70 protein-coding genes are annotated in these 87,835 nt (G+C 48.4%); 44 read left to right on the forward strand and 26 right to left on the reverse strand.

What is annotated here, in order from left to right; all coding sequences use genetic code 11:
* Positions 1 to 204 precede the first annotated feature (204 nt).
* From IC230_RS30400 to IC230_RS30480, 17 genes are all read left to right on the forward strand, one after another.
* Positions 205 to 774 carry a Crp/Fnr family transcriptional regulator gene (locus IC230_RS30400; RefSeq protein WP_191042849.1) on the forward strand — a complete coding sequence of 190 codons (570 nt, stop codon included), beginning with the start codon at positions 205 to 207 and terminating at the stop codon, positions 772 to 774.
* 77 nt (positions 775 to 851) lie between these two features.
* Positions 852 to 1,712 (forward strand): SDR family oxidoreductase, encoded by an 861-nt coding sequence (locus IC230_RS30405; RefSeq protein WP_191042850.1) that lies wholly within the window; start codon positions 852 to 854, stop codon positions 1,710 to 1,712.
* A gap of 398 nt (positions 1,713 to 2,110) precedes the next feature.
* Positions 2,111 to 2,803 (forward strand): aspartate/glutamate racemase family protein, encoded by a 693-nt coding sequence (locus IC230_RS30410; RefSeq protein WP_191042851.1) that lies wholly within the window; start codon positions 2,111 to 2,113, stop codon positions 2,801 to 2,803.
* Positions 2,804 to 3,383: 580 nt separating this feature from the next.
* A complete protein-coding gene (locus IC230_RS30415; RefSeq protein ID WP_191042852.1) occupies positions 3,384 to 4,253 on the forward strand; it encodes an alpha/beta hydrolase in 870 nt (289 codons plus the stop codon).
* Positions 4,254 to 4,327: 74 nt separating this feature from the next.
* Complete coding sequence (locus IC230_RS30420) at positions 4,328 to 5,284, forward strand: SRPBCC family protein (protein ID WP_191042853.1); 957 nt, start codon at positions 4,328 to 4,330, stop codon at positions 5,282 to 5,284.
* Between the two features lie 668 nt (positions 5,285 to 5,952).
* The gene (locus IC230_RS30425) at positions 5,953 to 10,098 is read left to right on the forward strand and encodes a hybrid sensor histidine kinase/response regulator transcription factor (protein ID WP_191042854.1); all 4,146 of its coding nucleotides are present in this window, start codon (positions 5,953 to 5,955) and stop codon (positions 10,096 to 10,098) included.
* Positions 10,099 to 10,502: 404 nt separating this feature from the next.
* Positions 10,503 to 11,354 carry a hypothetical protein gene (locus tag IC230_RS30430; RefSeq protein WP_191042855.1) on the forward strand — a complete coding sequence of 284 codons (852 nt, stop codon included), beginning with the start codon at positions 10,503 to 10,505 and terminating at the stop codon, positions 11,352 to 11,354.
* 299 nt (positions 11,355 to 11,653) lie between these two features.
* A complete protein-coding gene (locus IC230_RS30435; RefSeq protein WP_191042856.1) occupies positions 11,654 to 11,830 on the forward strand; it encodes a hypothetical protein in 177 nt (58 codons plus the stop codon).
* Between the two features lie 225 nt (positions 11,831 to 12,055).
* Entirely contained in the window at positions 12,056 to 13,180 is a 1,125-nt protein-coding gene (locus tag IC230_RS30440; protein ID WP_191042857.1) for a DUF3471 domain-containing protein, read from the forward strand.
* Positions 13,181 to 13,270: 90 nt separating this feature from the next.
* Positions 13,271 to 14,662, forward strand: coding sequence for a DUF418 domain-containing protein (locus tag IC230_RS30445; RefSeq protein WP_191042858.1), 1,392 nt, complete (start codon positions 13,271 to 13,273; stop codon positions 14,660 to 14,662).
* Positions 14,663 to 14,682: 20 nt separating this feature from the next.
* Positions 14,683 to 16,125 carry an amidohydrolase gene (locus IC230_RS30450; RefSeq protein ID WP_191042859.1) on the forward strand — a complete coding sequence of 481 codons (1,443 nt, stop codon included), beginning with the start codon at positions 14,683 to 14,685 and terminating at the stop codon, positions 16,123 to 16,125.
* 31 nt (positions 16,126 to 16,156) lie between these two features.
* Positions 16,157 to 17,122 carry an alpha/beta fold hydrolase gene (locus IC230_RS30455; RefSeq protein WP_191042860.1) on the forward strand — a complete coding sequence of 322 codons (966 nt, stop codon included), beginning with the start codon at positions 16,157 to 16,159 and terminating at the stop codon, positions 17,120 to 17,122.
* A 101-nt stretch (positions 17,123 to 17,223) separates the two neighbouring features.
* A complete protein-coding gene (locus tag IC230_RS30460; RefSeq protein ID WP_191042861.1) occupies positions 17,224 to 19,077 on the forward strand; it encodes a serine hydrolase domain-containing protein in 1,854 nt (617 codons plus the stop codon).
* A 207-nt stretch (positions 19,078 to 19,284) separates the two neighbouring features.
* Complete coding sequence (locus tag IC230_RS30465) at positions 19,285 to 21,075, forward strand: serine hydrolase (RefSeq protein WP_191042862.1); 1,791 nt, start codon at positions 19,285 to 19,287, stop codon at positions 21,073 to 21,075.
* An 8-nt stretch (positions 21,076 to 21,083) separates the two neighbouring features.
* Positions 21,084 to 22,541 (forward strand): serine hydrolase, encoded by a 1,458-nt coding sequence (locus tag IC230_RS30470; protein WP_191042863.1) that lies wholly within the window; start codon positions 21,084 to 21,086, stop codon positions 22,539 to 22,541.
* The gene (locus IC230_RS30475; protein WP_223860955.1) at positions 22,504 to 24,435 is read left to right on the forward strand and encodes a DUF885 domain-containing protein; all 1,932 of its coding nucleotides are present in this window, start codon (positions 22,504 to 22,506) and stop codon (positions 24,433 to 24,435) included. The genes IC230_RS30470 and IC230_RS30475 overlap by 38 nt, the downstream gene beginning before the upstream one ends.
* 302 nt (positions 24,436 to 24,737) lie before the next feature.
* Entirely contained in the window at positions 24,738 to 24,917 is a 180-nt protein-coding gene (locus tag IC230_RS30480) for a hypothetical protein (protein ID WP_191042864.1), read from the forward strand.
* Here IC230_RS30480 and IC230_RS30485 read toward each other — a convergent pair.
* Complete coding sequence (locus IC230_RS30485; RefSeq protein ID WP_191042865.1) at positions 24,912 to 25,088, reverse strand: hypothetical protein; 177 nt, start codon at positions 25,086 to 25,088, stop codon at positions 24,912 to 24,914. The genes IC230_RS30480 and IC230_RS30485 overlap by 6 nt on opposite strands.
* 103 nt (positions 25,089 to 25,191) lie before the next feature.
* Positions 25,192 to 25,320 carry a hypothetical protein gene (locus IC230_RS34530; RefSeq protein ID WP_262893196.1) on the reverse strand — a complete coding sequence of 43 codons (129 nt, stop codon included), beginning with the start codon at positions 25,318 to 25,320 and terminating at the stop codon, positions 25,192 to 25,194.
* A 1,347-nt stretch (positions 25,321 to 26,667) separates the two neighbouring features.
* Here IC230_RS34530 and IC230_RS30490 point away from each other — a divergent pair.
* The 7 genes from IC230_RS30490 (at position 26,668) to IC230_RS30520 (ending at position 32,361) form a co-directional block, all read left to right on the forward strand.
* Entirely contained in the window at positions 26,668 to 27,453 is a 786-nt protein-coding gene (locus IC230_RS30490; protein WP_191042866.1) for an alpha/beta fold hydrolase, read from the forward strand.
* A gap of 177 nt (positions 27,454 to 27,630) precedes the next feature.
* Positions 27,631 to 28,017: a response regulator gene (locus IC230_RS30495; protein WP_191042867.1), complete on the forward strand. Its 387-nt coding sequence runs from the start codon at positions 27,631 to 27,633 to the stop codon at positions 28,015 to 28,017.
* Between the two features lie 107 nt (positions 28,018 to 28,124).
* Positions 28,125 to 29,060 carry a ring-cleaving dioxygenase gene (locus IC230_RS30500; RefSeq protein WP_191042868.1) on the forward strand — a complete coding sequence of 312 codons (936 nt, stop codon included), beginning with the start codon at positions 28,125 to 28,127 and terminating at the stop codon, positions 29,058 to 29,060.
* Between the two features lie 251 nt (positions 29,061 to 29,311).
* The gene (locus IC230_RS30505; protein WP_191042869.1) at positions 29,312 to 29,785 is read left to right on the forward strand and encodes a Dps family protein; all 474 of its coding nucleotides are present in this window, start codon (positions 29,312 to 29,314) and stop codon (positions 29,783 to 29,785) included.
* Between the two features lie 35 nt (positions 29,786 to 29,820).
* Entirely contained in the window at positions 29,821 to 30,318 is a 498-nt protein-coding gene (locus tag IC230_RS30510) for a MaoC family dehydratase (RefSeq protein WP_191042870.1), read from the forward strand.
* A 428-nt stretch (positions 30,319 to 30,746) separates the two neighbouring features.
* Positions 30,747 to 31,664: a helix-turn-helix transcriptional regulator gene (locus IC230_RS30515; RefSeq protein WP_191042871.1), complete on the forward strand. Its 918-nt coding sequence runs from the start codon at positions 30,747 to 30,749 to the stop codon at positions 31,662 to 31,664.
* 109 nt (positions 31,665 to 31,773) lie between these two features.
* Positions 31,774 to 32,361 (forward strand): DsbA family protein, encoded by a 588-nt coding sequence (locus tag IC230_RS30520; RefSeq protein ID WP_191042872.1) that lies wholly within the window; start codon positions 31,774 to 31,776, stop codon positions 32,359 to 32,361.
* A gap of 62 nt (positions 32,362 to 32,423) precedes the next feature.
* Here IC230_RS30520 and IC230_RS30525 read toward each other — a convergent pair whose 3' ends face one another.
* The 3 genes from IC230_RS30525 to IC230_RS30535 all read right to left on the reverse strand — a co-directional run bounded on the left by IC230_RS30525 (position 32,424) and on the right by IC230_RS30535 (position 39,138).
* Positions 32,424 to 34,607 carry a sensor histidine kinase gene (locus tag IC230_RS30525; protein ID WP_191042873.1) on the reverse strand — a complete coding sequence of 728 codons (2,184 nt, stop codon included), beginning with the start codon at positions 34,605 to 34,607 and terminating at the stop codon, positions 32,424 to 32,426.
* 165 nt (positions 34,608 to 34,772) lie between these two features.
* Positions 34,773 to 37,061 (reverse strand): histidine kinase dimerization/phosphoacceptor domain -containing protein, encoded by a 2,289-nt coding sequence (locus tag IC230_RS30530; RefSeq protein ID WP_191042874.1) that lies wholly within the window; start codon positions 37,059 to 37,061, stop codon positions 34,773 to 34,775.
* A 16-nt stretch (positions 37,062 to 37,077) separates the two neighbouring features.
* Positions 37,078 to 39,138: a sigma 54-interacting transcriptional regulator gene (locus IC230_RS30535; RefSeq protein WP_223860956.1), complete on the reverse strand. Its 2,061-nt coding sequence runs from the start codon at positions 39,136 to 39,138 to the stop codon at positions 37,078 to 37,080.
* Positions 39,139 to 39,568: 430 nt separating this feature from the next.
* Between IC230_RS30535 and IC230_RS30540 the strand changes: the two genes are divergently transcribed.
* From IC230_RS30540 to IC230_RS30565, 6 genes are all read left to right on the forward strand, one after another.
* Positions 39,569 to 40,036 carry a nuclear transport factor 2 family protein gene (locus IC230_RS30540; protein ID WP_191042875.1) on the forward strand — a complete coding sequence of 156 codons (468 nt, stop codon included), beginning with the start codon at positions 39,569 to 39,571 and terminating at the stop codon, positions 40,034 to 40,036.
* 25 nt (positions 40,037 to 40,061) lie between these two features.
* Positions 40,062 to 41,642, forward strand: coding sequence for a Na+/H+ antiporter (locus tag IC230_RS30545; protein WP_191042876.1), 1,581 nt, complete (start codon positions 40,062 to 40,064; stop codon positions 41,640 to 41,642).
* A 150-nt stretch (positions 41,643 to 41,792) separates the two neighbouring features.
* Positions 41,793 to 42,614 (forward strand): alpha/beta fold hydrolase, encoded by an 822-nt coding sequence (locus IC230_RS30550; protein WP_191042877.1) that lies wholly within the window; start codon positions 41,793 to 41,795, stop codon positions 42,612 to 42,614.
* 153 nt (positions 42,615 to 42,767) lie between these two features.
* Positions 42,768 to 45,074 (forward strand): tetratricopeptide repeat protein, encoded by a 2,307-nt coding sequence (locus IC230_RS30555; RefSeq protein WP_191042878.1) that lies wholly within the window; start codon positions 42,768 to 42,770, stop codon positions 45,072 to 45,074.
* 259 nt (positions 45,075 to 45,333) lie between these two features.
* Positions 45,334 to 46,338 carry an acyl-CoA dehydrogenase family protein gene (locus IC230_RS30560; protein WP_191042879.1) on the forward strand — a complete coding sequence of 335 codons (1,005 nt, stop codon included), beginning with the start codon at positions 45,334 to 45,336 and terminating at the stop codon, positions 46,336 to 46,338.
* Positions 46,339 to 46,483: 145 nt separating this feature from the next.
* The gene (locus tag IC230_RS30565; protein WP_191042880.1) at positions 46,484 to 46,762 is read left to right on the forward strand and encodes a hypothetical protein; all 279 of its coding nucleotides are present in this window, start codon (positions 46,484 to 46,486) and stop codon (positions 46,760 to 46,762) included.
* A 716-nt stretch (positions 46,763 to 47,478) separates the two neighbouring features.
* Here the strand turns inward: IC230_RS30565 and IC230_RS30570 are convergent.
* From IC230_RS30570 to IC230_RS30605, 8 genes are all read right to left on the reverse strand, one after another.
* Positions 47,479 to 47,847, reverse strand: a complete 369-nt coding sequence (locus tag IC230_RS30570; protein ID WP_191042881.1) for a hypothetical protein — start codon at positions 47,845 to 47,847, stop codon at positions 47,479 to 47,481.
* Positions 47,848 to 48,292: 445 nt separating this feature from the next.
* Positions 48,293 to 52,738, reverse strand: a complete 4,446-nt coding sequence (locus IC230_RS30575) for an FG-GAP-like repeat-containing protein (protein WP_191042882.1) — start codon at positions 52,736 to 52,738, stop codon at positions 48,293 to 48,295.
* Between the two features lie 332 nt (positions 52,739 to 53,070).
* Positions 53,071 to 55,506, reverse strand: a complete 2,436-nt coding sequence (locus tag IC230_RS30580; protein WP_191042883.1) for a beta strand repeat-containing protein — start codon at positions 55,504 to 55,506, stop codon at positions 53,071 to 53,073.
* Positions 55,507 to 55,790: 284 nt separating this feature from the next.
* Positions 55,791 to 56,234 (reverse strand): helix-turn-helix transcriptional regulator, encoded by a 444-nt coding sequence (locus IC230_RS30585; RefSeq protein ID WP_191042884.1) that lies wholly within the window; start codon positions 56,232 to 56,234, stop codon positions 55,791 to 55,793.
* A 101-nt stretch (positions 56,235 to 56,335) separates the two neighbouring features.
* Positions 56,336 to 56,848, reverse strand: a complete 513-nt coding sequence (locus tag IC230_RS30590) for a hypothetical protein (RefSeq protein ID WP_191042885.1) — start codon at positions 56,846 to 56,848, stop codon at positions 56,336 to 56,338.
* Positions 56,827 to 58,701, reverse strand: coding sequence for a histidine kinase dimerization/phosphoacceptor domain -containing protein (locus tag IC230_RS30595; protein WP_191042886.1), 1,875 nt, complete (start codon positions 58,699 to 58,701; stop codon positions 56,827 to 56,829). The genes IC230_RS30590 and IC230_RS30595 overlap by 22 nt, the downstream gene beginning before the upstream one ends.
* A gap of 4 nt (positions 58,702 to 58,705) precedes the next feature.
* Positions 58,706 to 59,485, reverse strand: a complete 780-nt coding sequence (locus IC230_RS30600; protein ID WP_191042887.1) for a LytR/AlgR family response regulator transcription factor — start codon at positions 59,483 to 59,485, stop codon at positions 58,706 to 58,708.
* 9 nt (positions 59,486 to 59,494) lie between these two features.
* The gene (locus IC230_RS30605) at positions 59,495 to 60,358 is read right to left on the reverse strand and encodes a hypothetical protein (RefSeq protein WP_191042888.1); all 864 of its coding nucleotides are present in this window, start codon (positions 60,356 to 60,358) and stop codon (positions 59,495 to 59,497) included.
* Between the two features lie 621 nt (positions 60,359 to 60,979).
* On the opposite strand from IC230_RS30605, the gene IC230_RS30610 reads away from it, so the two are divergent.
* Both IC230_RS30610 and IC230_RS30615 read left to right on the forward strand, forming a co-directional pair.
* Positions 60,980 to 61,843 carry an SDR family oxidoreductase gene (locus IC230_RS30610; RefSeq protein ID WP_191042889.1) on the forward strand — a complete coding sequence of 288 codons (864 nt, stop codon included), beginning with the start codon at positions 60,980 to 60,982 and terminating at the stop codon, positions 61,841 to 61,843.
* 48 nt (positions 61,844 to 61,891) lie between these two features.
* On the forward strand, positions 61,892 to 62,806 hold the full coding sequence (locus IC230_RS30615; protein WP_191042890.1) for a helix-turn-helix domain-containing protein: 915 nt from the start codon (positions 61,892 to 61,894) through the stop codon (positions 62,804 to 62,806).
* A gap of 303 nt (positions 62,807 to 63,109) precedes the next feature.
* Here the strand turns inward: IC230_RS30615 and IC230_RS30620 are convergent, their stop codons facing one another.
* A complete protein-coding gene (locus tag IC230_RS30620) occupies positions 63,110 to 64,078 on the reverse strand; it encodes a hypothetical protein (protein WP_191042891.1) in 969 nt (322 codons plus the stop codon).
* Between the two features lie 296 nt (positions 64,079 to 64,374).
* Here IC230_RS30620 and IC230_RS30625 point away from each other — a divergent pair, with 296 nt between their 5' ends.
* Positions 64,375 to 64,554 (forward strand): hypothetical protein, encoded by a 180-nt coding sequence (locus IC230_RS30625; RefSeq protein ID WP_191042892.1) that lies wholly within the window; start codon positions 64,375 to 64,377, stop codon positions 64,552 to 64,554.
* 134 nt (positions 64,555 to 64,688) lie between these two features.
* Here the strand turns inward: IC230_RS30625 and IC230_RS30630 are convergent, their stop codons facing one another.
* From IC230_RS30630 to IC230_RS30640, 3 genes are all read right to left on the reverse strand, one after another.
* Positions 64,689 to 65,177 (reverse strand): FKBP-type peptidyl-prolyl cis-trans isomerase, encoded by a 489-nt coding sequence (locus IC230_RS30630; RefSeq protein ID WP_191042893.1) that lies wholly within the window; start codon positions 65,175 to 65,177, stop codon positions 64,689 to 64,691.
* Positions 65,178 to 65,451: 274 nt separating this feature from the next.
* Positions 65,452 to 66,231: an IS3 family transposase gene (locus IC230_RS30635; protein ID WP_191042912.1), complete on the reverse strand. Its 780-nt coding sequence runs from the start codon at positions 66,229 to 66,231 to the stop codon at positions 65,452 to 65,454.
* A 54-nt stretch (positions 66,232 to 66,285) separates the two neighbouring features.
* Positions 66,286 to 66,705, reverse strand: a complete 420-nt coding sequence (locus IC230_RS30640; RefSeq protein WP_223860957.1) for a hypothetical protein — start codon at positions 66,703 to 66,705, stop codon at positions 66,286 to 66,288.
* A gap of 131 nt (positions 66,706 to 66,836) precedes the next feature.
* On the opposite strand from IC230_RS30640, the gene tpx reads away from it, so the two are divergent.
* On the forward strand, positions 66,837 to 67,430 hold the full coding sequence (tpx, locus tag IC230_RS30645; RefSeq protein WP_223860958.1) for a thiol peroxidase: 594 nt from the start codon (positions 66,837 to 66,839) through the stop codon (positions 67,428 to 67,430).
* Between the two features lie 312 nt (positions 67,431 to 67,742).
* Positions 67,743 to 68,426 (forward strand): DUF421 domain-containing protein, encoded by a 684-nt coding sequence (locus IC230_RS30650; RefSeq protein WP_191042894.1) that lies wholly within the window; start codon positions 67,743 to 67,745, stop codon positions 68,424 to 68,426.
* A gap of 91 nt (positions 68,427 to 68,517) precedes the next feature.
* Here the strand turns inward: IC230_RS30650 and IC230_RS30655 are convergent, their stop codons facing one another.
* Entirely contained in the window at positions 68,518 to 68,862 is a 345-nt protein-coding gene (locus tag IC230_RS30655) for a winged helix-turn-helix transcriptional regulator (RefSeq protein ID WP_191042895.1), read from the reverse strand.
* A gap of 98 nt (positions 68,863 to 68,960) precedes the next feature.
* Here IC230_RS30655 and IC230_RS30660 point away from each other — a divergent pair, with 98 nt between their 5' ends.
* Positions 68,961 to 69,704 (forward strand): SDR family oxidoreductase, encoded by a 744-nt coding sequence (locus tag IC230_RS30660; protein WP_191042896.1) that lies wholly within the window; start codon positions 68,961 to 68,963, stop codon positions 69,702 to 69,704.
* Positions 69,705 to 69,777: 73 nt separating this feature from the next.
* Here the strand turns inward: IC230_RS30660 and IC230_RS30665 are convergent, their stop codons facing one another.
* Genes IC230_RS30665 through IC230_RS30675 form a run of 3 tightly spaced genes read right to left on the reverse strand, consistent with a single transcriptional unit; the run spans position 69,778 to position 73,930 of the window.
* Entirely contained in the window at positions 69,778 to 72,060 is a 2,283-nt protein-coding gene (locus IC230_RS30665; protein WP_223860959.1) for a xanthine dehydrogenase family protein molybdopterin-binding subunit, read from the reverse strand.
* 54 nt (positions 72,061 to 72,114) lie between these two features.
* Positions 72,115 to 73,119: an FAD binding domain-containing protein gene (locus tag IC230_RS30670; protein WP_191042897.1), complete on the reverse strand. Its 1,005-nt coding sequence runs from the start codon at positions 73,117 to 73,119 to the stop codon at positions 72,115 to 72,117.
* 22 nt (positions 73,120 to 73,141) lie between these two features.
* Positions 73,142 to 73,930, reverse strand: a complete 789-nt coding sequence (locus IC230_RS30675; RefSeq protein WP_191042898.1) for a 2Fe-2S iron-sulfur cluster-binding protein — start codon at positions 73,928 to 73,930, stop codon at positions 73,142 to 73,144.
* Between the two features lie 336 nt (positions 73,931 to 74,266).
* On the opposite strand from IC230_RS30675, the gene IC230_RS34250 reads away from it, so the two are divergent.
* Both IC230_RS34250 and IC230_RS34255 read left to right on the forward strand, forming a co-directional pair.
* Complete coding sequence (locus IC230_RS34250; RefSeq protein WP_317171874.1) at positions 74,267 to 74,485, forward strand: response regulator; 219 nt, start codon at positions 74,267 to 74,269, stop codon at positions 74,483 to 74,485.
* Between the two features lie 155 nt (positions 74,486 to 74,640).
* Positions 74,641 to 74,919, forward strand: coding sequence for a LytR/AlgR family response regulator transcription factor (locus IC230_RS34255; RefSeq protein ID WP_223860960.1), 279 nt, complete (start codon positions 74,641 to 74,643; stop codon positions 74,917 to 74,919).
* Positions 74,920 to 74,924: 5 nt separating this feature from the next.
* Here IC230_RS34255 and IC230_RS30685 read toward each other — a convergent pair whose 3' ends face one another.
* Positions 74,925 to 75,422 (reverse strand): YybH family protein, encoded by a 498-nt coding sequence (locus tag IC230_RS30685; RefSeq protein ID WP_191042899.1) that lies wholly within the window; start codon positions 75,420 to 75,422, stop codon positions 74,925 to 74,927.
* Positions 75,423 to 75,497: 75 nt separating this feature from the next.
* Here IC230_RS30685 and IC230_RS34890 point away from each other — a divergent pair, with 75 nt between their 5' ends.
* Complete coding sequence (locus IC230_RS34890) at positions 75,498 to 75,725, forward strand: ester cyclase (protein ID WP_191042900.1); 228 nt, start codon at positions 75,498 to 75,500, stop codon at positions 75,723 to 75,725.
* A 378-nt stretch (positions 75,726 to 76,103) separates the two neighbouring features.
* On the opposite strand, the gene IC230_RS30695 is transcribed toward IC230_RS34890, so the two are convergent.
* Complete coding sequence (locus IC230_RS30695; RefSeq protein ID WP_191042901.1) at positions 76,104 to 76,949, reverse strand: SMP-30/gluconolactonase/LRE family protein; 846 nt, start codon at positions 76,947 to 76,949, stop codon at positions 76,104 to 76,106.
* A gap of 332 nt (positions 76,950 to 77,281) precedes the next feature.
* Here IC230_RS30695 and IC230_RS30700 point away from each other — a divergent pair, with 332 nt between their 5' ends.
* The 3 genes from IC230_RS30700 to IC230_RS30710 are packed head-to-tail and all read left to right on the forward strand — an operon-like array spanning position 77,282 to position 81,481.
* Complete coding sequence (locus IC230_RS30700; protein ID WP_191042902.1) at positions 77,282 to 78,748, forward strand: ankyrin repeat domain-containing protein; 1,467 nt, start codon at positions 77,282 to 77,284, stop codon at positions 78,746 to 78,748.
* A gap of 5 nt (positions 78,749 to 78,753) precedes the next feature.
* Positions 78,754 to 79,257, forward strand: a complete 504-nt coding sequence (locus IC230_RS30705; protein WP_191042903.1) for a DUF2271 domain-containing protein — start codon at positions 78,754 to 78,756, stop codon at positions 79,255 to 79,257.
* 28 nt (positions 79,258 to 79,285) lie between these two features.
* Complete coding sequence (locus tag IC230_RS30710; RefSeq protein ID WP_191042904.1) at positions 79,286 to 81,481, forward strand: PepSY domain-containing protein; 2,196 nt, start codon at positions 79,286 to 79,288, stop codon at positions 81,479 to 81,481.
* A gap of 76 nt (positions 81,482 to 81,557) precedes the next feature.
* Here the strand turns inward: IC230_RS30710 and IC230_RS30715 are convergent, their stop codons facing one another.
* Positions 81,558 to 83,141, reverse strand: coding sequence for a Na+/H+ antiporter (locus tag IC230_RS30715; RefSeq protein WP_191042905.1), 1,584 nt, complete (start codon positions 83,139 to 83,141; stop codon positions 81,558 to 81,560).
* 139 nt (positions 83,142 to 83,280) lie between these two features.
* Between IC230_RS30715 and IC230_RS30720 the strand changes: the two genes are divergently transcribed.
* A complete protein-coding gene (locus IC230_RS30720; RefSeq protein WP_191042906.1) occupies positions 83,281 to 84,138 on the forward strand; it encodes a helix-turn-helix domain-containing protein in 858 nt (285 codons plus the stop codon).
* A 63-nt stretch (positions 84,139 to 84,201) separates the two neighbouring features.
* Positions 84,202 to 85,194: an aldo/keto reductase gene (locus IC230_RS30725; RefSeq protein WP_191042907.1), complete on the forward strand. Its 993-nt coding sequence runs from the start codon at positions 84,202 to 84,204 to the stop codon at positions 85,192 to 85,194.
* Between the two features lie 366 nt (positions 85,195 to 85,560).
* Here IC230_RS30725 and IC230_RS30730 read toward each other — a convergent pair whose 3' ends face one another.
* Positions 85,561 to 86,529, reverse strand: a complete 969-nt coding sequence (locus IC230_RS30730; RefSeq protein ID WP_191042908.1) for a methylenetetrahydrofolate reductase — start codon at positions 86,527 to 86,529, stop codon at positions 85,561 to 85,563.
* Between the two features lie 151 nt (positions 86,530 to 86,680).
* Entirely contained in the window at positions 86,681 to 87,667 is a 987-nt protein-coding gene (locus IC230_RS30735; RefSeq protein ID WP_191042909.1) for an FAD:protein FMN transferase, read from the reverse strand.
* Positions 87,668 to 87,835 lie beyond the last annotated feature (168 nt).

Genomic DNA, 87,835 nt, shown 5'->3' on the forward strand with positions numbered 1-87,835 from the left:
GCTGTATTTTTTCAAATCAAAGCGAATTGGCTGTCGGATCGCCGCTGCGATGAAAAAAAAGATAGACGGGGCCGCCCGTACGATGGTCAAGTAGGCCTGCAATCAGGTGGTCAAGTACACCCAAATACATAGCTTGTGTCCGCCTCGCCTCATTTTTTACCATATGATAAATCGATGCCCCCCAATGGGTACTACCTTTAAGTGATGGAAGCACTTATAAATCTTATCCTGCAATTTGGTAACCTCAACAAACAGCAGATCGAATTTTTGTTGAGCAAGGTTGAAATGCTCGAATTTAAAAAAGACGACTACCTCTCCGAAGCCGGGAAGGTGCCCCGCTATGTGGCGTTTGTGTTGGAAGGCGTGTTTCGCTTTTGCTATTATAACAACAGGGGCCAAGAAATCACCAATTATTTTGTGGACGAAGGCAATTTTGTCGTCGATAATCAAAAGTTTGAATCCGAGATGGTGGCCTCCGAATATGTACAGGCCGTGACCGACTGCAAGGTGCTGGTTTTCAATAAAAAGAACTGGGACCAGCTATCCAACACCATTGTGGGATGGGAGATGATGAAGGCCAACATGGTAAAAAAGTGCCTTACCCTGGCCATGGAACGGCGCAGTCCGCTGGTTTCAGAAGACGCCACCACGCGTTATCTTTCGTTCATTGAGGCCTTCCCCAGCCTGATCAACCGCATCCCGCTTTCGTACGTGGCCTCCTACTTGGGCATCACCCAACAATCGCTAAGCCGTATACGCCGTACTATCCGTTAACGGCGCTTTTTACCAAATGATAAATGGTTTCTTATTGCCGTTTTCAACCTTTGCTTATTGATTTAAACGTAAAGAAGATGAGCAAAAAGATCGTATTGATAACCGGAACAAATAGTGGTTTTGGCTGGCTTACCACCCACAGCGTGGCCGCCTTAGGGCATCAGGTATATGCCACGATGCGCGATACCCAGGGCCGTAATGCCGATAAAGCCCAGGCCCTGGCGGCTGTAGCGAACGTGACGGTTTTGGACGTTACCCTGACCGACGAGGAGAGTGTGAAGCAGGCCATTGAAACCATTTTGGCCAAAGAAGGCGCAATTGATGTGCTGGTGAACAACGCCGGTTACGGCATGACCGGCGTGGCCGAGAGCTTTACCACCGCCGATGTGCACACCACGTTTGATATCAACGTGTATGCCCCCTGGCGACTCATCAAGCAGGTGCTCCCCGCCATGCGCAAACAGGCCGACGGACTGATCATTAACGTGACCAGCGGCTTTGGGCGGGTATCGTTCCCGTTTGCTACCATTTACGCAGCCTCCAAATTTGCGTTGGAAGGCATAAGCGAGGGCCTACATTACGAGGTAAAGCGTTTAGGCATTGACGTGGCCCTTGTGGAGCCGGGCGCTTTCCCGACCGAAATGCAGCAAAAGAACAACCCCGCATCTGATCAGGGGGTATTTGAGGGGTACGGCGCCATTGTCGATCTACCCAACAAAATGCTAGCCGCCCTGGGCGGAGAAATGCAGGCTAAAAAGCCTAACCCGCAGGCTGTTGCCGATGCCATTGTAAAACTGATCGGCACGCCGAAAGGCACCCGGCCCTTACGCACCGTGGTCGACCCCATCACTGGCCCATACATTGAAGCCGCCAACCAAGCCGTAGCCGAACAATTTGCCAAAGGCTTGAGGGTGTTCGGGATGGGTGAGTTATTGTAAGCGGAACAGATTTACCGGGAACGGCAGTGGCGTGAGCTAGTGCCGTTTTTTGTTTGTCGCTGTTCGCGTATTGTCGCTAAGATTTACGGCTACAGCGTTTCATAAAATCCTCCTATGTGCGATGAATCTGCTCTTTTAACGGGGCGTTTTAAGAGGCTTTATAGTAAGGTGATGTGATGGTAACAATATCATGAGGTTTGCCATTTTTTGCAAAAGGGATTTATTTGCTATTCAGAGTCAGTATTACCTATAAGACGTAAAAATTAGAAAAGTGGCAACCTAATGCAATAAGTGTGTAAAAGTTTAAGTACGTTCGTTTGTGCCAATTTGTGTGCTCCTCATCAGTCTCATTGAGGTTGGCAGCTACACAAGGCTTGATGCTACTAATACTATAACTTATGAAAACATTAGGATTAATTGGCGTGCTTAGCTGGTATGCTACATCCGTTTATTATACTACGCTTAATCAACTTGCCAATCAACGGCTTGGCAATTCCCACTCGTCTAAACTTCTTCTCTTTTCGGTGGACTTTGACGAATTCAGAGTCCTTCAAGAAGTAGGTGACTGGGACGCAGTTGAAAATATGTTATCAGGCATTGCCATACAACTTGAGAAGGCGGGTGCAGACTGCATTGTGCTGTGCGCTAACACGGTTCACCTGGTTGCTGACACGATCCGGCAAAAAATAAAAATTCCTTTGCTTCACAGTGCCGAGGAAACAGCCAAGGAAATCGTTAGCCAAAACATGCATAAGGTGGCTCTTCTTGGCACAAAATTTACCATGGACAATCCTTTCTTTAAAGATCGTTTATCCCAGTTCGGCATTACCACCATTGTTCCCGACGAAGCGGATAAAGAGTACGTTCATGCGTCTATTTTTAACGAGTTGACAAAGGGACTTTTCAAAGACGAGACAAAAGACAACTACATCGAAATTATTGACAAATTAAAGAGTGGCGGAGCCGAGGGAGTTGTCTTTGGCAGCGCTGAATTTTCCATCCTGCTTAACGCAACGGATTGTAGTATTCCCATATTCGACACCATTGCCATTGATTCTAAAGCAGCGGTTGATTTCGCATTGGCCAACTGACGACAGGGCAGCAGCCAAGATGCGTTTTTGTGCAGGTGGGGCACAGCGTTGTTCATTGGGCTATTTGGAAGTATCAGCTTACTAGCTATGTGGGTGGAAACTCCTAGGTTACCAGTATCACATGGGGTCTTCAGATGGACACAACAGCCAATAATATAGTTGTGAGCTTGCGTAGGACAACCAGCTCTATTCCTGCTTTTCTCCCGCTATCTAGCTAAGTCTCCCCAAATGCTCTCAACTGAGACGACAGTGTCTTCATACAAATGCTTTAAGAAACGGGCGTTTGGCGAGATTATAAAGTAAAGCGATATACGACCAAAATTATAGCCCTTTACAAGTGCATAGCTAATTTGAACGACACGTTATTATATAAGAGCCACCTGTGGCTATAACGGGCACAGTCCACAACAGCGGCTTGGCAGCTAGGAGGGGTGACCAACCTCAATCGGCAGTTGTATCTCTATCGAGCTTTTAGGGCTATATTTGGACGGATGCCAATCCGAATGCCGCCACACCAGCAAGCCTAATCTCTTAGCGATCAGGCAAAAACTTAAGGCCATTATTCGTTAAATTTTACCCAATGAAATTGCTTCCGTATTCCTTTCGATGGCTTTCAGTTGTGGTTGTTTTTGTCGCTTTACCGGCTCAAGCCCAACATACACAGACGTATACCTATCCATCCAGTGAGGTGGTGACGATTCACTCCAAGCTTTTAAAGGAAGAGCGCAAGATTTATGTGCATTGCCCTAAAGTAGACTCCGCGGATGTAAACAAACGATTCCCCGTCGTATACGTAATGGACGGGGACAATCATTTTGCCCTGCTTGCTCAGTATGTCGATTATTTGAGTCGGCCCGATGTTTCGGCAATGCCCAAGACTATCGTCATTGGCATCCCAAATACAAAACGAACCAGGGACCTTACCCCAACCAACAGTCTACTCAACTACGAGGGCAAACCAGACAGTAGTTCGTATCAAGGTAGTGGCGGGAACGAAAATTTTTTACAGTTCATGGCGACCGAATTGATACCCATGATCGACAAAAATTATAAAACAAGGCCCTACAAAATTTTTGCCGGGCATTCCTTTGGGGGCCTCTCATCGCTTAATTGTCTGTTAACTCATCCCGATCTGTTTGATGCGTATATTGCCATAAGCCCATCCCTTTGGTGGGACAAAGAGTATCTGTTGAAAATGACCGATGAAACCCTTAAAACTGGTTCAGCCTTAAACAAAGCGTTTTTTTTTAGTGACGGAAATGAAGGTAGAGCTAATTCGTTTTTTCATAAGGATTTAGTAACGTTGGAGGCAACACTCGCCAAAAAAAAGCTAAAAGGACTGGATTATCGCTATAAACATTACCCCACCGAAACCCATATGACCGAACCCGTTGTGGCTTATTTTGATGCCTTGCGCTTTATTTTTAAGGACTGGGAAAAGCATCGATAAGCATTCTTACAAATTCCTCTATTCGGTAGATTTAGTTTTTCAAAGTCACGCGTTGACGATTGAATAAAACAAATATGAAAGATCGACTGGAACGACTATTACCAACCGACGAGAGAAAAAGGAAGTGGACAGCAATCAGTCTAACGGTCGTCATTGCCGGTCTGTTGAGCATTTGGGGTATTTATGGCATCGGGCAGTATGGCATCGCCCTGTTTATTCTGACTCCCCTTTTTATCGGGGCTGGCTCAACGATTTTATACGGGCTAAACCGGGAGATTACTAAGCAAGATGCTTGGCAAATCGGTTATTTGACACTGGCTATTTTCTTGGCCGCACTTCTAGTATTTGCCATTGAAGGCATCATTTGTGTAGCAATGGCAGCCCCATTTGGGCTTTTACTAACTTGGGTCGGAAGCCTGATTGGGCATGCAATCATTAACAAGAACTCAACTGATGCGTCAACAACCTTCCTCGTGTTGGTCGGCATTATTCCAACAATGGCGTTCATCGAAAAAAGCAGTCAACCCACTTTGGTCTCTGTGGTGAGCTCCATTCGGATTGACGCGCCACCACAAACGGTTTGGAAAAATGTCATTGAGTTTCCGCACCTAGACGAACCAGAAGACTTTATTTTTAAAACGGGCATTGCTTACCCAATTAATGCCCGAATCAAAGGAACCGGCGTTGGGGCAGTGCGCCATTGTAACTTTACAACCGGAAGTTTTGTCGAGCCAATCACCGTTTGGGACGAGCCTCGATTACTAAAATTTACTGTCGTCCAGCAGCCGGAACCCATGAAAGAGTTGAGTTTTTGGGACGTGGATGCTCCCCACTTACACGACTACTTTGTCTCGAAACAGGGGCAATTCAAGCTAACTCGACTACCGAATGGTAAAACGCTTTTAGAGGGCACTACTTGGTACTATCATAACATTAAACCGGCTTTTTATTGGCAACTGTGGAGCAACTCTATCATTCATAAAATTCATGATAGAGTGCTGGTACATATAAAGAAAAATTCAGAGAGGTAACTTTTCCTCGACAAGATGCTCGTACTGAGGGAAATTTCGCAACTCCAACCAAACGAAGGTTTAAAGTTTTAAGTGATACGCCTTTATAACGTTGTCTCAAAATATGCTCCCCATTGAGACATAGCCGCTTTATTGGGTGAGCGCTTAGTGCTGAGCAAAATGAGCTAACGCTTCGGCCTCCACCCGTTTGATCCACTCACTTTTGCACTAGCTATAAGCCTACGAGTTTTGCCCATGAAACCTCTGACAACGGGCTTTCTCCTGGTAATAGGCATGGGCTAGATCGGACCGCTTGAGCAGATAGTCTCGAAACAGGACAAGACAAAAACTGGAAGCGACTATAAAGATGGCTGACTGAGGGACTATATGTTCTTTTTTGACCTCATTTTATCCCTTATACAGGCGAATTTCATACAGCAACAAGGGAATTTCAGGCTGGGGGAGTCACTGCAGCGTAATCAGCTAGTGGGATTTGGCATTTGGGAGAGTGATAGTACCCGAAAACCGTGCCAGTCTTGAGGGAGTGATCACCGCTCGTCAATCACGTTGTTTGATGGAATAAATGTATTGATAAGCCAGATGCTATTGAGTAGAAATGACTAATTCTGTTTTAATTTACATAGGCTCACATCGGTCAATCTTTTGCTGAATTTCCCTTCACGTTTGGTATGCCTTTTCACACCACCCACACCTATAAACTTAGCTTGATTATAAATTATTCGGCCTGGAACCAAATCCGTCAAGTCAGACTCATACGAACAATTCATCACGTACTGCGGGAATGGTTAGTGCTTAACCAATGGCAACGAGCCGCTTTGGGCCGTGTCAACGTACTGTTGTTTCTGTTCTGGGGGTTATTGTTCCCAATGGCATTCGCTCAATTTTCCTCCCAGTCCAGCCTACGCCTGACAACCACAAACGGCTTGCCGCACAATAGTGTTATGGGTGTGGAGCAGGACCGGGCGGGCTTTATCTGGATCGCTACCAACGACGGACTAGGCCGCTATGATGGGCGGGCGATGAAGGTGTTTCAGCATCGATCGGAAGACAGCCTATCGCTGGCCAACAATTCGATCACAGAGCTATTACCGGCTGCTGATGGCACCTTCGTCGTGAACACCGAATCGGGAACTGTTCAGCAATTCGATCCGGTCACAGAACGGTTTACAAGCCTGCTGGATCGGCGATTTCTGGACCGAAACAAAGCGTTTATTAATCAGATACAGCTTAGCGCGGACGGAACCCATATCTGGGGACTTTTGCCCAATGTACGGCTCATTGACTATGATATCCATCGAAAAACGCTGAACGTTTATAAGGTGCCTGCTTTAACCGGCAAATCCGGACTGCAAAATTTTATTCTGACGTCAACCGGTCATATCTATGGGGAGACACTGACTGGACTTTTTCAGTTTAACACCCACACAGGTCGCAAACGAATTATCCCCTTTCCATTCGCGAAGCCGCCAGGAAGATATTGGCCCATTAATTATCATCGGGTTACACAGGGGCCCGATGGTGAAATTGCTGTCTTTGGGTATCAGTGTGTTGCCCTCTATAACCCAATTCTAGACAGTTTTCGCACGATACCTATTCCTGCCGTGCTCCATCAGAATGATATCTGGTACCAGCTGAAAACACTGGCTGACAATCGGCTATACGTAGGGTATGCCGACCAGCTCTATCGCCTGGACGCTCAGGATCGGTTTACACGAATACCCAAACCCAGCTCGACTACAAAACAAGCTACCCCCTGGCTACTGGACCGCTCAGGCATCCTTTGGGTTGGAGATGGGTTGGCTGGCCTGAACCGAATTGACCTTCACGGATTGCCGTTTGGATTCGCCCCGAAACGAAAGTCATTTTGTGAAGATCTGTTGGAACAGGACCTGGGGGTTTCGCTACCAGACAACTATGTAGTTTGGGACATTTATCACTGGCCCCGTTATAGCCTCAGCCCCACTATTAGGGGCTATTTGATTGATCCGAATCATGTCTATCAACACATACCGGGCCGGTCCTCCCTCACCGAACTGACGGCTTTAGTGAATCGCAGGAATGGTGATAACCTCTGTCTGAAAGTGAGCCGCCAAGGAAGAATCTGGCTTTACAGCAACAATGGGGGGCTGGTTGAGAGTGATTCGAGCGGTACGAGTAATCAACTGTTGCCCCATAGTCAATTACCTCTCATTGATATATATCCTGGCCATGATGCCGCTGATATTCAGCCCATGGGGCAATCCGTATGGGTTGGTTCCCAGTATGGGCTAGGTTTATTTCGATACAACATCCTGCGTAAACGGTTTGATAAGATACTCATGACTAACCGGGCCGACCGGCAAGCCAACCCATCTCGTTCGCTGCCCGTCAATCCCATTAACTGCCTGAGTGCCGACCCCACTGACAGTACGGTGTTGTGGATCGGCACGCAAGGTGCGGGTATACACCGGTTGGATACCCGCACCTTGACCTTTCGGCGATTGAGCGATTCGGAGGGATTCCCGAATGGCACAATTGTGAGCCTGGAAACCGATAATCAGGGGATGCTGTGGTGTGGAACGAATCGGGGTCTGGTACGGCTAAACCCCAGAACCTTAACTTGGCGCCATTTCACGAGTGTCGATGGGCTGGCCGAAAACTCCTTTCTCCAAACCTCATCGGCCCACCTTCCCGATGGCCGGTTAGTTTTTGGCACGCCCAATGGCCGGATCATCTTCAATCCGGCGGCTATTCGGGAGACGAGTTACGAGCCCCCTCTTGTCCTGACCTCGCTCCTGATAAACAACCAGTTGGTGGACGCTAATCAATCAGGTTCACCACTCTCGGCTCCGATCAACACGCTGTCGGAACTGGTACTCGACGATACTCAAAACTTTCTAACCATCGGGTTTGCCGGTCTTGATTACGGTAAAGCTGAAAAACTGAATTACCGTTACAAACTCGTGGGTGTCGATGCAAACTGGGTGACGGTTGGGCAGCAGAACACGGCCAACTACACCCAACTCGCACCGGGCCGCTACGTATTCAGCGTCAACAGCACGACCGCCGATGGTCGGTGGAGCAACCATGTCAAACAGTTATCAATAATTATAAAACCTCCTTTCTGGGCAACCTGGTGGGCCTATCTTGCCTACGCGCTGGCATTCGGGGGGCTGGTTCTGGGCTTTATTCAGTTCCGCACACGTCAGATTCGACAGCAACAGGAAATCAGATTGAAACAGCAGGAAGCCGAGCAGCTCCGGGCCGTCGATGAAGTTAAAACCCGATTTTTCTCGAATATTACCCACGAGTTCCGTACCCCACTGACCCTGATTTTAACACCTACCGAAAAACTATTGCGGGAATCCAAGCATGATGCACTAACTAACCAGTTGCACAGCTCGATTCACCATAACGCGGGTAAACTGCTTCGGTTGATCAACCAATTGCTCGACCTCTCTAAATTGGAGGGAAACAGCATGCCCATCGCGCTGGTGCGGGGTGACGCCGTGGCGCTGATTGAGCGTCTAGTCGAGACCTTTTACCCAATAGCGGCTAGCCGGGACATTACCTTACAGACAAACGGTTTGGTCGGTACCCGGTACGAGGGACCGTGGCTGTTCGATGCCGATAAATGGGAGAAGATAATCACCAATTTACTGGCAAACGCGCTCAAGTTTACACCGGCGGGCGGGCAGGTATCACTGACCCTTGAGCTGCCGATTATCAATCAACTAACCGTGCACCTGGCCGATACCGGCGTTGGAATTTCCGCGCAACACATCCCCCATATTTTCGACCGATTCTATCAAGTCGATACCTCACAAACCCGGGCGTTTGAAGGCACTGGTATTGGTCTATCTTTGGTCCACGAATTGACAGAGCTACTCGGCGGACGCATTACGGTACAAAGTCGGACGGAGGCCCCAACGGGTACTACGTTTACGCTGACCTTGCCGCTGCGGCCAGTCACGGACTGGGTTGATGCACCTGATCTCGTGCTGCCGGATATCGACGCCACAGCGTTGAGGGCCACGCCCAGCGGCCTTGTGCCAACCCATCAGCAGCCTTCACCACGGGTTGCCCAGGATGCCCCCTTGGTACTGGTCGTGGAGGACAATGAGGAACTACGGACATTTGTGGCAGGTGAGTTGGCAAATCGCTACCGGGTGCTGACGGCGGCCGATGGGGAGGAAGGCTGGGCCCTTTGCCAGCAAGAGTTGCCTGATATGATGGTGACCGATGTGATGATGCCCCGGCTAGATGGCTATCAGCTGACGCAGCGCATCAAATCGACCCTGGCCACCAATCACATGGGTGTCATCATCCTGACGGCCAAGGCGGCCCAAGAAAGCCGGATCATGGGGTTGGAGCAGGGTGCTGATGATTACCTGACCAAACCGTTCCACGTCGATGAACTATTTCTGCGGGTGGAGAATATGCTGACCCGGCAGGCCAATCTGCGGGCGCACCTCTACCGGCAACTGGCAACTCCGTCAGTAAAAAACGAGGAGCCTATGATCGATGCGTTCATTAGTGAGTTGCATCAGGTCATCGAAGCGCGACTGGATGATACGAAATTTGGCGTTGAGGACTTGGCCCAAGCCGTGGACATGAGCCGCCGGACGCTCCACCGAAAGTTAACAACAACGACAAATATGAGTCCTAACGACTTCATTCGCCACTACCGGCTTCAGCGGGCAACTCAGTTACTGCGGACCGGACAATCGATAGCGGAGATTGCCTATCGCGTTGGCTTCGAGAGTCCATCGTATTTCTCGGCAATGTTTAAACAAACCTATAACCAGACCCCATCCGAGTTTCTGAGTCGCTAAGGTGTTTACCCATTCGTTCACCCGCCTATCGTCACCTACATTCCACCTTCTGATTTATCGTTTTTCTATTTCTCTTTCGAGAGAGTAGTGTCATTATGGCTATGACTCCCAAACGCACTGAATTTAGCGCCACTGGCCCAAATCTTACAGCTTTTGTCCCAAATGAGATAGGTTGCATTTAAGCCGTATCCTACCTTTGGTATGTCCCTAATTAACAATGGGTTAGCTCGCACTCCTGTTTTGCTATAAAACACGTCTGTACCCTTCAAGCTGCTGATACAGCCAGCTTTGGTACTGGTCTTTTGTTTCTGTACTGCTAGAAACCACCCAAAGTAAGCCGTTTCAGATCGCCGAATGTAAGCATGCCTTCACTCTTTATTTAAAACCATAAACGCCTAATTGTCATGAAAAAGAAAATGTTATGTGCCCTGTCTGCGCTCATGCTGAGCCTATCCCTATTGCATACTAGCATAGCACAAGCGCCTAAAAAAGTGTATTCGGAAGTGTATTATCACAAAATCAAGCCGGGTCACACAATGGCCGAGGCCCGTGCCTTTGAAAACGAGTTTAAAAAGGTGCATCAGGTGCAAGCCGACGAAGGGTCAATCCTGGGTTGGTATATGCTGGCCCTCGACATGACCACCAACCCTAACAAAGAGTACAGCTACGTGACCATCAAGAACGTCAGCGACCCCGGTTACTTTGACAATGCCTACCCGGAAGCGACTATGAAAAAAGGCTGGGGCACTGAGTATCAGAAAAAAATGACAGACCTCATGATACAGGGCCGCGAGGTGACAGAGACCAGTAAGATCGAAGTCTGGGAGATACTGGAGGGAGCTACCGCTACACCCCTGCCCTCGCCCGACAAAGCACCAATCTGGATGGTTACGAACATAAAGGTCAAGAATAGCCAGTACGAAGAGTATATGGCCCTCGTCAAAAAGGCCAAACCCTTTTATCAGGAGCGCGTCGTTACGGGCGGTGCTGTAGTCTGGAATTTCGCGGGACTCCTATTTCCGTGGGCCAGTGAGAAGTCCTATGATTTTTCGATGGTCAATATGTTTCCGAGCATGAAAGCCATCATAGAATCAGGGCCTCAGGCTGAAGCTGCGTTCAAAAAAACGATGCCCGGAATGGACTACAAGCAGTTCTACAAGGATATGGACAACCTGCGCGAAACGGCCCGGCAGGAGTTTTATTATCTCGTAGAATACGCGGTGAAAACAGCACCCGCTCAGGCAGCCTCCAAATGACGGATTATTCCTACAGAACCATCTGTACGACAGGTCTTACCCGGCAGTTGCGTCTTTCACTCGACACCACACAATCAACTTTCCACCCTTTTGCTCCTGCCTTGTTCACCTTCTGCGGGCAGAGGTAATCCGGGCAGGACCAATTGATGAGCTTATCCGCCTATCGACAGTCTAGGCAAGGTAGATGGGCGGATGAATTTATCGCTGCCACATTGTTCGTTACTCAGTTTGTGCCCCTGTAACGGTCCCAGATCGCTTCCCTCACTAACTTACTTATTTCAACCAACTCCCATTTGCGTATGAAAAACCATTACTTGTTTACCGTCCTGAGCCTGTCGCTGACAGCCACCGCTCAGACGTTGCCCGGAATGCCGTACCACCCCTCGCCCAAGCAGCCCTTTGGTCAGTACATATTTTGGGAAACCCTGATTGACAATTATCGCTGGCAGGAAACCATGAACAGTCAGGGCAACTAAGCTCTGGTAAGGCTCAGGATGACGCTCTTACTCTGCCAACAGGCAGTATTGAATCCGTAAAGATTTTTCTCAACGAGTAGTGGTTAATCAGCCCGAACCTGTCCTAGTAAATACCGAGGGATTCCAACAGCGCCTGGTTATAAACCCGTTTTGACCTTCCACCCATAAACCAGCTTTCTCTTTTCATATACCTTCCTTTCTTACCTATAAACCATCCCTATCCCAATGAAAATCAATGCTACGTTTCGCTCCCTGTATCCACTTTACCTTACTTTCTTTATTGCTACAGTTGGTTTTGGTCAGCCACCTCAGAAGGTGTTTTCGGTGGCCCACTTTCATAAACTAAAACCTGGACACACGCTCTCAGAGGCTCGGGCTATTGAAAGCGAGTGGAAAAAAATACACCAGGCCCAGGCCAAAGACGGCTATAATCTGGGCTGGTACCTGCTGGGTCTCAACATGAGCACGAACCCCAATCAGGACTACAGCTACATCACGATCAGTAACTTCACCGATCCTGCTTACATGGACAACCCTACGCCCGAGAAACATCTGATTGAGGTGATGGGGACAGATTACCGCTCGAAACTAATTGATCTTTTAAAACGCACGAACGAAGTAAAAGAGGTAGCCAAAGTCGAAATCTGGGAACACGTCGATGGCGCTCTGGCTAATCCCAACGCATCGCCGGCCAAGGCACCAGTCTGGCTGGCGTCGAATATTAAAGTAAAAAATGGTCAGTATGACAACTACATGGCCCACGTCAAACAGGCCCAACCATTTAACCGGGAGCGCGTCGTTACGGGCGGTGCGGCTGGCTGGGCTTTCGCGAGTCTTGTGTTGCCCTGGGCTACCGAGAAAGCCTATGACTTCACGTCGGTGTATCAGTTTCCCAGCCTGAAAGCCTTACTGGAATCGGATGAGGCTCAAGGAGAAGCGGCCTTTAAAAAAACAATGCCGGGCGTTGATTACAAACATTTCTTTAAGGAGATGAGCGAACTACGGGAAACGGCTAGACAGGAGATTTATTACCTGGTCGATTACGCCGTCAAAGAACAGGCCCCAGCAGTGCGCCTAGACGCAAAGGTGCTGGACAGCTACGTCGGTATCTATGAGGGACCGTTCGGCGGTAATCCAAAGGCCACGTTTACGGTTAGCCGGGAAGGCAATCAACTCTTTGAGGAACTGACCGGCGGCAGAAAGTTGGAAATCATTCCCGAATCCCAAACCAAGTTCTCCTTCAAAGATATGAATGCCCAGCTTGAATTTATCCGGGATACATCCGGGAAAGTCACCAAGCGGACGCTGGTCTATGATGGGCAAACGTCAGAAGCGAAAAAAATCAAATAGTATCAATACGAGTATCCCGGCATAGGCATTACGTTGTCGACCTACACCTGGTGTTCTAGTCATGTTCCTTTCTTTTAAACCAAACTATCCATGATTACCAATCAACCGTCAATACCTATAGACTCGGCTACAACGGTCGAAATGACGGATCACCGGCCTGTATCGCAGGCAGAGCGTATCCAGACCATCGATATTCTGCGGGGAGTGGCTCTGTTGGGGATTCTGCTCATGAATATTCCCTATTTCAGTATGGCCGAACGCTTCAGTGATGCGTTCAACCATAATCCGAGTAATGTCAATTTTTGGTTAGATGCGTTCATTACGATTCTGTTCGAGGGCAAAATGCGCGCTTTGTTTTCCATGATTTTCGGTGTAGGCATCATTCTCTTCATGGCCCGCAAAGAGAAAGCAGGGCCGAGGCACGATAGCCAATCGGCTACCGGTTTATTTTTCCGGCGTATGGGCTGGCTGGTCGTATTCGGCCTTATCGACTCGCACGTACTGCTCTGGATGGGCGACATTCTGTATTACTACGGCGTAATCGGCATGATTGCCTTCTGGTTTCGGAAGATGAAACCCACTTATTTGGCCCTCGGTGTGCCACTGGTAGCTATTATTGGCTTTGTCCTGAGCACGATGTTTTATCAGAGTGTGCGAGAGAAACGACTAGCTTTTTTAGCCGCGCAGAAAGCCCAACAACAAGGTCAGAAGCAGACCCAGAATCAGCAACAGGCTATCATCAACTGGAAAGAAGCCGAAAAAGAGTTTTTTCCAAACAAGGCCGAAATTGCTGAGCATACACGCAAAATGAAATCTCCGGACTATTTCACAGTGGCATCACGCTACCGGCAAGAACTTTGGGATGGGCAAACCAAGTACTTGATTTTCGGACTCTGGGACCCGCTCGCCCTAATGCTGTTAGGTATGGCGCTATATAAATGGGGATTCGTGACAGGTCAATGGCCGCGTCGTCGCTACTGGCAGACGATGTTATTGGGCTATGGACTGGGATTGTCGCTCGTTACGTTCAGTTTCTACTACTATTACCAGAATATTCCGAGTTCATGGGCTTTCATTTCTTACATGGAACAGCACCCTATCCAGTGGGCTGGACTAATTTACCCATTCCAGCGAATATTACTGGTGATGGCCCATGCCAGCTTGATTATTCTGTTGATTCAGTCAGGCCGGGTGCAGGGGTTACTAAATCGGCTGGGGGCTGTTGGACAAATGGCGTTTACCAACTACGTCATGCATACGCTGATCTGCACCTTTGTGTTCTACGGTTATGGATTAAATCAGTACGCTGAGTGGCAATTCTACCAACTCTATTTTCTGGTGGCCGCGATCTGGATAATCCAACTGATTATCAGCCCAATCTGGCTACGATATTTTCTATTCGGCCCACTCGAATGGGTGTGGCGGAGCCTCACCTACTGGAAACGGCAACCTATACGTCGTCTATCGACCGATTTTGCTTAATCCTCACTAGTATATCCTTCATGAAAACACAATTCCTTACTCTAGCACTACTACCTGTGCTAGCTTTTTCGCAACCGAAATTAAAGAAAGTACCCACCCTCGATCCCGATAAGCAAACCATTCTTGCTAATTTAGACAAACAATTTCCCAACTATGCAGCCATTTCCAGACAGATATGGGATTTTGCGGAAGTGGGCTTTCATGAAAATAAAAGTTCTGCCTTATTACAGGACGAGCTGAAAAGAGCTGGATTCGACGTTAACGCGGACGTAGCCGGTATGCCCACAGCTTTTGTCGCTACGTTTGGTTCAGGCAAACCGGTGATTGGCCTTCTGGCGGAATTCGATGCGTTGCCCGGTTTAGCTACCGATGCCAAACCCGAATTCACGCCTATTTCGGGACAGAAATGTGGACATGGTTGCGGGCATAATCTCTTTGGAACAGCTTCGCTGGCGGCTGCCATCGAACTAAAAGAGTGGCTGAAAAAAGAGGGTCGTTCGGGAACAGTCAGGCTATATGGTTGCCCTGCCGAAGAAAACGGAGAGGGTAAAGTCTATATGGTGCGCGAGGGCCTGTTCAACGATATTGATGTGGCCTTACACTGGCATCCTTCCAGTGTAAATGTTGCCAATCCCTATTCTACGATGGCCCTGATTGCCGCCCGCGTCCGATTTAAAGGGATTGCCGCACACGCTGCGGCTGCTCCTGAGCAGGGCCGGTCGGCATTAGATGGGGTAGAAGCCATGAACCACATGGTCAATCTGATGCGCGAACACATTCCCTCCGATGCTCGCGTCCATTACGTGATTACGAAAGGTGGCGAAGCGCCCAATGTTGTTCCTGCTTTCGCCGAAGTCTATTATTATGCTCGTCACAAAAATCGGGAGGTGTTGAGAAGTATCTGGAAACGGATTGAAAATGCCGCCGAGGGGGCAGCCAAAGGCACCGGGACTCAGGTAGAGATTGAGATCGAAGGCGGTGTCTTTGACGTCCTGCCCAACGTAACGTTAGCGGAGTCGGCTTACAAAAATCTAAAAACTGTAGGTGGAATTCAGTACACGCCCGAAGAATCGGATTTTGCCCAGAAAGTAGCGAGCAGCCTAACGTCAAAAATAGACTTAAGCTATGCCAGCCAGGTCATCCCGTTTGACTCAGCCACGGCCGCCGATAACAGCTCTACGGATGTTGGGGATGTAAGCTGGGCAGTGCCAACCGTTGGATTTGTTACCGCGACCTGGGTGCCGGGTACTGGCCCCCATAGCTGGCAGGCGGTGGCGGCAAGCGGCATGAGCATTGGCCAGAAAGGAATGCTGGTAGCCGCCAAAACGCTGGCCTTGACTGCGTTGGATTTGTATAAAACCCCAGCCCTTATTGAAAAAGCCCGTAAGGAATGGGTAGACCGGCGAGGAGTTGATTTCAAATACGAGTCCTTTATCGGAAATCGTAAACCACCGGTAAAGTAGCTAACCGTAAACCTATACTCGTAAACTCTCTATGAATTCTTTTTACCTGTTTATTAGTCTGGTTATACTATGTTATGCCTGTTCTAAAACCGATAAACCAGCTACCTCGGTTACTCATCAAACTCGCTTTGTGACAGTAGCCGACAGCGTTGCTCTCGAAGTACTCGACTGGGGCAGCACGGGCCAGCCGCTAGTGTTTCTGACGGGCTTTGGCAACACAGCCCACGTCTTTGACGAATTTGCTCCCAGATTCATCGATCAGTACCACATCTATGCCATTACGCGCAGAGGGTTCGGCCAGTCGTCCAAACCCAAAACGGGCTATGATATGAGGACACTAGCGCATGATATTTTGGTGGTTCTGGACTCCCTTCGTATCCAGAAAGTCCTGCTGGTTGGTCATTCCATCGCCGGGGATGAAATGAGTAAATTCGCTTCGTCCTATCCAGATCGGACGGCTAAACTGGTTTACCTCGATGCCGCTTATGACCGCTCCAATATCATGCAACTGTTAGCCCAAAGTCCTGGCCCACCCAATCCAACAACAAAAGATTCCGCTTCAATGGACAACTTAAGCCAGGCCGTTCATGAAGTAGTGGGTGTGCCGATTCCAGCCGAAGAGATCCGGGCCACATCTATTTTCTCGAAAGAAGGCAAGTATATTGGGGACACAACGCCGGCCTTTGTCTTCCCGGCCACGCTATCGAGGTTAGATCGTCCTGCTTATGGCCGCATCCAATGTCCGGCGCTGGCGATTTATGCCCGGCACACCTCGGTCCGGAATGCTTTTCCATACTATAACCGCTTGGATTCTGCCAGTCGCCAGAAGGCCATCGCATCGTTTCCCAACATGAGAAAGTGGGATGCTGAACAGGAGGCCCTGTTTCGCAAAGAAGTGAGGGGAGGCAGGGCGATTGGAATCAAGGACGCCAATCACTACGTGTTCATCTCGCATCCTGCCGAGACAGAGAAATTGGTGCGGGATTTTCTGAAATGAAATGGCTAATCGCTTTACCACAAATTCCTACCTCCATGCACGGCGTTCCTAGCGTTCAACTCCATCAGGTTCTTCCACACAGGTTCTACTGGGTAACTGGCATGCTCCTTACTCTCGGCTTTCTACCCATAGCTACGGCCCAACCGCCACATTCCGTTATCCAGTTCGATACGTTGACCAAACGTATCAACCGCATCATGCGGGATGAACATACGCCGGGGGCGCAGGTACTTGTTTTTACGAAAGACAGTCTGCTATACAAACTCAATGCGGGGGTGATGAACCTGAAAACAAAAGCACCCGTGACCGATCAATCCATGTTTCGGCTGGGGTCGATTAGCAAGAGCTTTGTAGCGGTTTCGGCCTTGCTCCTGTCCGAAAAAAAGCAACTGGATTTCTCCGAAGAACTAAAAAAAGCCGCGCCCGAGGTTCAGTTCAGCAATCCCTGGGAAGACACCGACCCTGTCCGGATTGTTCATCTGCTTGAACATACGACGGGATTCGATGATTGGACCCTGAAAGATTTTGCCGTCAATGATCCGAACATAACCCTACAAAAGGGACTGGATTCGTCGGCAGCAACGCGCCATTCGCGCTGGCGGCCTGGTACGTTCGTGGCGTACTGCAACTCCGGCCCACCTGTCGTAGCGCGTATCATTGAGAAACGAACAGGTCAGGAATTCGAGTCGTTTGTTCAACAGCACATCTTTGCGCCACTGGGTATGAAGACGAGTACGTTTCGCCGGGATGGCGCAGCCCTAACCCATCTGGTTACCAACTACTCAGGGGGCAATACGCCCCGGGAAGAGCGATACTTGCATATTCTGGAGCGGCCTGCCGGTAGTTTAAATGCGCCAGCCCTGGAGCTGATGTCGTTTGTGCAGCTGTTAATGAACCGAGGAACGCATGCGGGAGTTCGATTATTGGATACTTCATCCATTCATCGAATGGAAACGCCGACTGTTTCCCTGGCGGCTAAAGCTGGTTTGGAAGAAGGCTATGGGCTGCACAATTTTGTAACCTCCTACAAGGGCTATATTTTTCATGGTCATGATGGCTTTATCAATAGTGGTTTAGCCTATTACCTCTATAATACGGAATTAAACCTGGGACTAATTGTGCTGGTCAACTCCGACGGAGCCGGGTTTGGGAAAATCTACAATGCGGTACTGGATGTGATTCTAAAAAACATTCCGCAACGACTGCCACCAGCGTACACCTTAAAAAAGGCCGAAAAAGAGTCGCTGTTGGGTTTTTACCGAGCTAGTAATGTACGGTTTGGATTCAGTTACTGGTACGAATGGCTCACCAACGTATCACAGGTTGTTGAGCAGGACGGTAAGCTGATGATGAAAAACCTGCTGGATGGAGCAACCACCCCCCTTCGGCCGGTTTCAGCAAATCGGTTTATACGGTTGAATAAAAAAGGGTACACAACGTCATGGGCACTCGTCCGTAACGATGAAGGGCAGAAGGTGTTGACCGGTGGCTTTCTGAACATGACAGAGACCACTGCCTTAAGTGCCTGGTTTCCTATTGTTTTGGGCGGTTTTGCCTTGCTGATGAGTGTACTAAGCATCGTGGCTGGTTTTATTTGGCTTATTCGCTATGGCTGGTTAAAACGACGTAGCCAACTACTCAGTGCTATGCAAGTACGAATGCCTCTATGGGGTTATTCACTCTCACTACCCTTGTTTTTAGGGGTGACTCTTGTTCAGGTTCCAGCCAATCCATTTACGGTAGGAATAGTTGGGGTTACCGCCGTCACGATCTTCGTGACCTCAATCCTAACCGTGGCTTTTGCGATCTGGGCGTTTATCAACCTCATTCGTTACCGACGTCAGATGCCTAACCGGTTCGATCGGGCTTTTCTGTGGATTGCCGTGTGCTCGGCCCTGCTGGTAGTGGCTTACATGGCTGTCTGGGGGCTCATTGGCTTGCGGTTGTGGGCCTAACTGGACAAATTCAATTCTCTACTCCATTATGAAATCAACGCTGACCTTTCTTATTGTCTGGCTGATGGGAAGCCTTGCTGGTTCCGCAACGTTGATGCTGAGATTGAATTCGTTAAAGACGAGGCAGGTAAGCGAACCAGACGATAGTATATGGCGGCCAAAAAACGGAATGAAAAAAAGAAAAAAAAATCAATCAACACCCTCATCATGAATCTAATTCGACCTTTCCTCCTGCTGGCAATAGTGACTGGCAACGAACCACTCTATTGCCAGACTACTCCTACTCCAATACTGGATCGAGCGGCTCAATTCCAGTTGAATACACCCTATAAGGCTCCCCCTGGTGATGCGCTGTCGCATCATACGGCGGGTTATGCCAAAATTATGTGTTCTGCGGTGTTTATTACGGGACTAAAACCTGATTTTGCCGCCGAAAACGTAGGGTTCTTCACCAGTCCTTACGCAGAGCGGGCTAAAGTAGGCAAGCCTGTTATTGACTATCAGAAGAAAACCGTTTCCATTACGTTGCCCAATGGTGTCACCCGGGTGGCGGTTTATACCGGCGATCAGGGATGTGTCTGCCTGGCAGAAGGCAAAAATACGCTGTCCTTCGAGCCCGTTAAGGTATCTCGGGAAGTACCTGATGCGGCTACTACGTCCTGGCCGATGGGCGACGTATTACCCCAAACACCACTGCCCGCTGAACTCGATATGACCAAAGTTAGGCAGGCTGTTGATGCTGCCTTTGCCTTCGATGACGCGCAAACAGCGGCTTTAGTCGTCACCTACAAGGGACGTATTATTGGCGAACGCTACGGTGAAGACATTACAAGAGACACGCCATTGGAAAGCTGGTCGATGGGAAAAAGCTTGTCGGCCACGCTGATGGGTGTTTTGATGCAGAAAGGCGTATACCAGTTAGACCAACCCGCGCCCATTCCGCAATGGCAAAGCAAAACCGATCCTCGCGCCAAGATTCGCATCAGCGACATTATGCACATGTCGAGCGGCTTATACTGCCGGGCTCCACAGGACCCTGATTATGACCCAACCCTCGGCTACCCCGATCACCTGTACCTATATACGGGTGGTGGCAATTCATTTGAGTGGGCGGCTAACCTGCCCCCGCAGTTCCCGCCCAACACGGTCGGTCGGTATCGCAACTCCGACCCGGTGCTGATTAACTACCTCAACCGACTAGGAATCGAAGGGTTAGGAGAGTCGTACCATCTGTTCTCACAAAAAGAGCTGTTCAATAAACTCGGCATTCGGACGATGATCATGGAAACGGACCCCTATGGAAATTTTCTCACACAGGGTTATGAGTTTGCGTCCGGGCGCGATTGGGCGCGGTTGGGTAACCTGTACTTGCAGGACGGGCTCTGGAATGGTGAACGCCTGTTGCCCGAAGGATTCGTCAGCTTTGTCAGTACATTGGCTAAACCCTGGGTAGCTGACGGACGGCCTATTTACGGTGGTCTGTTCTGGATCAACGGTGACGGTGAACGACCAATACCCAAAGACGCCTACATGATGCTGGGTGCGGGTGGTCAATCAGTCACGATGATTCCGTCGCATGATTTAGTCATCGTTCGGTTGGGGCATTATAAAGGCGGATACCGTGAATACGAAACCATGGGAAACGTTTATTCACAGTTGATGGAAGCCGTACCAGGGAAAAAGGGGTCTAGTCCGCCAGTTAAGCCGCGCGTAAGCACTCCGGTGAGCGAAACAATTTTGGACACCTACGTAGGAGTTTATGAAGGTCCGTTCGGTAGCAACCCTAACGCTACGTTCACCGTTACGCGGGAAGGCAACCAACTCTTTGAGCAGCTGACGGGCGGAGAGAAACTGGCAATAATGCCCGAAACCAAAACAAAATTCTTCTTTAAAGCCGTAAATGCCCAACTCGAATTCTTACGCGATGCATCAGGCAAGGTGGTGAAGCGGACACTAACGTATGGTGGACAGACAACCGAGGCCAGGAAGACACGATAATACCTATCATGAAAAAACATTTCACTATCCTCTTGGTGTGGTTGGCAAGTTGCCTGAACACCTTCGGGCAAAAGACCACTTATTCTAAAGCCGTACTGGCAAAAATCCACCAGGTCGAACAACACCTGGCCGCCAACGTGCGTACACCCAGCGACAAAGACTGGACACTTCAGGAGCGGCTAGCGTATTATCGCATTCCCGGAATTAGTGTAGCAGTGATTCACAACTACCAGGTCGAATGGGCCAAAGCCTATGGCTTCGCCGATGTCGCTCAGCAAAACCCTGCCACCTCCGAAACACGCTTTCAGGCAGGCACTCTGGGTCAGGCCCTGAACGGAGTGGGTATGCTAACGTTGGTGCAGGACAAAAAGATCGACTTGTTCGCCGACATCAATCAGTACCTGACTACCTGGAAATTTCCGTATGATTCCGTGACAAACGGTAAAAAAATCAACACCGCGAATCTACTAAGCCACACGGCAGGATTGCCTTTTCTTCGTTTTTCAGGCTATACGGTTAATGAAGTTCTGCCCACGATACCGCAGATACTCGATGGACACAAACCCGCCAACAGTCCAGCTGTGCGGTCACGTTTTGCCCCCGACCTACGGTCGCTGTACTCGGGCGGTGGGCTGGTTATTACTCAGCAGTTACTCCAGGACGTAACGCACCAGCCGTATGATCAATATATGCAGGAGCGAGTGCTTAAGCCGATGGGTATGATCCATAGTTCTTTTTCCCAACCACCGGTTCAGAGTAGTCAGCTAGCTACCGGCTATGACCTGGATAACAACGAAATAGCGGGCCACTATAAACTCTTTCCCGAGCAGGCAGCCGGTGGACTTTGGACAACCCCAACTGACCTGGCGCGCTACGTCGTAGAAACTCAATTGGCGTACAGAGGCAACTCCAGCAACGTACTTACCTCCGACCTGACCCGCCTGCGCCTGACGCCTTATGTAGACAGTTCCTTTGCGATGGGTGTACAGCTCATTACCCGAGGGACGGAGCGGTATTTCACCAATGAAACCTATGGTGCCGGATTCAGCGCCGTTTATTACGGCAGTCTGACCAATGGCAATGGCCTGGTGATCCTGGCAAATTCGGATAATGCCAGCGTCAATATCATTCCCGAACTCATGAATAGCATCGCCCGGGTTTATAACTGGCCGGGCTTCTACAACCCAACCACCCGACAAACGGTATCCGTCCCGGACTCAGTGCTGGAATCGTACGTAGGCAATTACCAGCTAGGAACAACGGTCTTTACCGTTGTCCGGGAAAAGAATAAACTTTTTGAGCGGGGCACTGCTAACCGGGCCGAACTAATTCCTGAAACACCAACAAAGTTCTTCTTCCGCAATATCGATGCCGAGATCGAATTCGTCAAAGACGACGCAGGGAACGTAGTGAAACGGACGATGGTGTATGGCGGCCAAAAAACGGAATGGAAAAAAATCAATTAACCCCTCCAATAACCAAACCTCTCCTCAAATGGTAACGACTCCTTCTACCAAACCACCCAAAAAAAGAACCTGGAAATTCTGGGTGTTACGTTCCCTATTCGTACTGCTGCTGATCGGTGCCGTATGGCTTGTTAACCTCATCTGGTTCCGACCCTTCAACATTCGCCATTTCTATGACCGGGTGTTTGTAGCCACTGTGTTACGTAGTCCGGAACTCACTACGTTGCTCGGGTTGCCCGTACTCTATGACTGGACTAAAGACGAGTGGGACAACGTATCCGACGCACAGCAACGGCGTAACTTTGAGCAGGTCAAGGAAGATTACCAGACGCTTCTAAGGTATGATGTCGAAAGCCAGTCTCCAGAAAACAAACTCAACACCAGCATATTGGGCTGGTATATGAAGCTGCAGGTAGACCGCGAGCCATTTTTCTACCACGACTACCCGCTGAATCAGATGGGGGGTGTTCAGAGCGCAGTTCCCGACTTATTGGTGGACAAACACCAGTTACGAACGAAGAGCGACATCGATGCGTATATCACCCGCCTGAACGGTATCCCTATTAAGTTCGATCAGGTTCTGGAAGGGCTTAAAATCCGGGAGCAGAAAGGCATTATTCCACCTAAATTTGTCATTGGGCAGGTTCTGACCCAAATGAAGACCTTCATCGATGGAGGGGTGTATAAAAACCCGCTCTACACGAACTATATTCACAAAACAGCCAAACTTCAGGACGTATCAGCCGATGAAAAAGCAGCTTATTCGAAGCAGGTAGCCGAGGCTATCCAGCACTCGGTGTTCAACGCCTATCAAAAGCTTATCGAATATAACGAAGGACTGTACGCTCGGTCAACCAATGATGCGGGCGTCTGGAAACTTCCGAATGGTGACGCCTTTTACCGCTATCAACTACGTCTGCACACGACCACGAATCTGGGTCCTGACGAAATTCATCAGATCGGTCTTACCGAGGTCAATAGGATCACAGCGGAAATGCGGACTATTCTTCAACGTCAGGGTTATACAGACACGACCCAGACGGTTCAGGTGATTATGCAGCGTCTCAGCCATGAGTTCCGCTTTCTGTTTCCGGAAACGCCCGCTGGTAAACAGATGATTTTGGCCAGATTTAAACAACTGCTTGACGAGGCTGATAAACGAGTGGGCGTAGCCTTCGACATGCGGCCGAAGGCCTCACTTACCGTTGAACCTGTCCCTTTGTTTAAACAGGCCGGAGAAGCCCTGGGCCGGTACCAAATGCCGGCTCTGGACGGATCGAAAGGTGGTGTTTTCGTCGCAAACCTGCGGTCGTCTGCTGAGCACCCAACATTTGGCATGAAGACACTGGCGTACCACGAGGGCATTCCAGGCCATCACTTCCAAGTAGGGATTCAAACCGAGCTAAATCGGACCGCCGAACCGAGGCTACCTATTTTTCGCACCGTTATTCCCTTTACGGCCTATGATGAGGGATGGGCTTTATACAGTGAGAAACTGGCTTACGAACTGGGATTTTATCAAAACGATCCGTTTGGCAATCTGGGGCGTTTGCAGGCCGAGTTGTTCAGGGCTGTCCGGTTAGTAGTTGATACGGGTATTCATCATAAACGCTGGACGCGGGAAGCCGCCATTACCTATATGGTCGCCAACACGGGACGTAGCGAGAGCGAAGTAACGACCGAAGTAGAGCGATACTGCGTCATGCCGGGGCAAGCCTGCTCCTACAAAATAGGTATGATGAAGATTCTGGAATTACGCGAAAAAGCGAAACGGTCACTCGGCTCCCGCTTCGACCTGAAACAGTTTCACCGGGTCGTGCTGGCCAATGGTGCTATGCCATTGCCTGTACTGGAAGAAACCGTGAATAACTGGATTGAGCAATCGAAGTCTTGATTCAGAACGCAAAACGTTCATCTTACTCAATCGTAAAAAATACGTTACGTTCCTCAACTTTGATTGATTAGCTGACCTCACAGATAATGCAAAACAAATTAGTCAGTCTACAGCCTTCTGTCAGGCAACCCGGCTATTTTAAGTTATTTCTGTTAACAATTATAGGCCTGATGATTCCGGTAGTAACTTATAATAAAATACTATTTTACATGAGCGACTCTACCTCGCCGTTCAAAGCGAAAATGCTGAGTATGAAAGGACTACTTATACTAATTTAGGGTAGATTTTGCGTATGTAGTCGTATGAACTACACCTCGCTCATCACTCAATCCGCTGAAGAATTGTTGCAACTCGAAAAGCAGCAACCTAAAGCCAAACTCAGAGACCGGCTTCGCTTGCTGCGCTTGTTGAAAGACAGCTCAGCCAAGACCCAACAACAAGCGGGTCATTTGATTGACCTTCGAGAACGCCAAAACCTATAGCGCAACTATCGCCAAACCGGACTCGATGGATTGCTCAGCTACAACAATCATGGCACTGTCGGCTATTTGACCTACTCCCAGATTAGTCAACTCCGTCACTTTGTTGATACCGATCAGGCCGCAACCTTGGCCCAGATTCAAACCTTTCTGACCGATAGTTTTGGGATACACTAGTCAGTCGGTGGATTGAGTCTGCTCTGCCAGCGGCTGAAACTCAAAGCTAAAACGGGGCGGCCCACCAATATGCGTCGGGATCAAGCAGGGGCGGAAGCCTTTAAAAAACTTCAGTCAATACGTAGCTGACTTTGGAGAGTCCGTTCTGTTCGAGCCGGGCCGCCGGACGGATGAACTGCGCTTTGGTACCCGTACGGATTTGAAACGACGCTGGATTACCAGTGGGCATCGGCCCTACGCTCCGGTTCGTGTCGATTATGAATTTGGCTATCTCTATCTAGCCGTATATCTTAGTTGGTAAGCGGTTCTGACTAAATGTAAAGCTGGAAAAGCCAAGTAAGCACAGCAGAGCCAGAGTGATTGTTTTCACAAAACCGTTGTATTAGTAAGCGTTATATTAGTTGATAAGCTATTTTTAAGGCTGCTTTACTCGCAATTGATAGACTCAATCTACGGATATTTCATTAACATAATAGAAGGCTTTCGTATCCCGCCCGGCGTCCGCCCTTTCCAAAGGACAATCCGCCCTGTTTTCAGAGTTTGTCTATAGGGGTCAATTTTGGAAAAATCGATTAACACTAGAAGTCTTACATAGCTCGGCTTGAAAAAATACAATTATCTGGAAAGTAAAAAGACAGAGTTTGCCAAGTAACCCTTTTTATCTATTCTCTCAAAATGCTACCATTAGGGCATTCATAGGTATGCATCCCCTAGTGGTAGCATTTTGTTTGTCTGGTTTTATGTACACCTATATACGCCCGTCAATTGGTGGACAGAGTTGCTAACAACAAGCCAATAGCCAGTCTAACTTTGATCCAGAAATTGTGTTTTACTGATAAGATAAAAATAAGGGTATCCTTCCCTCCCCTTTTCAAGAATTTGTACTTTTTGCAGTGTCCGTTCATAAAAGGCAACCATTACGTCAACGCTTTCAGGCACTAATGGCTAGAGTCAGACTATTTCTCTAATCAATGAATATCGTCCATTTGGCCAAACCATTTCGTGAACGCTTTTAGGCATCGTAACTGAACGTTATGCTATCACTACAGGTCATGATAAGCCATGATAAGCGTCCATTTGGCCAAGCCTTTTACTGGACGATTTAAGATTTGACCCATCTTTTAAACGCCCGATTGGGAAGGCATTCTTTGACAATTAAAGGCCAAGGCAACGGCTGACTCGAAGTTCTGCCAAATGCGTATGCTAATGGTCGCAATCGTTGATCACGAATACAGTCAGAAGGTCACATCAATCAACCAACTTATTCTATACGTACTACTGGTTTTTCAATTCCAGGATCGTCTGTTTGTTGGTTCTACTTTCTAACGGTCAAAATCCCTTCTTTTTACCGGAATACCGTCTGTTTGTACCGCGTCTTACAGGCCTTATGTCCATAGCTTTGTTCTGACAAAAACAGGAATTATAGTTTAGTTAAATTCCTGAATTACAATTCTGTACGCCTGTCATTTCAACCAAAATTAAGCGATGGTCAGCTCATTCAATCTAAAACCATCCTAACTGTCGATACTGCCCGAACTGTATCAATACGTACTATCAAGAATAATCATTCATAACCATGAAGACAACTAACCGCGCCATTTTCGGCGCACTATTCAGTATTATCATGACACTTTCAACAACCGAAAATGTTTCGGCTCAGGCATCAGCCACCGGCGTAAAAAATGTAGTACTTGTTCACGGCACATGGGCCGATGGCTCAAGCTGGGCTAAGGTAATTCCATTGCTTGAAGCTAAGGGACTTAACGTCATTGCGGTACAAAACCCACTTACCTCCTTGGGAGACGATGTGGCGGCTACCAAACGAGCGATCGAGTTAATGAATGGCCCCGTTTTACTGGTGGGTCATTCCTGGGGAGGGGTGGTCATTACCGAAGCGGGTAACCATGATAAGGTAACCGGGCTTGTTTATGTAGCCGCAGCTGCGCCTGATGAAGGTCAATCGTTCCTGGAACTGGTACAGACAGCGGCATCCACACCAGGCAACGATGAAATTAAACCGGATGCCTATGGCTTTGTCAGTATGTCGCCCAAAGGGATTAATGAAGATTTTGCACAGGATTTACCTGAATCAGAACGAAAGTTACTGATAGCGACTCAGGGACCACAAGCGTTCACAGCCTTGAAAGAAAAAATCACCAAAGCCGCCTGGAAAAGCAAGCCTTCTTGGTACGTAGTAGCCGCGAATGACCGTATGATTAATCCGGATCTGGAACGGACGCTGGCTAAGAAACTCAAGGCTACTACCCTTGAATTGAAATCCAGCCACGTTGCCATGCTGGCTCAACCGGAAAAAGTAGCAGCGTTCATTTTGGAAGCCGCTAAAAAGGTAAAGTCAATGTAAATAATGACAAGACTCCCACTCTTGGACTGGACTGAATTAGGTTGAGCGTGGGAGCTCTGGTTTTTGAAAAAGAGTACACTCAGGTCGCAGGGATCCAGTTGATCGTTTACGAATAATCCGCTCATTGATTACTGGAATAGACTATGTACCAAAAGCAAACGACTATTTTACTGACTGATGACGACCGCCCCGGCGGACCGTGACGATGATCGTTATTTCCTTCGTCGGGTTATGGAGAGTATCATTGGGGATTCGGAAATTCTGGAGGCTAAAAATGGTGAAGAAGCACTAGATCTACTAGGAAGACATCTCATTCAACTGGTCATCATGGATATGAACATGCCAGGATTAAGTGGTCTGGAAACCCTGGCCTTTATTCGATCACAAAATCAGCCGTTTTCTATTCCTGTCGTCATGCTCTCCACCAGTGACCAGCCAGATTTAATCGCATTAGCTTATGCGAAAGGCATAAACTCCTTTATCAAAAAACCCGTGCGAGTAGGCGAATATGATCAGATTGCCTCGGCAATCAAAGTCTGTTTTCTTTCTCTCCCATTGGCCTGAACACTGAGGTATGAATGAGAAGCTATTTGTTTCTAAATCAGCATAAAAGCCAGTCGACAACGTAATTTCATCAGTACACATAAATAACGACAATTCACTAACCAGGTATGGACAACCGCATTTTAGGTCTTCATCATATCACGGCAATTGCCAACAACGCTCAACGCAATTACGATTTTTATACTCATGTGCTGGGATTGAGGATGGTTAAAAAGACTGTCAACTTCGATGATCCTAGTACGTATCATTTTTACTATGGCAACGAAAACGGAACGCCCGGTACCATCCTTACTTTTTTCCCCTGGGAGGGAATTGGGCCCGGTAAAAACGGCGTGGGTATGGCGACTGAAATCGGCTATTCCGTACCCATCGGAAGTCTGGATAACTGGGCTGGACGATTTAAAGAGTTTGGCGTAACTACTAGTGAACAAGCGGAGCGGTTTGGTGAAACGTATTTGCCTTTTACTGACCCGGATGGGCTGTCAATTGCCCTGATTCAGCATTTGGACGAACGACCCGCCTGGGAAACGGAGGACATCAAACAGGACATGGCCACTCAGGGGTTTCATAGTGTTACGTTGAGCCTGCATAAAATTGAGGCAACCGCCCGCGTGCTGACCGATATTTTTGGTTATACCCTACAAGCCCAGGAAGGCAACCGTTACCGATTCATTACGGATGCAATTCCGACAGCCTCAATTGTTGATTTGCTGGAAGAACCAGCCGGTTCAATAGGCAAGAATGCCGCCGGAACAAATCATCATGTTGCCTTCCGGGTCGCAAATGAAACCATCCAGATGGAATTTCGGGAGAAGATTTTGAGCAAGGGGTTACAGATAACCCCCAAGATTGACCGGGATTATTTCTTCTCGCTCTATTTCCGCGAGCCTGGTGGCGTCCTGTTTGAAATTGCCACCGATAATCCCGGCTTTACAGTCGACGAGCCCCTGCAGGAACTAGGCAGTCATCTGAAACTCCCCAAGCAGTACGAATCCTCCCGGACACGTATTGAAAAAACACTTCCTGCATTGGCTTCACAATAAGCAAAGAAATTTTTAACACCTATAAAACCTGTAGCCAGGCTTGAGGCTGGCCCATGACAGCTAAGGAAGGTAATCTATTATACGTTGCTGCCTGGTACAGCAACGTATTGGAATTTTCGAATCGTCTGGCTGAGTTTCTAGCTGAACGAATCTAATGGTTCATGCCAAATAACGTCTGCAGAATTACTTTAAAACCACACAAACGGTAATCCATTCAGTTTCCAAATTCAATTATCTAAAATCCATCATTCATGAAAACAAGTATTGGCATTTCGCCCGGAAATCGTGAAGTCGTTGCCCATGAGCTGGCTAAGTTACTAGCCGATGAGTTTGTTCTTTATACGAAAACACTGAATGCCCACTGGAATCTGGAAGGCATGGACTTTCATTCGGTGCACCTTTACTTTGAGGACTTGTACAATCAATCGGCAGCGATCGTTGATGACGTAGCCGAACGTATCCGTCAGTTAGGTCATTATGCCCCGGCTACGCTAAAAAACTTTCTGCAACTAACCCACCTGACCGAGCAGGACGAAGATAACAATGATAGCCGCAGCCTGATCAGGAAATTGTTGAGTGACCACGAGAGTATCATCGAATTTATTCGAGGGAACATTGACGAATTTGCTGATGCTCACAACGATGCCGGTACGAGCGATTACATCACCGGCTTAATGGAGAAACACGAAAAAATTGCCTGGATGTTACGAGCGCATCTAAAATAGGCAGTATTTAAAACTATGTAATCGAGCAAATAAACATGGAACCAGGCGTTATTAAGACCAAGTCATTTGACCCGAGTTCGTACTTGGTCGTTCCGGCTAAAACGTTTGAAGATCTACGAATTAGCGATGTGTTTCGTGCACCGAGCCGTACCTTAACGGATGCCCATGCATCGGCCTTTCAAACAGTTTCCTGCGACAATCATCCGGTTCATTACGATGTCGAATGGGCGCGCAGACATGGGCATACCGCACCGGTTGTCCACGGGCTGCAAGTGCTGGCCTTTACGGCCCCGGGTGCGACTTTGTTTCCGCACTATATCGGTGACGTGTTTATCAGTTTTAGTGAGGTATCCTGCCAGTTTTTGAAAGAAGTCCATTCTGGAGATACCTTATATTCCTCTCTGGAAATTACAGATCTCATTCCCCAAGGTGCGACTGGCTTAGTTGTAACGGCCGCAACAGTTCATAATCAGCGAGGTGAGCTTGTACTGTCTGGACAACATAAGTACTTACTACGTACCCAAAACGTATAGTATATTGGGAATGGAGGCACATCCCATACTATACCTGAATAGTGTTTCACCAAAAAAGATTCTGTTGGCTCTACTGGGCCCAATAGAATCTTTTTTTTGTCATTAGCATGTTAGGAAAAACTGTACTGGCGACCCCAAGCAATTAAACGGCAAGAGAACTGGTAATCTCAATCTAAAATAAGATCGAATCGGCTCCTTACATGTAATGAACAATGAAACAAAAACTCCAAAGCCTACCTCCAAATAGTATGGACTCTCCAGTTTATTTGGATATAGCCTTTAAAATTACCTAGTACATATATAATTGATAATCAATAATATACATTATTTCGCTACCTATACTTGAGTAACATATAGACTGGCACTTTATTGGCAATGTAGTTCGTAGTAGTTGATTCACTATAGATCCATCTCGAACACTTCCCATTATGAAACGTAGCATCCAGCATGAACTCCTGACTATTCAAGTCGTTGAAACAAGCCAATGGACTTACCCAATTCATGACCATAATCACTTTGAACTAATCCTGATTCGAACCGGCAGTGGGCAACACATAATTAACGGAAACCGATTTACCTACCAGGCTGGAGATGTGTTCTTACTGGGGCCTTTAGACAACCATTATTTTGTGGTTGATAGAATAACCTGCTTTTGCTCACTCTCCTTCACCGAACTGTATATGAGGGGACTAATGACACCAGGAACAGATTGCTGGCCACAAATTACAGAAAGAGGACAGACGGCAAGCCAGCAACTCGCGGGAAGTCTCATTGCAGACCGTATCGAGCAACAAAATCTAAATGCGCTTGTCGGGATAGTTTTAACGGAACAGAATAACCACCGACCACTGGTTTCTAACCAAATCGTTGAAGCACTAATGAAAACGATTCTGAGTTTACTTGATCGTCAGCTCAGTCAGCATCAGCGGTTAAGTTCAACGAACGTTAGTTCTTCATCGCTGATGCAACGAATTGGTGTGTATATCTGCCATTATATTACCATGCCAGAGCACCTGCGCATGGAAAAAATGGCTGATGTGTTCAATTATTCCCAAAGCCATTTGGCCGCCCTGTTTAAACAACAGGCCGGGGAATCCATCAGTCAGTACATTATCCGGTATAAGCTTCAACTGGTTGAAACACGGTTGCGATTGAGTGGTATGAGTATCTCGCAGATAGCTGACGAATTTGGCTTCACTGATATCTGCCATCTTAACAAGTTATTCAAACGGTATTACCAAACGACGCCCACAGAGTACCGGCGAAGCTTACTCGTTCCTAACCGGGTCAGAAATACATATTTACAATCTTCATTCAATTTATCACCACAGCTTACCCATTCATAAAGTAAAGATCAGTTTATGGTCATGCTAGTGTTAGCTACTCAACTTGAGTGTAAACAGCATTTTGCTTATCGTACGCGTATTCTCACTGATCTACTTCATTCCTATTTTTATGAATGCTATTTTCGACACTTTTCCCGTCTCAACCGATTCTGTTACAGGGGCAGTAGAGCTCGTTGAATATGGTGATGCCTTATGCTATGGAAGCCAACATATTAGAAAAGCTATCTGCAATATACTCGACCAATTTCAAGGTCAACCGTTTACGTATTCGTACCGCCATTATCCCAATCCAGCAAATGATCAATCATTACTAGCCGCCATGGCTACCGAGGCAGCCAAGCGTCAAGGGAAATTCTGGTTAATGCATAACGCTCTATTTATTCAACCGCTTATCAATTGCTCTGTTCTGGCCGCTCTGGCCTCAGCCTTAGAGCTGGATCTATCCCGGTTCCTGCATGATTTGGTGGACGATAGCTTATACGATCTAATTAAAACGGATTGGCGAATAGGCTATCAGTTAGGAGTCCGCTACCCACCCACTCTGTTTATTGGCGGCCAATTATTTCATGGTAAACCAACTCAGGCTCGCTTGGCACCAATTGTTCAGTCTCATTTAAGCCATTTCAGGCTATCCGTTTTAAATACAGTCGATCAAAAGAGCGGAGTGGTGCATTGGGGCGGGAATGAATTTGGTTGAAAATACATCTCAACAAATTGATTCCTATTCATTGAGAAGACGACTCCTGTATTACCTGATAGCTACATTTGATAAACCAATTTTTCTTCAGTAAACGTAAGACTGATCTGCACCCCATTCATCTGGTTGATTTGCAGCTTTCCACCAAGTTGTTTGCTGAGCCCCCGAATCAGGCTCATGCCCAGCGTGCGACTTCGGTTCGGGTTTAAATCAGGAGGAAAACCCACGCCATCATCACTGATTGTGAGCTTGTATGTTTGTTGGCCCACTACCGTAAGTTCAATAGAGATACTTCCTGTTTGATCGGACGGGAAAGCGTACTTTAGCGAATTGGTAACGACTTCATTTAGAATAAGCCCCAATGGCACCGCCAGAATGACATCAATATTAACAGGCGTAATGGCCATTTTTTTGATGACGGTATCCTGTCGGGCAAACGTAGCAAGCAAATAATCGACGATTTCCTCGATGTACTCCGCCATTGGAATCGTAGCTATTCGGTCCGATTGGTAGAGTTTCTGATGGATTAACGCCATAACGTGCACCCGGTTCTGACTCTCCTGAATCGCAGAAAGAGCAGCTTTATCTTTCAAATACACACCCTGAGAATTGAGTAAGCTAGTGATAATCTGGAGGTTATTTTTGACTCGGTGATGAATCTCTTTGAGCATCCACTCTTTTTCTTCCAGCAGGCCTTCCTTTTCATCCAGCAGATTATCTTTCTCGTTCAGAATAGACTGAAGCGTTTCATTTTTCTGATTGATTTCAAGCTGTTTGGCTTCCAGCAGTTTATTGCTACGTTGTTTTAATCGGTACTGATTATAACTGACTCCTAGCAAACCTAATAATAAAAAGGTCCCCGCTAATATGCTATTGCGCGTTGTTTTTGCTTGGTCCAGTTCATGCTGCTGACGCTGTATCTGCTGCACTTTTTGGGCCGTAGCATAGCGCACTTCTACTTCAGCGAGTTGCCTCGTTTTTGCTACATTAAAAATGCTGTCATTCAACATTTTATGCAGCCTGAAATGGTTGATGGCCGACAAATAATTTCCCTCCGTAGAGTCCACTTTATAGAGCATAAGATGAACATCCTTTATCGTTGACAAAGAGTTTTTCAACGGGAAATAGCTCAGCGACTTTCGAAGGTAGAAACCGGCAATTTTGTACTTGTTGCGCTTTAGATAAAACTGGCCAACATCCACCTGCACTTTTTGTGACATCTCGAAATCCCCACCCGACCGATTATACCAGTCAACGGCTTCCAGATAGTATTTTTCTGCCAGAAAATAATTTTTCAAATTATCATAACAGCACGCTAATGCCTGCGCAACGCAGCCTTTTTGAATATTGTTAATGGGCTTGATTTCGCGGACGAGGTCTGCGATTAAACGAAGCCCTTCTTTTGATTTGTGATGCGCTACTAAATCCTGAACAACGTGGTAAGCGGCATTGTACAATGAAAAGTTAGGTAGCTTTTCATAACGCCATTGCTGGAGTGTTTTTTTATACCAATAGTTACTTTCATTCGGCTTATTTAAATCCCCGTATATTTCTGCGACAGTGCCATAAAAAGTAGCTGCCGACAGCGTGTCCTGTGTCTGGTTCATGCTCCCCAGGCACTGTAGGGCATAATACAGCGCTTTATCGTAATTTCCTTTTAACCGATTTACACTGGCTAAACTGCTATAGATATAGTGTAATCTGGGGTACTTTACCGCTTTGTATCGGTTCAATACGTTAAGAAAATTTTCTTCTGCCAGGTCCAGATGACCAAGATCCTCATGGAGGGAGGCAATCTGTTCGGCCATCTGAATTTCTTTTTCCTGCCTGTTCAGTTCTTTGTAGAGTGTTTCAGCCTGATTATAGTACGAAAAAGCAGCCGGGTAATCGTTAACGATATAGCGTAAACAGGTGGCGAATCGATAGTTAGCATCGGCTTCCGTTTCTTTATCTCCTGTTCGCCGACAGTCGTCAATCAGTTTGGTGAAATGTTCCTTTCCCATTTGAACATTGCCCCCTTCTATGTACGCTACGCTCAGCAAACTTTCCACGTTGTGCTGCGCTTTTGGCAAATGCAATTTTTTGCCTAAATCGTTAGCCTCGTTCAAGTAGGTGATTGCACTGTCTAAATCCGTTTTGACCTCGCCAGCTTTGTAGATATGAAACTTACCAAGTTCAATCAAGGCAGTAAGCCGGGATGTATCAGCCGTACTTTTCTCCAGCCTGACCATTAGTTGATTGGCCATCTTTCGGGTAATATTTTGACCCGAAGTGAGTGAAGGCAGTACTAGTTGACAGGCAATCCAAAGTAAACCTGGCCAACCAGTTTTTGCTGAATATCCGCCCGCCAATTTATTCACTCGTTGAAAAAGGAGTATCCAGGTAGACATCAATCTTGTTCGTTTCAAAAGTTATGCACTAATCAAAGCTGGCTGAACTACCTTTTCGGCCGTAAATGTCAGACTAATCTGGACCCCATTTAGCTGATTGATTTGCAGTTCGCCACCCAGTTGTTTGCTAAGCCCCCGTATGAGGCTCATGCCCAGCGTGCGACTTCGATTTGGATTCAGATTAGTTGGCAGTCCAATGCCATCATCGCTGATCAACAGCCAGTAGTCCTGGTAATCAAGCCGTTTGAGTTCAATTTGAATGTTGCCACTTCGCCCCGAAGGAAATGCATATTTCAGTGAGTTCGTAATAGCTTCATTAATGATAAGGCCAAGGGGAACAGCCAGCGTAACATCCAGGTCGACCGGCGAAACGTCAATCTGCTTATTGATACTTGCTCTTATATCAAATGTACCCATCAGGTAGTCAACGATTTCGGCGATATATTCGGCCATTGGTATACTGGACAACCGGTTTGATTGATACAGTTTCTGGTGGATGAGGGCCATGGCATGAACCCGATTCTGACTTTCCCGAATAGCCGCCAGCGCTGCCTGATCTTTAAGGTAAGTGGATTGGGAGTGAAGCAAGCTGGTGATGATTTGCAGGTTGTTTTTCACCCGGTGGTGAATCTCCCGAAGCATCCATTCACGTTCCCGGAGTAACTGTTCCTGATCAATGACAGCTTTTTGAAGGGATTCATTTTTCTGATTAATCTCAATCTGTTTGGCTTCCAATAGTTTGTTACTACGTTGTTTAAGATTATAGCGATTGACGCTTAGTCCTAATAATAATAATAGCAAGATCGTACCGACAACAATACTATTTCGAGTCATAAGCGCCTGTTGTAACTTCGTTTGTTGTACTAAGCTTTGCTCCGTTAATAATTGAATATTCTGTTGACTTAGTTTTAAATTCTGATCTTTCTTTTCACTTTCAAACTCAATTTCTAACTGCGCGATCTGTCGGCTTTTTGTGGTATTTAACAAGGAGTCCTGCAAGGCTTTATAGCGCTGGTAATGCTGAATAGCGGAGAAGTAATTGGCCCGGGTCGAATCCAGTCTGAACCATTGTAAATGATTTTTAGCCAGCGCCATGATCGATCCATTCAACTGGCATCGCGACTCATTTAGGGCCAGATAGCGACGGGCCTGCTGAAACTGACCGCTCTTGATCAAGAAGTTGATAACGGCTTGATAAATCCGGGCACGCCCTAAACTTCCTATTCCCCTTTTGGCCAGTAAATCCAATGCCTGACCACAGTACGCCTGAGCTTGTTTAAACTGATTTAACTCGGTATAAATCGAAACAAAACGAAAGTCGACTAGCAGCTGACTTTCCGCTGATGTTGGTGGATACTGTCGAGACTTTTGCTGTAAATAGCGAAGAGCTTCCCAAGGCTTATGCTGTTGAAGTAACAAATCGGACAGGTTGCCCACCAGGTGGAGGATATAGGCATTATTAGCATGCTTTAACGCGATGGCCAGCGATTTCTGAAAATAGATTTTTGCCTGTTTAAACTGGCCTAGTCCATAATAGGTGAGCCCAACCCGGTTGTAAATGGTACAAATTGACAGCGAACTGTCTTTACCTGCTTCAGCGGCTCTAACGGCCATCAGGCCAAAGGCAAGGCCTTCTTTATAATCACCAAGCTTGGTTGATACAAAGCCGAGCAGATCATACACCATCGCTAAATCGGTGTGGCCAATGGCTCGGAATAACGCAAGGGCACTCTGCAACTCAGTCAGGGCTAGCGCATAATTTTCCTGTATCTGATGAAGATCAGACAGTTCCTTATACATATCGGCCTGTTTCACTCTATCATCCGCCTGTATAAAATAGCCAAGTGCTTTCTCGTAGTAGTGAATCTTTTTGGGTAACTCCTCCCCTTCCAGCGTATAAAAACGGGCTTGATTCATGTACACATAACCAAGCTGCTTCCCTTGGTTATGTCTGAGGAAAAAATCGATTGCCTGCTTGGCATAATTTCTGGCCTTTAGCGTGTCTCCTTTTTCCAGCCAGATTAGGAACGAGGTATACGAAGCTTCGCCCATCCCGCCCTGATAATGCAATGACTGACTCAGCTTATTGGCCTGTTGACTCATCTGGAGAGCTGTGTCTAAATCATGCGCTTCTTCTCCTGGTTTTAGAACGTAGCACTGACTTAGTTGTAACAGTACGTTCACCCGATTGGTATCCGGTTTACTAACGGTCAACACCCGTTGTAAACTGTCAATCTGGGAGGCAGACCATTGGGCTTTAGTAGATATGGTTAAGAGCATCCCTAGCGCCAGGAAAATGTACTGCTTCATAGGCATTAATAAGCGACTAATTCATGTCTGACGAGTTGCTTGGCGGCTGAACGGAAAGGACTTTTCGAATCCCCAGTTTTTCCATCCGATACTCGAGTGTAGTAGGTTTCAAGTTCATTAATTCAGCGGCTCCACCACTTCCCCGAATTCGCCCATTTGTTTGTTTAAGAATTGCCAGGATGTATTCCCGTTCCGTTTCCTGCTGAATCTGTTTAACATCCTGTAAATCCTTTGGCGTTGAATTCCCCAATTTAAAACTGGTATCAGGTTGAATCATGATCTCTGACATCGTCATAGAGAATAAGCTATTGATCAATGGGCGACCCAGCGTTAGCGGTGATTGACCGTCATTAATAATGACAGCCTGTTCAATCACATTTTCTAATTCCCGGATATTACCTGGCCAACTGTAATTGATTAGCTCATTCAATACCGCTTCGCTAATCCCATGAAAGGGTTTTCCTAATTTGCGGGCCGATCGTTGGGCGAAAAATTGGGCCAAGAGGGGTATATCGCCAGGTCGTTCCCGTAAGGTTGGCAAGGTGATGGGAAACGTAGCTAATCGAAAATACAGATCCATCCGAAAACGCCCTTCGGCTACCTCTTTTTCCAGATGTCGGTTGGTGGCAGCCACAATGCGCACATCCGTTTTAATGAGCGTTTTGCCACCGACTCGCTCGATCTCCTTTTCCTGGAGTACGCGCAGGAGTTTAGCTTGTAATTCGAGGGGCATCTCTCCTACTTCATCCAGAAAAATAGTGCCGCCCTGCGCCAGTTCAAACTTACCGATCCGTTTCTCAAAAGCACCCGTAAAAGCGCCTTTTTCGTGACCAAAAAGTTCCGATTCAATCAGGTTTGCCGGTAGTGTCGCACAGTTGATTTTTACCAAGATTTTGTCTTTCCGTGATGATAGATTATGAAGCGCCCGGGCTATAAGCTCTTTTCCAGTGCCACTCTCGCCTAATATAAGCACCGTCGTATCGGTATTGGCTACCTGAGTAACCTGGTCAAAAACACGTAACAGGCGTTGGCTTCGACCAATGATTTCCTCAAAATTGGCCAATGTTTTTACCTCTTCCTGCAAATAGTTGTTTTCCCGTTTTAGCTGCTCACTCAGTCGGGCAACTTCCTCAAAGGCAAGAACCCGCTCCAGCATTAATACAATCGGTTGTTCTAGCCGCTCCAATAACCGAAGATGTCTGGAATGATAGGTATCAGGCTTACGACTCAGAAAAGAAATAGAGAACTTATCCGCTACCCCCACGGTAAAGGGCATTACTAAGGCCGATTCAAGTCGGAACGCTTTGGCCAGCATCTGTCCAAGGCGATTCTGTTTGCAGAAAATACTAAACGTATCCTCCGTATAGCGCACTGGGCCTACAGGCACTTGTTCATCCTGAAACTGGAGCAGTTGCTCAACTGTCGTGTTCGTCATCTGCTGGAGATCAGTCAAACTAATGGTTTGATACTCCTCAAAGCCGACTCGGTAGTAATTGAAACACTGCGTTGTGCCTTTCTTTTGGTATTGAATCGATAAAAAATCGAACGGCACTTGCGACTGAAGAACCATCGCTGCGTTCAGTAGCCTTTGCTCCCAACTTCCGGGAGCCGACAGCGCATCGGTCAGGGCAATCTGAAGCGCTTTTTCTTCCCGAAGTTTGATTTCAACACTATGCGCATGCCGGTATCGACTGATTTCCAGGGTAGTAAGAATATCTTTTTCCCGAAATGGCTTAACTATATAGCCAATCGGCTGCGTAGCTTTTACCGCTTCCAGTACGCTTTTATTGTCGTTGGCAGATATATAGATAAACGGAATGCTGAGTTCTTCCAGTTGTTTCGCCAGGTCTATGCCCGTTTCTTTTCCCTTCAGGTAAATATCAAGCAATACGATATCGGGCTTTTGCTGGGCCATAATCGCTAAGGCTTCATCAACGGAGTCGGCAACGCCAATGACCGGATAGCCTGCTTCATCCAGAATAAGCTCCAGATCATTTGCGATAATGTATTCATCTTCAACAATTAAAATCTTGCAGGCCGAAGTTAGAGAAAGAGGAGGGTTGACTGGTGATTGCATAGTCCGAAATGAGTTAGAGGATAGCATTGACCGCGTTTTCATTTGCTTACAAGAAGTATTCCCATTCAAGCTTTGGGTTAGCGCAAGCAGTATAAAACTAGCTCCTTTATGAAGGATAACGACTCAAAACAAGGATAAATAATATAATAGTCGAGTAAAAACCAACGATAACTTAGCCGTACCTGGCGCTGTATCGCCTTCTTTCCCCGTCACTGTCTACGGAAACTATAGACAACTCCAGTTTTTTTGGAGAACTCCAGATTAAAAACTACTACTGATCGATCACTAAAAATCGATCACGGCAAATTATCGATTGACACTGAGGAATTTGAATCGATGTATAGGATCAAATTCCTGGTTTACGAATAGCTCAAAGGCTGGCACTCACCTTGCTAGGGAGTATGGATATACAGTTCACCTTAGTATGCTTATGGCCAATCCCAAGCCAATTATCGAGGTTGTTTATGGTGTTTTTGCCGATAACAATTTAAGTCGGATACTGCCTGTACTGGATGAGAAAATCGTACTTTATAGTTCTGAGTATGGACCTGCCGGTCTTGAATACCACGGTAGAAGCGGTTTCATAACAATGATGTCAAGGCTATACGCAATTTGTGAGAACCTCAGCGTGAACTCTCTTGTCTATTACAGCCCTGATGACGATCAATTGCAGGATACCATCATTACAACCGGCTTTTTTAAAGGTAAACTTCTGATAGATAACGAACTAGCCGTTTTGCCTTTTGTGCATTACTGGCAACTAAAAGATAATCGAGTGCTTAGGCTAAGGGCGTTCAGTTGGGATTCCGCTAAGCTGCTCAATCGGTTGCAACAGGCGAATATAGGGCCAAATCTTCCGTCAAACGGGCATCATAATGCTGGTAACGGTACCCAATAAAACGTAGCGCCTAATTACAACAAGCATGCATCCACTTGAAACGGTTCTTCTGTTACTGATTTTTGTCATTGGGCTGGCCCTGATTGCCCGGCGGCTCAATCTGGTCTTCCCGATCGTACTAACGGTAGGTGGCCTGGTCATTGGCTTTATTCCGGGTTTGCCAAATGTCGGCTTGGATTCGTCGGTTGTGCTCCTTGTCTTTTTACCACCTATTCTTTATAGCGCAGCCTGGTATACGAACTGGAGCGACTTTCGCCGGAATTTAGAACCCGTTGTCGTGCTCGCATTAGGTCTGGTAGTGGCTACCAGTATAGGTATCGCTTACATAGCTCAATCGTTTATTCCAGGCTTTACGCTAGCCACGGGCTTATTACTGGGAGCCATCGTCTCGCCTTCCGATGCTGTAGCGGCTACGGCGATCATGAAGACCCTGGCTGTACCTCGAAAAATTGTGGCCATTCTGGAAGGTGAGAGCCTGGTTAATGACGCGACGGCTTTAGTCATCTTTCAGCTGGCACTAGCGACCATGAATTCTGGGCGTTTTTCCTTAACTGACTCACTGCTAGATTTCGTCCGGTTAGCGGGGGGTGGTATTGGTGTAGGGCTGCTTATTGGCTACTTATCCTACTGGCTGCATAAACATGGCAATCTGGAATCCGCCCTGGAAACCGTGCTGACGTTTGTGACGGCCTACTCGGCTTACATAGCGGCCGAACAACTTCATTTAAGTGGAGTGCTCAGTGTAGTTACGGCAGGATTATTATTAGGCCATAAACAATCGAGGGTACATAGCCCCACTACGCGGATGCAGGCGGTTGCGGTTTGGGATTTTGTGGTTGTCTTGTTGAATGGGCTTATCTTTATTTTAATTGGGTTGCAATTGCCGCACGTTGTGGCCTCTATCAAAGGTCAGTCGCTGGGGCAACTCGTTTGGTTTGGCTTGCTTATTAGTTTGACCGCGGTTGCTATTCGCTTCCTGGGCATCTTTTTAGCCGATACGGTTTCTACCCAGGTACGAAAGGGTTGGCATCTTCCTCCCGTATTTCCTTCCTACAAACACACAACCTTGTTAGCCTATATCAGTATGCGGGGTATTGTCTCACTGGCGGCTGCCCTATCGATTCCAGAACGACTACCCAATGGCCTTCCCTGTCCGGGCCGAAATCTAATCCTGTTTATTACGTTTTGCGTGATTCTGTTTACGCTGGTTGGGCAGGGAAGTCTACTTCCTATGGTTATCCGGGCCTTACAATTTGGGCAGCAGTCTACCGACTATCTTTCCCGACGGGAAATACGCAAACGACTTTCCCAAAAAGCGCTGGCCGTGATTCATCGTGTAGTTAGTAAAGAAGGGCTTGTTGGAGACACAGTCCAGGAAATCATCGACCGGCATCAGGAGCGCGTGGATGACCTTGAACGGGGAGATTCTGAAAAGACGCTATCTCAACATCAACTCAGCCAGAAACTGACTCTATCATCTATACAGGCGCAACGGTCTGAGTTATTAACCTTACGCGACGCCCAACTGATTGATGTCGACTTGTTTCATGAATTGGAAAACGAACTGGATCGGGAAGAGATTCAATTGAAGGTCATCGATGCTTAGAAACTGCGGTTGTAATCCCTTCTTTTTACTGCAAAACCATCTTTTTTTACTGCACTCTCTAACCGTTCCCCCGGTAGGTTTGTACCGACAAAAACCCAAGAATACTTATCTCTAATTTATCATTTACTCTCAACATTTAATCCCAAAACCATGAGCAAGATCATAGTAAAAGACGGTACCGAGATTTATTACAAAGATTGGGGAACAGGCCAACCCCTCGTTTTCCATCACGGCTGGCCTTTATCCAGCGACGACTGGGATACACAACTGATGTTTTTCGTAAGCCAGGGGTTTCGAGTCATTGCTCATGATCGCCGGGGACATGGCCGTTCGTCTCAAACCTCCGATGGCCATAACATGGATACCTACGTAGCGGATGTGGCGGAGCTGGTAGCCTTTCTTGATCTAAAAGATGCGATACATATTGGCCACTCGACCGGGGGTGGTGAAGTGATTCGCTACGTAGCAAAACATGGACAGGGACGGGTAGCGAAAGCTGTGCTAATTAGTGCCGTTACCCCCCTGATGGTTCAAACCGAAACCAATCCAGAGGGTGTTCCGATGTCTGTATTTGATGAAATCCGGGAAGGCACCGCTACCCACCGCCCCCAATATTTCCAGGATTTCACCCTCCCTTTTTATGGGTATAATCGGGAAGGAGCGAACGTATCACAAGGCATTCGGGATAATTGGTGGCGCCAGGGCATGATGGGGAGCATCAAAGCCCATCACGATGGTATTAAAGCGTTTTCAGAAACCGACTTTACAGAAGACCTGAAGAGTGTGGATGTGCCGGTTTTAGTGTTACATGGCGAGGATGACCAGATCGTTCCTTTCCCAATTTCCGGCGCAAAGGCGGTAAAGTTATTAAAACATGGAAAACTGATTTCGTATCCGGGCTTTCCGCATGGCATGCCCACCACGGAAGCAGCCACCATTAACGCAGATCTATTGGCTTTTATTAACTCGTAATTTATCAATAGATTTAACTATTACAAAAGGCTGTCATTAGAAAATGACAGCCTTTTGTAGCATCTGAGAAACAGGACTATGGGTATTCCATAATACCGAGGCCAGTCTTTTTTAAGGGGCCGCCCTCCAGCTCGACTTTACATAAACAGTACTATGAAGGAATTAATCGGTTCGGCTGTGGGATCAATCGGTAAAGGCTTTGTTGCCGAAAAGAAAAACGTATTGACGATTTCATTTGTCCTTTTCTGTACGCTGAATACAATCGGTCAGAATATAAACCGCCAACAGGTAAATCGGCTCTTGATTCAATTACAAAAAAGTAGAGCAGATGAAAGCAGAATTCATAGTTTAGTCGAGCTGGGCAAGTTTCACATTTATAAACCAGGGGAGACAAAAATTGATTTGGATAGTGGCCTTACCTATTTACATCAGGCTAAAAAACTAAGTGATTCACTCCATTTAGTCAGATGGCAACACGAGGTAGAAAGTATGTTGGTAATCGCCGACATGGAAGGGAAAAATCATGAGCTTGGTCAATTACGATTCCGTCGACTACTAGATGAATGCCAGCGGACAGGCGATAAACGAACAGAAGCTGTAGCCAGATTTAGAAACGCCATTTGGTTAAGAAATGTAGACAAGGAGTACAGCCATGTAATTAGCCAATTTGTCCAGGCAGCAACCCTTTACCGATCCTTAAACGATCAGAAAAATGAAATCTTAGCGCTAAAAGAAATTGCCGTTACGTATTTAATTCAGGGAGATAATGATATTGCGGAGGCCCAATTACTGGATGTATTGAAGCGATACAAAGCCATTAACTACCCAAAGCTCCATGACATCTATAATTTGTTAGCTGTCGTTGCCCGGTTGAATGGCGAGTTAAATAAAGGGCTTCTGTACTCACTCCTATGCATTGACAATATGAGCGAGACGGGCGATACAACCTCAGCGGCTACGTACTATGGTGATCTTGCCAAAATTTATATAGAAATAGGAAACTATGGCAAAGGAATGGAATGGTATAGGAAATCGCTTACCAAATGGAGACAGGAGCGACAGCCTAATTACGCCCTCTACAACACGGCAGGGGTTATTAGCCAGGATCTTATTGCTCACCACAAACCCCAGGAAGCATTACGTTTAATTAACACCCTCGTCAACGAAATACCGACTAATACGATGATTCAAAAAGGGTGTGTTGCTCAGAATCTAGCGTACTGTTACGAAGCACTCTATAATTATCCGTTAGCGGAAAAATATTACCTGGAAGCCATTAGCTGGTATAACAGAAACAAGCTGGACTCTGAAAAGGCTCAAAAAGCACATCAAGATATAGGATCGTTTTATTTCAAGCAGAAAAGATTGACTAAGGCAAGCTATCATTTAGAAAAAGCCTTGAGCATTCTGCCACAGAAAAACGCCCTGCTGACTGTTCGAAACATTCATTACATGCTCTTTAAGATCGACTCCATTCAAGGTAATTACCTGTCGGCCATCGGCCATTTTCGTCAACATAAAGCTATAAACGACTCGCTTTTTAACGAAACAAAAAGTAAGCAGATTGCCGGTCTGCAAATTCAATACGATACCCGCCAAAAAGAACAAAACATTGAGTTGCTTACCAAACAAAGTAAACTACAGCAAAGCGAACTGAAACGAGGGCAATCTACCCGTAATGGCATTATAGCTGCCAGTCTGTTGCTGGCTGGCCTGCTGGGTGTGAGTTATAACCAGTTCCGACTAAAAAAACGTAGTAACCAGCTCCTCCAGACCCAACAAATAGAGATTAATCAGAAGAACCAGTCGTTGAGCCAGCTTCTGGAAGAAAAAGAGTGGATGCTCAAAGAGATTCACCACCGGGTTAAAAATAACCTTCAGGTCATCACCAGTCTGCTCAATTCGCAATCAAGCTTTTTGCACGACTCAACGGCGCTGGCGGCTATTCGGGAAAGTCAGAATCGGGTGCACGCCATGGCCCTCATCCACCAGAAACTGTATCAATCCGATAATCTGGCCCTAATCGATATGCAGCAGTACATCTGCGATATACTTGATCACCTTATAGACTCATTTAATCGACAGCATTCGGTGCAGAAACAAGTAAGCATCTCGACTATCCAACTGGATGTCACATTGGCTACTCCGTTGGGGTTAATCATTAATGAGGCTGTTACCAATTCGTTAAAATACGCCTTTCCCGAAAACCGTCCGGGTACAATTTCAGTCAGTTTCCGTTCGCTGGAAAATCAGGGTTACTTGCTAACGATAACGGATGATGGAATTGGCTGGCCCACTGGGTTTAACGCGAAGCAGAATAAAACACTGGGTCTGTCTATGATTCGAGGATTGAGTCGGCAAATTGGAGGCCGGCTGGCTATAAGTCAGCACGAAGGTGTACACATTAGTTTGGAATTCAGTCAGACGAAAAAGGTATCAAGCGGACGAGATGTTGCTTGAACGCTTTTTCAGGCTAAGACATTTATGAATATGAATTTAATATTTATTGAACGAGGGTTCAATAAGCGAAATTTCAAAGCAATTTAACGTCTATTAAACGACCGTTTGTTATGAGTCAATAATGTGACTACTCTATCATATGAGTTCGTCTCACTTGGGAGGGTATTTTGAGAAAACATAACTCATAGTCGTGCGTAGAATCTTCGTTGCTCATGGATAAATGACTGCTGCGGTTAGCTTTGTAAGTATGAGTAGTAGCATGAACAATTCTTGGTCACTATTAATTAACGAGTTAGCTGGCCATTCAGAACAAATGGGGCAACTGCATCCTCAACTGATTAAGTTAATTTACACCAAGCAGTGGTTTAAGCTTTATTTGTTGCCTGATTGGGGTGGCGTAAAAATCGAATTTCCAGCTACTCTACGTTTACTGAAAACCATTGCTCAAGCTGAAAGTAGCACTAGGTGGGTCGTTCCATTATGCAGTGGAGCATCTTGGTTTGCTGGCTTTTGGGATACTAACCAAGTAAGGCGTGTATTTCTACGGCCTGATACGTGCATTACAGGCAGCGATGCCCTATCAGAAACCGCTATTCAAACCGGAACGGGTTATATAGTGAATGGGTTTTGGAAACATGGTACTGGGGCCTTGCATGCTACCCATTTTACGGCTAGTTGCCTGCTTAAAAATCCTGATGGCTCACCCGTGTATAGCCAATCAGGTCAAGAACTGGTTCGTTCATTTCTGTCCACCAAAGAGGAAGTAAAGCTTGTGCCCACTTGGGCAACAGTCGCTATGACCGCCACCGGTAGTCATGGTTTTGAGGTTAATCATTTAGCGGTCATGCCTGAGCGTAGTTTTGTCATCAACGAGGCTCTCAAACGAGAAACCAACGTAGCCAACTGTCCTTTTCTTCAATTGTCGGAAACAACCCTTGCCGTTAATTTCTCCGGTATGGCTACGCATTTTTTCGACTTACTGCATCATCATTTCTTTGTCCAAAAGGGCATTGACCGATTTGCTAGACGACAAGCAGCGTGGTTTCATCAGGAGTACACTCAGCAAAACAGCGAATTCAATACGTGCCAACAGGCTTTTTATCAGATTGTGGATGAGTCTTGGCAGGAGCAGGGTCAGCAGAATTATCTTAGCGAACAAACCAGCAGACAAGTTAGCCAAGTTAGTATACAGTTGGCTCATACGTTTCGACGGGTGATCGACCAGTTATTCCCGTATTGCGGGTCAAGATCGGCACGGAGTTAAACCGTATTTGGCGTGATATCCACACGGCGAGTCAACATTCGTTACTGACCTTTGACAGTCCAAATTAGTAGTAAAGGTCAATCTCAAAAACGCCTGATTGAAGAAGCACATACATGAATATTCCTTCGTCTCAGAAAGAAGTCTTATGACCATTGAGAAGTTACTAAACTGGATTACACCGCTGATGCTGGGGGCACTAATAGGTCTCTATGAGATACTCCATGGCCTATTTTATGTTCTTTACGGAACACCCGACCAAAAGCGGGACTATCCGCTCGAGATCGTACTGGGGCTGCCCATAATGGCCATATGCCTGGGGGGACACTGGGTGATTCGACGGCTCACGCAGGCTAATACACGCAACATCTGGATCATTGAAACGATCCTAGTGGGGCTGGTCCTATACGGTTTTTATCGGTCTTAAAAGCCAATACTACCGCCACGAAAGTAGGGAGAACAGAAACCTGCTGAATCGGTTGTCGCCGTTGATGCTGGCAGTATGCGGGATCCTTTAGGGCACTCTGGGCAGACGTACAACCAAATGTAGTTTGTCGATTGCATCCCCATTGCTCATGATTTCTGTCAGCCTGAACGGATCTCTGATTCGGACAGACCGGTTTTGGGGCAATTGGCAGCGTTGGGTATACCCGTCACGGAAAAATCGTGAACTACTAAAGTGAACAGCTTTTTTGAACGCAAAAAGACCGTTTCCAGCCTCTTCTCTCCTACCCAACCGCCGTTCAGAAGAACGTCCGAATAAAATCAGGACAAGACAGCCGAATTGTGGGCAATAAATAGATTTGACTCCTGTAGACTAAGATACCTAAAGTCAATGGAGAAGCTTTGTCTCAGGAATTCCATGTTATCTGCCTAAGCCATTACATGCATGTACCTGCTGGTGAACTAAATATACAAGGGGTAGGTCCAGTTTATCAGCTACACTCTTATTGCTTCAGACTAGATTCCTCAACGACATGTTTACCAGTTCATTAGGCCACATGCTGCAGCAGTTGTTCAATAGCGATGTCTTTTTTATAGGGAAATCCCACGCGGGCGTATTGGGCACGTACGGAATGCTTGTTCCCGGTATGAGGTCCGTAATATGGGCTTTATAATTTAGCCAACCTTATTCGTGCATATTTAGAATTGCCATGCCGTAAAGTGCTTGGTATTGCTGGCGAAGCGGAAATTCGCCGATTCGATGACCGGCGTAGTTCCCGAAGGCACCGAAGAAACAAAGATTTTTTCGGTCGGCGTCTGGATCAACACATTGAGCGACGGTACTTTATTACCCAGAGAGTTTTCCAGATCGGCCCGAACTTTGTCGACGGCTTCCTGAACCTTACGGCTAGACGAAACAGGGTGATCATCTAGGTTAATGACGCTACAGCCGAACAGTAATCCGGCCAGCCCGGCAGCCAGGAAACGTCTGAAGAAACCTGTCCGAATAGTCGTAAGCGGGAATTCAAGCAGTTTACTCAGGCGCGTAAACAAGAAAGACGTCATCATACTAGTACGATATTTTTTTGCAAAAGGTGGTTAATTGTAGGCCAGCGTATAGGACAAATATGTTGTAATGGTGTCGTTAATCGACAACAGACCTTCCTGGTGCTGGCGGCTGCCGTAAAGGTTTTGATGATACTGGCGATTCAGAAATGGGAATTCTCCTGCACCGAGTGTGCCTGAGTGTCAGTAGGGGGCCGCATGATAGACCGTAACACAGGACTTAAGCGTTAATCTGCCTGGGATGAGGACCAGGGTAAATATTGACGTGAGTTTCATGGTAACAAACAGTAAGCGGAAAACTAAAATCGTTTCAGGTCTGCACTTCCGGGAATCGGTGAGGAGGAGTTAGACAGTCTCACCAAAGTCTCGGAAGCGCATCGCTTATTTCTTCTCAAAAGTAGGGGTAGGTGTCCCAGGAAACGGTAAGAAATGGTCTAACTTGCCTGGCCTAGGGGAAATAATCGATCCGCTCGCCGTCGGTGTTGTTGTCCACCGTTTCGCAGGCTCCACTGCTCTCCAGTACGATCTCAAAGCGGAAAGTGCCTGAAGTACCTTCCGGATTAAACAGCCCCTCCAGACCAAACGAGAGCAACCCTCCAGCCCCAATTCCTTGCTCGGTGCTCAATAGGTAGTAGCCTGCATCCGAACCCGCATCCCAGCGCCAGGCACTGTTGACCACCGGCCGACCACCCACCGACGTAGCGCTGGCGGGCAGGTTCAGACTGAGTTTAGCTTCTTTGGGAACCTTGACGCGGATAGGGCCTGAGGTGGCCACTCCGTGCAGTTCGTCCACATTCACTACCAACGTAACGGGTGACGTACCATACAGAATCGAGGGGCGGGCATAGGCCTGAAGGGTCAGATCGGCTCCCTGGTTGATGGTCAGATTAAAATCGTTGGCGATCAGATTATTACAAGTGCCATTAATAAATAAGAGATATCGGCCCGCATCACTGGGTTGCAGGTTTGTCAGGGTTAGGGTTGCCGAAGTCTGACCGCTGTAGGCAGCGCCATCTTTGTACCACTGGAAGGTTGGATTTGAGCCACTGACGCCCACGCTGATGCTGAAGTTACTGCCCGCACAGACGGCTGAACTGCTGGGAGGCTGTTGGGTGATTGTCAGGGGTTGATTAAGGCTCAAACTATAGGCCGCCGAGGTCAGGCTGCTGCACGAGCTGGTGATGACCACCACATAACTGCCCGCATCGGTGGTCTGGGGGCTGGCCAGGATCAGGCTGGCCGAAGTCTGACCGCTGAGCGGAGTCCCATCTTTGTACCACTGGAAAGCCGGATTCGAACCACTCACGTCCACACTGGTACTCACTGTGGTTCCCATACAAACCAGGGTACCGCTGGCGGGTTGCCGGGCGATGGTCAGGGGCTGGTTAATAGCTAGGCTCAGGCTACTGGATGTTAGGCTGTTGCAGCCAGTAATCACGACAGTGTACGCGCCTGCATCGCTGCCTTGCAGGTTGGTCAGCGTCAGGCTGGCGGAGGTCTGACCGCTGATCAGGACACCTTCTCTGTACCACTGGAAGGTGGGGTTCGAGCCACTGACGCTCACGCCAGCGCTGAAGCTTCCGCCCACGCAGCTAATCGAGTTGCCAGGGGGTTGCTGGGTGATGGTCAGGGGCTGGTTGAGGCTCAGACTGAAGGCCGTCGAGGTCAGGCTGCTGCACGAACTGGTGATGACCACCACATAACTGCCTGCATCGGCAGGTTGCAGGTTAGATAAAGTCAACGTAGCGGAGGTCTGACCGCTGAGTTGAGTACCCTCCCTGTACCACTGGAAGGTGGGATTCGTACCACTCACGTCTACGCTGGCGCTGACACTCGCCCCTGGACAAACGGCTGAACTACTGAACGGTTGTGCCAGCATCGAAATCGCCTGGTTGACGGTCAAACTGAAAACGCTGGATGTTAAGCTATTGCAGCCGGTAACCACGACGGTATACTCACCTGAATCGCTGGCTTGCAGGTTGGTCAGCGCCAGACTAGCCGAGGTCTGTCCGCTGAGGGGGGTACCGTCTTTGTACCACTGGAACGTGGGATTTGGGCCACTAACGGCTACACTGGTGCTTACATTACTCCCCGAGCAAACGACTGAGCTGCTGGCCGGTTGGCCCGAAAGGGTGACCGCATCGCTGACACTGAGGGTAAACGGAGTAGACGTCAAACTGTTACAGCCCGAGATGACGACCTGGTATTGACCTGCATCGCTGGGCTGGAGATTGTTGATGGTTAGTTCAGCCGAGGTCTGGCTGCTGAGCAGAACGCCATCCTTGTACCACTGATAGGCGGCCGCCGGAACCGCAGACTGGTCTGCACCGGTCTTTTCGATGCGCACGCTGGTGCTAAACCGGCTCCCTAAACAGCCGGTTATTCGACTGGCCGGCTGGGCGGCAATGCTTAGGGGCGAGCAACTATTGCGATTAAGTCTGGTGAAACGAGTTACTTTATCCGGCCCAAAATTAGCATCATACGCCCCTGTATACATGTGATCCAGCCGCCCATCGGTATCGTAATCAACCCAGGCTATCGAGCCACCTTCTGCCGCATCATAAAAATCATAGTTTGCAACCATGACAAAGCCATGTCCAGATAGATTATGATGAATTTGGCGGACAGGGCTTTGTCCATCCAATAATCTATCCAATGGGCGACCAGCGAACATAAAATCCAGCCACCCATCGTTGTCATAATCCCCCCAGGCCACGGTAGCATTAAAGGACGCAGAGAATTGGGGATTAATAATATTCCCCGTTACGTCGATAAACACATTGGACGTATTAGCATACAGCCCCCGGAAGCCACCATATTGCCTTCCCTCTTGAGGTTTATTTTCCCCTACGATCAGTAAATCCAACCGGCCATCCCGGTCGTAATCCCCCCAGGCCACCGAACTTTTAATCAACCCAGGCAGGGCGCCCTTAAATCGGTCTTCGGTTACGTCCTCAAACCCATTGCCCGTGTTGCGATAAAGCCTGCTGATCCGATCGGAACGATTATCGCCCGTAATGAGGAAATCCAGCCGACGATCGTTGTCAAAATCCGCCCACGATACCGACCCTGACGATACCCTGGGCAGGCCCCGAACCTGACTATCTGTTACGTCCTCAAACCCACTGCCCGTATTGCGGTACAGCTTACTGACCGGGCCCACTTGCTCGCCCCCATCGCCCGTCAGCAGCAAATCCAGTTTACCATCGTTGTCATAATCCCCCCAGGCTACCGAACTCTCAAATAGCTGGGGCAGGCCGCCCGGGAATTGTGAACTCGTTACCTCGCTAAAGGTACCCCCCAGGTTACGGTAGAGCTTACTGACCGGGCCTGCCCCCGATTTGCCCGTGATGAATACATCCAGTTTGCCATCGTTGTCATAATCCCCCCAGGCCACTGAACCAGCCGTCACCTGGGGCAGGCCGCCCGGGAATTGGGTGGCGGTTACATGTACAAACCCACTACCAGTGTTCCGATACAGCCGGCTAACAAAACCATTGCCCGTACCGGTTTCGCCCATCATGATAAAGTCGGGCTTGCCATCGTTGTCGTAGTCGCCCCAGGCGATTGAACTCGAAGACACCTTCGGTACGTCCGGAAGTTGGCTCTCCGTTACGTTTACAAAATTGCCGTAGTTGGTGCCATTGTGATAAAGCCGGCCGAACGTACCGGTCGTGTTATTTCCCATGAGCAACAAGTCCAGCCAGCCATCGGTATCGTAGTCTGCCCAGGTAACGGTACTATTGCCTACCTGAGGCAGTTTGCTTATCTGTTGATCCGTTACGTCGGTAAAACCATTGCCATTGTTGCGGTACAGCTTACTCAACGTGCCACCGTCGGTATTACCCGTCAGCAACAAATCCGGTTTGCCATCCCGATTAAAATCCCCCCAGGCTACCGATCCCGACGATACCCCCGGCACACCCGGTAGTTGATTTCCCGTTACGTCGGCAAACTCACTACCCGTATTGCGGTACAGTTTACTGGTGAGCCCAGTGCCCGTATTGCCCGTCAACAGAAAATCCGGTTTACCATCCAGGTCGAAATCCGCCCAGGCCACCGAAGAACTACTGACACCGGGCAGGCCGGGTGCCTGACTCGTTACGTCGGTAAAGCCGCTGCCCGTATTGCGATACAGCTTGCTGACCGGGCCACTGTCGCTAGTACCCGTCAGCAGAAAATCCGGTCGTTCATCCAGGTCGTAATCGGCCCAGGCCACCGATCCCGACGATACTCCCGGCAGACCGGGCACTTGCTGGGCCGTTACGTCTGTAAAGCCGCTGCCCGTATTGCGATACAGCTTGCTGACCGGGCCACTAGCGGAATTGCCCGTTAGCAGAAAATCCAGCTTACCGTCCTGGTCGTAGTCAGCCCAGTTCACCGTACTAAATTCTAACCCGGGCACATTGTGCAACTGGCTGCTGGTCACGTTCACAAAGCCATTGCCTGTGTTGCGAAGCAGCAGGACGTCCGGACCAAACACGCCGTTGCCCGTGATGATCAGATCCAGCTTGTTATCGTTGTCATAATCGCCCCAGGCCACCGCCCCATCCGCCAGGCCCGTCTGGCCCCGCGGCAATAATTGGCCGCCCACTTCCCTAAAGCCATCCCCCATGTTCCGATACAGGCGTATGGCCCGGCCACCGTTCGGCGCTTTGCCCATCATGATAAAATCAGGCTTGCCATCGTTGTCATAATCGCCCCAGGCCACTGCGCCCGAACTGAACTGAGGGAGTGCCGACAACGTTGTTCCCTGTATCAGACGTTCGGATACGTCGGTGAAGGGCTGAGCCTGCACCAGCGGGCTGAGGCTCCCCAGGCTTGCCACAAAAAGTATTATCCAGACCCGCCCGCGGGCGGCCTGAGCGATATAATCAGCTAGACGTGCTTTCATAAAGAGTAGTTAGAGGATATAAAGCCGGAAAGCCGCACGGGTACAGGCTGCCCTGCCGGTATGATTTCATAGCCGATGAAGGAACGAGGTAGAATCTCTGGTCCAGAACCAGGCCAAAAGTAGGGAACTGACGCCCCGCCGAACGATAAGAAATGATCCAAATCCGATAAGAATTGGTCCAATTAGCCCTGCTCATTCGATAGGTCTAACCCTGAGCCATCAAATCAGGCAAAATGATTCACGCCCCGTTCCTGTAGTTGACCCTTTTGCAGATTCCGTTGCCGGAACCCAACGTTTCAACTTGGCAGATGCTCCACTAATTGGTGTTGGCTTCATTGCTGGAAATAATCGACCTTATCGGCGTCTACATTGTTGTTCAATCGGCTTTCTCCGCCACTACCCCCCGTTACCGTAGCACTCACGGTCAGTAGTCCTCCGGTTCCCCCCGAACTGAGCGGACCACTCAAGCCAAAACTAAGTTTATCTCCCCCAGGAATGGACTGGCTGCTCGTCAGAACGTAGTAACTACCCTCGCTGGCAAAGCTCCAGCTACTGTTCTGGATGCTACGGCCTGCTAAGGTGGTCAGGCTTCCATCAAAGCTCAGAGGAGCTTTAGCATCTTTAGTGACTTTGACGGTAATGAGCCCACTGGTGGCCACCGAGTTGATCTCCACCACATCCACCACCACCGTCAGGGGGGTGTTGCCATACACCGTCGAGGGCCGGGCGTATAGGGTTGGCGTCAGATCGGGGGCAGGAGCCTGAACCGAAAAATTATAGGTGGTAGAGGCCGAATTGTCCGGGCAGCCACTCGCATCGGTGGCCCGCACGACGATACCGTAAAAACCCGTTGCGGTGGGTGTGCCCGACAAGACTCCGGTGCTTGACAGGCTCAGACCCGTCGGCAGACTGCCGGCGGTCTGCGAGAAGCTATAGGTACCCGTGCCGCCAGTGGCGGTAAAACTCTGCGAGAAACTAACCCCCAGCGTAGCTACTGTCGTTACCGGACTGCTGACCGTTAGGATGGGCCCAGTGAGCGTAGCGGACAGCGAGAGGGGAATCCCTACACAACTACCGCTCAGCGTGATGGCGTAGGAGCCTGCGCCCAGGTTGGGAATGGTGAACTGGCCACTAGCATTAGTACTGGGAATCAAGGCCTTGACACTGCCTCCCACGGTATAGCTCAGCGTATAACTGGTGGTGGCTTTCAGGCCCGTGAGAGTGAGGGCTCCGTTTGGTGAGATGCAGTTCGTTGGATTAGTAGCGCTCACGCTCAGAGGCTGATTGGGTCCGGACCCGACATAAAAGAAACCCCCGTTGTTATTCTGTACGATGCCGGTATTGCTGGATATTTGGTTTACATTTTCGGAATTTTCGATAATAGTACCCGAGTTTGTGATCGCCCCACCGTATTCTGTAATTACGTCGTTGGACACCACATTGATCAACGCCCCACATCCCGAGTTGTCGAAAAGATAGGAATTCTGAATAGCTAAGCCTCCCACCGCGGCAATGGCCCCTATGGTAATCTTACCTTCGTTAGTGAAATTGGCAACACGGTTGACCAGACCAGCAGTCTTTGCTCGGTCAAGGGTAATGACACCCCCTACTGTATTGGTAAACGTAGATAGAGATTCGCCCTGGCTTTCGATAGCTGTGCCTACAGTTGTACTGGCTCCGATGGTAATTCGAGCCTCATTCGTGAAGTTGCCACCGTTTAAGCTTACAATACCAGCACCACTTACCTGGTCAATGGTGATAGCGCCCCCCGAATTGTTAACAAAGGTGGCCTGGTTTACAAGACCGCTCCCCTGGTTTCCGAACGGCGTCAGGGTTTGTCCCATAATGATCTGGGCTGCGTTGGTGAAGGTGCCACCCGTGTTTACCAAACCACCGACAATACCGTTAGCGCTTGGTGGACTTCTTACTTCGCCAATTGTGATGACTCCGCCTGTGTTGTTGTTAAAGGTGCCCTGGTTTTCAATACCCCTGGTTTGCACCCGAACTATACCGATGTTGATCTGAGCCGCGTTGGTGAAGGTGCCCGTGCTTGCGTTAAACAAGCTAGTCACAAAGGATCTGTCAGTGGAGATAACGCCCCCCGTCTTGTTCATGAAGTTACCCGTATTCCGTATGCTATAACTTGAGGAGTTTGATGGAAAGGTTGAATTGAAGGCGGTGCCAAGTAGGACCTGGCCCTCATTGTTGACGGTGCCGCCATCGTTGAAAAAGCAAGTCGAGTTTGGTTGGATGGTTGGTTGTTCTATGGCGATGATGCCACCCACCCTGTTGGTGATGGTGCCCAGGTTTCGAATACCATAGTCTCCGAAAGAAAACGACCCGGCAGAAATCACTAATTGCCCCTGGTTGCTGAGGGTGCCACTGTTGTAAAAGGCCGTTAATGAGCCGCTTATGGGTTTACTCTGATCGACTAGTAGTCTCCCTCCGCTGGTGATGCTCAGCGAGGCCCCGCTCTGAACTTCTACCGAGTTGGCTACCACTGTGGTACTCACAATAGGATCATTGGCTGGTGCCGATGGAATCACCACATTATCGGCGGCCGTGGGGACGCCCGCCGGGTTCCAGTTGCTGGCTGTATTCCAGTTGGTAGTTCCACCGGTCCAGGTTTTCTGGGCCTCAGCCCTGAGCCCAACCAGCAGCAGGAGCAAGCCCAACAGCAGGCTACGACTGCCCTTGGCCGACAGGCAGAACGTGTCTTGTTGGGGTCGACGGTCGACCACGTTTATAAATGGAGAAAACCGAGTCATGAGTAAGTTGGATTGAGGTATAAAAATCAGAGACTATTTCTTGGCGCAGCGTCGGATGATGGGCTGTTCATCGCTGGGATAGTCAGGGAGTGAAAGTCCGCACCGTCCCAGGTGGACATTACGTTGACGTACTATTTTCATCGATTGAGTAAAGACGTACTGCTCTAGCCCAAGAGCAAGCTAAAAGTAGGGGGAGGGTAGACCGGGCAACAATAAGAAATGATCCAAATCCGATAAAAAATGGTTCAGTTGACACTGAATCGATGACCTGGAGAGTTATCCGATCAGCCTTGAGCGATAAACTCGCGAGGACTCCGCTGATAGAGTTCCCGAAAACATTTACTGAAGTAGGCTGGACTATCGAAGCCCACCTGGTAAGCCGTTTGTTTAACACTCTGACCAGCCCGCAGCAACTGAGCCCCTCGCTTGAGCCGGTAGTTGCGTAGCAGATCGTGAGCCGTCAGACCCGTCAGGGCTTTTACTTTGCGGAACAGATTGGTGCGGCTCATGCCCAGTTCATTCAATATTTGCTCCAAACCAAAGCCGGAATCACTCAGGTTTGCGTCAAACAGGGCATACAAGCGGCTCAAAAATGGGTCGACGGGTTTGGGAGTTGCCTGAGACGACAAACTGGAATTACTCAGACTGGTTTTCCCCCACTCCCGTTGCGGCCGTTTGCTCAACAGTTGATTGAATAGGTGCAGATAAACAAATGAGTTGATTTTCATAATTTGACTGGTTAACTATGAGTAATGAATTGGTTATTTATTTTCTGAGTGCAATCTGTTCTGACGTGGTCAAGTAAGTCCAATCTGACATGCGCAGTCTTCTAAGCCGGAACGCGCAGGACGGTAAACGGAAGGACCGGTTTGCCCGTAGCCGAACGTTGATTCAACTGAGCATTCACCACGAACAAACCGCCTTTCACCTTCGTCACCACAGTAGAGAATAAGAAATCCGAATTGGTATAGAATTGTACCAGCATGGTCCTTAAAAAATCAGCCGACAGTTTAATTCCGGCAATCGTATTCTCTAGGTTGCGGGCCACGTACAGGGCGTGATTGTCCAGTGCCAGGTCATCATCATGAACCAGAAAAGTGCCTGTAAATGGAAATCCCTGTACGTTCTTCATCTGGGTATTAATCCGGAATAGCTTCGCTAAAGCGTCTGTGTAAAATTGGTTGGTAATCGTTTGCCCCGCCCGGAAAGGGGAATAAACGACAAAATCCGGTACACGAACGACCGGATTTTGGTAGTAAATCAAAAAAGAACAGCTATGACTGGAATAAGGTGGGGCCCATCCAGGACCGGCCAGGGGCGTTACGTCGGGTTCGGAATCCACAGCCGGAAGTAGGTGCCGTGCCGGGTCGCCAGGCTCATCTCACCCCCTAATTGGCCGGTCAGTTCACGAATCAGTCGTTGGCCAAAGGAGCCTTTTCGCCGGTTAAAAGCCGGACTTGAACTCTTCAATCCCAGACCCTCCAGTCCGGGATTGGAGAGTCCGGGACCATTATCCTGGACCTCGATGAGTAATCCGGTCGCCGAGCTATCCGTTACCAGTTGGAGCCGGACGTTCAGCTTAGGTTTGTCTACGTTGGTATACGCGTATTTAAAGGCATTGGTCAGCACTTCGTTCAGAATCAGGCCCAGTGGTACGGCTACATCCACATCCAGATGAATATCAGCTACCTCCACCTGACAGTCGAACGTGCCGGGGTCGAAACCGTAGCCCAGCAACAGGTTCTCGGTGAGTTCGGTCACGTAGGCTTTGATGGGCACATCGGCCAGGTTTTCGGTCTGGTAAAACTGTTGATGAATCAGCGAGATAGCTTCTACCCGCCGTTGCCCATCCTGTACAGCCTGTACCGCCCGTGGGTCGTCGAGTCGTTTGGATTGCATCCGCATCAGGCTCGACACGATGGCCAGATTATTTTTGACCCGGTGGTGCAACTCCTGCATCAGAACGCCCAACCGATCGGACTGCTGGCTAATCTGCCGGTTGTTTTCAGAAACCATCTGGCTGGATGTTCTCAGCCGGGCGTTCACCTGCCGGATGACACGATACTGCCACAGGGCTAGGCCCAGCAGGGCAATCAGGGCAATCAGTCCGACCGCCTGCCAACTGATTTGGGTTAACTGACGCTGATTATCAACACTTAGCTGGTTGATGCGAGCCTGTTTCTGAGCGGTCTGGTAGCGGGCTTCTACTTCGGCAATCTGCCGGTTTTTCTCCACGCTTAACAACGCATTCCTGTACTGATTGCTCAGTCGGTCGTAAACCAGTGCCTGTTTGTACTGGCCCCTGGCTTCGGCAATGTGCGTTAGGGATTCATAGACCTGCATTCTGTGCTCATCCTGGCGTTCGGGGTCATGTTCAATGCGGCTCAGGGCCAGTTTCGCGTAGTAAACGGCTTCGTCCAGTCGGCCCAGGTGTAGCAGCGCTTCAGGCAGGTGGATGTATTCGTAGAGTTCCCGTCGCTTATCGCCCTGCTGGAGACTGTAGGCCAGGCACTGGCGAAAGGTTTTTTCGGCTTCGCGGTACTGACCCTTTTTTGTCAATAAGACGCCGTAGCCATCCAGGTAACTATGAAAGTTTGTCCATCTCCGAGACACCCAGAAAACTTTCATGGCCTTTCGACTATAGGCCAGCGCAGAATCCAGTTTTCCAGTATTTATGAAATCATCAGTCTTGTCTGCATACATAAACGGCAGCATGAACAGTTGATGATACGTGCGTTGTAACGTAGCTGCCTGCCGATGGTATGCCTGTCTTTTAACCAAATTTTGAAGGTTACTATATACTGCGCTAATATGAACACAGAGTTGTTGTTGCTGTTCAAAAGCATAGGTGGCCTGATAGATAGCCAGTGCCTGGAGAAAAAAATCAACGGACCGGACAAGATTGCCGTTGGTTTCTTCCATATACCCTGACAACTCGTAGAATCGGGCCGTCCAGGCGATTAAATGAGCTTGCCGGGCCACCGTCAGCGAAGCCTGTAACAAAGTCCTGGCTTCAGCGAAGCGGGAATGTTCGTTCAGAAATTTAGCATACGTTTCGGCCCATACCAATCGCTGCACGGGCGACAGGCCCACCATCCGCCGTTGAAAGAGGCTATCGTAATCAATAGGCTGTAGGGTTTGTGCCCAACTGCTGATACATAGTAAAAACAGGAAAATGAACAGACCGGTACGCATAGAGTTACCGAATGTTGAAGTGGCGCAAAAAGTCGGGCTTGTAGAGTCGGCCCAGCGGCAGACTCAGCGTGGGTAGGCACACTTCCCGTTCGTTAAAGGTACTCACCCGGTTCAGATTTACCGCAAAGGAGCGGTGGATGCGAATCAGGCGGGGGAAGCTAAGCCGATCCAGCACGTGGCTAATGGTCAGCCGTAGGGCGTAGCGGTGCTGGGTGGTCACTAACGTCGTGTAGGAACCATCGGCTTCGATATAGTCGATATCATCGAGGCTGATTTTGACGAACTGGTATTTATGTTTGATAAACACCGCGTCGTCAATCCGCAGAATGGGTTCGGTTCGGGCTTCCTCTTTAAGCGCAGGCGGACTGGTCTGGGAAGGCAGCGGTTCGGGCGGAGTCGTCACCGTCTGGGTAAAGTTTCGCAGGGCCAGTTCAATAGCGGCCCGCAGGCCGGGCACAGTGATGGGTTTGATCAGGTAAGCCGATGGGTAGAGCCGCATGGCGCGGTCGAGCGTGGCCTTATCGGTCAGGGCGGTCAGGAAGATGATGGGAATGGCCCGTTCGGCCAGCAGGCGTTCCGCCGTTTCGATACCGTCCCAGTCTCCTTTGATATGAATATCACATAGGGCCAGGTCAAGCCGGTTTTGCTGATGCAGGCTCAGGGCTTTGGGGCCGTTATTGGCCGTCCCAATCACGAAATAGCCCTCTTCTTCCAGTAAATCGCTCAGGTCCATGGCGAGCACCGCTTCATCTTCAATAATCAGGATGTTGATAGGGTCACTCATGCGTCAAGGTCAGTTAAGGTAGTCGATTGAAACGGTATCCCGGATCCCCGTCAGCGCATCGGTGCTGAACTGCCCGATTACGTAGCCCAGGGTGTCGGTTCGCCAGGTAACCGACACGTCCGACCGTTTGATTAGTTTGGTGGGCGTTTCGGGGGGCGCGTACCGGTAGATCTCTACATGCCGGGCTACTTCGCTGCTGATGGGAAACACCTCCCCCCAGGTAATCCAGGGGTAGCGGTTCAAATCATAGGGAACGCCCCGAATTAACTGATATGGGCTGGATACCGACGAATTGAAACCACGCCGAATGATGCGGTAGTACAGAATGTTCCGGTCGTTTCGCACATCGAGCTGCACGTACCGCCCCTGTTCATCCAGCCGGTATTGGGTCGAGTAAGCCATCAGGCCACTGTCGTTCAGCGGCATTCCCAATAGCCTTGTAATCTGGCCTTTTGCATTGGTGCTGACCTGGTAGCGGTAAATGGGCTGACCATCCTGAAAAAAGTCGATTCCCACCAATTGTCCGTTCTTGTACTTGTATTGACTAGAGCCCCGCTCATCGCGTACCTGGTCCAGTAGGCCCGCCTTCGTGTAAATTAGGTGTTGGTTGAGGGGATAATCCTTCAGGTTAAACGTGTGTTCAATAGCTGAACACGCGCTTAACTGCTCGCTGGAATTAAATGTATAGGTGTAGTAGTTGGTGTTATAGGCATGCCACACCACTTGTCGACACTGGCGTTTGGGGCGGGCAGGGGCCGCACGAACGGACAAGGTATTGGCTCTGGTCGTACTGTTTTGATGATCGGTGGGTGTGCAGGCAAACACGGCTATCAACAGCAGGTAAATGAACAGGAGGATTTTTATCGGGGCCATCGTACGCAGCATGGATAGACTGGAAAGACTACTCAAGGTACGTCAATTTGGCAAAACACCAGGTATAGCTGTGAGTCAACGGCATGGCGCTTATCCCCTCAAAAGTAAATAATTGGATTTATGCGTACTGATAAATGATCACGAACGACAGGTTTGCGTACACGAACGACCTGAATAAAGGAGTGAGCAGTCCACGGTCAGCCCTGTCCCTGAATAAAGAAAGCCGGTTTATCCTGGTTAAACTACCCCACCCGCCAATCCGGTGGAATATAACCTAATCAGCTAATTCACTTGTAAGCTAAATCCGCCCAAAGTCCTTCACTAATTTTGCTGCCCATGAGGACAGGGTGAGCAGGGAATCGAGTAAAAGTCGCACCGATCATTGAGGGTATAAAGGCCAGCTTGCTATTACTTTGTAGGTATTATTTTATGGGTTCAATACCGCTGAACGGATACGTGTCGAAGGAACGCCAACGGTTGGTACACGACACGCACAAGCGAGCGAATTCAGGACGGGTCACGATATGTCTGGCAGTTAATTCGGCTACAAGAACCACAAGTCTGGCTACGTCTTTGTGTTAGGTAAAGCAGACCTTTGTCCCAACCAAATCAGAATACGCTATGATCTTAGTCACTGGAGCTACTGGCCAACTGGGCACTGCCGTCATCCAGCACCTACTCCGAAAAGTGCCGGCCAGCCAGATTGCCGCCTTCGTGCGGGACGATTCGAAAGCAGCTAACTTGCTTAAACAGGGCGTGGCAATACACGTGGGCCACTACGATGACACAGACTCCCTCGATAGGGCCATGAAGGGTATTGAAACGGTTCTGTTGATTGCCGGTACGGATGAGGAAAACCGGGTTCATCAGCATCAGAATGTCGTAGATGCAGCCAGGAAAGCAGGGATTCATCGGATTGCCTACACGAGCCGGGCGCTGAAAGATCCCACTACACTGGTGAACCGGTTGATGGAAGGCCACGTTCACACCGAGCAGTACATCAAAGCAAGCGGACTGTCCTACACGTTATTTCAGAACATTCTGTATATGGAGGCAATTCCGCAGTTTGTGGGGGGCGAGGCCGTTTTTGAGCGCGGTATTCACCTAGCCGCCGGGCAAGGTCGGGTTGCCCTGGCCCTACGTAGCGAGATGGGTGAAGCCATCGCCAATGCCCTGGCGAGTCCCAGTGAGGGCAACCTAACGTATCAGTTAACCGGCCGTGAGTCGTACTCGTTTTATGATGTAGCTGCTTCCCTGACCAAGCTATCAGGTAAGATCGTCACCTACACTCCAGCGGAGCCAGCCACCTTTATCGCCCAATTAATGGGGCGAGGTTTGCCCCAGCTCCTGGCCCAGCGAATCACCGGATTTGTAACCGATATTGCCAATGGTCAGGAAGACATTATAAGTCCGGATCTGGAGGAGCTGCTGGGTCGTAAGCCGACGCCACTTAATGAAGGGTTAACCTTGTTGTATAAGCTGTAACATTCGTCGCCTGGTTTCATTCAAGCCAGGCAATAAGCCTATTGAATTATGTCAACCCAGCCGCTCCACCGAATCGATACCATAGCCGCCTATCATCAGTTTGCTGGCCTTCCCAAACCCGCCCACCCGCTCATTAGTGTGGTCCGCTTTGAGCACATCAGACCACGGCCGATTGACAGGCCAAAAAGCATTGTCAATAACTTCTATTCGATCGCCTTGAAGCGAAATTTCACTGGTCAAATGAAATACGGCCAACAACCCTATGATTTCGACGAAGGGGTACTGGTCTTTCTGTCGCCGGGTCAAGTGCTTACTGTTACGGCCGATGAATCACACGAACATACGGGTTGGTTATTGATGATCCACCCCGATTTTTTGTGGTGTACCCCCCTGGCCAAAACCATTCGGCAGTACGATTATTTTGACTACGCGATTCGAGAGGCCCTGTTTCTATCGGAACAGGAAGATGCTATGATTGTGGGTATAATCCAGCAGATTCAGCAGGAATACCAGGCTCCCATTGACAAGTTCAGTCAAAATATTATCGTTGCTCAACTGGAGGTGCTGCTCAACTATGGCGAACGGTTTTATCAGCGGCAGTTCATCACCCGGAAGATTACCAATCACCAACTTCTCGACCGATTTGAGGCAGCCCTGGATGCTTATTTTGCCAACGGTGAGCTACTGAAAATTGGCTTGCCAACCGTGGGGTACCTGGCCGACCAACTGAATCTGTCTCCAACGTATCTGAGTAGTTTACTGAAGACGCTGACGGGGCAGAACCCTCAACAGCATATTCGCGATAAGCTCATCTCAACGGCCAAAGAAAGGCTATCGACGACGAATTTGTCGGTTAGTGAGATTGCCTATGAGTTGGGTTTTGGGCATCCCCAGTCATTTAGTAAATTGTTTAAGAGCAAGACTAGTTATACCCCGCTTGAATTTCGCCATTCATTCAATTAGGGGAAGCTTCCCCTGAACGATGTCAATGTGGCGAGATAACTAGTAAAGTTTGATAATACAAAAATCGCGTTTCGCAATATCGTACACGAAAAGGCTTTGGTCAATGAACGACTCTTCAGCGTTAGCCTAGTATATCCGTCAACAATTTATAAGCCTGAAAGCGTTTACAAAATGGCTTCGATCAGTGCGATCAGTGATCGGGCAATTTGGTTTATAAAAGAGGGTTTGTCGATCATTGATCATCGGCCTACTTCTCAGCAGGAGTACCTTGCAACGTGTTTAGGCTGAGTAACAGACCATTGATCAGGGCTTCTGCCAGTGCACAGTACCATCGGCACTCAGCAAATTTCCCCCCATCGCTTCCCCCAACTCGTGGGTCAACATAGGGAACCCTGGATTCCAGCTCACCTCCAGCTCCGCTTCGTTCAGGGCCTCGAATTTAGCCCACCACAAGGCGGGGGGGTGGCAATCGGGGCGGTAGATGTTAGCCGTCTCGGCCACCACGATTTTTTTTCCCGGAAACAACTGCCGGGCCACTCGCAGCATGTGGGCAATGTCATTCTCGAAATAGATGTTCAGGCCGACGATGTCCAGAAGCTCCGCCCCGCCTTGCTGCCAGCTCTGACAACCCTTTTGCCGGGCAACCTCATCGGCTTGCCCCAGTACCGTAGCAAAAGGCCGGGCCTGGTCGGGGTAGGGCATATCGCCCCAGCCCCAGGGTTCGCTCATGGCCGTCAGACAAGCAGGGTCTGCGGCTTTGAGTCCCTTGGCAATGGCAATAGTGATGGCACTGGTCTGTTGATAGACATCCCACCAGGGTCGTCCGCCAAATGGCCATTGACGATTGTTGGGAGCCGCAATCCAATCGGTCCAGATGCCCAGTTCCACGCCAATGTTGTAACTGCGGAAAACACCCGGGTAGCGGAGAGCAATCTGGTAGGCCTGCTCGTACATGGCCTCGGCGGCCTGCTCACTCCAGAACATGGCCTCATCGATCCATTCGGGTAATCCGTAGTGATTCAGGACTAATTCAATCTGGCCCTGGCTGGTGGTTTGCAAGCGGTCCAGCCAGGCATAATCCGGACCACGGTTGACTTCATCCCAGAGAACCGTATCGCGGAAGAGGGTGAGACCCATCTGACGGGCCCGACGGTAGTTGTCCTCCATCTGGTCTTTGTGGCCGGTGGCCAAAGTGTTGGAGAAATGCAGCCAGCGTCCGTCATCCCCCCATCCCCGCACGATGCTGCCGTCGAAGCACATGCCATATCTCATCGCTATATCGGTCGTTATACCTGTTTAGTGAATAACGCTTACGGGCTGATCTGGTTTCAGAGGAGCTACTAGCCGGAGCATAGACGGCTGCCAGTGATGGCGAGTTATGCAAATAGCCCGCTAATACGTTCATTCAGTACTTACCCATTCATGACTACCCCTTTCTTGCAACGTATCATCTCCGGTGATCGACAAATTAGGTCTGGACGTTGCCCGATCAATGGATGTTCCAACCGGTGGCGTCGCGCCAAAAGGGTATCTGACCGAGAATGATACTGATAAGCGGTTACGGGATTATGGACTCACCGGACACATATCCCCCCTATCCACTCCGAACCCGCGCCAACGTGCAACAGCCCAATGGCACCGCGAATTTCGGCAACGTAACAGGTGGTACCAAACTGACCCTCGTTACGTGCATCCGGGAAGACAAACCGTATCTTGTCAATCCGGATGTCGAACAACTTCAGGTATGACTAGTCGATGAGCATAGTCGTGTGCTGAACGTAGCGGATAGCCGAACTAGTAAATTGACACCGATGCCGTTTGAACACGATCGTTACGTGCTAACAGATACCTTTCAGTAAGCCGTATATTCGAATTGTCTCAATTAATGAATGGCAAGCAGATCGATTTGGAAGATGAGAATCGAATTGGCGGGAATCTCCCCCTGTTCCTGAGAACCATAGGCTAGAGCAGGGGGTAGATATAAGGTAATGCGTCCACCCGGCCCGATAAGCGGAATCCCTTCCTGCCAACCCACGATCAGTTGATTGAGCCCAAAACTGACATCCTGTCCACTGTCAAAGCGGGTACCATTCGTTAAATGCCCCTCGTAATTGACGCTGACATTGGAACAAACTGTTGGTTTTTCTGTGCTACCTGACTTTTGAATGGCGTAATAGAAACCGCGTTTATCGGCCGTGGCGCTAATCTGATTCGACTCAATAAACTGTTTGAGCTGGGCAATTTCCCCGTCAGGTGCCTGAGTGGTAATTGGAGTGGGCACACAAGGGGATTTATCCGCTGACTGACAACTGATCAGCAGTGTGAGGCTACTCAGCCAAATGACGACTGACTTTAGGAAGATTCGGACCATAGGCGCAAGATAGCTTTTTTCCCAACGAGGTTAATTGATTGAGAATTCGAATTAGGTAGCAAACGAGTGTCTTGTTGGTCAATTAATCGGACGTTTTTGTGAACGATTTTAGTTTTGACCCGTCCTGATTTGTGTTGACCGTTTTGTCGTTAATCCCTTTTATACTAACCAAGCTAAGTTAGTCCGGTTTTTCATTGACCACAAAGCTCGCCATTACTCGCTTGATATAATAATTCTTCCACCGTCGCTTCAGTTTGCCCTCCTGGCGGTGGGCTTACTCGGGAACCAACATGTCACAACTTAAGTGAGGCCGTTTATAGTTGTATAAAAAGACGGCTTGCTCAAGAACCACTCGGGCTTGGGCCAATGAGTAAACGGATTGATGCGCTAAATACTCGTTTTTGATGATCCCATTGACCCGCTCAGCGATAGCATTCTCTAGTGGATCTCCGTTTTCGGTCATACTGATCTGAACACCGAACGAATCTAATAAGGCCACATAGTCGTCACAGCAATACTGTAAGCCTCGGTCGGAATGATGAATCAAGGTCTTGCCGATCTGGGGGTTGATACGTCCCAGCGCCATTTGTAGAGCGGCTTTGGAATGCACTGCATGTAAGCTCTCGGCGACCTCATAACCCATAATCCGTTTGGAATAAGCGTCGGTCACGAAGGAAATATACAGGCACCCGTACTGTGTGAACCAATACGTTATATCCGCGACCCACAATTGATTCGGTTTTTCGACCATCAACTCCTTGATTAAATTGGGATACTTCCTGAACCGGTGGCCAGAGAAGGTGGTGGTTACTCGCCGTCTCCTCCTTCTGATTAACAGGCCCTTAGCCGCCAATAACTCAAAAAATGCATCCCGTCCCATCTTAATGTCTTTCCGAGCCATCTCCTCTTTGAGCAGGTCGTGTAACTTGCGACCACCCATTTTGGGATGATCCTTACGCAGTTTTTTGACCCACTCAATCACGTCGGACTCGCTATCGATCTGGCCGGCTTGCCGCTGCCAGTACTGATAATAGGCCTGTCGAGAAAAACCAATCGGACCGCCGAAGCGGCCACCCTTCTAACTGCCGAATGTGCAGCTTAGGATAATTCACGAGCATGAATCGGATGGCTTGGTAGCGGACTTTTTTTCAATGTCAACGCCTAGCTCCTGTTCGGCAACTTTAACGATGGTCGAATAATACAGGGCTTTGAATTTAGCCTCTTCCAGTTCTTCTTCGAGCGCATGCACCTTGGCTCGCAATTCATGTTGATCCTCACCCTGTAATGGAGAACGAGGGAGTGCGGCTTTCTTTGGGGTGGGCGGCAGATCGGGTTGTTCAGAAGCCATTTGTCTGTTTGTTTGAGCCTCTTTCTCTACCTTATTTACCCAATGTCGTACCGTCTTGCGGTTGACTTCGAACTGAACAGCGGCTTGGTCCAGGTTAAGCTTGCCCAGGTGAATTTGTTCCACCATTTGGCGCATGATGAGTTCATGCTGTTGCATGGGTGATTGACTAAATTGATCCATAAGTTAACCAGTTTGTGGTCAACTTTTTCCAGGACAAGTCAGTTTGAGCTATCCGGAAAAATCTTAACCATTGGCTGATTGGATCTCTTCGCTTTGTACATTTGAGAAATTACCATCAACTTATACATTTTATGTCCGGTATCAAAAACCCCATATACGCCTATAAACTCTTTCTTTTGGGTCTTGCGACACTAGTCATGACCGGTAGTTCGCTGGCTCAAACGACTGGTACGGCCATTACGCTGGGTGGTAAAACCATCCATACCGTTGGTAAACTACCCGCGGTGGGAACCTCAGTCAAAGATGTCTCATTGACCGGTATTGATCTTAAGGATAACTCCTTAGCCGATTATAAGGGCAACTATGTGATCATGAATATTTTTCCCAGTGTAAACACCGGGGTTTGTTCCAAATCGGTACGAAAGTTTAATGAGGATGCGGCTGGTTTGAAAAACACAACCGTGCTCTGTATTTCCAAAGATCTGCCTTTTGCCCAAAAAGCGTTTTGTGGGGCGGAAGGCATTAAAAATGTGGTGATGCTTTCTGATTTCAGAACTGATTTTGGCCATTCGTACGGGGTACAAATTGCCGACGGCCCTATGAAAGGTCTGTTAAGTCGCGCGGTCATCGTGGTGAATCCCGAAGGCAAAATTGTTTACCAACAGCAGGTGCCGGAAATCGGGCAAGAGCCTGACTACGCAGCCGCTCTCGCTGCCATCAAGTAGGATCCGGCTGTTTCAGTCTGAAAATGTATCGGACGTATAGCTGAACATTTAAAGGTCTCGCTGAAACGGATCAGTATTCCGCGGATTAGTTATCTGCCTATTCATCCGAAATTACCGAAGGCCGCCAAGCGGCTTGCGCATCGGTGGGCCATGTTGGGACGTGGTCAGTAACCAACCAAATCTCCAGGCAACGGACCTAATTCCTAAACCAAAGGGGGCTCCAGTCTTGACTAGCTACCACACTCCAGAACACTTTAGTCGCGCTGGTTGACGTTGTTTTCTTGTACGAACCAACCTGAATTGGCTGCCTTTATGAATATTGATCTCAACGAAGTTTTCCTGGCTGATTTAGACTGGAGCTTTGCCCTGCAAATTGTTCTCCGAACCTTGATCATGTTTTCGGTCATTCTGGTGTTTCTGCGACTCTCAGGCAAAAAAGGCGTTAGCCAGTTGTCCATCTTTGAGGTCGCTATCATCATTGGGCTAGGCTCCGCAGCGGGCGATCCGATGATCAACCCCGATAATGCCATTGTGCCCGCCCTGATTGTCTTTGCGACCATTATGGTCTTCTATCGATTGATCACCTGGGGTGCCTCTCGAAGCGAACGGTTCGAAAGCCTGGTTGAAGGAGACCCGGTTTATGTGATCGAGGAGGGCATGTTTGTCCTGGACGCTGGTGAACACACCTTCGCAAAAGACGAGTTTTTTGCCGAGATGCGGCAACAAAACATCGAACACGTAGGCCAGGTTCAAACGGCCATATTAGAGACGAATGGCAACCTAAGTTTTTTTTACTACGCTGATGAAGACGTCAAACCAGGTTTACCCGTTCTGCCTAAGTTGTACCACAAAAAAAGTGGTTCCTTACCTCAAGCGGGGCAGTACGCCTGTACGACTTGCGGTCAGATCGAACAGATCAGAGCTAACCAGCATACATGCCCGCGTTGTCAACAAACCGAATGGGTTGAAGCCCTTAAGACCCAACGCCGAACGTAATGGTTTTTACAGTTATCAAAGCGAGCATTTTCTTATGTCTATCCAAAGCGCTATGAATTCCGGTTTAGTCAAGAAACCTTCCTGACTCAACTTAACGGCCAACGATCTTTCGTTTGTGGTTTTGGCCCCACCGAATCATAGCATCAATCACTTCCTTAAGCGTTCCCGCATAAGGCGTTGACGAATACTCAACCGTAATCGGCTTGGTAGGACAAACTTGTCGGCTAACCAGTTGATTAAGCTCCAGTTCTTGTAATTCTTTGGATAAGATTCGGGGTGAAATGCCGGACTCCCTGGCCAGCTCACCAAAGCGCTTGGTCCCCTCATTAATCAGGATGGAAAGAATTAACAATTTCCATTTTCCATTCACAACGTATAAAGTGTCCTGAATTGCGGAATGCACGTTTTGGCACGCTACGTCTGATTTATCGTTCATATACTATCCTTTCTGTAACTAGTTACCTTTTTGTAATTGGTAACAAATATACCCTATCAGAGCGCCAATTTTACCGTTCAGTTCAACTCGTTAAAAAAATGGGCAAATTCAATAATAAGGTGGTTGTCATCACCGGAGGCAATAGCGGTATTGGGTATGCCACCGCTAAAGAATTTAAAGCACAAGGGGCTAGCGTCTTGATAACCGGAAAAAGGGAAGACGCTTTAAAGAAGGCTTCGGACGAACTGGGCGTACAGGCAAAACTGACGGACCAGTCAAATCTGCAGCACATTGATGAACTGGTGGTGAACGTACACGGTACGCTTGGTAAAGTCGATGTATTGTTTATAAACGCCGGGGTCGCCTTCTTTGCCCCGATTGATTCGACTTCCGAAGCGCAATTTGACACCATGGTTAATGTCAATTTCAAAGGTGCCTTTTTTACGCTTCAAAAATTCCTTCCGATTCTAAATGACGGTGCTTCGATCGTGTTTTTGACCTCGGGCAATACGGCCCTGGCCATGGAGAGCAGTTCTGTGTATTCAGCCAGTAAGTCAGCGATTAGCCATTTGGCAAAAATTGCAGCCAAGGAACTCGCTCCCAGACAGATCCGGGTGAATACGGTCAATCCCGGACCGACTGAGACGGAGATGCAAAGTAAGTTTGGCATGGATGAAGCGACCTTGATGGGCATGAAGACACAAATTCTCAGTCAGGTGCCCTTACGAAAGATGGGTGTAGCCGAGGATGTCGCTAAAATGGTCGCCTATCTTTCGGATAATACGGTAGCCTCGTTTATCACCGGTGGAGAGTTTTTCATTGATGGCGGGATGGCCTTATAAGTAAACGACTGTCTTATGGTGGTATAGGTTGACAGCCTGTATCAGCCTAAGACAGTCGTACTCGTCCCCGTTTTCACACCAATTTATCAGGCGTCAAGGGGAGATCCCTTAACCGTTTACCCGTTGCATTGAAAACGGCGTTTGCAATGGCGGCTGCCACACCGGTAATACCGATCTCCCCGATACCGCGGGCGCCAATGGGTGAAATATGGGGATCAGCTTTTCCGATAAAATGAACATCGATGGGCGGCACATCCAGGTTGACGGGTACATGATAGTCGGCCAACGTCCGCACGACCGGACTGCCCCAGCGTTTGTCGTATTCGGTGGCTTCCATCAGGGCGGCACCAATGCCGAAAATGACACCGCCAATGATTTGTGAACGGGCCGTTTTTTCATTCATAATGCGACCGACATCCTGTACGCTGGTGAAGCGTTTCACCCGGATGGTTCCCAAATCCTCATCCACCCACACCTCGGCAAATTGTGCGCCAAACGAATGGAAAGCATAGTGTTTGCTATCGCTGTTCTGTTCAGCTGGAATCTCCCGGGGTGTGCAAAGGGCACTGGGTACGGTAAGGCCCGCACCGGAAACCGGCAGGGTGGTGGCACAGGCTTCCACCTCAGCCCGCTTGGCACGACTTATGATGTCGGCATAGGCATCGGTCTTCTTCTCATCGCCGTTGAGAACGAGTTTGCCATCAGCATAACCAATCTCGTCAGGTTTACGCCCATGGAGTTTGGAAGAGGGGTCTGCAATCGCTAGCGCTGCGAGCTCTTTTCTTAATAAGACGCAGGCTTCCATCGCGGCCGGATGAATACTCGCTGTTGTTTGGGAACCACCGGCCAGCGGTGCAGCAGGCAAACGGGAATCACCGATTTTTACTTGTATCCGTTCAACCGGCACACCCAGCGCATCAGCCGCCGTTTGCGCCAATACGGTATAGGTTCCGGTTCCAATATCGATCGATGCCGTCATCACCGTTACGTCTCCTTTCGCTGTCATGGACACCTTTACCGAAGCCGCACTCCGGCCACCGGGATACGTAGCGGTCGCCATACCATAGCCCACCAGGTAGTTTCCGTTTCGTTTCTGTCTGGGCTCCATGCTCCGGGCCGACCAGCCAAATTTCTCCGCACCGATCCGGTAACAGTCAACCAGGAACTCGCTGGAGAAGTCATGTCCTTTCATCGGGTCCTTAGTGGTATGGTTGGCGATTCGAAACGCAACTGGGTCCATCTTGAGTTGATAGGCCATCTCATCCATAGCGGACTCCAAGGCAAAGGTGCCTGGCGTCTCGCCAGGTGCCCGCATGAAAGTGGGTGTGCCCCGATTCAGTTTGGCTACGTTGTAAGTGACTTCACGCAACGGAGCTTTGTAGAGAACCAGCGACTGCTTGCCACTCGGTTCAAAGAATTCGGTCAGGTTAGTGTACGTATCGGTATGATGACGAATCGCCTTCAATGTTCCGGCCGTATCGGTACCCAGGGCCACGCGTTGAATCGTTGCGGCACGATGTCCTACGTTGGTCTGCATCATCTGGCGGGTGAGCGCCAGTTTGACCGGACGGCCTGCTGTTTTGGCGGCCATAGCGACCAGAAGCGTATGAAGCCAGAGACCTTTGCTGCCGAAGCCGCCACCCACGAAGGGGGCGATCACGCGCACGTTCTCCTGCTGTAGACCGAAGAAATAAGCCGCGATGGCACCGGTGAGGCCCACGCCCTGGGTAGTATCATACAGGGTAAGCTTGTCGGCGGCTTCCCAAACGGCCACTGTGGCGTGTGGCTCCATCGGATGATGATGCTCGACCGGGGTGGAATACGTATTTTCCACGCGATGTGCTGACGTAGCGAGCGGGGTAGCTGCCTTACCCCCATTCACCTGAGCTTCCTCCCCCATCAACTTCGTTGGTTTCTTACTGTTTGGAAGCTCCGCTTTCAAATCAGTTGCGGCTTTCTCCACGGCATAACGCACCTTGAGTTTATAAGCAGCCGTACGGGCCTGTTCGTAACTCTCGGCCACGACCACGGCGATGAACTGTCCGGGGTAATGCACTTTGTTATCCTGCAAGGGTGGAAGATTCTCACCCAGGAAAGCGGCACCGGCCTTCGCTTGCGCCTGCATATCAAGCGGTTTAAGCTTCAGGGCATTCTTGTAGCTAATAACGCTGATTACGCCGGGTTCTTTTTTTGTGGCCGCGTCATCAATAGAGGTGATCCGTCCTTTTGCAATCGTTGCCCGGACGGGGAACGCATAAGCCATATTCGGCTGGTTAAATTCCGCGGCATAGGTTGCCTGGCCCGTTACCTTCAGGCGACCATCAATACGGCTGATTGGTTTACCAGTTTCACTCATGATCTGATCCGTTGTCTGTTGAACGATAGTACTTTTCCATTCCGTTACCGGCGGCTAGCCTTCAAGCCCGTATACCCCACCCTGCATGGCCCCCTGCAAGGCACGCGTAATGGCTTTCTTCGCCATTGCCACCTTAAACTTATTATGTTCCAGGGGTCTGGCGTTTTTAAGTTCGGCTTCGGCAGCTGCCCGAAAGTTGGCCTCCGTGGCTTCTTTGCCAGTCAGCCATTTTTCGGCAACCGAGGCACGCCAGGGTTTATGGGCAACACCGCCCAGTGCGATCCGAACCTGTTTAATCTGGTTCCCTTCCAGCGACAGGGCCGCTGCGACTGAAACCAAAGCAAACGCATACGAGGACCGTTCCCGAATCTTCAGATAATACGAGCGTTCGGCAAAATCATTTGTCGGCAATTCGATTGACGTGATCAATTCGCCCTGTTTCAGGTTGTTGTCTTTTTCGGGAGTATCGCCCGGCAAACGGTGGAAATCGGCAAATTCGATGGTGCGTTTGGCGTTGTTCTTGCCTTCCACATGAACCACCGCATCAAGCGCTGCTAAGGCTACGGCCATGTCCGATGGGTAAACCGCGACGCATTTTTCAGACCATCCAAATATCGCGTGGTTGCGATTAATACCTTTCAGAGCACCGCACCCAGAACCCGGTTCGCGTTTATTGCAGGGCATGTTTACATCATAGAAATACGTGCAGCGTGTGCGCTGATTGAGGTTGCCCCCATTGGTCGCCATATTTCGAATCTGCACACTGGCCCCCGCAAGGATAGCCATGGAGAGCAGCGGGTAGTTTTTACGAATAAGTTCATGATTGGCCGTGAGTGCATTGGTCGCTGTGGCACCAATGGCTACACCCGTCGCCGTCTTTTCAATATCGGCGTGTTTCAACCGGGTAATATCCACCAGCTCGGAAGGATGCATGACATCTTCTTTCATCAGGTCGACTAAATTCGTTCCGCCACCCAGGAATTTGGCACCGGGATTCGCCGATACAAGATTGACGGCCGTGGCCGGATCACCGGCCTTTGAATAGTTGAATGGTCTCATGATTGACGAGTGCTTAATAGGATCAAATCGTGCCGTCCGCAAATTGCCAAACCTGGGCAACGGCCTTGTCACCATGCACTTCGCGGATGGCATCCACAATATTGGGATAGGCCCCGCACCGGCAGATGTTGCCCGACATCCGTTCCCGGATTTCCTCATCGGAGAGTTTGACTGGCTTGCCCGCCTGGCGCACATTACGGGTAACATAACTGGCCTCGCCGTTCTTGGCTTCACTCATCAGGGCAACCGCCGAACATATCTGGCCGGGCGTACAGTACCCACACTGAAATCCGTCATGTTTAATAAACGCAGCCTGCATGGGATGAAGCGTATCTCCCTCGGCTAACCCTTCGATGGTAGTCACTACCCTATCCTCGCAGGTGGCGGCCAGAGTTAAGCAGGACAGTACGCGCCGACCATCAATCAGGACCGTGCAGGCACCGCACTGACCATGATCGCACCCTTTTTTGGAGCCCGTCAGCGCCAGGCGCTCCCGCAAGGCATCCAATAACGTCATGCGTGAATCCACCAACAGGTTCTGCGCACGGCCATTTATCTTGAGCGCTACATTGACACCGTTCTCCAGCGCTATCGGGGGCGGAGGTGCTCCGGTGGTGGTTCGGGCCATCAACTGTTCGATACCAAGGAACTGGGCGGCCAGCAAGCCGGTGCCGGTAAAGGTGATGAGTTTTAGGAAATGCCGTCGTTTCAAGCCTGAGGTAATGATCTCAGGTAGTTCATCAGGCATGAGGTCTTCGAGAACCTTTCGTTCTTCGTCGGTCAGATCGGGAAACTTGGGTTGGTCTTCCATGATGTAGGTTTGAAGAATCTTCTAAAGATACTCTTTTACGACACGACTTGTTTGACTTGAATTTGCTACCTTTTACTGAACCGTGTTATACGATCGTTTAAAATTGCGTCCAGTTCAAAAAGCTATACAGCAAGTGGATTTGTGCAACAGCTACAAGTGTTTCCGAGATTGATACATTCTGGGCAGCCAGCACAAAGTTTTCGTATTTTAGCTGAATCACTTGATCTTCTTCGGCTCAGAAAGACGAATGGACACATTGATCAAACTACTGGTGGTAGAAGATGAAATGCTCATCGGGGCAAAAATCTCTATGCTGCTTATGAACTTGGGTACGAAGTGGCCGGTATATTGCCCCATGGCGAAAAAGCTATTGTTCATGTAGAGAATAACCGACCCGATATTATTCTGCTCGACATCAATTTAAAAGGGAAGATGGATGGCATTGAAACGGCGGCCATTTTTCAGCAGAAAAAAAACCGGTTATTTTCCTCACTGCCAATTCTGACGATGCTACGTTTAACCGGACTAAACAGACACAACCAGCCGCTTTTATAACGAAACCGTCTAAGCAACTCGATCTGCAACGAGCTATTGAACTCACCATCAGCCGCCTGGTCGCAGCGGAAGAAGAACCTGTACCGACCGATACGGATGGAGAAGAGAAGCCCTTCATTTTGAGCGATCGCATCTTTGTCCATCATCATGAGCGAATGATAAAGATCCTGATGATGGACATTCTTTACATTGAAGCCGACCGAAATTACAGTCACATTTTCACGAAAGAAAAGGAATATTTACTATCCGTTACGCTGAAAAACATTGAAGAAAACCTACCTCAGCCTTTTTTTATGCGCATTCATCGCTCCTACCTAGTGAACCTGATGCATATTGATGAAGTGCTGGAATCAGACGTACTGATCGGTAAGCAGGAGCTTCCATTGGGTAGCGGTATGCGAGCGCAGTTGATGCGACGAATGCGAACCTTGTAATCACCTTACTGTTTGGGTTTCCCATCCGACGAAAAGCTATCCCGGAATATTTTCAGTTTGCCTTCTTCCCATTTCCAAACCAATAGGTATCTTCCTTTTGACGCCACTCTTCCGTCTGAAAACGCGAACGATAGCGTTCCTTCTTCCACAACCAAATTGTTATCATTACCCCATACGCCGATGGTTGTGTAGTCAAATTTGGTTATGCCGGCACGGATAAGCTCCCCGTATAAGGATTGGACGCCCGACCGACCTGTTGTTGTGGGTATAGCGTGGTTGAAAATTTTTGCGTCCCGGGTATAAATGCTGGCGGCCTTTACGGAATCAGATTTCGCGAACGCATTACTGAATAGGCCACTCTGAGCATCAATTTCGTTGATGACTTTCGTTGAGTCGAAGGCTGTTTTTGTGGTAGATGATTGTGCGGCTACCTTATGACTTAATGTTGAAACGAATAGTAGAAGCAGTATACAACGCGACGTGATTTTTTGTAAGTATGTCATGTCTTTATAGATAGGAATAGCGAAGCCTATCATGAAATACCTCGCGGTAATTAGCCTGATTTACGTACTGCCGTTTTGGTCAAACGCGCAAAACTCACCGGTTTCTCCGGTATTAAATTTGAAATTAAAGAGGTATTTGGACAAGGCGACAAACTAACCAAGTATTGGGTATTTAGCGGAAAGCATACCGGCGACTTTTTTGGAATAGCCCCTACCGGCAAATCAGTTACGTTACAAGGACAACGATCGTCCGTATGGAAAACGGACTTATTATGGAAGAGCAGGATTTTTTTGACAACCTAGACTTATTGACCCAGCTTGGGGTATACTAATAAAAGTTACCAAAAAACAATAAGAAGCATTCTACCAAAAATCATCAGCGTTTGCAATACAAAGAAGCAGGTCCTTCGGGACCTGCTTCTGCAATATCTGAACTGTCTGATAAGATGTACTAGTCAATGAGCAATCTATTGGTTCGCTTTGAGACGGGGCCAGCCACAAAATTAGTTGTGCGAATATCCCCCTCCCATTGGAAAATAAAAAGCTTCTCTGTTGACGGACTCAGCGTGTAGGTGTTATCATTACTTCCGTTAGCAATTGCCGTTTTATTGAAGGTAGTAATAGAGAAAAGGCGCGAGCCATATGGTCCGCGCCTTTTCTATAATGCTGAAGTAATATAATCTAGTTGAGCGAGTAAGCTTTGACTGTATTGTGAAAAAAGGTAGGTACAAACAGCACTTTAGTCATTGGATTATACCCAATGTCAGCTGAATTTATCTTCTCTTTGGAGGTGTCCATTTTTAATTCGGTAGTCCCATCCGCATGGATATACCAAATTTTCCCGCCCCATTCAGTGACAACATAGGTCTTGTTTCCCAGAGCTACAATGCCATCGATACCACCCATACCTTTGGCTATCGTACTCAATTGTTTTGTTTCAGGGTTCAGACCTAGCAAAGATCCGTCGCCATTACCGATCAGCAATTGATTGTTTTCAAATAGAAGCCCGTTGGTGCCTTTGAGGGGAGCATCTGCTAAAACAAGACTAGCTTTGCCATTCGTAATCGCCCACACTTTACTATCGTTCGAGTCCGTGACGTACACAACGCCTTTTTTCGTATCGATGGCAATGTCATTGAGGAATTTAGCCCCTTCGATTGGATATCGGTTCAGGATTTTACCTGTAGCCAGCGCTATCTCAGCAACCTGAGTCATTTCGGTAACGTACAGTTTGTCACCCATAATCCCCATGCCTTTGGTCGAATTAAGGTTGTCGGTAAATTTCAATTGAATTACCTTCCCATCCAGACCCACTTTGGCGATATAACTGCTTTTGTTTTCCAGATTAGGATTGCCATTGATACAGGCAACGTATAAGATTTTTTTGGTTGGCTCATAGAGAACACTTTCGGGTGTACGAAGCGTCGTGTCGGTTTCCCATATGGGTTTTAACTCAATTGATTGAGCCTGGGCAATATAGCTTAGGCTGGCGACTAGACTAAACAGAATGAGGAGCGATTTTCCCATGTTGGTACGTTCAAAGATTGTAGTAGGTTAAAGCGCAATAGCCAATTTACTTACCTAGGTCTAAACAACTTTTTACCCGTTTGGCAAACGACAATATTTTGGTTTTACCTCTCCTATTCATGGTTGGTTTGTAGCCCAATAGCTTTTTACATATCCTGCATTCATTAACCTAGATGCCAGAAATGTTTTTAAACGAATTTTTCATTCGCTGATTCTACGATCTATCAAATATACTAGCAACCATCGCCCTTATTTAGACTGAATCTTAGTAATTTGCGACGTTTTTGGGCGCTAAGGCCAAACACGTTGCATCAGCAATTCAACTCGGGTATATGCATATAAAAAAAATAGTATTCGCTCTTCTGGTAGGCATTGCCTTCTCCGTTCATGCCCAGAAAAACGTGCTGCTGGACCAGTCGTTCTGGCAGGGTAAGCCGGATGTAAGCCAGGTTAAGGCAGAAATTGAGAAAGGGAACAGCCCGTCGCAGTTCAATCCGGCGAGTTTTGATCCCGTTGTGATGGCGATCAACGCCCAGGCACCTAATGAGACAATCAAGTATCTGTTAGCACAACCCGGCAACGACGTTAACAAAATCACGCACGATAGCCGTATCTACCTGCACTGGGCCGCCATGCGAGGTAACGTAGAGATCATGGAATATTTGCTTTCAAAAGGGTCTAAAACTAACGTAGAGGACAGCCACGGCATGACGGTATTGAATTTTGCGGCCGCTGGCGGGCAACCGAACACGCAGGTCTATGACTTGTGCCTACGTAACGGTGCCAACCTGAAAAAAGACCTGAATCATGACGGAGCCAATGCGTTACTGATTGCGGTCGCCAACGACAAAGACCTCAAATTGACCGATTACTTTGTCTCAAAAGGCCTGGATCTAAAAAGTACGGACGCAGTTGGTAATAATGCGTTTAGCTACGCTGCCAGGGGTGGTAATATCGACGTACTAAAAGCGCTACAGCAACGAGGAGTTCCCGTAAACCCTACGGCCATAATTATGGCTAGCCAGGGAGGACGTCAGGGTGCTGCGCCCATCGAAGTGTTCCAATATCTGGAAAGCCTGGGTATCAAACCGACTGTGACAAACAAGGCTGGTGAAAACGTCTTGCACGCTCTTGTTCGCCGACCTAAACAAAATGAAATCATTCAGCACTTTCTGGATAAAGGCGTCGATGTTAATCAGGCTGACGAAGAAGGCAATACAACATTTATGAATGCGGCTGCTTCCAACCGGGACGTTGCTGTCCTGGAGATGCTGATACCAAAAGTAAAAAACATCAATCAGCCCAATCAGAAAGGGGCAACGGCACTGGCTATGGCCGTGCGGGGTAATTCGCCTGAAGTAACGACCTATCTGTTAACTAAAGGAGCCGACATTAACGTAACAGACAAAAACGGAGACAATCTGACTGCTTATTTGGTACAATCGCGACCCGATGATTTTGAGGCAAAACTGAAACTGCTTCAGGACAAAGGTCTCGACGTGAAAGCCCCTCAGAAGAACGGTAATACATTGTATCACTTAGCCGTTGCCAAAAATGACCTGTCGCTGGTGAAACGGCTGGAATCTCTTCAGATCGATGTTAACGCCCGTAACAAGGAAGGCATCACCGCGCTACACAAGGCTGCGATGGTGTCGAAAGATGATGCTATGATGAAATATCTGTTGTCGATCGGGGCGAAGAAAGACATTCCGACCAACTTTAAAGAAACCGCTTTCGATCTGGCCAGTGAAAATGAATCGCTGTCGAAAAACAACGTATCCGTTAACTTTCTGAAATAGAAGCTATGTCTCGTTTACATATAATCGGCTTGCTGATTCTGTCCCTGATAGTGACCGGATCGTCGGCTTCGTTTGCACAGCAATCCGGCACTTCCCAGTACAAGTGCATGATTCAGATGACCAATTACATGGGCGAAAAAGCGTACGTCGCCGTTTCGCTCATGAACGGGAAAGGTGCCTATGAGAAAACCCTGTACGTGCTCGGTTCTGATAAAAAATGGTATCCAGACGTAAAAGCATGGTACAAGGCGCTTGGCAAAAAAACGCCCAACATCAGCGCCATCAGCGGGGCGTCGGTGGCCGGTGGCGATCGCAGCGTTATCGTGCTGGACATCGACAATTCGAAGCTCGATAAAGATTATAAACTACGGTTCGAAAGTGCTGTGGAGGACAAAGAGGATCATGCAAAAGACATCGAAATTCCGCTGACGACAGCAGCACTTTCTGCCAAGAGTGAGGGGACAGGCTTTATCCGCTACGTACGCTTTAGCCCCAACACTAGCAACTAAGTTGCCCTAATTAACAGGGCCTCGATTTATGACCATTTCTGTCTGGAGATACAGTCACTTAGTGTTGGCTGTATCTTCTTTTCTTTTATTGACCCTGGCTTCAGTTACGGGAGTTATTCTGGCGTTTGAACCCGTATTGCAGAAAATGCAACCATATCGGACTGATACCATAAGCCAACTTACCCTGGCCCAGACGCTGCCCATTCTGAAAAAAAGTTTCTCCGAAATTAGTGAACTGAGCGTTGACGCCAACCAGTTTGTACAGATTAAGGGAAGCGATGCCGACGGCAAAAATCTAACCGCTTACGTTGATCCGCAGACCGGTAAAATCCTGGGCACACCTACGCCCCAGAGTGAATTTTTCCAGTGGGTCACCGCGCTCCACCGGTCACTTTTTCTGCACGAAGCTGGCCGGTTTTTCATCGGACTAACGGCATTCCTTCTGCTGCTGATTACCATTTCCGGCACTATGCTGATTATTCAGCGGCAGCGGGGTGTCAAACGCTTCTTTACCCGGATCGTTCGGGCCAACTTCGCGCAGTATTACCACGTCGTGCTGGGGCGACTATCGCTGATTCCGATTTTCGTGATTGCCCTGTCGGGAACGTATCTTTCTCTTGATCGATTTGGTCTGGTTGGAGCGGAGAAAGTTTCTCCCAAAATCGACTTCGACTCCATAAAGGCAAAGCCTGAACGAAAGCTAGCCGACTTTACTATTTTTCAGAATACGCGGCTTGCGGAGGTACAGAGTGTCGAATTTCCGTTTTCGGACGATGTCGAAGATTACTACACGCTGAAACTTAAGGACCGCGAACTGACCGTCAATCAGCTAACAGGCGACATTCTCAGCGAAAACCGGTATCCTACTGCGCTTTTGCTCACCAACCTGAGTCTGGATTTGCACACTGGACGAGCCAGTGCCATTTGGGCCATTATCCTGGCCGTGGCATCGGGAAACATTCTCTTTTTCATCTATTCCGGCTTCGCCATTACGCTCAAACGACTGGCGAACCGAGCGAAAAATAGGCACACTGCCGATGAGAGCCGATTCATAATTCTAGTTGGATCGGAGAACGGTACCACGTTCCGGTTTGCCCAGATCATTCATCAACAATTGCTCAAGCAAGGCGAGAAATCCTTCCTGACCGAGTTCAATAAGTATACCGCTTTCCCCAGGGCAGAGCACCTGATTGCGCTGACCGCTACGTATGGGATTGGCGATGCACCGACCAATGCCAACCGGTTTGCTACGTTGATCGAAACATATCCGCAATCGCAGCCGGTGCGCTACTCTGTAGTCGGTTTTGGATCGCACGCTTATCCCGATTTCTGCAAATTCGCCTTCGAAGTAAATCAGTTGCTTTCCCGTCAGAAATGGGCCGTTCCGCTGGTCGACATCCATACGGTTAATGATCGCTCACCGGACGAATTTGCTTTATGGGCCGAAGCCTGGTCACAGCAAACCAACCTACCGATGCCCGTTACGTCGGACTTGCTGAAGATTCCCGCGGCTGATCTTGATACGCTGACCGTAACTAACAACACTGGCACCGCACAGCCAGACGGTACGTTTCTGATTCGCTTGCAACCCAATCGCAAGCGGCCCGTTACGTCGGGAGATTTGCTGGCTATTTATCCGGCCAACGACTATCGCGAGCGTCTGTATTCGATTGGCATGCTCGATAAAGAACTCCAGCTTAGTGTCCGATTGCATGAGAACGGACTGGGGTCCAGCTTTTTACACAGACTAACACCCGGCGACACGATTCGCGCTAAAATCGTCAGCAACGATCATTTCCATTTTCCGAAAAAAGCGCCGGTCGTTGTGATGATCGCCAATGGCACGGGCATCGCTCCGTTTCTGGGGATGATTAGTGATAATAAACAGCAAGTGCCCTGCCATTTGTACTGCGGTTTCCGGCAAAGCAGGTCGTTCGATAGTTACCAAGATTTTCTGGAAGCAAGCCGGTCAGCTCAACAACTCACGAATCTACACGTAGCGTATTCGCGGGAGGGCGAAAAACAGTACGTTAGCGACCTACTCACCCGCGATGCCGACTTCATTGCCAATACGTTGATGATACACGGTGTCCTGATGATCTGCGGATCGCTGGCTATGCAAAAGGATGTCCTTACTCTGCTCGAAACCATCTGTCAGACGAAACTGGGCCAGAGCGTCAGCGTTTACCAATCACACAGCCAGATTTTAATGGACTGCTACTAGGCTTTTATCGTTGTGAATGTCTTACTGGTGCTAAGCTCAGGCATGGCAAATTCTGAAATCACCTTTTTTGGCAGGATTAAATGATCTTCAACCGTTCTTCTTCCAAATCAATTTGATATAATTGCTGTCGGATAATGTCTTCGTCAATCTTCGGGTCTTTGTTGAGTTCGGTAAGGTATTGCCGCTGGATTTCGAGTAATTCCACAAAAATTGCCTTTGTCTTTTCATTCATCCAGCTGTCATCGGCGGCTTTGGCGCGTTCTTCCCATTGCTTCAAGAATTTCTCCATACCGGCGTAACCAGCCGGCTCGCTTTCATATTTAGCCTTTAGAAACTGATAGACGTGTTGTTTCAAGCCTTGTTTCATCTTTTGTCTGGTCACTTCTTCTGATTCTTCTTCGATTATGCCGTCAAACAACCCCGACCGTGTTACCAAGTAAGGGAGTGTAAGTCCCTGTACCAGAAGCGTAAGCAGGATTACAACAAACGTAATAAATAGAATGAGGTTCCTTTGTGGGAAAGCGATACCATTATCCAAGGTGATGGGTATAGCCAAAGCCGCAGCCAGAGACACAACACCCCGCATACCCGTCCAGCCCAGTAGCAGGGGCATCAGCAAACGTCTTCTGTTGGATCGGGCACGAGGCATTACGCCAGGCCGGAAGATAAGCGTAGCCAGTAGTGCCGCATACGAACTAATGACTCTGGCGGCAATCAATACCCCTGTCACCAATATCCCATAGCCAATAGCGGTACGTAATGGAATGCCATTCGTACGTAGACCCTCGACAATTTCGGGAAGCTCCAGACCGATGATCAGAAAAACCACCCCATTCAGAATAAACACGAAACTTTCCCAGACGCTAAAGCTCTGAATACGGCTGGCACTGTTTAGAAAAACAAGTCGCCTGGCCGACATAAACAAGCCACCGCTCACTACCGCCAGTACGCCCGAGCAATGAAGCTGCTCCGCCACCCAATACATAAAATAAGGCTCGATAAGCGTCAGCGCTATGTTGGATTGCGCATCGAGCGGAAGGCGTTTATGTGCCTGAACAAAAATCCAGGCCAGCAGCAAGCCAATACCCGCACCGCCCAGTACCATCCAGACAAAACTCAGAGTCGCTTCCTGCCAGATGAACTGACCGGTACCCACAGCGACCAGTGCGAAGCGGAAAATGATCAGCGATGACGCATCGTTGAGCAGGCTTTCGCCTTCCAGAATAGCCGACGTAGATTTGGGGATTTTTACAAACTTGGTAATGGCTCCAGTACTTACCGCATCGGGTGGAGATACGATGCCTCCCAATAAAAATCCTAAAGCAAGGGTAAATCCTGGAATGAGATGGTTAGCCGCTACCGCTACGGACAAGGCAGTAAAAAACACGACAAGAAAGGCGAAACTACCAATGATACGCCACCATTTTTTCATCTCTTTAAACGAGATCGTCCAGGAAGCCTCAAATAAGAGTGGCGGCAGGAAAATAAAAAAGATAAGGTCGGGATTGATACGTACCCTAGGCAGTCCCGGCATGAAACTTACCAGAAGCCCGGCAACCACCAGCAGAATCGGATACGCAATTTTTAGTTTGTTAGCCCACATGTTCAGCAACACGATGGCCGCTATCATGGCGAGCAGAAAAGGTAAAAGGGTGTGCATTAAACCAGGGATTTATAGTCCGTATGTTTCTAAAATTTTTGCCTTAAAAGTACGATACGCAGGCTGATAACAATATAGGATCAAGGTTACTGAGCTACGGCTCAATCCCCCAACTGCTAATTTTCACTACTTTTACCGGATGCAGGATATCGGATCATTTCTTACGCTCTATAGACAAAACAACAAACTCGCTATCCGTCTCATCTCTCCCACTTTCGGCCATATTCCTTCCGAAAACCTTGATCAGTACGGTCTTACCCATCGCAAACCGTACTACTTTTTCCTCTTTATGCTGGAAGGTGGCACCCAGCATGGCGTCGATCTTCAACAATTCGAGATCAATGCCAACGAACTCCTTTTCATTCTGCCTCACCAAATTCACCGGCTCCCAACTACCAAACATGGCACTGACTACGTCAAGCTTGGTTTTGATGAAAACTGTCTTTCCCTGTTGCCAAAACAATATCCTTTTCTTGTCAACCCGTTGAACAATCAAAAAATTAAATTCACCACATCAGCGGCTGCAAGGCTAAAATTTACCTTCGACATACTGCTCAACTTAGTAAGCAGGATGGATACCGATCCTGAACTCATCCTAGCTCACCTCAACAGCCTGTTGACCGAAATCAACGCAGCTTATTTTTCCGCCGACAAAAGCCCAGCCGACGACAAACTTTCTCAATACATCCGCTTCAAACTCTTTGTCGAAGACAACCTTACCGATCATACAACCGTCAGTGAGATTGCCCAAAAAATGGCCCTCAACCCCCACAGTTTATATACAATCGTTAAACACTACTCCGGCCTTTCTCCCAAAGCGTTCATCACCAACCGGCTCATTCTGGAAGCCAAGCGACGTCTTTATTATGCTGAAAGCTCCATCAAGGAACTGGCCTACGACCTCGGCTTCAACGATCCTGAATACTTTTCCCGGTTGTTTAAAAAAGTGACTGGCCAAACGATTGCTACGTTCATCCAGGATTTGTCAGGGAACTAATCCGATTTGTCCGGCTCCTTTTCTGGGATTCGCCAGACCTTTGTTCTCGAAATAAATACACAAATGATGAACCGAAAACTAGGAACAAACGGCCCTCTTGTATCGGCGGTGGGTTTAGGCTGTATGGGTATGTCGGGCGCCTACGGGCAATCCGACGATAAAGAATCCATCGCCACCATCGAACGAGCGCTTGAACTCGGACACAATTTTTTAGATACGGCCGATTATTATCGCGTTGGCCACAATGAAGAGCTAATCGCCCAGGCCATCAAAGGCAAACGTGACAAAGCCTTTCTCTCCGTAAAAACGGGTCAGTTGGTTACGCCCGGACCTAACGGCTCTATGGGACCCGGTCCGGTAAGTGGCCGTCCTGACTACATACGTAACGCTGTTTTTTACAGCCTCCAACGACTTAAAACGGATTACATCGACCTCTATACGCCCGCACGGGTAGATCCAAATGTCCCTATTGACGATACGATCGGCGCACTGGCTGACCTTGTAGAAAAAGGTATTGTTCGGTACATTGGTCTCTCTGAAGCATCGGCCGTTTCGATTCGTAAGGCTGCTGCCGTACATCCCATCACCGCCCTGCAAATAGAGTACTCGCTCTGGACTCGCGATATTGAAGCCGAAGTCCTTCCAACCATCCGCGAACTAGGTATTGGTCTGGTTGCCTATGCTCCACTAAGCCGGGGTTTTCTAAGCGGAGAAATCAGAACGCCCGAAGATCTCAAAGACAGTCGTATACACATGCCCCGCTACCAGGGCGAGAACTTCTACAAGAACCTTGATCTGGTCGAAAAGATCAAAACGCTGGCGGCCCAAAAAAGCTGTACCCCTGCACAGTTAGCGATTGCCTGGGTGCTCGCCCAGGGCGACGATATAATCACTATTCCTGGCTCCAAACGTATCAACCATCTCGAAGAAAATTATAAATCCGAAAACGTACAACTCACCGAGGATGACATACAGAGCATCGAAGCGATTATGCCAGCCGGAATCGTTTCAGGCACCCGCTACCCCGAACGGTTCTTAACTGCCTTGAACCAATGAACGTTCATTGGCAAATAAAAAGGTAGTAGTGCCCCGCGGGTCTCTGGTTATGCAAAAGAATATCCTTCGTTGCGCCAGGTTGCCGGACCGTTAACATCCGTACGAAATAGTTCACACTATTAAACAAAATGCCAGTTGACGTTTGGGCGAATACGGAACCGCGCGGTAATGCGTTTCAAAAACTGCTTCCGATCGACTAAGCGAACACTCCGTTTCTGTAACCTTTAAAACCAACGGCTCTCGCTCCGGTCAGATTGGAGCGAGAGCCGTTGGTTTTAATCAGCTTGATTTATTTAATCCGTGTTACTACGCTTAGAATTCGAAGTCTGGATTTTTCTCTTACTTCACGTACCTGGTATTGGTTTGCTAGCCGTTTGTAACTTCAAAAGCTTTACCTTCTGACGACTTCCTCACCCCTTTATCCTTCAGTATCTGACCTATCTCATTCGCTAAATAGATCGAAGCTTCGATCTCTGCTTTACGGATGGCAACGCTTTCAATATTGAAGCCGAAAGGGATAGATCGTTCCATACAGTATGTGGTTAGCTCTTTGGCAATATCGAGGCAGATATTTACTGATTTTTCAAGAATATCGTCAGATTTTTCCAGCTCTTCTTTCAATTCATCCGGTACGTGAATACCCAGCCACTCCATAAAATGCAGTGTTTTGACAGATCCGCAAGCGGTAATCGTGAAAATGATCGTCGGAGATTTTATTGCCTGCCTGTTACACCTAAGGGCCAGATCTTCGATGACCTGCTTAGCGTAGTCAAGATTGAAAACACACTGTGAGATAAAGTAAGATACTCCGCAGTTCATCTTGTCCAGCATCCTGACATCTTCATCTTTCAGCACTTTGTGTCGTTCAGGGATGGTTACAGCGCCGATAACGGATGTATCCTGGTGTTTGCTCCAGATCTTGTACGCTTCCGGGAGGCTGGTTTTTACCGGAAAATCCGGCGCAGGCACGCCGACAAAAACAGGATAGAAATTTTGTTCGTGCAGTCGTTCCAGCCAGTCGGATAGCTCTATGGTAGAAAATTTACCGGCAGGTCGGTAGATTATTTTCGGGATGGTTAACGTATCCAGATATCCGGAGGCAAAAACAAGGGGATCAAGCGCATTTATAAACGGAAAGGGCCTTTCTTCTGCTGTCCGGGCCGACTCATCCTGTACATCATAAACTACGAGGGCATCGATGTCCAGGGTAGCCAGTCGCTCCATTGTTTTTTGGGCAATCTCGGTAACGCGTTCAGGGGTAGTCCCGGCTTTTGGCGGAGTGATGCCGTAAAGCAGCACGCCTGATTCTCCGGATTTGATCTTTTCTAAAAACATAATAGTACTTGAACCAGATCTTGAGGGTTCTTTTTCTGGCTTTAAAGATACTATCTATATAATGGATTTTCCGCCATCATCGCTTGTACTTCCGCACAGGACTTTCTTTAACCCCGTCTCATCGCTCATCAGGAATAAAGAATGACGATTACTACAAACTATGCTGTTTCAAACCCAAATTCGGGGAGAAAAAAATCTGTCCTTCGTCGGTGATTAGGATATAGCTGTACTGTGGGTACTTTTTGATTAGTTTCAGCCCGGCATCTTTGCCCAGCACCATCAGCGACGTACTAAATCCATTGGCCGTTTCAGCACTAGGACCGAAGACCGTTACGCTGCTTACGCCCGTTGCCGGATAGCCTGTGCTGGGATTGATAATGTGTGCGTACCGCTTGCCATTGAACACCACGAACTTCTCGTAACTACCAGAAGTTACTATCGCGCTATGACGTAGCGGTACAACTGCGAAAACGGTATCGTTACGTAGTGGATTGGTGATGCCAATGGTCCAATCGCTCCCATCCGGCTGTTTGCCCCAGGTACTCATATCGCCGGAGCCGTTGACAATTCCCGCTTTAACACCTTTTGCCAGCATCATATCGCGGCAGCGGTCAGCGGCATATCCCTCCCCTAGCGCACCGAAGCCAATCTTCATTCCTTTTCGTTTCAGAAAAATAGTAGAGTGTTCGCGATCCAGCACGATGTTCTTATAACCCACCTTCTCTACCGATTTCCTGACCGCTTCTGGGCTCGGCATTTCTGTCATCGAGCCGTCGAATTTCCAGATCCGATCCATTGCAGCAAAGCTAATATCAAAAGCCCCGTTCGTGATTTTAGAGAAATGAAGTGCCCGTTCCGTCAGAGCAAATACTTCCGGGTCTACCCGAACCGGGGCGACACCAGCATTTTTATTAACCTGCGAAATCTGGGTATCCGCTTTCCAGTCAGAGATTAAATTCTCGATCCGTGTCACTTCAGCAATCACTGTGTCGATATTACGTTCGGCTGAGAGGAAATCGGTTGCAACAAGGGTAATATCGAACCGACTGCCCATCAACCTGACGGTTCTTTTTCGGAGAACCTGTGACGTGGCATTGAATCCCAATAAAATCAGTAACAGAAGAACTACGTATCTCATGCTGCAAAAATCGGAAGACTTGATCTAAACAAACCTTTTTAAGGGTAGGACATGCCCATGAATTTAGGAATTGCCTCTAAAGTTTTATTAGTGAAGTTGTCTAAAGTTATTGCCTGACTGAATGTAAAAAGGGCCACAGAAGTTGATTGGGTGTCGAATCCATCTTCT

The organism is Spirosoma validum (assembly GCF_014699035.1).
Taxonomy (GTDB): domain Bacteria; phylum Bacteroidota; class Bacteroidia; order Cytophagales; family Spirosomataceae; genus Spirosoma; species Spirosoma validum.

Bases quoted from the DNA above. Each gene is read 5' to 3' on its own strand.
- IC230_RS30400 (WP_191042849.1), top strand. From the start codon at position 205: ATGGAAGCACTTATAAATCTTATCCTGCAATTTGGTAACCTCAACAAA.
- IC230_RS30405 (WP_191042850.1), top strand. From the start codon at position 852: ATGAGCAAAAAGATCGTATTGATAACCGGAACAAATAGTGGTTTTGGC.
- IC230_RS30410 (WP_191042851.1), top strand. From the start codon at position 2,111: ATGAAAACATTAGGATTAATTGGCGTGCTTAGCTGGTATGCTACATCC.
- IC230_RS30415 (WP_191042852.1), top strand. From the start codon at position 3,384: ATGAAATTGCTTCCGTATTCCTTTCGATGGCTTTCAGTTGTGGTTGTT.
- IC230_RS30420 (WP_191042853.1), top strand. From the start codon at position 4,328: ATGAAAGATCGACTGGAACGACTATTACCAACCGACGAGAGAAAAAGG.
- IC230_RS30425 (WP_191042854.1), top strand. From the start codon at position 5,953: ATGCCTTTTCACACCACCCACACCTATAAACTTAGCTTGATTATAAAT.
- IC230_RS30430 (WP_191042855.1), top strand. From the start codon at position 10,503: ATGAAAAAGAAAATGTTATGTGCCCTGTCTGCGCTCATGCTGAGCCTA.
- IC230_RS30435 (WP_191042856.1), top strand. From the start codon at position 11,654: ATGAAAAACCATTACTTGTTTACCGTCCTGAGCCTGTCGCTGACAGCC.
- IC230_RS30440 (WP_191042857.1), top strand. From the start codon at position 12,056: ATGAAAATCAATGCTACGTTTCGCTCCCTGTATCCACTTTACCTTACT.
- IC230_RS30445 (WP_191042858.1), top strand. From the start codon at position 13,271: ATGATTACCAATCAACCGTCAATACCTATAGACTCGGCTACAACGGTC.
- IC230_RS30450 (WP_191042859.1), top strand. From the start codon at position 14,683: ATGAAAACACAATTCCTTACTCTAGCACTACTACCTGTGCTAGCTTTT.
- IC230_RS30455 (WP_191042860.1), top strand. From the start codon at position 16,157: ATGAATTCTTTTTACCTGTTTATTAGTCTGGTTATACTATGTTATGCC.
- IC230_RS30460 (WP_191042861.1), top strand. From the start codon at position 17,224: ATGCTCCTTACTCTCGGCTTTCTACCCATAGCTACGGCCCAACCGCCA.
- IC230_RS30465 (WP_191042862.1), top strand. From the start codon at position 19,285: ATGAATCTAATTCGACCTTTCCTCCTGCTGGCAATAGTGACTGGCAAC.
- IC230_RS30470 (WP_191042863.1), top strand. From the start codon at position 21,084: ATGAAAAAACATTTCACTATCCTCTTGGTGTGGTTGGCAAGTTGCCTG.
- IC230_RS30475 (WP_223860955.1), top strand. From the start codon at position 22,504: ATGGCGGCCAAAAAACGGAATGGAAAAAAATCAATTAACCCCTCCAAT.
- IC230_RS30480 (WP_191042864.1), top strand. From the start codon at position 24,738: ATGAACTACACCTCGCTCATCACTCAATCCGCTGAAGAATTGTTGCAA.
- IC230_RS34530 (WP_262893196.1), bottom strand. From the start codon at position 25,320: ATGCCCACTGGTAATCCAGCGTCGTTTCAAATCCGTACGGGTACCAAA.
- IC230_RS30490 (WP_191042866.1), top strand. From the start codon at position 26,668: ATGAAGACAACTAACCGCGCCATTTTCGGCGCACTATTCAGTATTATC.
- IC230_RS30495 (WP_191042867.1), top strand. From the start codon at position 27,631: ATGACGACCGCCCCGGCGGACCGTGACGATGATCGTTATTTCCTTCGT.
- IC230_RS30500 (WP_191042868.1), top strand. From the start codon at position 28,125: ATGGACAACCGCATTTTAGGTCTTCATCATATCACGGCAATTGCCAAC.
- IC230_RS30505 (WP_191042869.1), top strand. From the start codon at position 29,312: ATGAAAACAAGTATTGGCATTTCGCCCGGAAATCGTGAAGTCGTTGCC.
- IC230_RS30510 (WP_191042870.1), top strand. From the start codon at position 29,821: ATGGAACCAGGCGTTATTAAGACCAAGTCATTTGACCCGAGTTCGTAC.
- IC230_RS30515 (WP_191042871.1), top strand. From the start codon at position 30,747: ATGAAACGTAGCATCCAGCATGAACTCCTGACTATTCAAGTCGTTGAA.
- IC230_RS30520 (WP_191042872.1), top strand. From the start codon at position 31,774: ATGAATGCTATTTTCGACACTTTTCCCGTCTCAACCGATTCTGTTACA.
- IC230_RS30525 (WP_191042873.1), bottom strand. From the start codon at position 34,607: ATGGCCAATCAACTAATGGTCAGGCTGGAGAAAAGTACGGCTGATACA.
- IC230_RS30530 (WP_191042874.1), bottom strand. From the start codon at position 37,061: ATGAAGCAGTACATTTTCCTGGCGCTAGGGATGCTCTTAACCATATCT.
- IC230_RS30535 (WP_223860956.1), bottom strand. From the start codon at position 39,138: ATGCAATCACCAGTCAACCCTCCTCTTTCTCTAACTTCGGCCTGCAAG.
- IC230_RS30540 (WP_191042875.1), top strand. From the start codon at position 39,569: ATGGCCAATCCCAAGCCAATTATCGAGGTTGTTTATGGTGTTTTTGCC.
- IC230_RS30545 (WP_191042876.1), top strand. From the start codon at position 40,062: ATGCATCCACTTGAAACGGTTCTTCTGTTACTGATTTTTGTCATTGGG.
- IC230_RS30550 (WP_191042877.1), top strand. From the start codon at position 41,793: ATGAGCAAGATCATAGTAAAAGACGGTACCGAGATTTATTACAAAGAT.
- IC230_RS30555 (WP_191042878.1), top strand. From the start codon at position 42,768: ATGAAGGAATTAATCGGTTCGGCTGTGGGATCAATCGGTAAAGGCTTT.
- IC230_RS30560 (WP_191042879.1), top strand. From the start codon at position 45,334: ATGAACAATTCTTGGTCACTATTAATTAACGAGTTAGCTGGCCATTCA.
- IC230_RS30565 (WP_191042880.1), top strand. From the start codon at position 46,484: ATGACCATTGAGAAGTTACTAAACTGGATTACACCGCTGATGCTGGGG.
- IC230_RS30570 (WP_191042881.1), bottom strand. From the start codon at position 47,847: ATGATGACGTCTTTCTTGTTTACGCGCCTGAGTAAACTGCTTGAATTC.
- IC230_RS30575 (WP_191042882.1), bottom strand. From the start codon at position 52,738: ATGAAAGCACGTCTAGCTGATTATATCGCTCAGGCCGCCCGCGGGCGG.
- IC230_RS30580 (WP_191042883.1), bottom strand. From the start codon at position 55,506: ATGACTCGGTTTTCTCCATTTATAAACGTGGTCGACCGTCGACCCCAA.
- IC230_RS30585 (WP_191042884.1), bottom strand. From the start codon at position 56,234: ATGAAAATCAACTCATTTGTTTATCTGCACCTATTCAATCAACTGTTG.
- IC230_RS30595 (WP_191042886.1), bottom strand. From the start codon at position 58,701: ATGCGTACCGGTCTGTTCATTTTCCTGTTTTTACTATGTATCAGCAGT.
- IC230_RS30600 (WP_191042887.1), bottom strand. From the start codon at position 59,485: ATGAGTGACCCTATCAACATCCTGATTATTGAAGATGAAGCGGTGCTC.
- IC230_RS30605 (WP_191042888.1), bottom strand. From the start codon at position 60,358: ATGGCCCCGATAAAAATCCTCCTGTTCATTTACCTGCTGTTGATAGCC.
- IC230_RS30610 (WP_191042889.1), top strand. From the start codon at position 60,980: ATGATCTTAGTCACTGGAGCTACTGGCCAACTGGGCACTGCCGTCATC.
- IC230_RS30615 (WP_191042890.1), top strand. From the start codon at position 61,892: ATGTCAACCCAGCCGCTCCACCGAATCGATACCATAGCCGCCTATCAT.
- IC230_RS30620 (WP_191042891.1), bottom strand. From the start codon at position 64,078: ATGAGATATGGCATGTGCTTCGACGGCAGCATCGTGCGGGGATGGGGG.
- IC230_RS30625 (WP_191042892.1), top strand. From the start codon at position 64,375: ATGGACTCACCGGACACATATCCCCCCTATCCACTCCGAACCCGCGCC.
- IC230_RS30630 (WP_191042893.1), bottom strand. From the start codon at position 65,177: ATGGTCCGAATCTTCCTAAAGTCAGTCGTCATTTGGCTGAGTAGCCTC.
- IC230_RS30640 (WP_223860957.1), bottom strand. From the start codon at position 66,705: ATGGATCAATTTAGTCAATCACCCATGCAACAGCATGAACTCATCATG.
- tpx (WP_223860958.1), top strand. From the start codon at position 66,837: ATGTCCGGTATCAAAAACCCCATATACGCCTATAAACTCTTTCTTTTG.
- IC230_RS30650 (WP_191042894.1), top strand. From the start codon at position 67,743: ATGAATATTGATCTCAACGAAGTTTTCCTGGCTGATTTAGACTGGAGC.
- IC230_RS30655 (WP_191042895.1), bottom strand. From the start codon at position 68,862: ATGAACGATAAATCAGACGTAGCGTGCCAAAACGTGCATTCCGCAATT.
- IC230_RS30660 (WP_191042896.1), top strand. From the start codon at position 68,961: ATGGGCAAATTCAATAATAAGGTGGTTGTCATCACCGGAGGCAATAGC.
- IC230_RS30665 (WP_223860959.1), bottom strand. From the start codon at position 72,060: ATGAGTGAAACTGGTAAACCAATCAGCCGTATTGATGGTCGCCTGAAG.
- IC230_RS30670 (WP_191042897.1), bottom strand. From the start codon at position 73,119: ATGAGACCATTCAACTATTCAAAGGCCGGTGATCCGGCCACGGCCGTC.
- IC230_RS30675 (WP_191042898.1), bottom strand. From the start codon at position 73,930: ATGGAAGACCAACCCAAGTTTCCCGATCTGACCGACGAAGAACGAAAG.
- IC230_RS34255 (WP_223860960.1), top strand. From the start codon at position 74,641: ATGATAAAGATCCTGATGATGGACATTCTTTACATTGAAGCCGACCGA.
- IC230_RS30685 (WP_191042899.1), bottom strand. From the start codon at position 75,422: ATGACATACTTACAAAAAATCACGTCGCGTTGTATACTGCTTCTACTA.
- IC230_RS30695 (WP_191042901.1), bottom strand. From the start codon at position 76,949: ATGGGAAAATCGCTCCTCATTCTGTTTAGTCTAGTCGCCAGCCTAAGC.
- IC230_RS30700 (WP_191042902.1), top strand. From the start codon at position 77,282: ATGCATATAAAAAAAATAGTATTCGCTCTTCTGGTAGGCATTGCCTTC.
- IC230_RS30705 (WP_191042903.1), top strand. From the start codon at position 78,754: ATGTCTCGTTTACATATAATCGGCTTGCTGATTCTGTCCCTGATAGTG.
- IC230_RS30710 (WP_191042904.1), top strand. From the start codon at position 79,286: ATGACCATTTCTGTCTGGAGATACAGTCACTTAGTGTTGGCTGTATCT.
- IC230_RS30715 (WP_191042905.1), bottom strand. From the start codon at position 83,141: ATGCACACCCTTTTACCTTTTCTGCTCGCCATGATAGCGGCCATCGTG.
- IC230_RS30720 (WP_191042906.1), top strand. From the start codon at position 83,281: ATGCAGGATATCGGATCATTTCTTACGCTCTATAGACAAAACAACAAA.
- IC230_RS30725 (WP_191042907.1), top strand. From the start codon at position 84,202: ATGATGAACCGAAAACTAGGAACAAACGGCCCTCTTGTATCGGCGGTG.
- IC230_RS30730 (WP_191042908.1), bottom strand. From the start codon at position 86,529: ATGTTTTTAGAAAAGATCAAATCCGGAGAATCAGGCGTGCTGCTTTAC.
- IC230_RS30735 (WP_191042909.1), bottom strand. From the start codon at position 87,667: ATGAGATACGTAGTTCTTCTGTTACTGATTTTATTGGGATTCAATGCC.